General features: G+C 63.3%; 94 protein-coding genes (1 of these 94 running past the window's edge). 51 read left to right on the top strand and 43 right to left on the bottom strand.

The window, feature by feature from the left end; genetic code table 11:
- A protein-coding gene (locus tag C41B8_RS00465; protein ID WP_037332702.1) for a vWA domain-containing protein crosses the window boundary here: on the top strand, nucleotides 1-724 show its 3' portion. The gene continues 455 nt to the left of window position 1, outside the view; the window shows 724 of its 1179 coding nt (coding positions 456-1179); its start codon lies beyond the left edge, outside the window; the stop codon is at nucleotides 722-724.
- Nucleotides 725-1321: 597 nt separating this feature from the next.
- Nucleotides 1322-2014 (top strand): SanA/YdcF family protein, encoded by a 693-nt coding sequence (locus C41B8_RS00460; protein ID WP_037332700.1) that lies wholly within the window; start codon nucleotides 1322-1324, stop codon nucleotides 2012-2014.
- A gap of 18 nt (nucleotides 2015-2032) precedes the next feature.
- On the opposite strand, the gene C41B8_RS19215 is transcribed toward C41B8_RS00460, so the two are convergent.
- Nucleotides 2033-2668: a TetR family transcriptional regulator gene (locus tag C41B8_RS19215; RefSeq protein ID WP_051882575.1), complete on the bottom strand. Its 636-nt coding sequence runs from the start codon at nucleotides 2666-2668 to the stop codon at nucleotides 2033-2035.
- Between the two features lie 115 nt (nucleotides 2669-2783).
- Between C41B8_RS19215 and C41B8_RS00450 the strand changes: the two genes are divergently transcribed.
- From C41B8_RS00450 to C41B8_RS00420, 7 genes are all read left to right on the top strand, one after another.
- On the top strand, nucleotides 2784-4040 hold the full coding sequence (locus C41B8_RS00450; RefSeq protein ID WP_051882574.1) for an efflux RND transporter periplasmic adaptor subunit: 1257 nt from the start codon (nucleotides 2784-2786) through the stop codon (nucleotides 4038-4040).
- A gap of 14 nt (nucleotides 4041-4054) precedes the next feature.
- Nucleotides 4055-7249, top strand: coding sequence for an efflux RND transporter permease subunit (locus C41B8_RS00445; protein WP_051882572.1), 3195 nt, complete (start codon nucleotides 4055-4057; stop codon nucleotides 7247-7249).
- The gene (locus C41B8_RS00440; protein ID WP_198024981.1) at nucleotides 7239-8846 is read left to right on the top strand and encodes an efflux transporter outer membrane subunit; all 1608 of its coding nucleotides are present in this window, start codon (nucleotides 7239-7241) and stop codon (nucleotides 8844-8846) included. The genes C41B8_RS00445 and C41B8_RS00440 overlap by 11 nt, the downstream gene beginning before the upstream one ends.
- Nucleotides 8847-8961: 115 nt before the next feature.
- A complete protein-coding gene (locus C41B8_RS19210) occupies nucleotides 8962-10080 on the top strand; it encodes an MlaE family ABC transporter permease (protein WP_051882568.1) in 1119 nt (372 codons plus the stop codon).
- A gap of 49 nt (nucleotides 10081-10129) precedes the next feature.
- Nucleotides 10130-10930, top strand: a complete 801-nt coding sequence (locus tag C41B8_RS00430; RefSeq protein ID WP_051882688.1) for an ABC transporter ATP-binding protein — start codon at nucleotides 10130-10132, stop codon at nucleotides 10928-10930.
- Nucleotides 10931-10967: 37 nt separating this feature from the next.
- Nucleotides 10968-11945 carry an MlaD family protein gene (locus C41B8_RS00425; protein ID WP_037332698.1) on the top strand — a complete coding sequence of 326 codons (978 nt, stop codon included), beginning with the start codon at nucleotides 10968-10970 and terminating at the stop codon, nucleotides 11943-11945.
- A gap of 195 nt (nucleotides 11946-12140) precedes the next feature.
- Nucleotides 12141-12689 (top strand): PqiC family protein, encoded by a 549-nt coding sequence (locus C41B8_RS00420; RefSeq protein ID WP_156962359.1) that lies wholly within the window; start codon nucleotides 12141-12143, stop codon nucleotides 12687-12689.
- A gap of 407 nt (nucleotides 12690-13096) precedes the next feature.
- Here the strand turns inward: C41B8_RS00420 and C41B8_RS00415 are convergent, their stop codons facing one another.
- The 7 genes from C41B8_RS00415 to C41B8_RS00385 all read right to left on the bottom strand — a co-directional run bounded on the left by C41B8_RS00415 (nucleotide 13097) and on the right by C41B8_RS00385 (nucleotide 25107).
- A complete protein-coding gene (locus C41B8_RS00415; RefSeq protein ID WP_084188343.1) occupies nucleotides 13097-14050 on the bottom strand; it encodes an OmpW/AlkL family protein in 954 nt (317 codons plus the stop codon).
- Nucleotides 14051-14119: 69 nt separating this feature from the next.
- A complete protein-coding gene (locus C41B8_RS00410; RefSeq protein ID WP_156962358.1) occupies nucleotides 14120-17725 on the bottom strand; it encodes an Ig-like domain-containing domain in 3606 nt (1201 codons plus the stop codon).
- Nucleotides 17726-18131: 406 nt separating this feature from the next.
- Nucleotides 18132-20606: an acyl-CoA dehydrogenase gene (locus tag C41B8_RS00405; RefSeq protein ID WP_037332691.1), complete on the bottom strand. Its 2475-nt coding sequence runs from the start codon at nucleotides 20604-20606 to the stop codon at nucleotides 18132-18134.
- A 79-nt stretch (nucleotides 20607-20685) separates the two neighbouring features.
- Complete coding sequence (locus C41B8_RS00400) at nucleotides 20686-21633, bottom strand: alpha/beta fold hydrolase (protein WP_198024980.1); 948 nt, start codon at nucleotides 21631-21633, stop codon at nucleotides 20686-20688.
- Nucleotides 21620-22687 (bottom strand): zinc-binding metallopeptidase family protein, encoded by a 1068-nt coding sequence (locus tag C41B8_RS00395; protein WP_037332688.1) that lies wholly within the window; start codon nucleotides 22685-22687, stop codon nucleotides 21620-21622. Before C41B8_RS00395 ends, C41B8_RS00400 begins: the two co-directional genes overlap by 14 nt.
- 12 nt (nucleotides 22688-22699) lie before the next feature.
- Nucleotides 22700-23632, bottom strand: coding sequence for an alpha-E domain-containing protein (locus C41B8_RS00390; protein ID WP_037332687.1), 933 nt, complete (start codon nucleotides 23630-23632; stop codon nucleotides 22700-22702).
- 2 nt (nucleotides 23633-23634) lie between these two features.
- On the bottom strand, nucleotides 23635-25107 hold the full coding sequence (locus tag C41B8_RS00385) for a circularly permuted type 2 ATP-grasp protein (protein WP_037332685.1): 1473 nt from the start codon (nucleotides 25105-25107) through the stop codon (nucleotides 23635-23637).
- A 140-nt stretch (nucleotides 25108-25247) separates the two neighbouring features.
- On the opposite strand from C41B8_RS00385, the gene minC reads away from it, so the two are divergent.
- From minC to C41B8_RS00365, 4 genes are all read left to right on the top strand, one after another.
- Nucleotides 25248-26000, top strand: coding sequence for a septum site-determining protein MinC (gene minC / locus C41B8_RS00380; RefSeq protein ID WP_051882564.1), 753 nt, complete (start codon nucleotides 25248-25250; stop codon nucleotides 25998-26000).
- Between the two features lie 3 nt (nucleotides 26001-26003).
- Entirely contained in the window at nucleotides 26004-26810 is an 807-nt protein-coding gene (gene minD, locus C41B8_RS00375) for a septum site-determining protein MinD (protein WP_037332682.1), read from the top strand.
- Nucleotides 26811-26813: 3 nt separating this feature from the next.
- Nucleotides 26814-27077, top strand: a complete 264-nt coding sequence (gene minE, locus C41B8_RS00370; RefSeq protein ID WP_037332680.1) for a cell division topological specificity factor MinE — start codon at nucleotides 26814-26816, stop codon at nucleotides 27075-27077.
- 62 nt (nucleotides 27078-27139) lie between these two features.
- Nucleotides 27140-28765 carry a GMC family oxidoreductase gene (locus tag C41B8_RS00365; RefSeq protein ID WP_037332674.1) on the top strand — a complete coding sequence of 542 codons (1626 nt, stop codon included), beginning with the start codon at nucleotides 27140-27142 and terminating at the stop codon, nucleotides 28763-28765.
- Between the two features lie 14 nt (nucleotides 28766-28779).
- Here C41B8_RS00365 and C41B8_RS00360 read toward each other — a convergent pair whose 3' ends face one another.
- Nucleotides 28780-29676 (bottom strand): LysR family transcriptional regulator, encoded by an 897-nt coding sequence (locus C41B8_RS00360; RefSeq protein WP_198024979.1) that lies wholly within the window; start codon nucleotides 29674-29676, stop codon nucleotides 28780-28782.
- Between the two features lie 107 nt (nucleotides 29677-29783).
- Here C41B8_RS00360 and C41B8_RS00355 point away from each other — a divergent pair, with 107 nt between their 5' ends.
- Complete coding sequence (locus C41B8_RS00355) at nucleotides 29784-30713, top strand: AEC family transporter (protein WP_037332668.1); 930 nt, start codon at nucleotides 29784-29786, stop codon at nucleotides 30711-30713.
- Between the two features lie 37 nt (nucleotides 30714-30750).
- On the opposite strand, the gene fadD is transcribed toward C41B8_RS00355, so the two are convergent.
- Both fadD and C41B8_RS00345 read right to left on the bottom strand, forming a co-directional pair.
- A complete protein-coding gene (gene fadD, locus C41B8_RS00350) occupies nucleotides 30751-32415 on the bottom strand; it encodes a long-chain-fatty-acid--CoA ligase FadD (RefSeq protein ID WP_037332665.1) in 1665 nt (554 codons plus the stop codon).
- Nucleotides 32416-32470: 55 nt separating this feature from the next.
- Complete coding sequence (locus C41B8_RS00345; RefSeq protein ID WP_084188340.1) at nucleotides 32471-33877, bottom strand: YihY/virulence factor BrkB family protein; 1407 nt, start codon at nucleotides 33875-33877, stop codon at nucleotides 32471-32473.
- Nucleotides 33878-33957: 80 nt separating this feature from the next.
- Here C41B8_RS00345 and C41B8_RS00340 point away from each other — a divergent pair, with 80 nt between their 5' ends.
- Genes C41B8_RS00340 through C41B8_RS00330 form a run of 3 tightly spaced genes read left to right on the top strand, consistent with a single transcriptional unit; the run spans nucleotide 33958 to nucleotide 37544 of the window.
- Nucleotides 33958-35673 (top strand): PHA/PHB synthase family protein, encoded by a 1716-nt coding sequence (locus C41B8_RS00340; RefSeq protein ID WP_156962357.1) that lies wholly within the window; start codon nucleotides 33958-33960, stop codon nucleotides 35671-35673.
- The gene (locus C41B8_RS00335) at nucleotides 35657-36496 is read left to right on the top strand and encodes an alpha/beta fold hydrolase (protein ID WP_051882559.1); all 840 of its coding nucleotides are present in this window, start codon (nucleotides 35657-35659) and stop codon (nucleotides 36494-36496) included. The genes C41B8_RS00340 and C41B8_RS00335 overlap by 17 nt, the downstream gene beginning before the upstream one ends.
- Before the next feature lie 37 nt (nucleotides 36497-36533).
- Nucleotides 36534-37544 carry an alpha/beta fold hydrolase gene (locus C41B8_RS00330; RefSeq protein WP_198024978.1) on the top strand — a complete coding sequence of 337 codons (1011 nt, stop codon included), beginning with the start codon at nucleotides 36534-36536 and terminating at the stop codon, nucleotides 37542-37544.
- Nucleotides 37545-37548: 4 nt separating this feature from the next.
- Here the strand turns inward: C41B8_RS00330 and C41B8_RS00325 are convergent, their stop codons facing one another.
- Together C41B8_RS00325 and rnt are read right to left on the bottom strand one after the other, a co-directional pair.
- On the bottom strand, nucleotides 37549-38355 hold the full coding sequence (locus C41B8_RS00325) for a lysophospholipid acyltransferase family protein (protein WP_051882555.1): 807 nt from the start codon (nucleotides 38353-38355) through the stop codon (nucleotides 37549-37551).
- 134 nt (nucleotides 38356-38489) lie between these two features.
- Nucleotides 38490-39146 (bottom strand): ribonuclease T, encoded by a 657-nt coding sequence (rnt, locus tag C41B8_RS00320; RefSeq protein WP_037332661.1) that lies wholly within the window; start codon nucleotides 39144-39146, stop codon nucleotides 38490-38492.
- A gap of 98 nt (nucleotides 39147-39244) precedes the next feature.
- On the opposite strand from rnt, the gene C41B8_RS00315 reads away from it, so the two are divergent.
- The 7 genes from C41B8_RS00315 (at nucleotide 39245) to C41B8_RS00285 (ending at nucleotide 46890) form a co-directional block, all read left to right on the top strand.
- Nucleotides 39245-40456: an argininosuccinate synthase gene (locus C41B8_RS00315; protein ID WP_037332659.1), complete on the top strand. Its 1212-nt coding sequence runs from the start codon at nucleotides 39245-39247 to the stop codon at nucleotides 40454-40456.
- Between the two features lie 64 nt (nucleotides 40457-40520).
- Nucleotides 40521-41372, top strand: coding sequence for an FKBP-type peptidyl-prolyl cis-trans isomerase (locus tag C41B8_RS00310; RefSeq protein ID WP_232225954.1), 852 nt, complete (start codon nucleotides 40521-40523; stop codon nucleotides 41370-41372).
- An 810-nt stretch (nucleotides 41373-42182) separates the two neighbouring features.
- The gene (locus C41B8_RS00305) at nucleotides 42183-43445 is read left to right on the top strand and encodes an ABC transporter substrate-binding protein (protein WP_037332657.1); all 1263 of its coding nucleotides are present in this window, start codon (nucleotides 42183-42185) and stop codon (nucleotides 43443-43445) included.
- Nucleotides 43446-43530: 85 nt separating this feature from the next.
- Complete coding sequence (locus C41B8_RS00300; RefSeq protein ID WP_037332654.1) at nucleotides 43531-44397, top strand: branched-chain amino acid ABC transporter permease; 867 nt, start codon at nucleotides 43531-43533, stop codon at nucleotides 44395-44397.
- A gap of 53 nt (nucleotides 44398-44450) precedes the next feature.
- On the top strand, nucleotides 44451-45404 hold the full coding sequence (locus tag C41B8_RS00295) for a branched-chain amino acid ABC transporter permease (RefSeq protein WP_051882686.1): 954 nt from the start codon (nucleotides 44451-44453) through the stop codon (nucleotides 45402-45404).
- Entirely contained in the window at nucleotides 45401-46150 is a 750-nt protein-coding gene (locus C41B8_RS00290; protein ID WP_037332652.1) for an ABC transporter ATP-binding protein, read from the top strand. Before C41B8_RS00295 ends, C41B8_RS00290 begins: the two co-directional genes overlap by 4 nt.
- Nucleotides 46147-46890 (top strand): ABC transporter ATP-binding protein, encoded by a 744-nt coding sequence (locus C41B8_RS00285; protein ID WP_037332649.1) that lies wholly within the window; start codon nucleotides 46147-46149, stop codon nucleotides 46888-46890. Before C41B8_RS00290 ends, C41B8_RS00285 begins: the two co-directional genes overlap by 4 nt.
- An 80-nt stretch (nucleotides 46891-46970) precedes the next feature.
- Here C41B8_RS00285 and C41B8_RS00280 read toward each other — a convergent pair whose 3' ends face one another.
- The 7 genes from C41B8_RS00280 to metG form a co-directional block, all read right to left on the bottom strand.
- Entirely contained in the window at nucleotides 46971-48167 is a 1197-nt protein-coding gene (locus C41B8_RS00280; protein WP_156962355.1) for a hypothetical protein, read from the bottom strand.
- Nucleotides 48151-49299 (bottom strand): hypothetical protein, encoded by a 1149-nt coding sequence (locus tag C41B8_RS00275; protein ID WP_037332647.1) that lies wholly within the window; start codon nucleotides 49297-49299, stop codon nucleotides 48151-48153. The genes C41B8_RS00280 and C41B8_RS00275 overlap by 17 nt, the downstream gene beginning before the upstream one ends.
- Before the next feature lie 122 nt (nucleotides 49300-49421).
- Complete coding sequence (locus C41B8_RS00270; RefSeq protein WP_037332645.1) at nucleotides 49422-50081, bottom strand: fumarylacetoacetate hydrolase family protein; 660 nt, start codon at nucleotides 50079-50081, stop codon at nucleotides 49422-49424.
- A complete protein-coding gene (gene nth / locus C41B8_RS00265) occupies nucleotides 50078-50722 on the bottom strand; it encodes an endonuclease III (RefSeq protein ID WP_037332643.1) in 645 nt (214 codons plus the stop codon). The genes C41B8_RS00270 and nth overlap by 4 nt, the downstream gene beginning before the upstream one ends.
- A 143-nt stretch (nucleotides 50723-50865) precedes the next feature.
- Complete coding sequence (ggt, locus tag C41B8_RS00260) at nucleotides 50866-52440, bottom strand: gamma-glutamyltransferase (protein ID WP_198024976.1); 1575 nt, start codon at nucleotides 52438-52440, stop codon at nucleotides 50866-50868.
- A 255-nt stretch (nucleotides 52441-52695) separates the two neighbouring features.
- The gene (locus C41B8_RS00250; RefSeq protein WP_037332637.1) at nucleotides 52696-53355 is read right to left on the bottom strand and encodes an RnfABCDGE type electron transport complex subunit B; all 660 of its coding nucleotides are present in this window, start codon (nucleotides 53353-53355) and stop codon (nucleotides 52696-52698) included.
- Nucleotides 53356-53578: 223 nt separating this feature from the next.
- Nucleotides 53579-55645, bottom strand: a complete 2067-nt coding sequence (metG, locus tag C41B8_RS00245) for a methionine--tRNA ligase (protein ID WP_037332634.1) — start codon at nucleotides 55643-55645, stop codon at nucleotides 53579-53581.
- Nucleotides 55646-55777: 132 nt separating this feature from the next.
- On the opposite strand from metG, the gene apbC reads away from it, so the two are divergent.
- The 8 genes from apbC to purU all read left to right on the top strand — a co-directional run bounded on the left by apbC (nucleotide 55778) and on the right by purU (nucleotide 65599).
- Nucleotides 55778-56869, top strand: a complete 1092-nt coding sequence (gene apbC, locus C41B8_RS00240; RefSeq protein ID WP_037332631.1) for an iron-sulfur cluster carrier protein ApbC — start codon at nucleotides 55778-55780, stop codon at nucleotides 56867-56869.
- A 553-nt stretch (nucleotides 56870-57422) separates the two neighbouring features.
- On the top strand, nucleotides 57423-57929 hold the full coding sequence (locus tag C41B8_RS00235; RefSeq protein ID WP_156962354.1) for a hypothetical protein: 507 nt from the start codon (nucleotides 57423-57425) through the stop codon (nucleotides 57927-57929).
- Nucleotides 57919-59289 (top strand): L-serine ammonia-lyase, encoded by a 1371-nt coding sequence (locus C41B8_RS00230; RefSeq protein WP_037332626.1) that lies wholly within the window; start codon nucleotides 57919-57921, stop codon nucleotides 59287-59289. Before C41B8_RS00235 ends, C41B8_RS00230 begins: the two co-directional genes overlap by 11 nt.
- A 25-nt stretch (nucleotides 59290-59314) precedes the next feature.
- Nucleotides 59315-60568, top strand: a complete 1254-nt coding sequence (locus C41B8_RS00225) for a sarcosine oxidase subunit beta family protein (protein WP_037332621.1) — start codon at nucleotides 59315-59317, stop codon at nucleotides 60566-60568.
- A 187-nt stretch (nucleotides 60569-60755) separates the two neighbouring features.
- Nucleotides 60756-61049 carry a sarcosine oxidase subunit delta gene (locus C41B8_RS00220; protein ID WP_037332618.1) on the top strand — a complete coding sequence of 98 codons (294 nt, stop codon included), beginning with the start codon at nucleotides 60756-60758 and terminating at the stop codon, nucleotides 61047-61049.
- Nucleotides 61046-64054 carry a sarcosine oxidase subunit alpha family protein gene (locus tag C41B8_RS00215; RefSeq protein WP_037332617.1) on the top strand — a complete coding sequence of 1003 codons (3009 nt, stop codon included), beginning with the start codon at nucleotides 61046-61048 and terminating at the stop codon, nucleotides 64052-64054. Before C41B8_RS00220 ends, C41B8_RS00215 begins: the two co-directional genes overlap by 4 nt.
- Nucleotides 64047-64715, top strand: coding sequence for a sarcosine oxidase subunit gamma (locus tag C41B8_RS00210; RefSeq protein ID WP_051882550.1), 669 nt, complete (start codon nucleotides 64047-64049; stop codon nucleotides 64713-64715). The genes C41B8_RS00215 and C41B8_RS00210 overlap by 8 nt, the downstream gene beginning before the upstream one ends.
- On the top strand, nucleotides 64715-65599 hold the full coding sequence (gene purU, locus C41B8_RS00205) for a formyltetrahydrofolate deformylase (RefSeq protein WP_051882548.1): 885 nt from the start codon (nucleotides 64715-64717) through the stop codon (nucleotides 65597-65599). The genes C41B8_RS00210 and purU overlap by 1 nt, the downstream gene beginning before the upstream one ends.
- 860 nt (nucleotides 65600-66459) lie before the next feature.
- On the opposite strand, the gene fdhA is transcribed toward purU, so the two are convergent.
- Both fdhA and C41B8_RS00195 read right to left on the bottom strand, forming a co-directional pair.
- Nucleotides 66460-67653 (bottom strand): formaldehyde dehydrogenase, glutathione-independent, encoded by a 1194-nt coding sequence (gene fdhA, locus C41B8_RS00200; protein WP_037332615.1) that lies wholly within the window; start codon nucleotides 67651-67653, stop codon nucleotides 66460-66462.
- A gap of 236 nt (nucleotides 67654-67889) precedes the next feature.
- The gene (locus C41B8_RS00195) at nucleotides 67890-68996 is read right to left on the bottom strand and encodes an FAD-binding oxidoreductase (protein ID WP_037332614.1); all 1107 of its coding nucleotides are present in this window, start codon (nucleotides 68994-68996) and stop codon (nucleotides 67890-67892) included.
- A 364-nt stretch (nucleotides 68997-69360) separates the two neighbouring features.
- Between C41B8_RS00195 and C41B8_RS00190 the strand changes: the two genes are divergently transcribed.
- Nucleotides 69361-70650, top strand: a complete 1290-nt coding sequence (locus C41B8_RS00190; RefSeq protein ID WP_037332611.1) for an aromatic ring-hydroxylating oxygenase subunit alpha — start codon at nucleotides 69361-69363, stop codon at nucleotides 70648-70650.
- 107 nt (nucleotides 70651-70757) lie between these two features.
- On the opposite strand, the gene C41B8_RS00185 is transcribed toward C41B8_RS00190, so the two are convergent.
- A complete protein-coding gene (locus C41B8_RS00185) occupies nucleotides 70758-71732 on the bottom strand; it encodes an integron integrase (protein ID WP_037332609.1) in 975 nt (324 codons plus the stop codon).
- A 592-nt stretch (nucleotides 71733-72324) separates the two neighbouring features.
- Between C41B8_RS00185 and C41B8_RS00175 the strand changes: the two genes are divergently transcribed.
- From C41B8_RS00175 to C41B8_RS00155, 6 genes are all read left to right on the top strand, one after another.
- A complete protein-coding gene (locus C41B8_RS00175; RefSeq protein ID WP_037332606.1) occupies nucleotides 72325-73173 on the top strand; it encodes a DUF4396 domain-containing protein in 849 nt (282 codons plus the stop codon).
- Between the two features lie 131 nt (nucleotides 73174-73304).
- A complete protein-coding gene (locus C41B8_RS21080) occupies nucleotides 73305-73724 on the top strand; it encodes a cytidine deaminase (protein WP_084188337.1) in 420 nt (139 codons plus the stop codon).
- Between the two features lie 510 nt (nucleotides 73725-74234).
- Entirely contained in the window at nucleotides 74235-74591 is a 357-nt protein-coding gene (locus C41B8_RS19205) for a hypothetical protein (RefSeq protein ID WP_156962353.1), read from the top strand.
- A gap of 518 nt (nucleotides 74592-75109) precedes the next feature.
- Entirely contained in the window at nucleotides 75110-75478 is a 369-nt protein-coding gene (locus tag C41B8_RS00165; protein WP_156962352.1) for a hypothetical protein, read from the top strand.
- 93 nt (nucleotides 75479-75571) lie between these two features.
- Nucleotides 75572-76024 (top strand): hypothetical protein, encoded by a 453-nt coding sequence (locus C41B8_RS00160; RefSeq protein ID WP_156962351.1) that lies wholly within the window; start codon nucleotides 75572-75574, stop codon nucleotides 76022-76024.
- Nucleotides 76025-76142: 118 nt separating this feature from the next.
- Nucleotides 76143-77015 carry a hypothetical protein gene (locus tag C41B8_RS00155; RefSeq protein WP_037332602.1) on the top strand — a complete coding sequence of 291 codons (873 nt, stop codon included), beginning with the start codon at nucleotides 76143-76145 and terminating at the stop codon, nucleotides 77013-77015.
- Between the two features lie 882 nt (nucleotides 77016-77897).
- On the opposite strand, the gene C41B8_RS00150 is transcribed toward C41B8_RS00155, so the two are convergent.
- Complete coding sequence (locus C41B8_RS00150; protein ID WP_037332599.1) at nucleotides 77898-79007, bottom strand: IS110 family RNA-guided transposase; 1110 nt, start codon at nucleotides 79005-79007, stop codon at nucleotides 77898-77900.
- Between the two features lie 180 nt (nucleotides 79008-79187).
- Between C41B8_RS00150 and C41B8_RS20315 the strand changes: the two genes are divergently transcribed.
- From C41B8_RS20315 to C41B8_RS00130, 5 genes are all read left to right on the top strand, one after another.
- Entirely contained in the window at nucleotides 79188-80846 is a 1659-nt protein-coding gene (locus C41B8_RS20315) for a hypothetical protein (protein ID WP_156962350.1), read from the top strand.
- A 443-nt stretch (nucleotides 80847-81289) separates the two neighbouring features.
- Nucleotides 81290-83353 (top strand): oxidoreductase, encoded by a 2064-nt coding sequence (locus C41B8_RS00145; RefSeq protein WP_037332597.1) that lies wholly within the window; start codon nucleotides 81290-81292, stop codon nucleotides 83351-83353.
- Between the two features lie 2 nt (nucleotides 83354-83355).
- Complete coding sequence (locus tag C41B8_RS00140) at nucleotides 83356-85311, top strand: DUF3483 domain-containing protein (RefSeq protein WP_037332594.1); 1956 nt, start codon at nucleotides 83356-83358, stop codon at nucleotides 85309-85311.
- A 73-nt stretch (nucleotides 85312-85384) separates the two neighbouring features.
- Nucleotides 85385-86539 carry an electron transfer flavoprotein subunit alpha/FixB family protein gene (locus C41B8_RS00135; protein ID WP_051882684.1) on the top strand — a complete coding sequence of 385 codons (1155 nt, stop codon included), beginning with the start codon at nucleotides 85385-85387 and terminating at the stop codon, nucleotides 86537-86539.
- A complete protein-coding gene (locus C41B8_RS00130) occupies nucleotides 86529-87311 on the top strand; it encodes a hypothetical protein (protein ID WP_037332590.1) in 783 nt (260 codons plus the stop codon). The genes C41B8_RS00135 and C41B8_RS00130 overlap by 11 nt, the downstream gene beginning before the upstream one ends.
- A 22-nt stretch (nucleotides 87312-87333) precedes the next feature.
- Here the strand turns inward: C41B8_RS00130 and C41B8_RS00125 are convergent, their stop codons facing one another.
- From C41B8_RS00125 to C41B8_RS00115, 4 genes are all read right to left on the bottom strand, one after another.
- On the bottom strand, nucleotides 87334-88389 hold the full coding sequence (locus C41B8_RS00125; protein WP_051882544.1) for a GlxA family transcriptional regulator: 1056 nt from the start codon (nucleotides 88387-88389) through the stop codon (nucleotides 87334-87336).
- Nucleotides 88390-88410: 21 nt separating this feature from the next.
- A complete protein-coding gene (locus C41B8_RS20310) occupies nucleotides 88411-88740 on the bottom strand; it encodes a hypothetical protein (RefSeq protein WP_156962349.1) in 330 nt (109 codons plus the stop codon).
- A 572-nt stretch (nucleotides 88741-89312) separates the two neighbouring features.
- The gene (locus C41B8_RS00120; RefSeq protein WP_198024975.1) at nucleotides 89313-90311 is read right to left on the bottom strand and encodes a GlxA family transcriptional regulator; all 999 of its coding nucleotides are present in this window, start codon (nucleotides 90309-90311) and stop codon (nucleotides 89313-89315) included.
- 269 nt (nucleotides 90312-90580) lie between these two features.
- The gene (locus C41B8_RS00115) at nucleotides 90581-91894 is read right to left on the bottom strand and encodes an MFS transporter (protein ID WP_037332588.1); all 1314 of its coding nucleotides are present in this window, start codon (nucleotides 91892-91894) and stop codon (nucleotides 90581-90583) included.
- A 293-nt stretch (nucleotides 91895-92187) separates the two neighbouring features.
- Here C41B8_RS00115 and C41B8_RS00110 point away from each other — a divergent pair, with 293 nt between their 5' ends.
- On the top strand, nucleotides 92188-93153 hold the full coding sequence (locus tag C41B8_RS00110) for an IS481 family transposase (RefSeq protein ID WP_037332587.1): 966 nt from the start codon (nucleotides 92188-92190) through the stop codon (nucleotides 93151-93153).
- A 569-nt stretch (nucleotides 93154-93722) separates the two neighbouring features.
- Complete coding sequence (locus tag C41B8_RS00105; RefSeq protein ID WP_037332586.1) at nucleotides 93723-94409, top strand: PEP-CTERM domain protein; 687 nt, start codon at nucleotides 93723-93725, stop codon at nucleotides 94407-94409.
- A gap of 198 nt (nucleotides 94410-94607) precedes the next feature.
- On the opposite strand, the gene C41B8_RS00100 is transcribed toward C41B8_RS00105, so the two are convergent.
- The 5 genes from C41B8_RS00100 to C41B8_RS00080 all read right to left on the bottom strand — a co-directional run bounded on the left by C41B8_RS00100 (nucleotide 94608) and on the right by C41B8_RS00080 (nucleotide 100519).
- Nucleotides 94608-95618 carry a lysylphosphatidylglycerol synthase domain-containing protein gene (locus tag C41B8_RS00100; protein WP_037332585.1) on the bottom strand — a complete coding sequence of 337 codons (1011 nt, stop codon included), beginning with the start codon at nucleotides 95616-95618 and terminating at the stop codon, nucleotides 94608-94610.
- Between the two features lie 178 nt (nucleotides 95619-95796).
- Nucleotides 95797-96696 (bottom strand): hopanoid biosynthesis-associated protein HpnK, encoded by a 900-nt coding sequence (gene hpnK, locus C41B8_RS00095; RefSeq protein WP_037332584.1) that lies wholly within the window; start codon nucleotides 96694-96696, stop codon nucleotides 95797-95799.
- Nucleotides 96697-96742: 46 nt separating this feature from the next.
- Complete coding sequence (hpnJ, locus tag C41B8_RS00090) at nucleotides 96743-98158, bottom strand: hopanoid biosynthesis associated radical SAM protein HpnJ (protein ID WP_037332581.1); 1416 nt, start codon at nucleotides 98156-98158, stop codon at nucleotides 96743-96745.
- Complete coding sequence (gene hpnI, locus C41B8_RS00085; RefSeq protein ID WP_051882537.1) at nucleotides 98158-99321, bottom strand: bacteriohopanetetrol glucosamine biosynthesis glycosyltransferase HpnI; 1164 nt, start codon at nucleotides 99319-99321, stop codon at nucleotides 98158-98160. Before hpnI ends, hpnJ begins: the two co-directional genes overlap by 1 nt.
- A 190-nt stretch (nucleotides 99322-99511) precedes the next feature.
- Complete coding sequence (locus C41B8_RS00080) at nucleotides 99512-100519, bottom strand: zinc-dependent alcohol dehydrogenase family protein (protein ID WP_037332578.1); 1008 nt, start codon at nucleotides 100517-100519, stop codon at nucleotides 99512-99514.
- A 207-nt stretch (nucleotides 100520-100726) separates the two neighbouring features.
- Here C41B8_RS00080 and C41B8_RS00075 point away from each other — a divergent pair, with 207 nt between their 5' ends.
- Both C41B8_RS00075 and dcd read left to right on the top strand, forming a co-directional pair.
- The gene (locus C41B8_RS00075; protein WP_051882534.1) at nucleotides 100727-103036 is read left to right on the top strand and encodes a hypothetical protein; all 2310 of its coding nucleotides are present in this window, start codon (nucleotides 100727-100729) and stop codon (nucleotides 103034-103036) included.
- 223 nt (nucleotides 103037-103259) lie between these two features.
- Complete coding sequence (dcd, locus tag C41B8_RS00070; RefSeq protein ID WP_037332576.1) at nucleotides 103260-103826, top strand: dCTP deaminase; 567 nt, start codon at nucleotides 103260-103262, stop codon at nucleotides 103824-103826.
- Between the two features lie 9 nt (nucleotides 103827-103835).
- Here the strand turns inward: dcd and C41B8_RS00065 are convergent, their stop codons facing one another.
- The 3 genes from C41B8_RS00065 to purM are packed head-to-tail and all read right to left on the bottom strand — an operon-like array spanning nucleotide 103836 to nucleotide 106311.
- Complete coding sequence (locus C41B8_RS00065; protein WP_037332572.1) at nucleotides 103836-104585, bottom strand: DUF3108 domain-containing protein; 750 nt, start codon at nucleotides 104583-104585, stop codon at nucleotides 103836-103838.
- Complete coding sequence (gene purN / locus C41B8_RS00060; protein ID WP_037332570.1) at nucleotides 104582-105268, bottom strand: phosphoribosylglycinamide formyltransferase; 687 nt, start codon at nucleotides 105266-105268, stop codon at nucleotides 104582-104584. The genes C41B8_RS00065 and purN overlap by 4 nt, the downstream gene beginning before the upstream one ends.
- On the bottom strand, nucleotides 105268-106311 hold the full coding sequence (gene purM, locus C41B8_RS00055) for a phosphoribosylformylglycinamidine cyclo-ligase (protein WP_037332569.1): 1044 nt from the start codon (nucleotides 106309-106311) through the stop codon (nucleotides 105268-105270). Before purM ends, purN begins: the two co-directional genes overlap by 1 nt.
- Nucleotides 106312-106439: 128 nt before the next feature.
- Between purM and C41B8_RS00050 the strand changes: the two genes are divergently transcribed.
- The gene (locus C41B8_RS00050) at nucleotides 106440-107486 is read left to right on the top strand and encodes an AI-2E family transporter (RefSeq protein WP_037332566.1); all 1047 of its coding nucleotides are present in this window, start codon (nucleotides 106440-106442) and stop codon (nucleotides 107484-107486) included.
- 102 nt (nucleotides 107487-107588) lie between these two features.
- Nucleotides 107589-108281 (top strand): DnaA regulatory inactivator Hda, encoded by a 693-nt coding sequence (gene hda / locus C41B8_RS00045; RefSeq protein ID WP_037332562.1) that lies wholly within the window; start codon nucleotides 107589-107591, stop codon nucleotides 108279-108281.
- Here hda and wrbA read toward each other — a convergent pair.
- The 6 genes from wrbA to C41B8_RS00015 all read right to left on the bottom strand — a co-directional run bounded on the left by wrbA (nucleotide 108272) and on the right by C41B8_RS00015 (nucleotide 113575).
- Nucleotides 108272-108874, bottom strand: a complete 603-nt coding sequence (gene wrbA, locus C41B8_RS00040) for an NAD(P)H:quinone oxidoreductase (protein WP_037332559.1) — start codon at nucleotides 108872-108874, stop codon at nucleotides 108272-108274. The genes hda and wrbA overlap by 10 nt on opposite strands.
- Nucleotides 108875-109196: 322 nt before the next feature.
- Nucleotides 109197-109787 (bottom strand): transglycosylase SLT domain-containing protein, encoded by a 591-nt coding sequence (locus tag C41B8_RS00035; RefSeq protein ID WP_037332557.1) that lies wholly within the window; start codon nucleotides 109785-109787, stop codon nucleotides 109197-109199.
- A gap of 4 nt (nucleotides 109788-109791) precedes the next feature.
- Nucleotides 109792-111498, bottom strand: coding sequence for a proline--tRNA ligase (locus C41B8_RS00030; protein ID WP_037332556.1), 1707 nt, complete (start codon nucleotides 111496-111498; stop codon nucleotides 109792-109794).
- 153 nt (nucleotides 111499-111651) lie between these two features.
- A complete protein-coding gene (locus C41B8_RS00025; protein ID WP_051882529.1) occupies nucleotides 111652-112071 on the bottom strand; it encodes a M67 family metallopeptidase in 420 nt (139 codons plus the stop codon).
- Nucleotides 112056-113066 carry a cation efflux transmembrane domain-containing protein gene (locus C41B8_RS00020; protein WP_051882526.1) on the bottom strand — a complete coding sequence of 337 codons (1011 nt, stop codon included), beginning with the start codon at nucleotides 113064-113066 and terminating at the stop codon, nucleotides 112056-112058. Before C41B8_RS00020 ends, C41B8_RS00025 begins: the two co-directional genes overlap by 16 nt.
- Nucleotides 113063-113575: a L,D-transpeptidase family protein gene (locus C41B8_RS00015; RefSeq protein WP_037332554.1), complete on the bottom strand. Its 513-nt coding sequence runs from the start codon at nucleotides 113573-113575 to the stop codon at nucleotides 113063-113065. Before C41B8_RS00015 ends, C41B8_RS00020 begins: the two co-directional genes overlap by 4 nt.
- A gap of 150 nt (nucleotides 113576-113725) precedes the next feature.
- On the opposite strand from C41B8_RS00015, the gene C41B8_RS00010 reads away from it, so the two are divergent.
- Nucleotides 113726-114736 carry an isocitrate dehydrogenase gene (locus tag C41B8_RS00010; protein ID WP_037332552.1) on the top strand — a complete coding sequence of 337 codons (1011 nt, stop codon included), beginning with the start codon at nucleotides 113726-113728 and terminating at the stop codon, nucleotides 114734-114736.
- Nucleotides 114737-115076: 340 nt separating this feature from the next.
- Here C41B8_RS00010 and C41B8_RS21075 read toward each other — a convergent pair.
- Nucleotides 115077-115343: PEP-CTERM sorting domain-containing protein (locus C41B8_RS21075; protein WP_156962348.1), on the bottom strand; the 267-nt coding region annotated here is incomplete at its 5' end.

The raw sequence follows: 115343 nt of genomic DNA, 5'->3' as shown, positions 1-115343 counted from the left end.
CGGCCAGGATCGATCGCGCCATCGACGCGCGGTCAAGGTCTGGGACAAACGTGAGTTCGCCGATCTGGACGGTGATCGCGAGATCGGCACGCGCAACATCAAGATGGCGTTGCGCCGCCTGCGGCGCTTCGCGCGCGAAGGCGCGGCCGACGAACTCGATCTGGAGGCCACCATCCGGGGTACGGCCAGAAACGCCGGTCACCTCGATCTGGTGATGCGCCCGGAGCGACGAAATGCCGTCAAGCTGTTGGTGTTCTTCGATGTCGGCGGCTCGATGGACGACCACGTCGCCGTCTGTGAAAGCCTGTTTTCGGCCGTCCGCGCCGAATTCCAGCATCTCGAATATTTCTATTTTCACAACTTCCCGTACGAAGGGCTGTGGCGCGACAATGCCCGGCGTCGCAGCGAGCGTTTCGACACCCACGAGATCTGTCATACCTTCGATCACGAGTACCGCGCGATTTTCGTCGGCGACGCGACCATGAGCCCGTACGAAATTGCCTATCCGGGCGGTTCCGTCGAACACTGGAACGCCGAGTCCGGCCAAGTCTGGCTGCGGCGGCTGCTGGATGCATTCCCGCATGCCGTATGGCTCAACCCGGAGCCGCGCCAGCGCTGGGCGTACACGCCGTCGATTCAGATGACGCGTGAACTGATGGACGACCGTATGTACGAACTGACGCCGAACGGGCTCGACGCGGCGGTGGCGGAGCTATCGGGCTAGCTCTGGCGAGGTCATGCGCACGTGTTTCGCCACATACGTGGTTTGGGCAGCCGTGTGATCTGTCTCTTCGTCCCTGAAGGCATTGATCCGCAGATTTCGCCGATGACACAGATGGCGGTTAGTCGTGGAAAGAGCGATTTCGAGCGGGGCGCGAACCGCTGTTGAGGCGTTGTTCCCAAGGCGAGTCTTCGAGTTCGACGCCGGCGCGGGTTAGGGCCTCGAATTTGCTACACCGCGAAAACGCGACCGCGTCCGTTTAATCTGCGTCATCTGCGGATCTCTTTTCTTCGACGAACGAAGCCCTGAATGCACAACGGCGCCTGGGCCGGTTGAGGCCCTCATACAAGCTGGCGCCAGGTGCTGGCTGCAAATTGCTGCGGCGTTCTGCGGCATCTCGGGCGTTGACACCAAATCCGGCTTACCCGATGCTTTGGCCTGACGCGTTTCGCCCGGAGCACGGTATGTCCCTGTCCCAGCAGACGATTTTGAGTGTCGTGGGGTTCACGTGGCCCACGATGCCCGGTTCGGGCCCCCGGGCTGTCCGGGCGGAGGCGATCCGCGACGAGCCGGATCCGGCCTAAGGGGAGCGCGGCGTTCATGGGTCGGCTCGCCAAGATTTCGCGCTGGACGGTTACCGTGGTCGGTAGCCTGCTGCTGCTCGGCATTGCCGCCAATGCCTGGGTGCTGGGCAGTACCCGTGAGCGGATTTACGACGATCCCGCTCGCATGCCAGTCTACGATTTCGCGGTCGTGCTTGGTACCAGCCCCTATACCCATACTGGCAACCCGAACGCGTTGTTCACCAATCGCATCAAGGCTGCCGCGCAGCTGTATCATGACGGCCGGGTGCGGCATCTGCTGGTGTCCGGCGCCAACCCGAGTCGGGCGTATAACGAACCGCGCAAGATGTATCAGGCACTGCGGCGTCGCGGCGTGCCGGATTCTGCTATCACGCTCGACTATGCCGGGTTTCGGACGCTCGATTCGATCGTGCGGGCACAGCGCATCTTCGGCCTGAACGCGTTCGTGATCGTGTCGCAGCGTTATCACGAATACCGGGCGCTGTTTCTGGCCCAGCACGAGGGCATCGAAGCGATCGGCTATACCTGGCCGGAAGAGGACCGGCGCCAGCCATTACGCACGGAGGCGCGCGAATATCTGGCGCGCGTCAAGGCGGTGCTGGATCTGTATGTTCTGCATACCCGGCCGCGGTTTTTGGGGCCGCATCGGCCGATCGACCTGGGGCCGTCCTCGGCCCGGGGATATATCGCGGAGCGCGCTTCCAGCTGACCGCCGTGTCCAGTGCGCTCAGCCTGTGGCCTCGGGCCGTTCGAACAGGCCGTCGAGCAGCGCGTCGACCTTGGCTTCCATGCTGTGCTCGATCGAATACAGCCCGGGATGGCGCAGGCTGCATTCATACAGTCCGACCATGAAGGCGATCAGCACATCCGCGGCATCCTCGGCGGTCAGGCTCGCGCGCAGCGGGCAGATGGCCGACATTTCGCCGCACAGCGAGACCAGGACCTCACGGCTGTCCTCGAACATCGCGCTGAGTAGATGACCGGTGGCATGTCCTCGTTCGGTCATCTCGCAGCGGTGAAATACGATATGGCAGACGCGTCGATGCTGTTCGTCGTTGGCCAGACGTGATATGCCATGCAGGAGCATTTCCCGTATCAGGCGCATCGGTTCGTTACCGGGGATGTGTTGGCCCAGACACTGGCGGAGATCACGCAGTGGCATGGCAGTACGTTGAACCATGGCTTCGAGCAATGCCGTCTTGTCGGCAAAATGCCAGTAGATTGCGCCACGCGTGACGTTGGCGCGCCGGGCGATACGCTCGAGCGACGTCTGCGTGACGCCATGTTCGAGCATCTCGGTCTCGGCGGCATCGAGGATGCGTGCCCGGGTCTGGGCAGATTCCGTCTTCGTCTTCCGTGCCATGGTCCTGTCCGTGCCTGCCGCGCGCGATAGGGCGCGACTGTGTCTATCTTACATACATACACGAATGTATGTATCATGCGAGTAATCAGGGAACCCAACCTCAGGATCCGGCGGTATGCGTAATAATGACTACGAAGCGTCTCGAGGCGCTCTAGCGCTTCGGGCGCTGATTGTTCTGAGTGCCACTGTCGTTCTCGCGGCATGCGGTCAGGGCAGCGGGGGCGGCCAGGCACAGGCCAAGACCCCGCCGACACCGGTGCATGCGGTCAAGGTCGAACCGCATTCGGTCGATGTGTATGCCGAATATCCCGGCCGTGTGCAGGGCAAGCAGACCGCCAAGGTCATCGGCCGGGTCACGGGTATTCTCGAGTCGAAGAACTACGACGAAGGCTCGATCGTCCACAAGGGCGATCTGCTGTTCAAGATCGACCCGAAGCCTTATCAGGCGACGGTGGACCAGCGTAAGGCGCAGCTCGCCAGCGCCCGGGCCGCACTGTCCAACTCCAGTCGGATCTGGAAACGCACGCGCAAGCTCTACAAGGCCAACGCGGTCAGTCAGGCCGAACGCGATCAGGCGTTGTCGACCTACCAGTCGGACCAGGCCGCGGTGCAACAGGCCAAGGCCAATCTCGAATCGGCGCAGATCGATCTGAATTACACCCGGGTCAAGGCGCCGATCACCGGCGTGACCAGTCTGCGTGACGTCGACCTTGGGTCGCTCGTGCAGGCCAATCAGACCCAGCTGACGACCATTACCCAGCTGGACCCGGTCTACGTGCTGTTCGCGCTGCCCGAAGACGATGCCTTCGCGCGCCAGAAAGCGCTGTCCGAGATGGGCAAGCAGAGCAGCGACGAAGCCACGCGCGAGGCCACGATCATTCTCAACAACGGTCAGGATTTTCCCTACAAGGCCGATGTCGACTTCACCCAGAGCACCATCGATCCGGATACCGGCACGGTGCGCCTGCGTGCGATCGTGAAGAATCCGCACAATCAGCTCATGCCGGGCCGGTATGTGCGTGTGCGCCTGCGTATCCAGACGCTGCAGCACGCGATCACGGTGCCCGAGGCGGCAATCGCCAGCGGCCAGCAGACCCAGGTGTTCGTGGTCGAAAACGGCAAGGCGAAAGCCGTGGCCGTCAAGCTCGGGCCGAACACCGCTCAGGGGCAGGTCATTACCGACGGGCTCAAGGCCGGCGATCAAGTCGTCACGAGTGGTCTCGGAACCCTCAAGTCCGGCGCACCGGTCAAGGTGAAGCAGGACCAGCAGAGCAACGCCGGAAGCCCGGCCGACAAGGGCGGGCACGGCAATGCCGATCAGCAGGATTCGACATCATCGGCTGACGACGGTTCGTCGCAGCACAACGGTTAGCAGAGGACTTTCTCGTGCTATCGAAGTTTTTCATTGACCGGCCGGTTTTCGCGACGGTTCTGTCCATCGTCATCACGCTGTCGGGCGTTCTGGCGATGCGCTCGCTGCCGATTTCGCAGTATCCGGACGTGGTGCCGCCCGAGGTGGTGGTGCGCGCCAACTATCCGGGCGCCAGCGCCGAGGATATCGCCACCACGGTGGCGGCTCCGCTGGAGACCGAGATCAACGGCGTCCAGGACATGATCTACATGACCTCGACGTCGTCGGACGCCGGGCAGATGCAGCTCAACGTCAGCTTCAAGGTCGGCACCGACCCCGAGCTGGCGACGATTAACGTCAACAACCGCGTGCAGTCCGCGTTGTCGCAACTGCCTGACACCGTGCAGCAGACCGGTGTGACCGTGCGCAAGCAGTCCACCAGCATTCTGCAGGTGTTCACGCTCTACTCGCCGGACCAGTCCTTCGATGAGACGTTCATCAGTAACTACATGTTGGTGAACGTCATCGATCCGCTCAAGCGTGTGGCGGGGGTTGGTGACGCGCGCCTGTTCTCGCAGCAGGATTATTCCATGCGCATCTGGCTCGATCCGGCCAAGATGGCGCGTTACGGCATCACGACCGAAGACGTCAAGAACGCGATCTCCGAACAGAACTCGCAGTTCGCGGCCGGCAGCTTTGGCGCCCGACCTTATGCCGATGGTGCGGATATCGCCTTTACCTACACGGCGAGTACCGCCGGGCGGTTTTCGAATCCGAAGCAGTTCAAGAACATCATTCTGCGTTCGACCGACGACGGGCGCGTGCTGCATCTGAAAGACGTGGCGCGCATCGAGCTCGGGCCGCAGTCCTATTCGACCGAGCAATCGTTCAACGGCAAGCCGGCGGTACCCGCGGCCGTCTATCTGCAGCCGGGCGCGAACGCGCTGGCCACGGCCCAGCGTGTCCGCGATAAATTGCAGCAGATCGGCGAGAATCTGCCGCAGGGGCTCAAGTACGATATTCCGTTCAACACCACGAAGTTCGTGCAAGCGTCGATCGATGAGGTGATCTTCACCTTCTTCATCTCGCTGCTGCTGGTGATCGCGGTCATCTTCCTGTTCCTGCAGAACTTCTGGGCCACTCTGATTCCGTTGCTGGCGGTCCCGGTCGCGGTGGTCGGTGCGTTCGCGGGCATCTATCTGCTCGGTTTCTCGATCAATCTGCTGACGCTGTTCGGCATGATCCTGGCCATCGGTCTGGTGGTCGACGATGCGATTATCGTGATCGAGAACATCGAGCGCATCATGACCGAGGAAAAGGCGCCGCCAAGACAGGCCGCCATCAAGGCCATGGAAGAGGTCAGCGGCCCGGTGATCGCCGTGGTGCTGGCCCTGAACGCGGTGTTCGTGCCGGTCGGTTTTCTCGGCGGCCTGTCGGGCCAGATGTACAGCCAGTTCGCGATCACGATCGCGGTGTCGGTGGTCATCTCCGGCTTTGTCGCGCTCACCCTGACGCCGGCGCTGTCGGCGCTGTTTCTCAAGCCGTCCAAGGAAAAGAAGAACGTCTTCTTCCGAACGTTCAATCGAGGGTTCGACAAAGCAGCGAATGCTTATCTATGGGGCGTCAATTTCCTGCTCAAGCGGGCGGCGCTGGGCGTACTGCTTTTCTTGGGCGTGATCGCGTCGACCTGGCTGGTATCGACCCAGGTATCGTCCGGGCTCGTGCCGCAGGAGGACCAGGGATACATATTCGCGGTCTATCAGCTGCCGCCCGGCGCGTCGCTGCAGCGCACCGGGAAAGTCAGTCAGCAGTTGCACGATAACGTGTCGGGTCTGTCCGGCATTGAAAGCATGGTCAGCGTGCCCGGGTACGATTTTCTGGCCAATTCACCGCGTACCTGGGCCGGCATCGCCTTTCTGACCCTAAAGGACTGGGGCGATCGCGATGCGACCTCGTTCGATCTGGTCAACCAGGTATTCGGCATCGGCGCGAAGATGTCCGACGCCCAGATCCTGGCCTTCAACCCGCCGCCAATCATCGGTCTGTCCACCACGGGTGGTTTTGAAGGCTATCTTCAGGATCGCAAGGGGGCAGACTACAACGAGCTGTATCAGAAGGCTCAGAAACTGGTGGCCGCGGCCAACAAGCGCCCGGAACTGCAGCGGGTGCGCACGACGCTGAGCACCGACGTGCCGCGCTACAAGCTCACCGTGGATCGGGAAAAGGCCAAGGAGCTGGGTGTGCCGATCAAGAGCCTGTTCGATACCCTGCAGTCCACCTTCGGCCAGCTCTACGTCAACCAGTTCAGTTTCCTGGGCCGGAACTGGCAGGTCCGCCTGCAGGCCGATGCGCAGTATCGGATGCATCCCGATGATCTGCGCCAGGTGTTCGTGAAGTCGGACAAGACCGGCGACATGATTCCGGTCTCATCGTTGACCAGCGTCAAGCGCACGTCGTCGGCCGACGTGGTGCAGCGGTTCAACGTGTTCCCGGCGGCCAAGATCATGGGCTCGCCGGCGCCGGGCTACAGTTCGGGTCAGGCCAACGCGGCGATCCAGCAGGTGGCCCAGAAGACGCTGGGCTCGAATTTCCAGTTCGAGTTCACCGGCACGGCCTACCAGGCCGAGCACGTCGGCAGTTCCGCGGTGATCGCGCTCGTGTTCGGCGTGGTCATGGTGTTTCTGATTCTCGCCGCGCAATACGAGAAATGGAGTCTGCCGCTGGCGGTGATCACCGCCGTGCCGTTCGCGGCACTGGGCGCCTACCTTTCGGTCTGGCTGCGGGGTATCGACAACAATATATACTTCACCGTCGGACTGCTCGTATTGATCGGCCTGGCCGCGAAGAACGCGATTCTGATCGTGGAATTCGCAGTGCTCGAGCGGGGCACGGGCAAGTCGCCGGCCGATGCGGCCTATTCGGCGGCCAAGCTGCGTTTCCGGCCGATCGTGATGACGTCGCTGACGTTCATCCTGGCGTGTATGCCGCTGGCGCTGGCCAGCGGGGCCGCGGCCAACAGCCGTATCGCCATCGGGACCGCAGTGATCGGCGGTATGCTGGCGGCGACCCTGTTCGCGATTCTGTTCGTGCCGTTGGCTTATGACCTGATCGAGCGCGGCTCGGATAAACTGGCCCGTATGCGCGGCAAGCGATCCGGCGATGACGACGAAAAGCCCGATGCGCTGGAGCGGCGCGACGAGACCAATGACGGGAATGACCATGATGCGTAGCGCGCTCATCCTGTGTGCCGTGGTGGTGCTGGCCGGCTGTGCGGTCGGCCCAGACTACGAGCGGCCGAGTATCGATCTGCCGAAGTCGGCCTTCGACTCGACGCTGCTTTCCCAGAAGCAGCAGAAGTCGCTGGCTTACTGGTGGACGCGATACAAGGATCCGACGCTCAACAAGTTGATCGATGAAGCCCTGGATTCGAATCTGGACATCGCATTGCAGGCGCAGCGCGTGCGCCAGGCGCGGGCCGAGCTCGGCTATCAGAACGCTCAGCTCTATCCATCGGTGCAAGGTCAGGCTCAAGCCATGCGGGAGCGGGTCGGCAGCGCCGTTCCCAGTAGCGGCGGTTCGTCGGCATCCTCGTCATCCGCGGGATCCTCCGGTTCATCGGGCGCCGGCGGCTCGTCGGCTGCCAGCGGTGGCGGTTCGGGCGCCCGGCGCTTCAATACGTTCTCGGTGGCTGGCACCCTGAACTATGAGCTCGATTTCTGGGGGGCGCTGCGCCGCGCTGACGAGCAGGCGCGGGGGCAGCTGCTGTCCTCGGCTTATAGCCAGGATTCGATCCGACTACAAACTGTGGCCGATGTGGTAACGAACTACATGTCGCTACGTTCCTATCAGCGCCAGATCCGGGTCGCGAAGGAAACCATCAAAACGCGCGTCCAGCAGTATCACCTGGATCAAAAACGGTATCAGTACGGGGCGATCGACAAGCTGACGCTGTTGCAGACCCAGTCGGCGCTGCAGTCGGCGCGAGCCGAGCTGCCGCCGCTGGAGCAGCAGGAGTCCAAGATTCGGACCGCCCTGGCGATTCTGACCGGCAAGACGCCGCGCCAGATCATGGCGAATACCAAGCTGCCGAAGGGCGATTTCTCGGATCTGACGCTGCCGCGCGACTTGCCGGTGGTATTGCCCTCGACGCTGGTCAACCGGCGCCCGGACATACGCGCCGCGGAAGCCAGTCTGATTGCGGCCAATGCCAACGTCGGCGTGGCCAAGGCCCGGTTCTTCCCGACCTTCAACCTGTCGGCCATGATCGGCACCCAGGCATTTAACATCGACAATCTGTTCGAGCCCTACACCAAGGTCGAGCAGGCCGGCGGTTCGATTACCGCGCCGATTCTGGATTTCGGTCGCATCAACGCGCAGTACCGGAGTGCCAAGGCGCAGAAGGCCGAGGCCGAGATCCAGTATCGTCAGACCGTGCGTCAGGCGTTCCAGGATGTGCGTAATGCCCTGGACGAAGTGAAGTACAGTCGCGAGCGGTTCCAGGAGGTCCAGAAGCAGGTCGAGTCGTATCGGCAGACGCTCAAACTGGCGAATCTGCGCTATCAGGTCGGCCGCACGAATTATTTCGACGTGCTGGATGCGCAACGCAACCTGTATTCGAGCCAGCTGAACCTGGCGCAGGCCATCGCGGCGCGCTTTACGGCCACGGCGGATCTGTACAAGGCGCTCGGCGGCGGCTGGACCGACGACAGCGACTCGCTGACGCCGGCCATGCAGGAAGTGGCCAATGACTATGCGCCCGTCAAGAACGCCAAGGATGGCGCGCACGCGGCTACCACCAATGCGCCGGCGCCCGGAAACAATCCCTGATTCGGAGTCGGCAGTAGAGCCAGTCGCGAGAACTACGTATGCGGTTCGATCGCGCCGTCACGTTAGAATGCGGCATGCTTTGGCTTAGATTATCGGCTTGCCGGACGGGCACCCCATGAGCGGCGATGGCGCGCTCTATCGTCTGGATGCCGCGGACGGTGAATGCGTTGTCTGTCTTGCGGGCGACTGGGGTCGGGCGGAACGTCTGCCCTCGGCCGCCGGTATTCATCGGGACATGGGGCAGCCGCAGGCTGTCGTGATCGATGGCAGCGATCTGGCCAGTGGCCATCCGCGGGTTGCTGCCTTCGTTCATGCGTTGCACCACGAGCTCGATGCGGCGGGTGTGTCGGTCACCGAACGTGCATTACCGCAGAATGTGGACGCACTGGTGGCGTTGGCCAGCCCGCCGCCAGCGGCGGTACGCCAGACTCAGCGAAAGCCGCGATTCCTGGCAAGTCTCGGTGCACGGTTTCAGAACCAGGTGCGCATCAGCCAGGACGCGGCCGCGTTGGTCGGCCAGGCGCTCGCTCGTACGCCAGCCCTGGTCACCGGTCGGGCGCAGACACGCTGGCGGGATTTTGTGGATCTGGTGCGCGAGACGGGGGCCGCCTCGCTTCCTGTGGTGACGGTGGTCAACCTGCTGATCGGCGCCGTGCTTGGCTTCATCGGCGCGGTGCAGCTGGCCACCTTCGGTGCCGGCATGTATCTGGCCGACCTGGTCGGGATCGCCTCGGCACGAGAAATGGCGGCGATCATGACCGCCTTCATCATGGCGGGCCGGATCGGCGCGACGTTTGCGGCGCATCTGGCGACGATGGAGTCGAACGAGGAAATCGACGCGCTGCGCATGATCGGCGTATCGCCGTTCGAATTTCTGGCCCTGCCGCGGCTGGCTGCGCTCACGCTCATGATGCCGCTGCTGTATCTCTACGGTACGGCGCTCGCGATTGTCGGCGGTATGGTAGTGGCCCATATCGTGCTGGGGACGCCGCCGATCGCCTTCATCGAACGACTCCAGGACGCGGTGGCCTTTCGCCAGTTCGTGATCGGTCTGATCAAGTCGGTGGCCTTCGGTATCTTGATTGCGCTGACGAGCTGTTATATCGGCCTGCATGCCGGACGCAACGCCGCCGAAGTCGGACGCGCGGCCACGCGCACGGTGGTGGTCTGTATCATCGGGATCATTTCCATCGACGCGGTAGCCGCGCTGTGTACCAACGCCCTGGGGATTTGATGTCGCCGCGAATCACGGTCGGCGCCCCTGTCATCATGGGATGGGTCCGATGGCCGAGTTGAACCCCGATGCGCCGATGCCCGAGAAAGGGCTGGTCGTTCGCGGTTTGCGAATGGCGTTCGGCGATACCGTCGTCCAGCACGATCTGTCGTTTTATGTCGCGCCGGCGAATATTTTCGTCATCATGGGCGTGTCGGGCTGCGGCAAGAGTACGCTGCTGCGCCATATCATCGATCTGCAGCGCTCGGATGTCGGCGATATCTGTTTCGATGGTCAGCGCCTGATTAACGACGATCCGGCCGAGCGCGCCATGCTGCAGAGCCGGATCGGCGTATTGTTCCAGTCGACGGCGCTATGGAGCTCGATGACCGTGGGCGAGAACGTTGCACTGCCGATGCAGCTGCATACGCAGCTGCGTCCGCCGGAAATTCGCGATCAGGTCGCCTTCAAGCTGGCGCTGGTCGGTCTCGCCGGGCAGGAGTCCAAAATGCCCAGCGAGTTGTCCGGCGGCATGCAGAAGCGGGCCGGGCTGGCGCGCGCCATCGCGCTCGATCCCGATTATCTGTTTCTGGACGAGCCCAGCGCCGGGCTTGACCCGATCACTTCACAGCGATTGGACGCGTTGATCATGCGGCTGCGCGATGCGCTCGGTGTGTCGGTGATCGCGGTCAGCCACGAACTGCCCAGTATCTTCACCATCGCGGATGACAGCATCTATCTGGACAACGAATCCAAGACCGCGATCGCCCACGGCAATCCGCGCGAGCTGGTCGAGAATACGCCGGAGCCGCGCGTACGGGCCTTTCTCAAACGCGAACCGATCGACGAACCGGCGCGCGAAAGCGCCTAGCCGGATCGATAGGGGAACCGACGAATGAGCACAAGTCATGGCGAGTAATCGCAGCTACACCATCATCGGCGCCTTCCTGCTGGGGGCGATCGCGCTCGTGGCCGTGGGCATTCTCACCTTCGGCAACACCGGCTTATTCAAGCAGGAACGCCAGGCGGTGATTTTTTTCAACCAGTCGGTGCTGGGTCTGACCAACGGCTCGCGCGTGTTGTTCCGCGGCGTGCAGGTGGGGACGGTCCGCCGCGTTCAACTGCGCCTGAACCCGCACGGTGGCGCCAGGATTGCGGTGACCATCGAGATGTCGGGCAGCGACGTGGTTATGCCGAACGGACGTGCCTTGCCTGAAGACGTCACGATTCAGCAGATGGTCAAACGGGGCCTGCGGGCGCAACTCGTGGTGTATAGCTACGTCACGTCGCAGCTTGCCGTGAACCTGGACTTTGACCCGAACAATAAACCGAACTTCGTGGTGCCGCCCGGGCAGCTCGATTTGCCCGAGATTCCGGCCATTCCCTCGGAGATATCCCAGCTCAAGGATACGGTGGCCCAGATTCCGTGGAAGAAAACGCTGAATCAGGTCAATCAGACCATGACGACAATGGTCCAGCTCGCTCAGGATCTCGACAAGACCGTGAACAGCCTGCGGCCGAATCTCGATCAGACCACGAAAACCACGCAACAGACACTGGAAACGGTGCAGAAGGCGGTGGCCGCGAATAACAAGCAGTTGCAGGCCACTCTGGCCAGCGTGAAGCGGCTGAGCGATACCGCCAACGACCAGATCGCCAAGCGCAATGGCCAGATCGACAAGCTATTGAGTAACGCCGAGCAGACCAGTCAGAATCTGAATAAGATCAGCAAGAATCTCGACCAGTTGACCGATCCGGACTCCGGCACGCGCCAGGACGTACAAAGCACCGTTCGCGATCTGTCCGCCGCGGCGTCCTCGCTGCGTCGCTTTGCGGAGAAGATCGAGCGCGATCCGCATACGCTGCTTTATGGGGGATCCCGTTAGCGTCCCGGCTGCCGCTGCTACGCCCGTGACGCGTTACGCGTCGAGGCGAAATCGAAACCGGCGGCGGTTGGACGTCGATACGTCCGGTCGGGATATGTATTCGCATGCTGTAATGCATGCGCTGGCGCCGTGCCTTGATGATCCGAACTCGAGATCGATGGCCGGCGGCGGCATCAACCAATCGAAGAGGCGCCCGTGAAACCCGTTCTCCGCACGCTCGCGTTTATCGTTGTCGCCACAGTCTGGTTGGGGGGATGCAGTTCGTTGCCCCCGCTCAAGCGTGTGATGTTATCGCCACCCCAGACCGAACGCTTGGCCGCCAAGCCCAGCGATTGGCAGGTTCGTCGGGTTCAGATGCCGGAATATCTCGACAATTACGATATCCAGCTGCGAACCAACGACTACGTGCTCACCCGGCTGCCCGACGCCAAATGGGCCGAGCGTCTGCCAGTCGCGGTGACCCGCTTGCTGCAGCAGACCATTGACGAAAAGCTACAGGACAAGCGCGACAAGCACTATCAGGTGCACGTCAATGTCGACACGTTCGAGCCCCAGCCTTCAGGCCAGGTCGTGTTAGCGGCCGAGTGGCGGGTCACCGACGCCCATGATCACGTCGTTGCCCGAAACGACAGTCTGATCAAGGAGCCGCTGCCTAAAACCAGCCGCAATGCCGATACCATCGCTCGCGCCATGTCGACCGCGGTACGCGAACTGGCCATGCAGATCGTCGCCCACGCCGGTTAGTCACCGGCGCTCCGCTATGCACGGAGGCCGTCTCTAGTATTGGTAGAGTTCGGCCGGGCGCCGCATTGGCGACCGCCCATCGGTGCCTTTTAAGGCAGGAGTGACCGGCTCGCGGTACGCCGTGAGCCGCGCCCGCGATGCCGCGAACCGCCCGGAGTGACCGGCAAGGAACAAGGCAGCCAACGACTAATCGCGCGGCGGCCATCCGGTTTTTTGGGGCGCGCTCGGGAGGGCTGACCACGTCACGCGCCTGCTATCTCGTGTCTCTGCAGCCCCGGTCATATCTGAGGCCGTGCGGGCTGCGGACTCGGACGCCAAATCAACAGGCCCTCGAACAGAAACGACAAATAAAAAAGCCCGGCGGGGAAGTGCCGCCGGGCTTGGTTGTAGACGACCTGATCAAGCGATCAGAAATGCATCCCGAAGCTGAGGCTATAAAGTACGGCCCGGAAGTGGTTGGTGGAGCTCACGCTGCCAACGTCCACGGCGCCGAACGTGGGGCTGAGCGTGGGGGAATTGACTTTGATGTTGCTCACCCGCGATTTCACGTCGGCGCAGCCGACGTACTTCACGTCGAGGTTGAGAAACATATTGTTCGGCAGCTTGAAGTCGGAACCCAGCTGCCCGACACAGGCCACCGGCTTGCTCAGGTATAGCGACGGTTCGCCGTAGGCATTGAGCACCTTGTTGTTGACGTCCGTGTCATAGGTATACAAATACATCGCTCCCGCGCCGATGTACGGCTGAACCAGCGTTGTGGTCCACGGCCGATACACAATCGTGAAATTCGGCGGTAAGGCCTTGAACGTGCCCAGATTCTTTCCAAGTGGCGGCACGCCGGTCGGGATCGACCCGCCATTGGCGCCATTGAGCGCCGTCGGGGCCAGCGATTTGTCGACGGCATCGCCGCTGGTCTGGAAGTCGAGCTTGAGCGGAGGCGCCAGCTGTACTTCCACCGCCAGATGATGGCCGGTCTTGGGCAGATACAAGCCGAGGACCGCGCCCAGCGTGGTCAGGTTGCCCGCCGACGAGCCGGTATGCGCCAGGTCGCTGCCGCCCGGGCCGAACGCTTGCGCCGCTAGCCCGGTCGCGTTATCGACATGCAGATTGGAACTGCTGCCGTAATATTGAAAGCGCATTGCCCCCAGCCGGCCATAGCTGTTGTTTTCGATGTAATCCATCATCTTGCCGAAAAAGCTCTGGCTATCGGACGACTGGATCGGCGTCTGGCCGGGTTGGGGGCGGTAGTCTTGCGCCGCCGAGGCCTGAGCCCCCCAGCCCAGTACCAGCAGGGCGCCCAGCGCGAGCCCGCACCCCATACGGGCGGCCGATCTTGCGATCGGCGATTGTTGACGAGTCATCTCCCTTGCTCCTCTTATATTGTCAGTTGTAGCGACGGCCCCGCCGCGTCGGCGGGGCCGTCGGTCTCGCTAGCGTTGCGGATACGCCCGACCACCGTGGACGGCGTTGCCAACCAGCTGGTAGTGCAGGTTGCCCGGTCCGATGGTCGCTTTCGCGGGCAGCAGTCCAAGCGCGCTGGCGTTCAGGGCGAAGGTGTTCGCATTCCGAAGCGAGATCACCAGGCGGCCGTTCTGTTCGAACGTGACCGGACCCACGACATTCACCGTCAGGTCCTGCTGAGCAAGTGTGACCCCTTGGCCATCCGGCGCGTTGGCAACCAGTTGAAGGGAAGCCACGAAGCACGGCGAATAGTCGTAGCCAGTACCGTTGATGCTGCCGGTACATTCCGGGACGATATAGCCCGACTGTGTGCCTTGGTCGCCCCCGCTATTACCGGAGAGGTCCGGGAATCGCAGAATCACACGGCCGGTATTGATCGGGTCACCGTTCACAGGGACCAGATCGTTCAGCGCACCGGTAACCGCTTGGGTAACTCCGGTCAAAGCAGCGCTTACCGTATCAAACGTACCGTTGAGAACCGGGCCGATAACGGGAATATCGCCAAGTGGGGTTCCAGCGTTTGCCGCGTTCTGCAAGGGCGTCAGTACTGAACCCGTGACTGCCGGCAATGCCTCGGTTAGGCCGATACCGATACCGGTTAGGGCGCTGAAGCCGCCCGGAAGCAGCGAGACCTGAATGCACTGGTCCGGGGTCGATCCGGCAACGCTATTGCCATTGTCATCCGTGATGCTGTCGATCGCGCTGCAGTCCTGCGAGGTCTGTCGGATAGCGATCGGGCGCGTGAGGGACAGATAGGCCGGGTACAGCCCGTCATCGCGATTCGCGTTCTTGATCTGGCTGCCAGCCAGTGTCAGTTCAACCAGTGCGCGATTGCCCGGCTGCGGCCGCTCGTCGGCATCGCCGGACGTATAAGCACCGTCGCCGTTGGCATCGTCGAACTGACCGTTACCGTTGGAATCGGTAGCCGGCAGGGTGAACTGATCGGCGTAGTAGTCGGTGCTGGCATCGGTGACATCGAACGGCATGATGATGTCCGGGCCGCCGGCTACGTTGGCTGCACTGTTTGCGTTGGTCGAGCCGCTGCCACTGAGCGGGTCGGTGTTCAGCGCTTCGCCGTCGGTATCGACGATGGACGCCGAGCAAACGGAGTTTTCGGTACCGCAGATCACGATCTCGTAGCGGCTGCCCGATTCGAGGTTGTTTACCGGGGCAATCGAAAAGCCGCGAGTGGTATCGCCGTCACGGTTGGCGAAGCCGATCGCAGCCGCCGGAGTCCCGACGCATTGTCCGCTGCCATCCACCTGTTCGAGTGCGACAGTAGCGCCGTTGACCGTGTTGGCCTTGCCGCTGCCGTCGGTCAAGCAGCCGTCGGCCAGCTTGATCGAGCTCTTGGTCACGAACTTCGAGAACGAGGCGTTGACGGGCACGTTGGCCGGGCTGGTGAATACGGACAACGGATTGGTGGTGTTGTTGCCTGCATCACCCACGCATTGACCGGCTGTGTCGCCGCCGCTGGCGAAATCCCCGCCGCTGAGCGCACACGGTACCCCGGGAGTCAGCTCGCCAAGAATGGGCGGTGTCGGATGGGTGTCGACCAGCGGTTCGGTGGTGAAAGTGAGGGTTTGACCCGGGCCGATACCGGTCGGGTTATTCGTCAGCGCATTGCCGGCCGTATCCTTGATAGCCGCGCCGCTGCCCAGGGTGATCGTGTACTGGGTGTTGGGCTGCAGTGGCTGGTCCGGATTGATCACCACCGACGAACCATCGACCTGATAAGTCGCTTGCGCATTCCCTGTGCCGGATGTCAGCTGGATGCTGTTGTCGTTGACCGTGTTCGGGTCGACCGGCTCGCTGAAGACCACCGCGGGGCTGGCTTCGATCGGGAAGTTGTTGATGCCCGAGGCGGTGTCGAGCGCGCCGCCCTGATTCAGGACCTGCAAGCAGGCCTGTTCCGGCAGCGCAGTGGGGGCGGCGCCGTACTGGGCGTAAGCCGCGTCGTAGGCCGGCGTGCCGAACGTGTAGAGACAGGCACTGGGCGACTGGGCCACCAGATAAGGCGGCGTCGTGTCTTTCTGCACCGGTGTCTGGTCGCCGCCCGGCAAGGTCAGGCTAAGCTCGAAGTCGACCGTGGCGCGGTCGGTTCGGTTGACCAGAATCGGGAAAGTGCCGAGTGTATCGATCTTGAGATCGCCGTTTTGCTGCGGGATCGCAAGGCCGGCAGCCTGGATATTGAGCACGCTCTGATTGAACACGCCGTCGGCCAACGACTGAATCAGCGTGGTGGCCTGATCGGTGCTGGCTTCGATCAGCGTGCTGATGGCGAGATCGAAGCGCAGGCGCACCGCGGTCGGTTTGGTGACGTTGCTCAGGTCATTGGCCATCAGGTAGACATTCGCGTCGTTAGCGAACTGCACCTGGATCGGGCCGCTCTTGATCGGCGTGGGGACAGAACCGTCCAGGCGCAGCGTCAGCGGCGTCAGCTGGAATTTCTGTCCGGCGCGAATGGTGGCCGGCAGTACGTCGCCGAATCCCTTCATGCCCGGCTGGGCGAGCACGGTCTGCACGCCCTGGCGGGCCGGGCTGTTCATCGCCGGCTGATTATTCAGTCCAATAAGCTGGTTCGAAATGCGCACCAGGTTGATCGGGCCGCCATCCAGAATGTTGTCCGGCAGCGCGTCGACATCGTTGGACGACGGCGTCACGGTGGTGTTCTCGACCGCGAGCTTGCCGGCATCGAGAACGGTCTTGGTTTCGCTGTAGGCCTTGAGCGACTTGCCGAATTCCGACGTAACGCCGTCCGACAGCGACAGCGTGTACTTGCCCGGGGCGAGATCGTCGGTCGGATCGAAGGTCAGCTCGTGGCCGATCACGGTCAAGCGCCCGGGGATTTCATTGCCGCTGGCATTGGTGAACTTGAAGGTATCGCCGGCCACTACGCTCGATGGGTCGACCGGCTCGGAGAACACGACGTGAACCGAGTTGAACTGCGTGAACACGCTTTTGGCGTGCGTGACCGGATTCACGTCGCCGGGCGCGGTTTGCACGACCGTGAGCTGGTCGGAGGCCGCGGGGCGCCCCGGTGCCGGCCCGGTCGTGAACTGGGTGATGGTGTCGCCCTTGCTATAGGTGGTATCGGCCAGATCCTGAGTCGCCACGATGTAATACGTGGTATTGGGCTTGAGATCGGTCGAGGGCGTGATGGTCACAATGCCGGCCTGATCGCTCGAGCTGTTGCTGTCGGCGCTGATCTGAGCGGGCGTATTGCTGGCTGTCGGTGAGCCGGCTCGCAACGCGAGGGCACTGCTGGCATTGACGGACAGACCGTGTTCGAACTTGGTCACGATCTGGCTGTTGAGCACGACGTCTTGCTGGCCGTTGTACGGGTAGGCAAAGACCGATCCCGAAGCTTGCGGCGACGGGGGGACTCCGTTACTGCCCCCGTTACCGCTGCTGCAGGCCGTCATCGTCGTGGCCGCAGCTGCGAGCAATAACGACAGGCCCACGCAGCGGCCCCAACGCCCACTGCTTCGTGCCAACCCCTCGGTTACGTTCGGCCCAGGCATACCGCCGCCATGGGCAGCAGCCGGTGCCCCGGTAAGTCGCTTCTTATGCACGATATTCTCCCTGTGAAGCAGGACGTGTTCGTTTCAATGCGACACGCCGTATTTTTAGAATTCCGCGCGTTTGAGACTAGCGAACCGTCAAGAACGACGCCATAGCTCAAACCATCCGTCGGGACGAACATGCTGCGGCGACCGTATGGGCATGCTGGGCGCTTCCCCCGAAGCGCTTGTGACACGGGCTTTTGATGGTTCGAGTCTTGGGCGCGAGAGCCGAAAAAAGCTCGCTAAATCATCATTTATACCTTGGTCTTACCCTGGGTCCGAGCCTTGCTGAGGCGGCTGGGTTGCGCATTACATCACGTATCGGGTAATCCGGGTTTCTATTTTTGCTTTTCCTCGCCGAGCGGACAGCCGCTAATTGCATGAACGTCGACAACCGGCTGACGTACGGCGCATTTCAGGCCTCATTCACCGGATCAGCGGCGGCTTGTTTGGCTCGTGAGCGCATTTCTTCCGGGGCGAAATCGTCGACCCGTATCACGCTCATTTGCAGCTCGAATGCGGCGCGCAGTTGTTGTGCCTGCTCGGCGCTCAGGATCTCGCGAGCCGCGGCCTGATCGATCTGGTCGCGCGGGTGATCGGCATCGATCTCGCCACTCTTGCGCGCCTTGACCAGTGTTTTGTGTAATTCGGCCGTCTCGAGCGTGGCCTGCATGGCGCGTTCGAACAGGGCGAGTGCGCCGTCCGTCTTGGTTTGCGAGATATAACAACGCGGCGTGAGCCGGTCGCGAGCGGCGCCCGGTGTCTGCACCAGGCGCGCAATGCGTCGGCCCAGGCCGTCGCTTGGCACGCGCGCGGTACGACCGAGCGGAAAGATCAGGGCACCGGCAATCAGCGCGGCGGGGCGGTTCGGCAGGTGTCGTAGGACGCCGGCCAGCGCGGTCTCGATCTCAGCGAAGGCCTGTTCGCAGACCCAGGCCACGAACGGCAGATCCTCGGCGTGTTCGCCGTCCTCGACGAAGCGCTTGAGCGTGGCGCTTGCTATATAGAGATGCGACAGCACGTCGCCGAGCCGGCCCGACAACGATTCCCGGAATTTCAGCGTGCCGCCGAGCGTGCCCATGGCGACGTCCGAAATCAGCGCCAGATTGGCCGAGTAACGGTTCATGGCACGGTAGTAGGGCGCGAGGTTCGCGGCACGCCCGGCGCTCGAGCCCAGGCCGCCGGTGAAGCCCATCACGAACGAGCGAGCGGCCGCGGTCAGGTCGTGGCCGATATGCCGATAAAGCAGGCCGTCGAACGCATCGAGGGCGGCATCCTGGTCGCGATTGTTGGCCGCCTCGATCTCGTCGAGCACGTAGGGATGGCAGCGAATCGCGCCCTGGCCGTAAATCATCATCGACCGGGTGAGGATGTTCGCGCCCTCGACCGTGATGTTCACCGGCGCGGCCTGGAAACTGCGCGCGACCGGGTTGGACGGGCCCAGCATGACAGCCTTGCCGGCGTGCACGTCCATCGCGTCCTTGGCGACGTCCTGGGCCAGCGTGGTCACGTGATACTTGGCGATCGCCGAGGCCACCGACGGCTTCTCGCCCAGATCGACGGCGTTGGCGGTGAAGCGGCGGACCGATTCACAGGCATAGGTCTTGCCGCCGATACGCGCCAGCGCTTCCTGCACGCCCTCGAATTCGCCGATCGAGATATTGAATTGCCGACGGGTGACAGCGTAGGCGCCGGTCAGCCGCGTGTTGGCGATCGCGTCGCCGGTCGAGCCCGACGGCAACGAGATGGAACGGCCGACCGACAGGCACTCCATCAGCATGCGCCAGCCTTCGCCGATCATCTCGCGCCCGCCGATAATGTGGTCGAGCGGCACAAAGACGTCCGTGCCCCAGGTCGGGCCATTCTGGAACGGCGCGCTGGCGGGGAAGTGTCGGCGCCCGGTATGACAGCCGGGCGTGTCGGTTGGGATCAGCGCGCAGGTCACGCCCAGTTCGGTCTCCCCGCCCAACAGGCCGTCCGGGTCATACATTTTGAAGGCGAGCCCGAGCACGGTGGCCACCGGGGCGAGCGTGATGTAGCGCTTTTCCCAGGTCAGTTTCATGCCCAGGACGTCTTCGCCGTTCCACTCGCCACGACAGACCACGCCGCGATCGGGAATCGCGCCGGCATCGGAGCCGGCGAACGGGCTGGTCAGCCCGAAACAGGGAATTTCCTCACCGACGGCCAGCCTTGGCAGATAATGATCGCGCTGCGCATCGGTGCCGTAGTGCATGAGCAGTTCGGCCGGGCCGAGCGAGTTGGGTACGGCCACGATCGGGCCGACGGTGCCGCCGGCCGGGCCGGAGCCCACCTTGGCGAGCACGCAGGAATGCGCATAGGCCGAGAACTCCAGCCCGCCGTAGCGCTTGGGGATGATCATGCCCCAGAACTTGTTGTCCTTGATGTATTGCCAGGCCTCGGCCGGCAGGTCGGCGTCCTCATGAGTGATCTGCCACTCGTCGCACATATCGAGCAGCGTCTGCACGGGGCCGTCCAGAAACGCCTGTTCTTCGGTCGACAGGCGGGCCGGGGGCAGCTCCTCGAGGCGCCGCCAGTTGGGCATGCCCGAGAACAGTTCGCCTTCCCACCAGACCGTGCCGGCATCCAGCGCGGTGCGTTCGGTGGGCGACAACGTCGGCAGCACCTGTCGGAACAGGCGCAGCGCGGGTTTGGTCAGATAAGGCTTGCGGACAGCGGGGATGTTCAGCGCCCCGAACACCACGAGGAACAATAACCACAACACGAACGCCACGGGGGCGTTGGTGCTGGTGAGCGTGCAGATAGCCAGCACGACACCGATGGCGATAGTCGTGGTCACCAGGCTCGCTCTGACATAGGCCAGCGCCATGAAGGCAACGATAAAAACGACGATCCAGAGCAACGCGATCATGTACGGGCCCCTGTGCCGGTTAACGGCGTGCGAAAAGCATTATTTTCGAGCATAGGCACGCCGCGGCAGGCGGTGCAAATCAGCGATCGGCATCGAGGCGGCGAACAAACGAGCGTAGTTCGGCGGCCACGGCCGGCGCGTCCTGGAGATGGAGCATGTGCCCGCAGCCGGCCAGCGTGCGATGCCCGATCCGGGCGAAACAGGCCCGACGAGCGGCCAGGGTCTCGGCCGACACGAACGATGTCGCCGGCGAGCGGCCGCCGTCGATGCAGAGTACGGGACAGCGCACTTCACGCCAGAGCGCAGCCGCTTCGTCGGCCCGAAAACCGTAGGGCATGCGACGCCGGTGGGCCGGGTCGGCGCGTAACTGCCAGCGCCCGTCGGCTATCGGCCGCAGCCATGATTCGGCCAGATAATATCGCGTGGCTGCATCGAGCTCGGGGTAGCGGCGGGCCAGCCGCCCGGCGAATGCGTCGATGCTGTCGTAGACGCGTTCGGCTGCCGCGGCGCCGTGGGCCAGCGTGTCGAGCCAGTCGCGATAGCGGGCCGGCGCGTCGGCAGCGTCGCTATCCGGCACGTTGAGACTGTCCAACGTGACCAGTCCGGCCACGCGATCCGGCCGGGCGCCGGCATAAAGACTGGCGACCTGGCCCCCCATGCTGTGGCCGACCAGTACGGCGGGTTCGGTGACGCCCAGCGTATCGAGTAGCGCCTCGAGATCGGCGAGATAGTTCGGGAACCAGTAAGCACCGGGGGTGGCGTCGCTGTCGCCGTGGCCGCGCCAGTCGGGGGCGATCACATCATGTTCGAGTGGCGCGTCCGCTTCCAGCGCGGCCAGTAACGGCGCGAACCCGGCCGAGTTGTCCATGAGGCCGTGCAGCAGCACGAGCGGCCGACCGTCTCGGGGGCCGAACCGCCGAAAAGCCTGAACGCGGTCATCGATGACCCGGCGTTCGAGTGACGCAAGAAAGCCGTCGTGCACGGCCGGCCCGGACCGCCTCGAAGCCACGGCGTCAGTATTGGGCATGGCCGGCGCGATCCACGATGTCGTGAATGAAGGCCAGTTTCTGGCTGGCCGCCACATTGAGCGCGAACGGATAGGCATCGGGTAGGCCCATGCTCCGATTCACGGCGTTGACCGCGATGGTCAACTGGGTCCATTGATAGGTCAGCGTGTCGAAATCGGTGGCGTCGCGTTGCCAGGGGCGGGGCTTGACCAGGTCGTGGTTGGCCGCGGTTTCCAGCGTATCGCGCATGTGCAGATAATGCGCCCAGCATTCGGCCCAATCTTCCCAAGGATGGGCCGAGGCATAGCGGCTGATGTAATGCTCGCTCCAGTCCGGTGGCGGGCCTTGTTCATAGTGTCGCGTGAGCGCCGCGCCGTAATCGCTGCGCTCGTCGCCGAAAAGGCGCCGGAATCCAGCGAGATAGGGGCCGTCTTCGATCAGCTGCATCCAGTAATAGTGGCCGATTTCGTGACGGAAATGGCCGAGCAGCGTGCGATAGTGCTCGCCCATCTGTTCGCGCATGCGGGCACGGGCGACGTCGTCGGCTTCGGCGATATTGAGCGTGATCAGGCCGTTGGCATGGCCCGTGGTTACCGGCTCGTGGCCGGGCAGAGGATCGGTGAATTCCGAGGCCGCGTCCGCATCCGCCAGAAAATCGAATACGAGCCCTCGCTCCGGGTCGGCTTCCCGGCCGATGATCGGCAGCTTCAGTGCCGTCAGCGAATACAGCAGGTGGCGTTTGGCTGCCTCGATTCGACGCCATAGCTCCAGGTGGCGTTCCACGCCGAGGTCGGGAATGGTCCGTGTCAGCCGGCATGACACACACAGGGCATGCGGATCGTCTGCCGGCACCAGCCAGTTACAGGCATCGTAGATCGCGGTGTTCTCGCATAGCTTGTATTCGCGCCCGGCGATCTGGCCCGCGGCCGGGACCTGCCAGCGACCGTGTCCGATCGGTTCGATGGCGGTCATCAGCGCCGCGCGCGGTACATAGCCGACGCTGCGCCCGCATTGCAGGCACATGTTGTTCTGGAAATACAAGATGTTGCCGCACTGGCAGAAAAAATCACGCATGTGCTGGACCGATCATCCGCGGGCACCGTCGAAGTAGCGATCGGCAATGGCCTGGGACAGGTCGGCGATCTCGATCTGAATGCGATCGAGCAGATGCGATAGCCGCTCGCCCGAGAGTTGCCCGGCGTCCACGCCGTTGACGGTGCGCTGGGCCCGCGCGAGCTGGGTCTGGACCGGGCCGGGGCGCGGCAGGCGCGCCAGCTTGTCGCCGGCCGTGCGCAGACAGAACCAGGCCGAGCCGGGGAAGGCTGGGTCGGTAAGCAGGAAGCGGACCACCGAAGGCCCGCTGACCCGCGTGCGCACGTGCCGCCGATACATCTGGAACGCCGACAACGATTTGAGCACGCTGATCCACTGGGCGTTCCGATACGGGGATAAGGTCTCCGGCGTGCTGGGGAGCAGATCGGCGGTACGTACATCCAGTACGCGGGTCGTCATGTCGGCGCGTTCGATGGCAAGCCCGAGCGTGAGCATGTCGTAGGCCGCGTCGCGGCTCATGCCGGCATCGATATGGCCGTCGGCGGTGCGCGCCGTGCGGATGATGCGATCCATCACATGACTGCGCGTGACGCGACGGGCGACGTCGGGGGCTTCGGCCATGAACAGATGCAGCTCGTTGATTTCTTCCCAGAGTTCGCGCGGGACGTGATCGCGGGCGCTGCGCAGGTTCTCGCGCGCGGCGACCAGCGAGGCCGCGATCGACCCCGGGTGTTCGCGGTCGGTGGCCAGATAACGCATCACGCGCGTTTCGTCGGCCACGTCATGACGCGCGTCGAAACCCGCTTCCGCGCCCATGATCTCGACCAGCGTATGCCAGTCGAAATCGCGGCCGTCGGGCAGGTCGAACAACAGCAGGCTGGTCGCGTTGATCAGGCGCGCACTGGCCTCGGCGCGCTCGATATAGCGCCCGGCCCAGAACAGGTTGTCGGCAATGCGGGACAGCATGATCAGGCGCTCCCATTCGGCTGGGTATCGTCGATGATCCAGGTGTCCTTGCTACCGCCGCCCTGTGAACTGTTGACCACGAGCGAGCCTTCGCGCAGCGCCACCCGAGTGAGCCCGCCCATGGTGACGTAGGCCGGGGCCTCCGGGCGCGACACGATGAATGGTCGCAGGTCGACGTGGCGCGGGGCGAAGCCGGTATCGACCAGGGTCGGTGCGGTCGACAACGCCAGTGTCGGCTGGGCGATGTAATTGCGCGGGTTGGCACGGATCAATTCGGCGAAGTGCTCGCGTTCCTCGCCACTCGAGCGTGGCCCGATGAGCATGCCGTAGCCGCCGGACTCGTTGGCCGGCTTGACCACCAGCGAGTCCAGGTTCGCCAGTACATGTTCGCGCTCGTCGTCCTTCATGCATAGCCAGGTCGGTACGTTGTCGAGCGTTGGTTCCTCGCCGAGGTAGTAGCGAATGAATTCGGGCACGAACGCATACACCACCTTGTCGTCGGCCACTCCGGCTCCGGGGGCATTGGCGAGGGCGACGTTCCCGGCGCGCCAGGCCCGCATCAGCCCCGGTGTGCCAAGCATGGAATCGGCCCGGAATACGTCCGGATCGAGAAAGAGATCGTCGACCCGGCGATAGATCACATCGATACGCTGTGGCCCGTAGATGGTCCGGGCATACACGCAATCGTCGTCGTCGACAAAAAGGTCCGTGCCCTGGACCAGTTCGGCGCCCATCTGGCCGGCCAGCCAGACGTGCTCGAAGAAGGCCGAGTTGTAGACGCCCGGCGTGAGCACGGCCACGTTCGGCGTGATATCCGGCCGCGGTGAGAGTGCGGCCAGCGCGTCGAGCAGCTCCGATGGGTAATCGTCGACCGGGCCGATCACGTGGGCCTCGAACAGTTCCGGGAATACCCGCTTGGACACGAGCCGGTTTTCGACCATGTAGGACACACCGGAGGGCACGCGCAGGTTGTCTTCGAGGACATAGAAACGGCCCTCGCCGTCACGTACCAGATCCGAGCCGCAGATATGCGCCCAGATGTCGCCCGGCGGGCGCATGCCCACGCATTCCGGGCGGAAGTTCACCGATTGCGCCAGAACCTCGGCCGGGAACACGCCGTCCGCGATGATGCGCTGTTCGGCATAGATGTCGGCGATGAACGCATTGAGCGCGGCGACCCGCTGGGCCAGGCCGCGGGCCACCGGCTGCCATTCGCTGGCCGGAATCACCCGCGGCAGAATATCGAACGGCCAGGCGCGGTCGATCATGCCGGCATCCGAATAAACCGTGAAGGTGATGCCCATGGACTTGATCGCCAGATCCGCGGCGGCGCGGCGCTCGGCGAGCTCGTCGGCTCCGAGTGCGCCGATGCGCCCGACCAGCGCGGCGGTGGCCGGGCGAGGACGACCCAGCTCGTCGATCATCTCATCGAAAAAACCAGGGCTTTGATAGCCCCGCCAGGCGTCGCCGGACATGGCCGTTCGGAAGCAGGAACGATGCTCTATCTATACGCGATCGCGGGACAAAATGCAGGTCGTTTGGCGGGGCGATTTTCACTGCGATAGGCCCTGGATCAGCGTGCTAGACTCGCCGCTTTAGCCAATACGACTCGGGCATGGCGCAAACCAAAACCACCGCGGATTCTGGCGTTGTCTTCAAGGGACGGATGATGACGCTCTCCGTCCTCGAGATCCGTGAGGCCGATTGCGATCGGATTGCGGCCCTGGTGGACGAACAACTGGCGCGTGCGCCGGGTTTTTTTACCCGCCTGCCCGTGCTGTTGTCGCTACCGGAGGTGTTGCCGGATCTCAAGCGTGTCGCTGACATCATGGCCGCGGCCGATCTGGTGTTGGTCGGCGTGCTCGATCCGTCGGACGCGGCCGCCGAGGCAGCGCGTGACGCGGGGTTGGGCGTAATCACGTCGCCGGCCCGTTCGGCGAGCGCGCCAGAGCCGGAGCGTAAGAAAGTCGCCGAGGCGCCGGTCGAACCACGCCAGTCGAGCGCGTCCACGCCGCCCGAGCCCGAAGCGCCGGCGCGAAGCCCGACGCGCTTGATCACCAAGCCGATCCGGTCCGGTCAGCAGATCTATGCCCGTGGCGGCGATCTGGTGATCGCGACCTCGGTGTCGGAAGGTGCGGAAGTGCTGGCCGACGGTCATATTCATGTCTACGGCGCGCTGCGCGGTCGGGCATTGGCCGGGGCATCTGGCGATACCGAAGCCCGCATCTACTGCAAGCGCTTCGAACCGGATCTGGTCGCGATCGCCGGCTGTTACAAGGTCGCCGATGCGATGGACGAGGGGGTGCGATCCAAGCCGGTCCAGGTCCGGCTGGACAACGACAATTTGCTGATCGAACTTCAGGAGTAATCAGTGGCCAAGATCATCGTAGTCACGTCGGGCAAGGGCGGGGTCGGCAAGACCACCACCTCGGCGTCGTTCGCCGCCGGCCTTGCCATGCGGGGGCACAAGACGGTCGTGATCGACTTCGACGTCGGCCTGCGCAACCTCGACCTCATCATGGGATGCGAGCGCCGCGTGGTTTTCGACTTCGTCAACGTCATCAACGGCGAAGCCAACCTCAAGCAGGCGCTGATCCGAGACAAGCGGATCGATAATCTCTCGATTCTCGCCGCCTCCCAGACGCGTGACAAGGATGCGCTGAGCGAGGAAGGTGTCGAGCGCACGCTCAACAAGTTGTCCGAGGAATTCGACTACATCGTCTGCGATTCGCCGGCCGGCATCGAGAAAGGCGCGTTGATGGCGATGTATTTCGCCGACGAGGCGCTGGTGGTGACCAATCCCGAAGTCTCCTCGGTGCGAGATTCCGATCGCGTGCTGGGTATGTTGTCTTCCAAGACCAAGCGCTCGATCGAAGGCCGCGAACCGGTCAAGGAGCATCTGGTGGTCACGCGCTACGCGCCGAATCGCGTGGGCAAGGGCGAAATGCTGTCGCTGGACGATATCGGCGATATCCTGGCGATTCCGCTGCTGGGCGTGGTGCCGGAGTCCGAGACCGTGCTCAATGCCTCCAACTCCGGCATGCCGGTGGTGCTGGAAAACAACGCCGATGCCGGCGGTGCGTACATGGATATGGTCGCGCGTTTTCTGGGTGAGGACCGGCCGCTGCGGTTCACGCAGGCCAAGAAAGGCTTCTTCGACCGACTGATGGGGAGATAAACCATGGGTTGGCTAGACGTTTTCCGTTCTAACGAGAAGAAGGGCTCGGCCAGAATGGCCAAGGAGCGCCTACAAGTCGTGGTCGCCCATCGGCGCACCGGGCGCGGGGATCAGCCGGCCTATTTTCCGCAGCTGCAGCAGGATCTGCTGGCCGTGTTGCGCAAGTATGTCGAGGTTGGCGAAGACGCCGTGCAGATGGAAATCGAGCGCGAGGGCGATCTGGAAGTGCTCGAACTCAATATCACGCTGCCCGAAGCTAAACATTGATCAATGGCACGATTGCAGATACACATGGTAGGACAATAATGATCTGACCCCGAGGAGCCGCCATGACCGATCGAGAACAAGTCTTCGACTATGTGATCGTTGGCGGCGGCTCCGCGGGATGTGTACTGGCCAATCGGCTCTCCGCCGACGAAAACGTGTCGGTCGCGCTGCTGGAAGCCGGACCGCGCGACTGGAACCCCCTCATTCATATCCCGATCGGCATCATCGGCCTGATGTGGTCGAAGATGTTCAATTGGGCCTATTACACGGCGCCGCAGACGCGCCTGGCCAATCGCCGCCTGTTCTGGCCGCGCGGCAAGACGCTGGGCGGCTCCAGCGCGGTCAATGCCATGTGCTATACGCGCGGCAATGCGGCCGACTACGACCGCTGGGCGGCCGATGGCAACGAGGGCTGGGGCTACCGCGACATGCTGGCCTATTTCCGCAAGTCGGAAGGGTTCGAGGGCGGAGCGAACGAATACCACGGCGATGCCGGCGGCTATCGTGTCAGCCGTGGCCGGCACAATAATCCGCTCAACGAAAAATTCATTGCCGCGGCCGAGGCCTGCGGTTATCCGCGCAATGACGATTTCGGCGGCGCGACGGATGTCGGTGTCGGGCTTTATAACGTGGCCCAGAACAACGGTCGCCGTTGTTCCAACGCCGATGCCTTTTTGCACCCGATCGCTCATCGCAAGAACCTGACGGTGATCACCCGCGCCCGCGCGAGCCGTGTGACCTTTGAAGGCCGGCGCGCCACGGGCGTGGTGTATCGCAAAGGCCGGTTCGGGGGCGAGCGGACGATCCGGGCAAGCCGCGAGGTCTTGCTCTGCGGCGGCGCCATCAACACGCCCCAGCTGCTGTTGTTATCCGGCGTCGGCCCGCGCGACCAGATCGAGCCGCACGGCATCAAGCTGCACCACGAGTTGCCGGGGGTCGGACGCAACCTGCAGGATCATCTCGATATCAGCGTGATCGACCGCGAGAAGACCACGCTCAGCCTGCGCCTCAGTGCAAAGTTCGTTTTCCTGGAAGCCCCGGTCGCGCTCTGGGATTATCTGCGCCATGGTCGCGGCTGGCTCACCAGCAACGTGGCCGAGTCGGGCGGCTTCATCAGCAGCACCAACGATCCAAAGCTGGGCGATCTGCAGCTGCATTTCATCCCGACCATCGAGCAGGACCATGGCCATCAGCTCTGGAACACAATCCGTTATCACGGCTATACGTTGCGCATCTGCGATCTGCGGCCGAAGTCGCGCGGGCATATCGGGCTGACCAGCGCCGACCCGCGTGCCGATCCGTATATCGACCCGAACTATCTCGATGACCCGAACGATCTCGCCCAGCTGGTCAAGGCGGTGAAAATCGGCCGCCGGATCATGCGCAGCCCGCCGCTGGCCGCGCATCGCGACGGCGAGCTGGAGCCGGGCGACGCGATCGAAGACGACGCCGCGATCGAGAACTATGTCCGGCGCCGAGCGGAGACGATCTATCACCCGGTGGGCACCTGCAAGATGGGCCAGGGCGACGATGCGGTGGTGGACGAACGGCTACGGGTGCACGGGCTCGAGGCCCTGCGCGTGGTCGATGCCTCGATCATGCCGACGATCGTCGGCGGCAACACCAACGCGCCGACCACCGCCATCGCCGAGAAAGCGGCCGACATGATCATCGCCGACCGGCACTGACAACGGCGGGACGCTCAGTCCGGCGCCGCATTGCTGGTCGCCCGGGTCTGTGCGCTCTCGATGAAGGCCGCGAGACAGGGATTATCGTCGCCGCGGCGCCAGTACAACCCTTGTTCGATCGGCGGTGACTGATCGATCGCAGCGAATACCGCGCCGTCCATGCGCAGACGCGCCAGCGAGGCCGGGACCAGCCCGACGCCCAGGCCCTCGGCCACCAGCGTGACAATGGTCTGTTGCAGGTGGGTTTCCAGGCGGATGCGCGGCACGAAGCCGTGCGCGGCACAGCAGGTGAGGACCGCATCATGCAACGCCGGGGCGGTTGTGCGCGGCAGGGTCACGAACGGCTCGTCCGCCAGCCGGGCGACATCGACGGTGGCCTGCCCGGCCAGCGGATGCGTGGCGGGCAGCACCGCGCACAGGGGCTCGCGGGCGAGCGGTCGATATTCGAGCCGGCCCGGCCGGCCGATCGGCATGCCGATGCCGATATCGATGCGTTGTTCGACCAGGGCCTGTTCGATATCACGCGGCAGAATCTCCTCGAGCCCCAGCGTGATGCGTGGATGATCGTCGCTGAATCCGCGCACCAGGCGTGGCAGCAGACTGAAGGCGGCGTACATCGCGAAGCCGAGTCGCAGCTCGCCGGCGGCGCCCGCGGCCGTCGCCCGGGCCGAGTCGCCGGCGCGCTCGAAATCCGCCAGCAGCCGCACGGCATGCGCGTAGAAGTCGGCCCCGGCCGGGGTGAGCTCGACGTGACGTGAATGTCGTGCCACAAGCTGGACCGAAAGCGTCTCTTCGAGCGCGGCGATCTGTCGCGACAACGGCGGCTGGGTGATATGCAGCCGCGCCGCGGCCCGGCCGAAGTGCAGGGTTTCGGCCAGGGCAACGAAGTAACGGAGCTGGCGGAAATCCATGATCGATGCAGAACCGGTATGGATTGAGGGTGCAAATAATATTAGACGGTATCGGCGTCGGTTCGTAGTCTCTCAACCTCGGTTTCACCCCAGCGCGAGCGCGATCGATGTCCTCGGTCACCCATGTTCTGTTACCGATCTTTGGTCTGATTCTGGCCGGCTATGTCTGTCGGCGCACGTCGCGTTTGGGCGAGACGGCCGCGGCCGAGCTCAATAAATTTGTCGTCTGGCTGTGTCTGCCCGCGCTTCTGTTTCGTGTCACCGCGACGGCCAACTGGGACGAGATCTGGCACCCGCGATTCGTTGCGGTGTGTGCGCTGGCCACCCTGGGCGTGTTTGTCGCGACGCTGGCGGTGCGCTGGCGCTCGCCGCGCCATCTGGTCGACGCGAGCATCGACGGTCTGAGCGCGGCCTATGCGAATACCGGTTACATCGGTATCCCGCTGTGCGTGCTCGTGCTCGGTAACGATGGGCTGGTGCCGGCCCTGATCGCGACTCTGATCGTGGTCTGCGTACTGTTCGCGATCGCGGTGATCTGTGTCGAGGTCGGGTTGCAGGCCGAGAAAACCCTGCATCACGCGGTGGCCAAGGTACTGCGTGCCCTCGCCAAGAACCCGCTGGTCGTCGCGCCGATTGTGGGTGCCGCTTGGGCTGTAACCGGCTGGACACTACCGCAACCGGCCGACAAGTTCCTGCATCTGCTCGGGGCGGCGACCACGCCGGGGGCGCTGGTCTCGCTCGGTGCGTTTCTGGCGGCCAAGCCGGCGGGCCGTGGCGAGGGCGCCTTCACGCTCAGTGCACTCAAGCTGGTCGTGCATCCGGTGCTGACCTGGGTATTGGCTTTTTGGGTCTTCAATCTGCCGCCGCTGTGGGCCAACGCGGCCTTGCTGCTGGCGGCGCTGCCGACCGGCACCGGGCCCTACATGCTGGCGGAGTTCTATCAGCGCGAAGCGTCGGTGGTTTCAGGCACCATTTTGTATTCGACGCTCGGCTCGCTCGCGACGCTTACGGCGTGCCTGTATCTGATCCAGCAATGACGTCACGGGGCTCGGGGCCCCGTGACGTATGCGCGGTTCAGGATGTGCTGCGCAGCTCCTTACGCAAAATCTTGCCGACGTTGGATTTGGGCAGTTCGTCGATGAACACGACCTGCTTGGGCACCTTGTAGCCGGTCAGCTCCTGGCGACAGAACTCGATAAGTTCGTCCTCGGTCAGGCTATCGTCGCGTTTGACCACGAACACTTTGACCACTTCGCCGGATTTTTCGTCCTCGACGCCCACGCAGGCGGCTTCCATCACCTTCGGATGCGAAGCCACGACGTCCTCGATCTCGTTCGGGTAGACGTTGAAGCCGGACACGAGAATCATGTCCTTTTTGCGATCGACGATATGCAGAAAGCCCTTGTCGTCGAACTGGGCGATATCGCCGGTGCGCAGGTAGCCGTCTGCAAAGAAGGTCTTGTCGTTTTCTTCCGGCTTGTTCCAGTAACCGGCCATGACCTGAGGCCCGTGTACGCAGAGCTCGCCCGGCTGACCGGGCTCGACTTCGTTGCCGGCCTCGTCGCGAATGGAAATCTCGGTCGACGGAATCGGCAGGCCGATCGAGCCGTTGTAGCGTTCCAGGTTCAACGGATTGATCGATACGGCCGGCGAAGCTTCAGTCAGGCCATAGGCTTCGATCAGCGGTATGCCCGTGATCTTCTGCCATTTCTCGGCCACGGCCTTCTGTACGGCCGCGCCACCGCCGAGCGTGATCTTGAGGCGCGAGAAATCGAGTTTGGCGAAATCGTCGTTGCTGACCAGTGCGTTGAACAGCGTGTTGACGCCGGTGAAGGCGGTCGGCTTGTGTTTGCCGAATTCTTTAACCAGGGCCGGAATATCGCGCGGATTGGTGATCAGCACGTTCTTGCCGCCCTGCTGTAGGAAGACCAGGCAGTTCGCCATCAGCGCGAACACGTGATACAGCGGCAGCGGCGTGATGATGATCTCGCGGCCTTTTTCGGTCCACGGATCGAGCCAGGCCTGGGCCTGCTCGATGTTGGCGACCATGTTGCGGTGCGTGAGGATAGCGCCCTTGGCCAGGCCGGTCGTCCCGCCGGTGTATTGCAGGAAGGCGATATCGTTGGGTTCGACCGTTACCGGTTTCATCGACTGCTTGGCGCCGTCGGACAGCGCCGTGTTCAGCGATATGGCGCCCGGCAGTTTGAACGCCGGCACCATGCGTTTGACGTGCTTGACCGCGAAATTGACGATCGTGCGCTTGATCGTCGGCAGACAGTCGCCGATCTGGGTGGTGATCACCGTTTCCAGCGGCACCTTGTCGATGACTTTTTCCAGCGTCGCGGCGAAATTTTCGACGATCACGATGGCCCGGGCGCCTGCGTCCGACAACTGGTGCTCGAGTTCGCGCGCCGTGTACAACGGGTTGACGTTGACCGCCACCATGCCGGCCCGGAGGATGCCGAACAGCACGATCGGATATTGCAGCAGGTTGGGCATCATGATCGCGACGCGATCGCCCTTGGCGAAGCCGAGTTCGTCCTGCAGATAGGCAGCGAAGTGCCGGGATTTGGCCTCGAGCTCCCGATAGCTCATTTCGACGTCCATGTTCGAGAACGCGGGCGTGTCACCGAATTCGCGACAGCTGTCCTCGATGACGTCGACGAGTGTGCGTTTGTCGTCGAGCTGGATTTCGGCGGGGACCCCGTCCGGATATTGCTCTAGCCAGGTTTTAGTCACGGCCTCTCCTCTGACAACCGTTGTCGTTGGCGTACACCGGCGAAAATTTATCTTGTCATATTTGCTGTCGACGCGTCGCGTGGTGAACGGCGTCGGCCTGGGCAGGCAGCCGCCGATCGACACTCTCGCGCTCGTCGTGCAGCAACAATGCCATGTCTCGCAGCGAACGATCGCGAAAAATCGAACGCTTGGCCTGTTCTGCCTCCTCGGTTAATGCATCGACAGTCTGCGCCACCATCACATCGCGCGGTTGCGCGCGCGCTGCGGGTTCGCCGGCTCTTACGATGTCGAGTACGCGCGAGACTCGCACCTCGGCAATGTCGCGGCGAGGCAGCAGGGTCGCATCGAGCTCGCCCGCCTCGATGAACAGGCCGCCGGCGATGAGCTGATCGGCAATGTCCTGGACGTGATCGGGCGCGCTGCGGAGTGTGTGTGCCAGCGCGGGGATCGTCCAGGGCACGCCGCCCTGCATGAAACGATCGGCCACCAGCGTCGTGACCAGCAGCGCGAGACGCTCGCGCTCGGCCGCGCCGAGGCGGGGCGGGTAATGCCCGCGCGTCAGTCGTTCGTTGTGTTGCAGCAGAAAAGCCACGCGGCAGCCGAGCAGCAGGATCATCCAGGATACGTAGAGCCAGATCAGCAACAGAATCAGGATGGCGAAGCTGGAATAGATCGCGTTGACGTTGCCGGCATTTTTCGCGAATAGCGCGAATCCCAGGCTGGCGGTTTGCCAGAGCACGCCGGAGAACACGCCGCCGCCGAGCGCCGGCAGCAGTCGGACCCGGGTGTTGGGGATGTACTTGAACAGCACCGTAAAGCCGATGCTGTAGAGAATATAGGGCAGGATATGGCCGGTCAGATAAAGCGCGGCGCCGAACGGCTCGATCGAGGTGAGCCAGCTCACCGTGCTGTTGTTGCCCACAGTCGCGGTGATGCTGGCGGCCGCGAGGATGATCAACGGGCCGGCGACCAGCACGCTGATGTACTCAGTCACCCGGCGGCCGATCGAGCGCGGTTTGCGCACGTGCCAGATGTAGTTGCAGCCGGCCTCGACCTTCTGGATCAGCGAGATCACGGAATAAAGCAGCGTCACCACGCCGATGGCGCCAAGCACGCCGACCTGGACGTTCTGTACGAAGTCCACGATCTTGTCGATGATCTGGCCGCTGCCCGCGCCGAGCGGCGCCAGAAAACGCTGCAGCACCGGGCGCAGGGCATTGTCCACGCCGAACGCCTTGAGTAGCGAAAACGCCAGCGCCAGCAAGGGAACCAGCGACACGAGCGTGGTATAAACCAGCCCCATGGCGCGCATGGTGATTTCGCCGTTGCGGAAATCCTCGATCAGCGTGATCAGAATACGCAGCGCCACGAGCAGCCACCGGCGCGGCCCGTGCAGCCGCTCGATCTCGGGCTGCCAGACGATAGCGTCGAAACGGCGACCCAAGCCCCCGAGCACTCCCATGTACGACTCGCTTGAAAAACGCGTGGCGCCATTGTAACCATCAATCTTGGTCGGCGGAGGCCGCTGCCACAGGAGGCGTCGTGAATCACCCAGCCCGGTTATCGGATCCGGTCGAACGCGTCGAGCGCGAGCCGATGACCGCTGAAACGCCGGACGCGTTCGTCACCGCGGACGCCCGCTGGCCCGATATCGGCCGGGCCGCGGGCGAGCTGCTGGGCGTGCTCGCGCGCCATCCCGCAGCCGCTTTGCGTATCGAGGGTCGGCTCATCGCGCGACTGACGCTGGCGCTGTGGGGGCGCGGCGGGCCCCGACCGACGTTCGATGATCCGCGATTCGCGCACCCGGCGTGGCAGGCGAACCCCGTGTTCGGGCGGGTCGCGAGCGTGTATCTCGTGCTCGCGGATACGCTGCGCGAACTGGTGAGTGTGTCCGGACTGTCGGACACGCGCCGACGACAGCTGTCGTTTGCCGTCGAACACCTGATCGCCGCTGTATCGCCCGCCAACCTGTTTCTGACCCATCCCGGGTTTTACGACAATCTGGTCAGCACCCGGGGCCGATCGGCGCTCGTCGGGCTATACCAGCTGCTCCGCGACCTGCGCGATAATCGGGGGTTGCCACGCCAGGTCGACAGAGCGGCATTCACCCTGGGCGTGAATATCGCGGCCACGCCCGGAGCCGTGATCTATCGCGACGAGATCTGCGAGCTGATCCAGTACACACCGCACACCCGGCAAGTCGATGCGGCGCCTGTGCTCCTTGTCGGTCCGCAGATCAACAAATACTATGTGTTCGATCTCAGCGGCGAGGACAGTCTGGTGCGCTATGCGCTCGCATCGGGCCAACAGGTGTTCGCCATCTCCTGGCGCAACCCCACAGCCGCGCAACGTCGTTGGGGGCTGTCCGATTACGTGGAGGCGGTCGAACAGGCGGTCGATGTCGTTTGGCGCGTGAGCGCAGAGCAGCCGGTCAAACTGGCCGGGGCCTGTGCTGGCGGGCTGACCGCGGCAGCCGCCGCGGCGCATCTGGCCATGGGCGGCAAGAGCGACCGGATCGCCTGTTTGTCTTTGTTCGTGACCCTGCTGGAATCGCCCCGCAGCGTGTCCGCTGTGCCGACCGGCGACGACGAAACCATTGCTCGGGCGCTGTCGCGTTCGACGAGTAGCGGTGTGCTCGATGGCGCGGCCATGGCGCGCGCTTTCGCCTGGCAGCGGCCGGATGCATTGGTCTGGCGCTTCGTGGCGCACAATTACGTCCTCGGTCAGACCCCGCCCGCCTCCGATATTCTGTACTGGAACAGCGACACGACGCGCCTGCCCGCGAGACTGCATGCCGATCTGCTGGCCATCTATCGCGACGATCGGGGGCGCGCCGCCGGCGGTCTCACCCTCGATGGCGAGATGATCGATCTGTCGGTGATCGAACAGGATGTATTCGTGGTCGCCGGGGCGGCGGACCATATTGCGCCATGGCAGGCGTGTTATCGCACCATGCAGATGTTTCGTGGCGGCCGGCGATTCGTGCTCGGCGCCGGCGGACACGCTCAGGCCGTGGTCTGTCCGCCGGGGGGCCGACGCGCGGACGCGGCGCGGGGGTTCTGGATCAACGACGACCACGATCTCGATCCGGCCGACTGGCGTCGCGGCGCGCGTGCGGTCGAGCAGTCGTGGTGGCCGGACTGGGTCGAGTGGTGCCGGGCCCGGGGTGGCCCGACCGTGGCCGCGCCCGAAATCTTCGGCAATGACGACTTCGAGCCGATCGAGGCGGCGCCGGGCCGTTATGTGCGCCAGCGCTGACACAGCCGGGGTCGAAACCTTCCATATCGAGGGTGAAGCCGTCGTGGTCGCCCGTACGTCCGGCGTCGGGCCGCCTTTGTTGATGTGCAACGATTTTCTTGCCTGTTACGGGGTGCTCGATACGATCTGCGACGCACTCGCGCGGCCAACGATCCGCTTCGACATGCCCGGCATTGGCGAGGCGCCGGGTACGCCCCGGATGCGGCGAATGGCACAGCTGGCACAGCGCGTGTCACGTGTGTGCGACGTGCTCGACTGTCCCGAGGTAGACGTCCTGGGCATGGGGTGGGGTGGCCTCTTGGCACAGCGTCTGGCCCGCGACCATGCATCGCGCGTTCGGCGTCTGGTACTGGTCGCCACGTCCAGCGGGCCGCTCATGCTGCCGGGGCGTGTGGCCAGTCTGCGGCGTCTGGCCTGGCCGGGCGGGCCGGGTACGGTGGTCGCCGACGGGCGTGACGTGCGCGAGCTGTTCGGCGGGCGGCGTGCCGACGAATGCGAGGCGGTGGCCAGCGCACTGCATCGGAATCGCGCGCCCAGCCGCCGGGCATTCGCGGCCCAGCTTTATGCCATGGCTGGTTTTTCCAGTTTGCCGTGGCTGCATCGGCTGACGATGCCGACGCTTGTTCTGGCGGGCGACGATGATCAGGTCGTGCCGTTGCCCAACGTCCGTCTGCTCGGGTTGCTGATCCCGGATTCCCGGCTGTCGATCATGCGCGGCGCCGGCCACTGGCTGCTTTTGGAGCGCCCGGACGAGGCGAGTCGCCGGATCGAGGAATTCCTGGACACGCCGCACCCGTTGCAGCCGGGCGGTGAAGCGGTCTAATGTCAAGATCATGAGCGACGAAACGAGTCGCGGACCGATGTCGGACTCTGTCTCAAACAAAATACAATCGCTGACCGCCATCCGTCGGCCCGGCCGGCGGATGCCGCCGGAACTCAGCGTCCTGCGGCGTCGGACCCGCATTCAGGTCGACTGGATCGACGTCGACGGCGTGCGCCTGCGATATGGCATTCGGCGCGGGCGTGGCCGGCCGATGCTGATTCTGAACACCATCGGCGCCAACCTCGACATGTTGCTGCCGTTGGTCAATGCCCTCGATGACGCCGAGATCATCGTGCCGGAAATGCCCGGTGCGGGACGTTCGCCGCCGCGCAGCATGCCGCATCGGCTGAGTTGGTACGCGGCGCTGATCGCGACTTTCCTGGAGCGTCTGGGCTACGACGAATTGCTGGATCTCGTCGGGTTGTCGTGGGGCGGCTCGCTCGCCCAGCAGTTCGCCTTGGACTATCCCGCGCAAGTCAATCGGCTCGTACTTGCCTCCAGTTCCATCGGCTGGCCGAGCCTGGCGACACACTCCAGCACGCTCAAACGACTGGCGGCAGCGCGGCGCCACGAGCGCTCGGGGACATTGCCGGCGACCGTTGCCGGGCTCTACGGCGGGCTGATGCGCCGGCGGCCCGAGTTGATCACGCGTCGCGGGCGCTACGCCAGCGGCCCGAGCACGCGGGGTTACGTCAACCAGCTGATCGCGTCGCTCGGCTGGACCAGCGCCCATCGGCTGCATCGATTGCATTGCCCGACGCTCATCATGGGCGGCGACGACGACCCGATCGTGCCTCTCATCAACAGCCGTATTCTCTACTGGCTGATCCCCAAATCCTATCTGCACATCGTCCGCGGGGGCGGGCATCTGTTCCTGTTGATGCGGGCTAACGAATCGGCCGGCGTGATCCGGCGTTTCCTCAACGAGCGCCGCTACGACGGCACTGATGGCGCCGACTATTACGCCGCCCGCGGTCTCGGCCCGGACGGCGCGCTCGTGCCGCGACTGCCCGGGCGTACGTCGGAGGCGTCGAAGCCGGCGACTTAGTGGGCTAGGGTTTGGCTTTCTCGCGCAGGTGGCGCGCGGTGGCTACGGCCTGGCGATGGGCGACGGCCATGCGGGCCGCTTCGGCCAGGCTGCGGCGATCGTAGCCGCGCGGATCGAGCGGGGCACAGACGCGCACCTCAGCGCAGATCTTGCGCAGCTTGAACAGATCGCGGAAATGCGGCCACAGCGGCGCTTCGTTGACCCACGGCGCGAGCGCATGATGCATGCCGGGCGGCGTGGTGTCGTCACAATAGCGCAGACTCACCGGCAGGACGTTGTAGCCGCCTTCGATGGCCGCCGCGAACAGCCGTGCGTGAAAGCGTTGCGGATTGGGATCCGGCGTGGTCGTGCCTTCGGGAAAGAAGAGGACCGAGCGGCCGGACTCGAGCATGTCGCGAATCGAGGCGCTGGTTTCGCCGGTCTTGCCCTGGCCGCGATCGAGAAACAGCGTGCCGCCGGCGCGGGCGAACGAGCCCACCAGCGGCCAGCCGCCAACTTCGGCCTTGGATACGAACGCGGTATTGAACACGCGTCCGAGCACCAGAATGTCGAGCCAGGAACAGTGGTTGGCCACCACCAGCATCGGGCCGGACGGCACGTTGCCGTCGATGTCCAGCCGCACATGCAGTGCGTTGAGCATGCGCCCCAGCCACCAGTTGATCAGGTACTTGCTGCGCCGGCCCAGCAGGGGCACCGCGGGCAGCAACACCACGCCGAGTACCAGCGTGCCGCCGAAGCGCACGGCCTTCAAGCCGAGTCCGAGTCGGCTGAGCAGGGGATGATCCGTATCGAATGACGAAGTCGTGGACATAGGCGCGTATCGGGACCGATTCACAAAGCGTACGACAAAGAACAACGAACGGCCGTCGCTTGGCCGTTCGGGCGTCGCGAACGCAGTTTAGCCAGCGTCGCTGGCAGGCGACAATGCCGGCGGCGCGACCGCTCTCAGGACTGCGGTTCGGGCGGCACGGCCTCGAAGATGGGCTGGAAACGATTGACGATGGTACAGAACAGGTGGGCCGTCTGTTCGGTATCGTAGCGTGCCGAGTGCGCGGCTTCGTTATCCCAGCTCATGCCGGCGGCAGTCGCCGCGCGGCGCAGCACTGTCTGACCGAAGGCGACCCCGGACAGGGTCGCGGTATCGAAGCAGGAGAACGGGTGAAACGGGCTGCGTTTGATGCCGGTGCGCGCGATCGCGGCATTGAGAAAGCCGAGATCGAAATGCGCGTTGTGGCCCACCAGCACTGCACGTTTGCAGCCGTCGGTTTTCATCGTTTCGCGCACCATGCGAAAAATCCGGCCGAGCGCGTCGCGCTCGGGAATGGCCGGGCGTAGCGGATGATGCGGATCGATACCGTTAACTTCGAGCGAGGCGGGCTCGATGTTGGCGCCTTCAAACGGTGCGACGTGATACGACGCCGACTCGCGCACGGCGAGTTGGCCGTTGTCGTCGAAACCGACCGTCACGGCCGCGATTTCGAGCAGGGCATCGGTGGCGGAATTGAAACCGCCGGTTTCCACGTCGATCACCACCGGCAGAAAGCCGCGAAAACGGGTGGCCATCCGCGGGGTCACCGCGGCTTCTTCATGCGAATCGGTCATGCGCGCATGGTAGCAGCTGCATTGCCTCGGCGGGGAGCGCAATCGATTCTGTATACTGGTCGGCCCTTGATCATTCTTAACGGCAGCGGATCGCAGCAATGAGCAGTGACGTGCGCAAAGTCGTGCTGGCCTATTCGGGCGGGCTCGATACGTCGGTCATCCTGAAGTGGCTTCAGGACGAATACGATTGCGAGGTGGTGACCTTCACCGCCGATATCGGCCAGGGCGAGGAGCTCGATGAAGTCCGACCCAAGGCCGAGAAGCTCGGCGTCAAGGAAGTCTTCATCGACGATCTGCGCGAAGAGTTCGTACGCGATTTCGTCTATCCGATGTTCCGCGCCAATGCTATTTACGAGGGCGAGTATCTGCTCGGCACCTCGATCGCGCGTCCGCTGATCTCCAAGCGTCTGGTCGAAATCGCCCAGGAGACCGGCGCCGATGCCATCGCGCATGGCGCCACCGGCAAGGGCAACGATCAGGTGCGTTTCGAACTGTCGGCCTATGCGCTGATGCCCGGCATCAAGGTAATCGCGCCGTGGCGCGAGTGGGATCTGAACTCGCGCGAACGGCTGCTGGCCTACGCGGAAGCCAACGGTATCGATATCCGCAAGAAGGTTGATGGCGGTTCGCCGTATTCGACCGACGCCAATGCGCTGCATATTTCCTATGAAGGCGGCGTGCTCGAAGACCCATGGACGCCGGCCGAGGATTCCATGTGGGAATGGAGCGTGTCGCCGGAAGACGCGCCCGATGCGCCGCAGGAGATCGATCTCACCTTCGAACGCGGCGATATCGTCGCCATCGACGGCGAGAAGCTCACGCCCTACCAAGTGCTGGCCCGGCTCAACGAATTGGCTGGTGCGCACGGTATCGGGCGTATCGATATCGTCGAGAACCGCTATGTCGGCATGAAGTCGCGTGGTTGCTACGAGACCCCGGGCGGCACCGTCATGCTGCGCGCCCATCGGGCGATCGAGTCGATCACGCTGGACCGCGAGGCCGCGCATCTGAAAGACGAACTGATGCCGCGCTACGCCAAGCTGATCTACAACGGCTACTGGTTCTCGCCGGAGCGCGAGATGCTGCAAGCCGCGATCGACCAGTCGCAAAAACACGTTAACGGCGTGGTCCGCGTGAAGCTCTACAAGGGTAGCGTGAGCGTGGTCGGCCGAGCATCCGAATCCGACAGCCTGTTCGACGAAGCGATCGCCACCTTCGAAGACGATCGCGGTGCTTACGATCAGAAGGACGCGGCCGGCTTCATCCGCCTGAATGCGCTGCGACTTCGGCTCGGCCACCGCCAGCGCTGACGTTCTTTAGCTGATCGAGCCTTTCACGTAGGCTTGCCTTGCCACAATGGATAGGAAAGAGGCCATGAAACGAACGATTGCACTGTTTGCCTGCGCGTTCGCGCTGTCGGCGTGCGGTAACCAGTCCAGCTCGGACAATACGCAGTCCGGCGGTGACAACAGCCAGTCCGGTGCGAAAACGAGCCAGACCGAGAACGACAAGGGCAACGGCAACTCGTCCGGGCAATTCGCCAACGAGAAGGAAAAGCGCAGCTATGCGCTGGGCATGGACATCGGCAACTCGCTCAAGGATCTGCCGATGGACGTGGACTTGGACGAGCTCACGCAGGGCGTGCGCGATGTGGTCAGCGGTGGTAAGACCAAGCTGAGCCAGAAGCAGCTGCACACCGTGATGCAGGGCGTGGTTTCCGATATGGAAGCCGCCCAGAAGAAACAGCAGCAGCAGAAATCGGTGGCCAATCTCAAGGCGGGCCAGAAGTTCCTGGCCGAGAACAAGACCAAGCCCGGCGTGAAGACGCTCAAGGACGGTCTGCAGTACAAGGTGATCAAAAAGGGTGACGGGCCGCAGCCCGATGCCAACGACAGTGTCACCGTGGACTACACCGGCAAGCTGATCGACGGCACGGTCTTCGACAGTTCCAAAAAGCGCGGCAAGCCGGTGACCTTCCCGGTCAACGCCGTGATCCCGGGCTGGACCGAAGCGCTTCAGCTGATGCACGCCGGTGGCGAGTACAAGCTGTTCATCCCGCCGGATCTGGCCTACGGCGAGCGCGGTGCCGGTTCGCAGATCGGTCCGAACGAAACCCTGATCTTCGACGTCAAGCTCATCAGCGTCGACAAGAACAAGGGAACGGGCAAGGACAGCGACCAGTCCGACTCCAGTCCGGACAACAGCAGCGGAGACAGCGGCGACTGATCGCCCCGTTTCTCTTTGCCTCTTGCAACCGCCGGCCTTCGCGCCGGCGGTTTGCGTTTGAGCGGCCGCGATCGCACTCATTGGGGTGATCGTCAAAGCAGCGCGTCATGGGAATAGCGCTGTAGGAGCGGCGTAAGTGCGCTCGTCGCGGCTGCCCACACCGCAGCGCCCCATGCGGGCCGTCGTTGCCTTGCTATTCGCTGGCCGGTCCGAGCCGCCGCGCAGCGCTCGAATAGGTGTGCCATACACCATATAAGGCCGCGCAATCAGACCGGTTTTCTTTCTAATTTCCGAGCCATGCGACTAATGGTCGAGCCGCCTCCCGCCGGGCGGCCTGGTCTGACGCGCATACACGTGCATACGGCAAAAAATGGTGCGAGATCGATAACTTCGTGTCGGCAGCGCCTGTTTTTTCGGCGCCTGACGGCGACGTATCGTGCTCAACGTGATCACATTTCTTGACAGGTTTTCAGGGGATTGCTAATCCAGTGGCTCAAGTAGGTGAGACGCGGTTCGACCGCTGCCGGAGCCCGGGCCGGCGATACGATGAAAGGGGGATGTGTGGCAGATGTCGCGAATGTACGAGCGCTGTTCGGCGTCGTGCTCGCAAGGCGCCCCGTCGTTCTTTCCGACGTTCAGGGCAGGAGCTGTGAGACGCTGCATGATCGTCGATATATTCAAGATAAAGATCGGGTGAGGGTCTTTGGTGCCGTCGTTCCGGTCTACTTTTCGAAGTGCGACGAGCCCTGATCGCGAAAGCGATTGGGGCTTTTTTTTGCCTATTCACGCGAGCGAGGAGATCAAATTAAAATGAGCATATTCGATTTCGAAGATTACAAGATCAACCGCAGGACGCTGCTCAAGACCAGTGCGGCGGTGGGGGCATCCACGCTGCTCTATCCGGCGATGAGTGCCTTCGCCAAGAGTGACGATCCGATCAAGATCGGCCAGATCGATCCGCAGACCGGGACCTACGCGGCGCTAGGCGGCAATCAGATCGCCGGTGCGCGACTGGCGGTCGACCAAATCAACGCCAAGGGCGGCGTGATGGGGCGGCCCCTGCAGTTGCTGGTCGAGGACAGTGCCGCCAACGTGGGCCAGTCGGTGCAGAAGGCACGCAAGCTGGTCAACCGCGACAAGGTGCACTTCCTGATGGGCGCGGTTTCTTCCTCGGTGGCGCTGGCTGTCTCGCAGGCCGCCCAGGATATGAACACCATTTACATGGATATCGGCGGGCACGCCGACGCGGTCACGGGCGATAAGTGCAGTTGGAACACGTTCCGGACTTGTTCCACGACCTGGCTGCTCACCGCCGGCGATTTCCAGGCGATTTTCGACAAGTACGGCAAGCGCTGGTACTTCATCACTCCGGATTACTCCTTCGGCCATGCCCTGCATCACGATTATCTGACCCAGCTGAAAAAAGCCGGCGGTACCGAGGCCGGCAACGCGCTGGCACCGCTGGGCACGACCGATTTCTCTTCCTATCTGATCAAGGCGAAATCGGCCAATCCGGACGCGCTGATCGTGCTGGGCGCGGGCGACGATATGATCAACACGCTCAAGCAGGCGACCCAGTTCGGCCTGAACAAGAGTATGGGTGTGGGCGGCCCGATGATGGAGCTGGAGGTACTGCAGTCGCTGCCCGATGCCGCGCGCTACGGCATGTGGAACATGGAGTGGTATTGGGACCAGCCGAACGTGCCGCATGTCGCCGACTTCGTCGACGCGTATCGCAAGGCGAACGGCGGCAAGACGCCGACCGCGCGTAGCTGGTTCGGCTTTGCGAGCGCCCATGCACTGGCGCTGGCCACCGAGAAAGCCAAGTCGCTCGACGCCCAAAAAGTGGCCAAGGCGCTCGAAGGTCTGGAGCTTCCGCCGGAAGTCGCGCTCCAGCCCAACAAGGCCATCTATCGCGCCGGCGATCATCAGCTGATCGGCAGCGAATATCCGGGCACGATCAAATCCGGCGGCAAGTATCCCGATCTGTTCCAGGTCACCGACGTGGTGGACTCGAGCAAGATCGCCCGCTCGGTCGAAGAGAAGGGGTGCCGGATCACTTATCCCTCGTAGCGGAATGCGGCGGGCCGGGCCGGCACGACCGGCCCGGCCCGCACCGATTGCGACGCGATGCTTTTCCGGTACGCCGAGGTGGTGAATGGAACTCCTGCTCTTCAATATCTTCAATGGCCTGATCATCGGCATTTTCTATGCGCTGATGGCTCTCGGCCTGTCCCTGATCCTGGGGCTCAACGGGATCATCAACTTCTCGCACGGCGGTTTTCTCGCGCTGGGCGGTTATATCGCCTACAGCCTGTCGCCCGTGATCGGGTTCTGGGGCGCACTGATCGTCTCGCCGTTCATTGTCGGCTTGCTCGGGCTGGTGGTCGAACGCATCCTGATCCGGCCGCTGTACTCGCGTGATCCGTTGTTCAGCCTGCTGCTGACTTTCGGTCTGGCGATGATCATGGAAGACCTGATTCGGACCTTCTGGGGCGCGAACGGTCTGCCGTTCAACGTACCGGCTGCGCTGAGCCATCCGCTGAGCCAGACCTATTTCTTCGTCACCGGCTACCGCGTGTTCCTGGTCGTTCTCGCACTGCTGGCGATCGGTTCGTTGTTCGCGCTTCTGCGCTATACCCGGATCGGGGTACGGATTCGAGCCGGCAATGCCGATCTGGAGACGGTATCGGCGCTGGGTATCAACATCTACCGGCTACGCGCGATCAACTTCGGCGTCGGCATCCTCTTCGCCGGCCTGGCTGGCGTACTCGCGGCCGGTCGTCTCGGCCTGACGCCGACCATGGGGGCCTCGCTCATCATGCCGAGTTTCGTGGCCATCATCGTCGGCGGCGTGGGGAGTCTGCTGGGCAGCCTGCTCGGCGGCATCATCATTGGCGTGGCGGCCGGCATCGTCACCACGTACTACCCGGCGGCCAGTGACGTGGTGATCTACGTGATCATGGCGGTAGTGCTCGTCGTGCGCCCGCGCGGGCTGCTCGGCCAAGAGGGGCTGCTCGAATGAATGCCACGACCATTCAGGACAAAACCTCGACCTTGGGCGGCTCGCGCGCCGGCATGTCGTCGGTCGATCTGCCGCGACTGGCAGCGGCACTGGTCATCTGGGCGCTGTTGCTCAGCGCGCCGTTCTGGCTGCCGCTGGTCGGCGGCTATACCGTGCTCGGCACGCGCGTACTGATCTTCGCGCTGGTGACGCTCGGGCTCAATCTGCTGCTTGGTTTTACCGGCGGACTGTCCTTTGGGCATGCGGCCTATTTTGGGCTGGGGGCCTATGGCACCGGCCTGATGCTCAAGTTCGTAACCGCGAGCACGCCGCTGGCGATTCTCGTCGGCGTGCTCGTCGGTGGGCTGGCGGCTACGCTGCTGGGCCCGATCACGGTACGCCGGAAGGGCATCTATTTCGCGATGATCACCATCGCCATCGGCCAGATGTTCTATTTCATCGCCGTACGCTGGAACAGCCTGACCGGCGGCGAGGACGGCCTGACCGGATTCGCGCGCACCAACGTTCATTTCGGCGGCTGGACGCTCGATCTCCACAACCCGACGAACTTCTATTACTTCACGCTGTTCTTCTTTGCGATCGGCTGTTTCGTGGTCTGGATGGTATTGCGTTCGCCGTTGGGCCATACCTTCGTGGCGATTCGGGAGAACCCGAAGCGTCTGCGTTTTCTCGGCCTGCCGATCGGCGTTTATATCTGGATTGCGTTCGCGATCTCAGGTTTCGTCGCCGCGCTGGCCGGCTCGCTGTATGCGCTGCTGAACAACTTCACTTCGCCCGAGGACATGAACTGGATCCTGTCCGGCGACTTCGTGATCATCTGCGTGCTCGGCGGTATGCGGACCTTCTGGGGGCCGTTGGTGGGCTCGGTGATCTACGTCGTGGTACAGGACTATCTGAGCAGCATCACCGTGAACTGGATGTCGTTCATCGGTGCGATCTTCGTGCTGTCCGTGCTGTTCTTTCCGTGGGGGCTGCTCGGTTTCTTCCAGGGACGCTTCAAGAAATGAGTCTGCTCTCGCTAAAAAACGTCACCCGGCGGTTTGGCTCGCTGAGCGCGTTGTCGAACATCTCGATGGAAGTGCCTCAGGGCGAATTGCGCGCGGTCATCGGGCCTAATGGCGCCGGTAAGACGACCTTGTTCAATCTCATCAGCGGTTTCTTTCCGCCCAGCGAAGGCGAGTTGTTGTTCGACGGCCAATCGGTCAAGGGCGTGCCGCCGGAAAAGTTGGTGCATCGCGGGATGATCCGTACTTTTCAGATCACCGAAATTTTCCTCGATCTGAGCGTGTACGAGAATCTCGAGATTGCCGTGGAGACCGCCCACGGGCTGAATCTGCGGCCCTGGCTTTCACCCGCCCGACGGCGACAGGTGCGGGCTCATATCGACGAGCTGATGCAGACTCTGCATCTCGAGGATCTGGCCTATCGCATGGCCGGCGAGCTGGCACACGGCGATCAGCGCGTGGTGGAAATCGCCATCGCGCTGGCCCGCGAGCCGCGGCTGTTGCTGCTCGACGAACCAACCGCCGGCATGGGCGACGAGGAAACCGACCGTATGACCGATCTGATCCGTCATCTCCATCAGGAACGCGGCATCACCATGCTGTTCATCGAACACGACATGAGCATCATCTTCAACGTGGCCGACCGTATTACCGTGCTGGATAACGGACATCTGCTGGCCGAAGGCACCCCGGCCGAGATCTCGGCCAACGCGGATGTACAGGCAGCCTATTTGGGGGCGGCGCGATGAGCCACGAAGGCAACGATATTCTCGACGCCGACCAGCTGCACACTTACTACGGCAAGAGCCATATTCTGCACGGCGTGTCGTTGCGCGTCGGCGCCGGCGAAATCGTCACCCTGCTGGGACGCAACGGCGCCGGCAAGACGACGACGCTGCGTTCCCTGATGGGGCTGACGCCGCCGCGCCAGGGGCGCATCCGCCTGTTCGGCCAGGATGTCACCGGCTGGCCGCCGCACCGGATCGCCAAGCTCGGCGTCGGCTACGTGCCGGAAGGGCGCAAGATATTCGGCCACCTCACGGTACATGACAATCTTCGGGTGCCGGCCGCCACCACCGGCCGCTGGACGCTGGATACGGTGTACGACCTGTTTCCCCGGCTGGCCGAGCGACGCACCAGCAAGGGCGGGCAACTGTCCGGCGGCGAGCAGGAAATGCTGGCGATCGCGCGGGCGCTATTGCTCAACCCGCGGTTCCTGATTCTGGACGAGCCGTCGCAGGGGCTGGCGCCGGTGATCGTGGACGAGGTGATGAAAACCGTTGTGGCCATGCGCGACGAAGGCATCGCCGTCTTGCTGGTCGAACAGAACGCTTGGTTGGCGCTGCGTGATGCCGACCGGGCCTACGTACTCGGGGACGGTGAGGTCGTTCACGAAGGCTCGGCCGCGGAACTCGCGGCCGACGAGGAACGCGTCAAGGCGCTGGCGGGGGCCAGTCTCGATACATCGGCCTCGGCGGCGGCGAGCTGACCGGCGCCGCCCCCGGGGTGGATGCCCGTAAGTCATGGCTGATCGGGCCGTGCTCGGTTGGCTCTGCGGCCCAGGCGTGGTCAGTTCGGATCGGGTTTGGCGTTCTCGGTGATCGAGGGATCGGCGTCGTCGCCGGTATCGAAGCTGTTGGGCACGCTAACGACCAGGCTGCCGTCCATCAGGCCGTTAATACGGCCCGCTGCGGTTTGGGCACGATAGTGATATAGATCGAAATGCAGCCGCTTGCCGTGGATGTTCTTCATCAACAGGCGGGTGTTGACCAGCACCGTGCTGAAGAAACGAGCGTCGCCTGACTGCAGCCAGATATAGCTGTCGGACGAGACCGGAATTTTCGAGAATTTCGGATCGGCCTTGCTGCTATCGAAGACCAGCGTCAGCCCTGCCTTCGACAGGGTCGCGCTTTTGATGTGGTCGATATGCAGGCGCGGCGGCGGAAACAGGCGCTCCGGGTCCATCAGCAGCTGGTTGCCTTCGAGCTGCACGCCGGTCTGGTCGAGCGGTGTGATCGTGGCCAAGCTCAGCCCGGTCGTCTTCAGCAGACCCAGCAGCGGCAGGCCGAGCGAGCTGACGTGGTCCGGCGTATAGACCAGCCAGCCGTCCTTGCTGATCTTGATCGGCCCGGATAGATGCGTCGGCAGGCCACCGACTGGGGGAATGAATCCGAACAGGCGGGCGCCGACATCCACCTCAAGCGCGCCATCGCGGGTGTGGTTGCTCACCGACGATAGGCTGCGAGGTTCGTTGGTGAGCACGTAGCGGTTGAACAGCGCGTCCAGATCGTCGGGCCGAATGACCACGGTGCCGGAATAGATATGGATGTCGTAGCTGTCCGGGTCGTCGAAATCCAGCGGTGCGCCCGTCTTATGCGGCACCATCGCCGCGGCGAGCGACTTGACATAGAAGCCGATGCCATCGCCCAGCTCGAAATCGACGTTGTGCGCTTCCAGGCCGACAGCATCGACGCCGGAGTCGCGCGGGTCGGCGGTACGCTTGGGCCTGGGCAGGCCGGTCGGCACCACGCGATGGTTCCAGATATGCGCCAGATGACGATAGCGTGCCTGCTGGTCCTGTAGCAGGCCGGGTACCGGTTGCTTGTCCCGCCGATCGAGTCGATTAGGGGGACCATCGCCGCTCGCGCTCGACGCGACCGCTGCCAGGGTGGTGCCGCTGCCGCTGAGCATGGCCAGCACGAGTACAACCGCGACCGCGACGCTGCGATGTGTTGCCCCTCGGCCTGGTCTACGGGCGGTCGTCATGGTCGCCTCCCTGTGCGGACGCGTCGTTCGCCTTGCCGCCGGGCTTGGCCGGAGGCAGGTAACTCACCGCCCGGTAGGGCGCGAGATAGGCCACCAGCTCGCCGGCCGGTGTGGCCTCGAAGTGGCCATGGACGATCTGTTGCCGATAGGCATAGAGCGAGGTATCGAGCTTGCCGCCGTCTCCGGCCACCATCTGCAGGCGCACGTGGGTAATCAGGCTGCGAAACGTTTTGACGTCGCCGCCGTCCAGCAGGATATAGCTATCGGTATCGACGATGGGCTGCGGCCATTTCGGATCGAAGGCGCTGGTGAAACGCAGGTGGACGCCCCGGTGGTCGATCTTCAGGGATGCCACGTGTACATCCTGCGCCGGCGGCGGCAGCGAATGGTTCAAGTCCAGTACCACCGAGTCGCCCTCGATCCGGGCCCCCTGGGTATCGATCTGTACCAGATTGGACAGCTGCAAACGGATGGCCTTGAGCAGCCCCTTGGCTTCCAGATGGGCGATCTTGATCTGTTTGGGCGTGTAGATGAACAGATGGCCCTGCACCAGATGGACCGGGCCGGTCATATGAAACGGCAGCCACAGTCCCGGCACTTTCTGGGTTTGGCCGTCGACCACGAGCGTGCCATCGTCGCGGGTCGAGACCGACAGGTTGCGTAGCTGAGTGCCTGGGTAGTCGGTCAGGTACTGGTTGAACAGGGCGGTCAGCGCGCTGGACGGCATGATCACCGAACCGTGCAGGGGCTTGAACACGAACGAGGTCGGATCGTCGAGCGTGACCGGGCGGGGCGGGTCGGTCGGCACGAGCAGCGCCGACAGCGTATCGGTATCGAAGCCGATACCCCCCACAATGCGAAAGAAGGTATGCCGAATGAACAGGCCGACGCCGTGGCGTCCGGAATCGCGTGGGCCGGCATCACGCTCAAGCGGGTTGTATTGGTTTTCGTCCGGCGGGGCCAGCTCGCCGGGGAGCCGGGCGAGCTGCTCCAGTTCTGCCTGCTTGGCTTGTGTCAGCTCGGGCGTGCCGTGGCTGACTTCACGCATGCCGTACATCACCCCGACCGCGATGGCGAGCACCGCCATCACAGCGACGAAAATCAGCAGACCGCGTTTATAAGGGTTGGCCATGGACGACGCCTCCTCCCGCGACGTCCGGGCGGGCCCCTATTGTTGGCATAGATGAAGCGGCTTTGCCCAGTCGGGAAAACTCAGCTTTTCATCTTATACGTCGGAATAGAGTGGCCCGGCGATCAGGCCAGGGTCCACTCCGCGCCGGCCAGACCAGGACCGGACAGTTTCAGGTGCTGGCCGGGTTGCACCGGCCCGACGCCCTCCGGGGTGCCGGTGAAGATGAGATCGCCCGGCATGAGCGCCCAGGTCCGGCTGACCACGGCAATCAGGTCGGCCACGCCGACCAGCATGTGCGCGGTATGGCCGGACTGGCGGACCTCGCCGTCGACCGCCAGCTCGAAATGCAGATCGCTGAGATCCGTATTCTCCGTCAGTGAGACCATCGGCCCCAGCGGCGCGCTGGCGTCAAACGCCTTGGCACGCTCCCAGGGCTCGCCGCTGTTCTTGAGCTCGGTCTGAACGTCGCGCAGGGTCAGGTCCAGCCCGAGGCCGAGCCCGCGGATATGCTCGCGCGCGGCTTCGGGCCGAATATCGCGGCCGCCCAGACCGATTTCGACCACCAGCTCGGCTTCGTGATGGATCGCGCCGACGCCGACCGGGAGCCGGATGGCTTCATTGGGGGCGACCAGCGAGGACGCCGGTTTCATGAAGATGACGCATTCGGCGCCGGGGAGCGTGTTGTTCAGCTCCTCGATGTGCTTGGCGTAGTTGCGTCCGATACAGAAAATACGCGGTGTGCCGCGGTAGGCAAAGGCGTCGGCCTGGCGGGAAGCGGTCATGCAGAGGCTCCAAGATTTTTGTGTTTGTATTCGCAGAGATCGACAATAACGCACTGGTCGCAGGCGGGCGTGCGTGCCTTGCAGACATACCGGCCGTGCAGGATCAGCCAGTGGTGGGCATCCTGTAGATAGGGTTTGGGCACCCGTCGCAGCAGCCGATCCTCGACCTCGCGGACCGTTTTGCCCGGCGCGATGCCCGTACGGTTGGATACGCGAAAGATATGCGTATCCACCGCCATCGCCGGCTGGCCGAACGCGGTATTGAGGACGACGTTGGCGGTCTTGCGGCCGACGCCGGGCAGGGCAGTCAGTTCGGCGCGGGTCGCCGGCACTTCGCCGTCGTGGTTGTCGATCAGGGCCCGGCAAGTCTTGATTATGTTGGCGGCCTTGCTGTTGTAGAGCCCGATGGTATTGATATAGCGCTTCAGGCCATCCTCGCCCAGATCCAGAATCGCCTGTGGTGTATTGGCGACCGGGAACAACTGGCGGGTCGCTTTGTTAACGCCAACGTCGGTGGCCTGGGCCGACAGGATCACCGCAATCAACAACTCGAACGTGGAGCTGTATTCCAGCTCGGTTTTCGGTGCCGGATTGGCGGCCTTCAGCCGTTCGAATATTTCGGTACGTTTCTGCTTGTTCATCAGGGGCTACTGGATGGCGTCTGGCCGACGAAAAGACTGCGAGCGGCAAGGATAACGCGGCGCCGCGCTCGTGCGCGGCGCATGGTTGCGGCGCGTACGTCACGGCCGCCGGCCGAGCAGGGCGAGCGTCCCGTCCGGCGTCGTCACCAGCCCAGGGCAATACCTTCGCCGCGCGGGTCGGCGGCGCCTTGCAACACGCCCTTGGTCGGGTCGATCCGAATGGCCACGGCATGGCCCATGACGCCCTCCCAGGCGCCGACGCGGTCGACGTCGTGGCCGCGCGCCGCCAGGCTGGCATCCATCGCCGGGTCGAAGCGGGATTCCACACGCAGGCCGTCGATCGCCGCGCCCCAGCTTCGTCCGTAGAGCCAGCGCGGCGCATCGACCGCGCGTTGCGGGTCCAGGCCGAAATCGAGCATGCGCGTCAGCAGCGCGGTACAGGTCTGGGGCTGGCCTTCGCCGCCCATCGTGCCGTACACCAGCCAGGGCCGGCCGTCGCGATAGGCCATGCTCGGCATGAGGGTATGAAACGAGCGTTTGCCCGGTTCGAGGCGGTTGACATGGTCGTCGGCGAGCGAAAACAGCGCGCCGCGGTTTTGTAGCAGCACGCCGGTATCGCCGGCCATCGTGGCTGCCCCCCATTCGTGGTAGATGCTCTGGATGAGCGATACGGCGTTGCCCTGGCCATCCACCACCGTCGTGGCCGTGGTATCGCCGCCGATCGACTGGGCCTGATACTCGTTGGGCTGGCCGTCGCGAATACGTGCCGCGCACTCGCGGGCAAAGTCTTTCGATAGCAGGCGCGGCAACGGAATGTCGTGAAAGACCGGGTCGGTCAGGTATTGATCGCGCACCTGGAAGGCTTCGCGGGTCGCGGCCACGACGAGATCGACGTAGGCCGCGGGATCGTCATGCAGCGCGGCGACATCGAACTGCTCGAGAATATTGAGCATGATCAGATGCGCGAAGCCCTGCGAGTTGGGCGGCGTCTGATAGCAATCCAGGCCCCGATACCGGGTGGAGATCGGTTCGGCCCAGTCCCCGCGATGATCGGCCAGATCGTTTGCCGTCCAGGCCTGGCCGGCGGCGCCGAGATGACGGACGATTTCGGCCGCCACGTCGCCTTCATAGAACCCCGCGCGGCCGTGGCGGGCGATGGTTTCCAGCGTGTCGGCCAGTGCCGATTGACGCATCACATCCCCCGGCTGCGGCGCGCGGCCGTCGGGCAGAAACTGCGCCGCAGCCACGGGGCAGCCATTGAGCGCGTCCACGCATTCGGACGTGAAGCGCGCCTGCGATTCGCCCACCGGATAACCGTGCCGGGCATGCTCGATGGCCGGCTCCAGCACGACGGAGAGCGGCAATCGTCCATATCGCTCGTGGGCCATGCACCAGCTGTCCACGGCGCCCGGCACGGTCAGCGCCGCGAGAGCCCCGCGATGCGGGATCACATCCAGCTCGCGCTCGCGATACCAGTCCCTTGTTGCCGCGCCCACTGCGCGCCCGGACCCGTTGAGCGCGACGGGCGCGCTGGCGTCGTTCGAGTGGATCAGCCAGAACGCATCGCCGCCGATCCCGGTCATATGCGGAAAGACGACGCCAAGCACCGCGTTGACCGCGATCGCTGCATCGACGGCAGAGCCCCCCTCGCGCAGGATAGCCTGCCCGGCGGCGGTCGCGAGATAATGAGGGGAGCAGACCATGCCGCGAAGCGACATGGCGGTCGGTCTCGTCGGATGATGCATGCAGTTCGCCCTGTGGCTGTCGTCGGTTCGGCCCCAGCCGTCAACTTAGAGCCCTGCTTCGATCCGAGCAACATCGGCCGCCATGGCCGGCGCACGGCATACACGCCGGCGTGGATTGTTATCGACATGTACATGTCGGCGGGTGAAGCATCGCAGCGGGGTACGGGCGTCGTTGTGGCCGCGAGCATGCTCGGAGAATCGTCGGACGAGCCCCGTGCCGGCCGCCACTCAATCCTGACGTTGCGTGCGCTTGGCCCGGGCGCGCGCGATGGCGTCCGCAATGGTCGATTTCTTGGCCGCGGATGTCGCGGCGGCGTCTTCGCGCGCGTCGTGGGTCGCCTCGTGACGATTGGCCCGGCGTTTTCGGGTCGTCCGACGATTGAGCCGTTTCTGGCGTGCTTCGAACAACTGCCGGGCCCGGGCGGCGCGCTCGGCGTCGATCGGGCGTTGGGGCGGCCACAGCGGCTGCCCGGTTTCGGGCGTGGATTCTGGCATGTCGATGCAATCGACCGGGCAGGCCGGCACGCACAGTTCGCAGCCGGTGCAGTCGGCTTCGATTACCGTGTGCATCTGCTTGGCGGCACCGATGATGGCATCGGTCGGACAAACCTGGATGCAACGCGTGCAACCGATGCATTCGTCCTCGCGGATGAACGCGACCTTGGCCACGCTGGCATCACCGCATTCCGGATCGAGCGGCTTGGGTGCGATGCCGGTCAGCTCGGCCAGATTGTCGATCGTGGCCGCGCCGCCCGGCGGGCAGCGATTGATATCCGTCTCGCCGGCCGCAATCGCCTCGGCATACGGCCGACAGCCGTCATAACCACAGCGTCGGCACTGAGTCTGCGGCAACAGGGCATCGATGGCGTCGACGGAAGCGTCGGTCATGGCGCAGTGGCGTGGCTCGGAGGTACAAACTGACAAGGCATTTGTCCGCAGATCGACGCAGAAACACGCAGATCGAAAGACTGACAGCTTCGATGCTTGGCCCCGGCTTCGGCCGCGTCAAGTCTCGCGAAGACTCGCCTAGCGAGCATGCGGGAAGCCGCCCCGTACCAATCTGCGTAGATCTGTGTCGATCTGCGGACAGGTTTTAACGAACGAAGCCGCGTTACTTGATCTTGTCCCCCGGCTTGGCCCCCTCGTCCGGCGACAGCACGTGCGGCGAATCGCCGGCGGCGAGCACCATGCCTTCGGAGACGCCGAAGCGCATCTTGCGCGGCGCCAGGTTGGCCACCAGCGCCACCAGCCGGCCTTCGAGCGCGCTCGGATCGTAGGCCGACTTGATGCCGGCAAAGACCTGGCGCTTGCCCAGTTCGCCCACATCAAGTTGCAGGCACAGCAGCTTGTCCGCGCCGTCGACATGATCGGCGGATTCGACCCGCGCCACGCGCAGGTCGACCTTGGCGAAATCCTCAATATCGATGATGCCGCCACCGTCGGCCGGTGTCGGCTCGGCCTTGGCTTCCTTTTTCTTTTTGTCCTTCGGCTGCTCCGGCTCGGCCTTGGTCGGCGCGGCCGCCGCTTCCAGATCTTCCTTGCTGGCCTCGATCATCTTGTCGATCGCGGGCTGTTCGACGCGCCGCAGAAGCGGCTTGAACTTGGCGATTTCATGATCGAGCAGCGGCGTGGCCAGATCGGCCCATGTCATCGGCTCGACCTGCAGGAAAGCCTCGGCGCGTTCGGCCGTGGCCGGCAACACGGGTTTCAGATAGATCGTGAGCTGGCGGAACAGGTTCAGCGCGGTGGTGCAGATCTGTTGCAGCTCGGCGTCGCGGCCGTCTTCCTTGGCGATCTGCCAGGGTGCGCGTTCGGCCACATAGGCATTGGCCTCGTCGGCCAGCGCCATGATGGCGCGAATACCCTGCGAATAGCGACGCGCTTCGAAGTGATCGGCGATCGTTTCGGCCTGGGCGGCAAAACGCTCGACCAGTTCCGGCCGGTCCAGCTCGGCGGCCAAGCGGCCGTCGAAACGCTTGCTGATGAAGTTCGCGCAGCGGCTGGCGATATTGACGTACTTGCCGACCAGGTCGGAATTGATCCGCGCCAGGAAGTCCTCGAAGTTGAGATCCAGATCCTCGACCCGGTGGGTCAGCTTGGCCGCGAAGTAGTAGCGCAGGAATTCCGGGTTGATATGGTCCAGCCAGGTGCGCGCCTTGATGAAGGTGCCGCGCGACTTGGACATCTTCTCGCCGTTGACCGTCACGAAGCCGTGGGCATGGATCGCGTCCGGCGTGCGATAACCCGCGCCTTCGAGCATCGCCGGCCAGAACAGGGCATGGAAATAGACGATGTCCTTGCCGATGAAGTGGTACAGCTCGGCCTTGGAATCGCGGCCCCAGAAGCGATCAAAGGTCAGTTCCGGGTCATTGCGCTTGTTCACCAGGTTCTGGAACGCCGCCATGTAGCCGATCGGCGCGTCCAGCCAGACATAGAAATACTTGTCTTCGGTGCCCGGGATCTTGAAGCCGAAGTAGGGCGCATCGCGGGAGATGTCCCAGTCGCGCAGGCCGGTGGCAAACCATTCGTCCAGCTTGCGGCTCATCGATTCCTGCAGGCGATCGCCGCGCATCCAGTCGCGCAGGAAGGCCTCGAAATCGGCGAGTTTGAAGAAATAATGCTCCGAGTCGCGCTCGATCGGCGTCGCACCCGACAGCACCGAGACCGGGTTGCCGAGCTCGGTCGGCTGATAGGTGGCCCCGCAGACTTCACAGGCATCGCCGTATTGATCCGGGCTGCCGCAGTTCGGGCAGTCACCGCGGATGAAGCGATCCGGCAGGAACATCCCGGCTTCCGGATCGTAGGCCTGCGAGATCGTGCGCCGGGCGATATGGCCCTCTGCGGCGAGGCGCTCGTAAATCGTCGACGACAGCTCGCGGTTCTCGTCCGAATGCGTCGTATAGTAGTTGTCGTAGGCGATCAGGAAATCGGCGAAATCGCGCTGACGTTCGGCGGATACGCCGGCGATCAATTCCTCGGGCGTAATGCCCTGGTCGCGCGCCTTGAGCATGATCGGCGTGCCGTGGGCATCGTCGCCGCACACGGCGATGCAGTTGTGCCCGCGCAGCTTCTGGAAGCGCACCCAGATGTCGGTCTGAATGTGCTCGAGCATATGCCCCAGGTGCGTCGCGCCGTTGGCGTAGGGCAGGGCCGAGGTGACGAGGATGTCGCGCGCCATGACGGTCTCGATTTTCGAGGTTTGCAAAGCGCGCCAGTATGCCACAGCCGGCCCGTCGCCCGAGCCCCGGAACGGCGCCTTGAGTTGCTATCATGCGCGCCTGCCCATTAATGCCCAACCGCGGTGCGCCCCATGAGTGATGCTCTTCGCGAACGTGTCACGGCCGAACTGGCCCAATATCACGAGCCCTATCTGGATACCGATCTGGTCAGCGCGCGCGCCGTGCGCTCGCTCGAGATCGACGGCCACCGCGTCACGCTGGAACTGGATCTCGGTTTCCCCTGTGGCCGCTATGGCCAGGAACTGGCCGAGCAAGTCCGCGCCAAGCTGGAAGCGCTGGACGAGGTCGAGCAGGCCGATGTGACGGTCGGCTTTTCGATTAGCCCCAAGGCCGTGCAGTCCCAGCTCAAGCGCATCGACGGCGTGGCCAACATCATCGCCGTGGCCTCGGCCAAGGGCGGGGTCGGCAAATCCACCGTCGCCGCCAACTTCGCGCTGGCGCTGGCCGCCGACGGTGCCAATGTCGGCCTGCTGGACGCCGATATCTATGGCCCCAGCCAGCCGCGCCTGATGGGGATCGAAACCAAGGCCAAAGCCGCCGGCGAAAATGTCATCGCGCCGGTCGAGGCGCATGGCCTCAAGACCATGTCGATCGGCTATCTCATCGACAAGGAAAGCCCGGCGATCCTGCGCGGCCCGATGGTGACCTCGGCGCTGCAGCAGATGCTGTTCCAGAGCGCCTGGGGCGATCTGGACTATCTGATCATCGACCTGCCACCGGGCACCGGCGATATCCAGCTCACGCTTGCGCAGAAGATCCCGGTCTCCGGCGCGGTGGTGGTCACCACGCCGCAAGACCTGTCGCTCATCGACGCGCGCAAGGGCGTGGAGATGTTCAAGAAGGTCAGCGTGCCCGTGCTTGGCATCGTCGAGAACATGAGCACGCATATCTGTTCCAAGTGCGGCCACGAGGAACACATCTTCGGCGAGCACGGCGGCCAGCGGCTGGCCGATGAGTACGATGTCGATCTGCTCGGCGAGCTGCCGCTGGATATCTCGATTCGCGAATATGCCGATTCGGGCAAGCCGACCGTCGTGTCGGCGCCGGATTCCCAGATCGCGGCGGCGTATTTCGACATTGCCCGTAACGCCACGGCGCGTCTTTCGCGCCAGAAGAAGGACTACGCCAGCAAGTTCCCGAACATCAAGGTGGAAAGCAACTGACCCACCGCGGGCGGGGCGCCGAGCCGGATGACAACGGCGTCCCGCCGTCTGTGCGTAGCTCGCGGTGTAGCCGACTTGAGGCGCCAACTGGCGACGAAGTCGAACAAGTCTTGCAGCTCGCATGATTCCTTGGGCAACGAAGCGCATGTGGCGGTTTGCGCCCCGATCGAACCCGTGCGCACTGACGACTAACCGCCATCTGCGTGAGTCTGTGTCGATCTGCGGATCAATGCGTTCGGGAACAAAGTCGTGTAGGTCGGATTAGCGAGGCGTAATCCGACATGAACACCCATTCGCGAGCGGCGGTGAACTGATCCGGGTCGAGGCATCGATTGTCACTTGGCAGTCCGAGGCCCGCCCGCTATGTGGTCGTATCGGGGGGGGGGGCGCCGTGCGACTCATCGATAAACGAATAGGGGCGCTGTCGGCTGTACATTGCCCGCACATTGCCGCATTCAGCCGCCACGATGTCGCAAATGTTCAAGGCCTCGTCGGGCGTGACTCGATCTAATCAATGCATGGATCGATCATGCGGTAACGAGGCATGCCGACGATGTCACAAGCCAGCTCCACCCAGCATGCGGCCGCAGCGGCTCGGCTCGTGCGGACGCCGCCTGAGCAAGCCGATCGCATCGATCTGCGTGGCCCGCGTCGCCTGCCGGCGTCGACGGGCGCTTGTCCGATCGCGCTTGCGCATGCCATGCGCCGGCTGCTGAATGGCCGAGCGCTCGACACGCTTTCGATCGAGGACGCCGATCATCGTTTCATTCTGATGACGCCACATCAGGCGGCCGATGTCCGCAGGACAGTGGCGCGGTTCGCTGATATTGGTCTCGATCTGCGCGGCGACCTGTCGTCGCGCGGTTTGATCATCGATGCCACGCTCATCGCCCGTCGCGGCTTCGATGCGACAGCGGCACGCCAGCTCGCAAGCGTGATCGCGGACATGTTGGAAATGGCGGGCGACGATGCCATCGCCGTGCGTGCGCGGCGCCAGGTTCGCGCGCTGTGCGAACGCTTCCGGCAGATGCAAGGCGTCTGGGTCCGTGATGGCAGTTAGTGTTTTCGAACTGTTCAAGATCGGCATCGGGCCGTCCAGCTCGCACACGGTGGGGCCGATGCGGGCCGCCGCTCGGTTCGTGGGCGAGCTCGACGAGGCCGGCCGGCTCGATGCCGTCGCGTCGGTTCAGGTCATGCTCTACGGGTCACTGGCCGCGACCGGGCGCGGGCATGGCTCGGATCAGGCCGTGATGCTCGGCCTGGCGGGCGAAGTGCCGGAGAAGATCGATGCCGAGTCCATGGGCGCCCGGATCGCCGCGATGCACGAGAACTCACGCATTGCGCTCAACGGCCGCCACGAGATCGCCTTCGATGCCCGGGCCGATCTCAAGATGAACAAACGCGAGCGCCTGCCGGTGCATACCAACGGCATGCGCTTCACCGCCTTGGACGCGGCCGGCGACGTTATGGCCGAGCGCATCTTCTATTCGGTGGGCGGCGGCTTCGTGATCGAGCCGGACGAGCAGGGCAAGGCCCGGTTGGTCGAAGACACGACCGTCCAGCGCTACCCGTTTCATACCGCGGCCGAGCTGCTGTCGATCTGCCGGCGCGAAGGCCTGGCGATCAGCGACGTCATGCGGGCCAATGAAACCGCCTGGCGCGACGAGGCTGCCATTCGGGCTGGCCTGCTCGAGATCTGGGCGGCGATGGTCGATTGCATCGCCGCCGGCCGTTCGCGCGAAGGCATGCTGCCGGGCGGCATCAAGGTTCGTCGTCGTGCGGCCCGGCTTGCCCGCGATCTGGAAGCCGCCGAGGCCGCCGGGGATCCGCTGGCCGCCCTGGATTGGGTCGGGCTGTATGCGATGGCTGTCAACGAGGAAAACGCCGCCGGCGGGCGCGTGGTGACCGCGCCCACCAACGGCGCGGCCGGCATCGTGCCCGCGGTGCTGAACTATTTCGTGCATTTCTGCGACGGCGACGAAGACAGGATCGTGCGGTTTCTGCTCACCGCCGGCGCCATCGGCCTGCTCTACAAGGAAAACGCCTCGATTTCCGGCGCGGAGGTCGGCTGTCAGGGCGAGGTCGGCGTGGCCTGTTCAATGGCCGCCGGCGCCCTGGCCGAAGTGCTCGGCGGCACGCCGGCTCAGGTCGAGAACGCCGCGGAGATCGGCATGGAACACAACCTGGGCCTCACCTGCGACCCGATAGCGGGGCTGGTGCAGGTGCCGTGCATCGAGCGCAATGCCATGGGGGCGGCCAAGGCGATCCAGGCCGCGCGCATGGCCCTGCGCGGCGACGGCGAACACTGCGTATCGCTGGACAAGGTGATCAAGACCATGCGGGCCACCGGCGCCGACATGAAGACCAAATACAAGGAAACCTCGCGCGGCGGTCTCGCCGTGAACGTCATCGAGTGTTGAACCCACCGATCAACGGAACCCCGCCATGAAAAACCGCTACTCGATTTTCTCGTTGGCGCGCAACGCGCTGTCGCATCACGAGAAATGGGATCGTGCCTGGCGCAGCCCCGAGCCGCAGCCGGCATATGACGTCATCATCATCGGCGCCGGCGGGCACGGCCTGGCCACGGCCTATTACCTGGCCAAGGAGCACGGCATCACCAACGTGGCCGTGGTCGAGAAGGGCTGGCTGGGCGGCGGCAACACGGCGCGCAATACCACCATCGTGCGCTCGAACTATCTCTACGACGAATCGGCACATCTGTTCGAGAAGTCGCTCAAGCTCTGGGAAGGGCTGTCGCAGGAACTCAACTACAACGTCATGTTCTCGCAGCGCGGGGTATACAACCTCGGCCACACGCTGCAGGAGATGCGCGATATCCATCGCCGGGTGAACGCGAACCGTTTGAACGGCATCGACAGCGAAGTGGTCGATGCCCGGCAGATCAAGCAGGAAGTGCCGATCATCAATACCTCGCCGGATGCCCGCTACCCGATTCTGGGGGCGTCGCTGCAGCGCCGGGCCGGCACCGCGCGTCACGACGGCGTGGCCTGGGGCTATGCCCGTGCGGCCGACGCCCGCGGCGTGGACATCATCGAAAACTGCGAAGTCACCAATATTCTGCGCGACGGCGGCCGGGTCACCGGTGTAGAAACCACGCGCGGCACCATCAAGGCGAAGAAGGTAGGCATCGTGGTGGCCGGGCATTCGGGCGTGCTGGCCGACATGGCCGGTTTCCGCCTGCCGGTGGAATCGCACCCGCTGCAGGCGCTGGTGTCCGAGCCGGTCAAGCCGGTGCTGGACACGGTGATCATGTCCAACGCGGTGCACGGCTATATCAGCCAGTCCGACAAGGGCGAGCTGGTCATCGGCGCGGGTATCGACAGCTACAACGGCTACGGCCAGCGCGGCAGCTTCAACATCATCGAAGAGACCATCGCGGCTATCAAGGAGATGTTCCCGATGTTCTCGCGCATGCGGATGCTGCGCCACTGGGGCGGCATCGTGGATACCACGCCGGATGCCACGCCGATCATCGGCAAGACGCCGGTCGACAATCTGTTCATCAACTGCGGTTGGGGCACGGGCGGCTTCAAGGCCACGCCGGGCTCGGGGTGGGTGTTCGCCCACACGCTGGCCACCGGCGAACCGCATCCCATCAATGCGCCGTTCTCGCTGGATCGTTACACCACCGGCTATCTCGTCGACGAGCACGGCGCGGCCGGCGTGGCGCATTGAAGAATTATCCGCAAATGGACGCGAATAAGCGCTAATGAAGACAGATGGATTTTTTATGTTCAGTTGCGGGAGGAGGTCATGACAAACGCTTCGAATATTCGAGCTGATCGGCCTTTCTCGATGTTTTGCCTTTCCTTCATTTGCGCCCATTGGCGTTCATTCGCGGACTAACAAAGGGAACGAAGCCATGTTTCAGATCGATTGCCCCTGGTGCGGCCCGCGGGACCAGTCCGAATTCGCCTATGCGGGCGAGGGCGGCATCAAGCGGCCGGAAGACCCGAGTGCGCTCACCGACGCCGAGTGGGCGGATTACTTGTTCATGCGTCAGAACCCGCGTGGCCGCCATCACGAGCAATGGCGCCACGTGCACGGCTGCGGCCAGTTCTTCGACGTGGTGCGCCAGACGGTGACCTATCGCATCGAATCCGTCGACCTGCCCGGTCGGCCCGCTCTCGCAAACGCTTCGGGAGAAGTCCGATGAGACAGACCCAACGCCTCGAGCACGGCGGCCGCATCGATCGCAGCCGCACCATTAAATTCACTTTCAACGGCCGCGAATACACGGGTCACCCGGGTGATACGCTCGCCTCGGCGCTGCTGGCCAACGGCGTGTCGATCGTCGGGCGCAGCTTCAAGTACCACCGGCCGCGCGGCATTGTCGGCGCCGGGCCGGAAGAGCCCAATGCCATTGTGCAGGTGGGCAGCGGCGCGCTGACGCGGCCGGATCAGCGCGCCACGCAGGTCGAGCTGTTCGACGGACTGGAAGCCTCGACCGCCGCTCGGCTCGGGTTCGACCCGATGGGGGTGAACAACACCTTCTCGCGCATGCTGCCGGCCGGGTTCTATTACAAGACCTTCAAGTGGCCGGCCAAGTACTGGCCGAATTACGAGAAACGCATCCGCCAGGCGGCCGGGCTCGGCCACGCGCCGACCGAGGCCGACCCGGATCGCTACGATCACATGAACGCGCATTGCGACGTGCTCGTGGTCGGCGGTGGCCCGGCCGGGCTGGCCGCCGCGCTGCGGGCCGGCCGGGCCGGTGCCCGCGTGCTGCTGGCCGACGAGAACGCCGAGCTGGGCGGTGCGCTGCTGTCCGAACGCGTGCAGGAAAGCACCCGGATCGACGGTCGTTCGTATCGCGACTGGATCGACACGACGAGCGCTGAACTCGCCGCCATGGACAACGTGCGCGTGCTGACGCGGACCACGGCGTTCGGCAACTACGACCACAACTTTCTCGGCCTGATGGAAGACAAGGCCGACTATCGCGGCGGCCCGGCCGAAGGCGAGGTCCGGCATCGGCTGTGGCGCGTTCGCGCGCGTCGCACGGTGCTTGCCACCGGGGCGCTGGAACGCCCGCTGGTGTTCGGCAACAACGACCGGCCGGGCATTATGACTGTCTCGGCCGTCGCGACTTATCTCAATCGCTACGGCGTATGTCCGGGCTGGCGCGCGGTGATCTTCACCAACAACGACAGCGCCTATCGCACCGCACTCGATCTGAAAGCCGCCGGCCGGGATGTGGCCGCGGTGGTCGATGTACGCTGCAAGCCCAGCAGCGCGCTGGTTGATGCCGCGCGAGAAGCGGGCATCCCGATCCACGACAGCAGTGCGATCATCCGGGCGCGCGGTTCGCGTCGTGTCAAAAGCGTGCAGATCGCGCGGGTCAAGTACGGCCAGCTCACCGGCGATTACGAAACCATCGCCTGCGATCTCGTTGCCTCGTCCGGCGGCTGGTCGCCGGTCGTACATCTGCATTGTCATATCGGTTCCAAGCCCGCCTGGGACGACGTGGCCGCCTGCTTCCTGCCGGGCCCGGACAACCCGGGCCAGTGCTCGGCCGGCGCCGTAACCGGCCAGTTCAGCCTGCGCGATGCCCTGGTGCAAGGCTTCGAACAGGGTGGGGCGGTGGCCTCCGAGCTCGGGTTCGAGCCGGGCGACGACAAGGCGCCTTCGGCACCGACGCCCGGCGATGTGCTGCCGATCGAGCCGTTCTGGCTGGCGCCGAGCGAGCGGCCACTGAGCCGCGGGCCCAAGCAGTTCGTGGATTATCAGAACGACACCACGGCGGCCGATATCGCCCTGGCCGTGCGCGAGGGCTACGAGTCGGTCGAGCACGTCAAGCGCTATACCGCCATGGGCTTCGGGACCGACCAGGGCAAACTCGGCAACATCAACGGCATGGCGATTCTGGCCTGGCTGCTGGACCAGTCCATCGCCGAAACCGGCACCACGACGTTCCGGCCGGCCTATACCCCGATTTCCTTCGGCGCGGTGGCCGGGCGCACGGCCGATCATCTGTTCGACCCGATCCGCAAGACAGCCATGCACGACTGGCATGTCGCGAACGGCGCCTTCTTCGAGGATGTAGGGCAATGGAAGCGGCCCTGGTATTACCGCCGGGTCGGCGAGTCCATGCAGCAGGCGATCGATCGCGAATGTCATGCCACGCGCAATAGCGTGGGCGTGCTCGATGCTTCCACGCTCGGCAAGATCGAAGTCCACGGGGCGGATGCCAATCGCTTCCTGGACATGATCTACACCGGCGGCCGCCTCAAGATGAAGACCGGCACCTGTCGCTACGGACTCATGCTGCACGAAGACGGCATGATCTTCGACGACGGCGTCACCGCCAAGCTGGGCGAGAACCACTACTACCTGACGACCACCACCGGCGGGGCCGCCGGCGCGCTCAACTGGCTGGAGCAATGGCACCAGACCGAGTGGCCGGACATGGACGTGTTCTTCACCTCCGTAACCGACCAGTGGGCGACCATCGCGGTCAACGGGCCGAAGTCGCGCGATGTGCTGCAAGCGTTGTGCGATGACATCGATTTCGAGCGCGACGCTTTCCCGTTCATGACCTTCCGCGACGGCACGGTGGCCGGCGTGTCGGCCCGCGTGTTCCGGATCAGCTTCACCGGCGAACTGGCGTTCGAGATCAACGTCGACGCCAATTACGGCCGGCACGTCTGGGATGCGGTGATGGCGGCGGGCGAGCCGTATGGCATCACGCCCTACGGCACCGAAACCATGCACGTGCTGCGGGCGGAGAAGGGCTTCATCGTCGCCGGCCAGGATACCGACGGCTCGGTTACGCCGATGGACATGGGCATGCACTGGGCGATCGGCAAGAAGAAGACCGATTTCATCGGCATGCGTTCCTTGTCGCGCTCCGACATCGTGGCCGAGGGGCGCAAGCAGTATGTCGGCCTCAAGCCGCGCGACGGCCAAATCGTGCTGCCCGAAGGCGCCCAGCTCGTGGACGATCCGCAGGCTGAATTGCCCATGCCGATGATCGGGCATGTCTCTTCGTCCTACTACAGCGACACGCTCGGTCACGCCTTCGCGCTGGCGGTGGTCAAGAACGGCCGGTCGCGTCACGGCGAGATCATCTACTCGCCGCAGCCGGACGGCACCGTCATTGCCGCCGAGATCACCGATCCCGTGTTCTACGACCGAGAAGGAGCGCGTCAGTATGTCTAAAATCAAGCTCGAAAGCCCGCTGATCGACCAGCCCGAGGCCCGCACCGGCAACAACGGCCCGACGAATGCCGGGGTAACGCTCGTCGAGCGTTCCTTCCTCGGCCATATCATGCTGCGCGGCCGGTCGGACGACGCCGCGTTTTTGGCCGCATGCGCCCGCGTGTTCGGTGTCGAACCGCCGACCGCGCCCAACACCTATGCCGAAGGCAACGGCGCGGTGATCGGCTGGATGGGCCCGACCGAATGGCTCTTCATGGTCGACAGCGAGGCGCGCGCCGCCTGGCTCGACGCGCTGCGTGAAGCGCTCGCCGATGTGCATGCCGGGGTGGTCGATCTGTCCGGCGGCCAGACGACGATCGGCCTGGAAGGCTCGCATGCGCTGGATGTGCTCGCCAAAGGCAGCACGCTGGACCTGCATCCGCGCGTGGCGGGTGCCGGCTTCTGTACACGTTCGCTCCTGGCCAAGAGCGCCATGTTTCTGCGCGTGATCGAAACTGGCCACCGCTTCGAGATCGTCGTGCGCCGCAGCTTTGCCGATTATCTCTGGCAATGGCTGGTGGATGCGTCCGGCGAATACGGCTTGCGGATTCTGCCGGCCGAATCGTCGCTGGCCCTGGCCGGGCTGGATGTCGCCGCGCCCCGCGCAGCGGCCACCGCCTGATGAGCGCGGTGGTGGCCGAGCCCGTGCCGGGGCGGGCACACGTACTGACCGCCCAGGGGCCCAGCGCCCGTGGCCAGGTCGCCGCGCTGAGCGAAGCCGTCGATCGCCACGGCGGCTATATCGAGGAGCTGGATCAATACGACGACCCGGATACCCAGCGGTTTTTCGCCCGCTTGTTGTTTCATGTCGACGGTGGGGGCGCTTTCGATGCCGACGGCTTTGCCGACGAGCGCGAGCGCCTGGCCGAGCGCTTCGGCTTCGAGCTCCATCTCAAGCCGCTCGGCCGGCCGATGCGCGTGCTCGTCATGGTGTCCAAACTCGATCATTGTCTGCGCGATCTGCTGTATCGCCATGCCCGCGGCGAACTGGCGATGGAAATCGCGGCCATCGTCTCAAATCATCGCGATCTCGAACCGCTCGCCACCCAGTACGGTCAGCGCTTCATCCACTTGCCAGTGACCAAGGACACACGGGGCGAACAGGAGGCCGAACTCAAGCGACTGATCGACGACACCGGCGCCGAGCTGGTCATCCTCGCTCGCTACATGCAGATCCTCTCCGACGATCTGGCGCTATCGCTGGCCGGTCGTGCCATCAATATCCATCATTCCTTCCTGCCTGGCTTCAAGGGCGCCAAGCCCTACCACCGGGCGCATGCCCGTGGCGTCAAGCAGATTGGGGCCACGGCCCACTACGTCACCCCCGCGCTCGACGAAGGCCCGATCATCGAGCAGAGCGTCGCCCGGGTCCGCCATGCGGATCGCATCCCCGACCTCATCGCGCTCGGCCGCGACTGCGAATGTCGCGCGCTGTCGCGTGCCGTGCGGCTGCACATCGAATCGCGGGTGTTTATCAACGGTGAGCGTACGGTGGTGTTCGGGTAACGGTCGGGCGGCATCTCCTGATCTTTGCATTGATTCTTAGTGGGTTAGCCGCGGTAATGGGGCCCCGCGAATGATGACGGTTAGGGCTGTGGTGGGCGCGAATGAACGGCGTAGTGGGCCGAAATGCCGAATACGACTGGTATAACTCTTGCTCTGCTCGTTTTCGCTGACCCCTGGTTTCGCGCTGCAGCGCGAGTCACTTCTCTTGCTTGCTCGGCAGATGTCACCAAGAGAAGAGCACCCGGCGCGGCGCCGGCTTCGCCGGTTCAGGGCGAGCCGTAATGCCGGCGGGATGCGCCCAGAACTCGCGCCGCTTTGGCGGCGCTCAGACAGGCTGGGCGCACCGGCGCCGTGCGCCGGACACCCGCCGACACCACGTCTCGCCGTCGCCGCACAACGGGACTGAAATACAGACACGGCGCATCAGCGAGTTGGCGTATTGGCGAGCCTTGGCACCGAATACGACGCTTTGGCGATAGCTCCGGCCGTTCGGCGGTTAACCAAGACGCGCAGCCCCCGCGATGCGCGACGCTACAGCCTCAACAGCGCTTATCACGGGCGCATGAACGACGATACGATCCATTCGGTTGCCCACGGGGGAGGCGGTCGCCCGCTTACTTAGGTCCCGCAAACACGCGATGAAACCTTTTTCTCCGCACCGCTGGCGCGGCGGGCCGGGCGAGTCGTGTGCCTGGGATTTACCCGGTGCTTGGCGTTTAAGCGCGCCATAGGCGCGATGTGCACGAGTTGCGTATAGCGCCGGCAGTACCGGGCCTGTTCATGATGCGAATACGGCGACGCCCCGTACTCGTCGCCCGGAATGAAAGCAGCCGCCCGGCGCCCGGGCGGCTGCCTTGAGGTCACATCAGCGTGCCGTGCGGGTCGAGCACGAATTTCTTGGCCGCGCCCTTATCGAAGTCGGCGTAGCCCTGCGGCGCTTCGTCGAGGCCGATGAGCTGCACGTTGACCGCTTTGGCGATATCCACCTTCTCGTGAAGAATCGCCTGCATGAGCTGGCGCTGATAGCGCATGGCCGGCGTCTGTCCCGTATGAAAGGAGATGGCCTTGGCCCAGCCGAGACCGAATTTCATCGAGATATCGCCATGCCGGGCGCTCTCTTCCTCGGCGCCCGGGTCTTCGGTGACGTAGAGCCCGGGAATGCCGATACGCCCGCCGGCCTGGGTGATTTCCATGGCGGCATTCAGCACGCTGGCCGGCTGCTCGTGTTCGTGGGCACAGCCGTGGCCGTGGGCTTCGAAGCCCACCGCGTCGACCGCGGCATCGACCTCCGGCACGCCGAGCACCGATTCGATCAGTTCGCTCATGCTGGCGTCCTGACGCAGGTCGAGCGGCTGGCAGCCGAAGCTGCGCGCCTGTTCCAGACGCTGCGGATTCATGTCGCCGACGATCACACAGGCCGCGCCCAGCAGCTGCGCGGACACGGCGGCCGCCAGGCCGACCGGCCCGGCACCGGCGATATACACGGTCGAGCCGGGCTGGACGCCCGCGTTCACGCAGCCATGGAAGCCGGTGGGGAAGATATCGGACAGCATGGTCAGGTTGGTCAGCTTATCGATCGCCTGGTCGCGGTCGGGGAAGACAAGAAGCTGAAAATCGGCGTAGGGCACCATAACGTATTCGGCCTGGCCGCCGACCCAGCCGCCCATGTCGACATAGCCGTACGCGCCGCCGGGGCGGTCGTCGTTCACGTGCAGGCAGATGTGCGTATCGCCGCGCTTGCAGTTGCGGCAGCGGCCGCAGGCGACGTTGAACGGCACCGAGACGATATCGCCCTTGTTGACGAACTCGACGTCGCGCCCGCATTCGATCACTTCGCCGGTGATCTCGTGGCCCAGCACCAGCCCTTCCGGGGCGGTGGTGCGCCCGCGCACCATGTGCTGGTCGCTGCCGCAGATATTGGTGGTTAGAACCTTGAGAATGACGCCGTGCTCGCATTTGCGTTTGCCGAGCGCGAGTTCGGGAAAATCGATGTTCTCGACCGCGACTTTGCCGGCGCCGCGGAATACGACGCCGCGATTACCTGAAGATGACATGGGTGGACTCCTCCATTCTGCAGTTGGGTTGCTTGCTTTTCTCGGGAATGATTAAGGGCAGGGCGAGGCCCGGCCGATGACGAGATCAGTCGTGGTGGCCGCCCGTCCGGTGATGTTCGCTATGGACCGCATAAACGCATCGAGGCGCAAAGGGCTCGCTTCGGCGAGGGCGTCGAATGGCGCCATCCGTTGCGATGTCATGAACGCGCGTGACAAAAGTGGCGATGCCGTCGCGATCAGAAATCGACAACGACATCCGTTTTCGGGCGGCTACAGCAGGACAGGATGTAGCCGTCCTCGATGTCCTCTTCGGTGATGCCACCGTTGTGGTCCATTTCCACCTCGCCCGACTTGAGCCCGACACGGCATGTGCCGCAGATGCCCATGCCACAGGCTTTCGGGATATGCAGGCCAATCTTGGCGGCGGCGGCGTGCAGCGTTTCGTTCGGCCGGATACGCACGCTCTTATGGGTGCTGGCGAACTCCACCTCGTACAGATCGGCATCGTCGACTTCTTCCGCGGCCACCTCGGCCTGCTCGGCCAGCTCGATCACGTCTTCGCGCACGCTGGCCGGTGTCGCCCCGAAGCTTTCTTCATGGTAGTGCGTCATGTCGAAGCCACGGTTGTGAAGAATATTCTTCACCACGTTCATGTAGGGCGTGGGGCCGCAACAGAAGATTTCGCGCTCCATGAAGTCGGGCACCATCAATTCCAGCATCGGCTCGGTCAGGTAGCCGCGAAAGCCGGCCCAGGACTCGCCTCGCTTGTCGTCTTTTTCGCAGACGATGTGCAGCGTGAACTCGGGCAGGCGCGAGAACATGTGCGACAGCTCGCGGTGATAGATGATGTCGTGCGGCGTGCGCGTGCTGTGCACGAAATGCAGATCGACGGCCGCGTTGGTATCGAAAAACCACCGGGTCATCGACATCAGCGGCGTGATGCCCACGCCGCCGGACAACATCAGATACTTTTCCGCCGGGTGGTCGATGATGTTGAAATTGCCGACCGGGCCGTGCACGGCCAGAACGTCGCCGACGCCCAGATTGTCGTGCAGCCAGTTGGAAACCTTGCCCCCCGGCAAACGCTTGACCGTGATCGAGAAGCTATAGGGAATCGAAGGCGAGCTGGAGATCGTGTACGACCGCATGATCGGTTCGCCGTCGATCTCCAGTTCCAGCGTCACGAACTGTCCCGGCTTGAAGAAGAACATGACCGGCTGTTCGGACATGAAGCAGAACGTGCGTGTATCCGCGGTTTCCTGAATGACCTTCACGCAACGCACCGTGTGGCGACCGTTGGTCCAGGTCTGCGTATTTACCGGGTTTGAGAAATCCATTGTCATGTCATCGCCACTGAGCGTTGCAGGGGCCGGCCCTTTGAGCCATGGGTTCGGCGTGCCGAACCGTCCTGCATTCGATTCTGATCGCCCCGTATTTCGGCGACTTATCTCTCAGCGACACTCACTTATCTCATGGCTCCATCGCGCCGGACCGTCCTTGACTTCCGCGTCGTTTGGATGACGCAAAATGTCGTTGGCAGGCAACTCGGGCTGTCATAGCTGTTTCACAATCGAGCTCAAGTTCAAGAGATCGCTCATGTCGGCGCATCTTTCTTCCAGGTGATGACATGGGCCATTCCTTTTGTGCCTCAAAGCGTGTCAGTCATGCCGGCTATATAGGAAAGCCGGTGTGCAATGAGGATGCCCCATGAATTTGACAGCTCGTTTCCCCCTCGCAGATTCGCTGTCCGGCGTTGGCGAAGCCGCCGCGGCGATGCTCCAGGAACGCCGGCACAACTTCTCGCTGCCGCAGCCGTTCTACAACGACGAGCGTCTGTTCGCGTTGGATATGCAAACCATCTTCGAAAAAGAGTGGCTGTTCGCCGGCATGACCTGCGAGATCCCCAAGAAGGGATGCTTTCTCACCGTCAACGTCGGCAACAATTCGGTGATCGTCGTGCGTGGCGACGAAGGCAGCGTTCATGCCTTCCATAACGTCTGCCGCCACCGCGGCTCGCGCCTATGCAGTCAGGCGAAGGGCAAGGTGGCCAAGCTGGTCTGCCCCTATCACCAGTGGACCTACGAACTCGACGGGCAGTTGTTGTTCGCCGGCACCGATATGGGGCCCGACTTCGACATGTCGGCCTATGGCCTCAAACCCGTGCACGTGCGTACGGGCGGCGGCTTCATCTTCATCTGCCTGGCCGACGAACCGCCGGAACTCGAAAACTTCCAGAGCGCACTCGACGATTATCTTGGCCCGCACGGCATGGATAACGTCAAAGTCGCCGCCGAATCGGACATCATCGAAAAAGCCAACTGGAAGCTGGTCATCGAGAACAACCGCGAGTGCTACCACTGCAACGGCGCCCACCCGGAACTGTTGAACTCGCTCTACGAATTCGACGACACCGACGACCCGCGCGCCACGCCGGAATACAAGCAAGTCGTCGAGCGTAAGCAGAGCGATTGGGAAGCTGAGCGTATTCCCTGGCAGCTCAAACGCTTCGGCAAGCGCAACCGCATCACGCGGACGCCGCTGGTGAAAGGCACCGTCTCGATGACCCCGGATGGCCAGCAGGGCGTGCGAAAACTGATGGGCCGGCTCACCAGCCCCGACATGGGCTCCCTGCGCATTCTCCACCTGCCCAATTCGTGGAACCACGTCATGGGCGATCACGCGGTGGTCTTCCGGGTGATTCCGCTCGGCCCGCAGGAAACACGGGTCACCACCAAGTGGCTGGTGAACAAGGACGCCCAGGAAGGCGTGGACTACGATCCCGAATCGCTACGCAAGGTGTGGGACGCCACCAACGACCAGGATCGTCGCCTGGCCGAAGAGAACCAGCGCGGCGTCAACTCCATCGCCTACGAACCGGGCCCGTATTCCGAGACCTTCGAATTCGGCATCATCGATTTCGTGGACTGGTACAGCGAACGGATGCTGACCCATCTGGGCCAAAACGCACCGGCGTTGCAGGTCGCCAACGCCCAATAGATTCATTCCAACAACGCGGAAAACGGCTCGCGTGAGTTGGGTGGTTAGAGACGGGTTCATGCGGACCTACTGGCGAGTGCCGTCTACTTGCTACGCCTCGGGCGTGCTCAGCTATCCAGCGGGCTGACTACGCCACGCCCGCCATGTTTAAGCACGTGCGTATAAATCATCGTCGTCTGCACGCTCTTGTGGCCCAGCAATTCCTGAACTGTCCGGATATCGTTGCCGCGTTCGAGCAGGTGGGTCGCAAACGAGTGTCGTAGCGTGTGGCAACTTGCTTTCTTGTGGATGCCGGCGCGCTTCACCGCGCCTTTAACCGCGTGCTGCAAACCCTTCTCGCTGAGATGGTGGCGTCCTGTCCGGCCGGATCGCGGGTCGACCGATAGACGAGACGACGGGAAAACATACTGCCAAGCGAGCTCGGTCTGGGCATTCGGATACTTCGTCGCCAAGGCAATAGGCAAGTAAACGGCACCGTAGCCCGCCGAGAGATCGGCGCGATGCTGCTCCGCGACCCGATCGATTTGTGCCTTCAACGCTTCGCTAATGGAGACGGGCAGCGGGGTCACTCGGTCTTTCGCGCCCTTGGCATCCCGAACCACGATTTGCCGGTACTCGAAATCCACGTCCTTCACGCGAAGCCGCATCGCTTCCATCAACCGCAATCCAGAGCCGTAAAGCAAAGACGCCATCAATCGATAGTTGTCATCCAACTGAGCCAGCAAACGTGCAACCTCTGCCGTACTCAGCACCTCCGGTACCCGCGCCGGCCGCTTCACGCGCACCACGTCATCCATCCAGGGCAACTCGATGCCCAGCACTTCCGTGTACAGGAACAGCACGGCGTTCAACGCCTGATTCTGCGTGGATGCCGCGACATGACGGTCGACCGCCAGATGCGTCAGAAAAGCCTCGACTTCCGGCTTTCCCATATCTTTCGGATGCCGTTTATCGTGAAAAAGAATGAAACGACGAATCCAGGCGATATACGTCTTCTCGGTCCGAATGCTGTAATGCTTTAGCCGTATGCGTTCGCGGACTCGATCGAGCAGCTTCGGTGAACGATGTGGCGATTTAGGCATTTGTAATAACCAATTAGCGGTCTATTGGCGCTATCAGCATTGCTAGGCAACGCTTACAGCTGCGCTAATTATTACTATACGAAATTTGCGCGCAGTGCTATACCTACTTTCAGACGTATACTTGGCGTTAGCTCTACGAAATGATTGACGATTTAAAGCAACCTCATAAGACGTTCTTTTATCTGGCTTCCGCATTACTTGGCGTGCAGTTCGTCTACCTTATTGCCATCATTTCGGCGGCTGACTCTTCGGCGTGTCTCAGTTGGTCAATGATCCCGCTCGCCGCGTCGATGCCGTTTGTAGCCGCATCATGCGCTGGAAGTATTTTGGGCAGCCTTGTTCTAGCTCAATCAATGCTGAGCACCGGATCCGCTTTCGGGTGGCTGTGGTTGATAGTTGTCTTTTATTCACAGTCGTTGTTGGCGAGCGTCGCTTTCATTCTCGCAACCGTTATCGCGTACCGTGGGCTATACGTTGGATATAAGCGTGAAAAAAGCTAACAGTTCGCTGCAGCTGACCGTCCCAAGCGCTGCCGCGCTTCGGCCGGCAACTGAGCTTAGGCGTTGGGCGTAAAAGCACGGAGATTTAAGCAATGCTCGATGGCGTAATGCTACTTTGGTTTCTGCTCACCGCGTTATCTCTGCTGTTCGTGGCGGTCGATATTCGTACCACGCCAGAATCTACTGTTCTAAAATGGGGATTCATTTTACTCACCGCGTACACGGGGCCGTTTGGTGCGTTTCTTTACGTGCTAGGTTGCCGCGAGCCGTTGCCGGGATTACACGAACGCTACGTTGCAACGCGTTGGAGACAAGTGCTCGGCTCCACAATGCATTGCGTGGCCGGCGATGGGGTCGGCATTTTGGCCGGGGCTGTCGTCGCCGGCGTCTTTCATTTTCCCCCAACGCTCGACATCGCGCTGGAATACATCCTAGGTTTTGGATTCGGTTGGGCGATATTTCAGGCTTTGTTCATGCGGGATATGGCCGGCGGCTCATATGCGCGCGCTCTCTCCAGTACGTTTTTTCCGGAATTGTTGTCGATGAACTGCCTCATGGCTGGCATGGTGCCCATAATGACTTGGGCGATGAAAAATACGGCCATGGCCCATGAACCGACCGGGCCAGCATTCTGGTTCGTCATGTCCATGGCCCTGCTGGTCGGCTTCATAACGGCCTATCCCATGAATTGGTGGCTGGTATCACGACACATGAAACACGGGATGATGACAATTCGTTTTTCCAATAAACCCACGAATGAAGACACGATGCACGCAAGTGCTTCCGAGCACTCGCACGATGCTCATACTGCCCCGGCACGGAGGGCTGAAAAGCAAACACAGGAGCCAGGTTCCAAGCGCACGCTTGCAGGCATGACGATCCTTTCGTTCATAGTATTTGGCGTAGGGCTGGGGATAGCGGTACTTTTGACACGCTTCTAGCAGATCTCTCGTATCGACGCCCAACAAGACGCTGCAGTTGACCGCCCAAAGCGCTGCCGCGCTTCGGGTTCCCTCCGTGCTTCGCACTCCGGCGGCAACTGAGCTCAGGCGTTAGGTAAAAGGAAGCAGTTATGGGAGTGGATCAAGCGTTAGTAGATGCCGCGAAAGCGCAAGCCATAGCCAGTTTTCCGAGCGGCGAAGGTGGGGCGGCGGCCGTCTACCTGAGCGACGGGACGATTCTGACGAGTGTCGGCTTCGAGTCACCGAACGAGGCAGCAAATCTTTGCTATGAAACCGGCGCTTATTGTGAAGCATTTCGACTCGGAAAGTCGGTAACTGCCTCGGTATGTGTAATCCGCTGCGGGAGTGAAGAACCATTCGCTATTGTCCCGCCCTGTGGTATTTGCCTAGAGCGGCTAGCTATATGGCGGGAATCAGTTGAGGTTGCGGTCCCGGATCGAGAAGATTCGAAAAAGTGGCAATCGTTACCCTTTAGAGAAATTCAACCATTTTACTGGGCAGAGTCGCCGGCATTTGCGGGTGATACCTAACGTGGCGCTGCAGTTGACCGCCCAAAGCGCTGCCGCGCTTCGGCCGGCAACTGAGCTTTGGCGTTGGGTAACTGTGGCTTTTGTGTCGGCGCGTCGGGTTGGCAGCCAACGAAAATGGCTCACTCGGCTTCGCTATTCGGTGGCCCATCCGGCAACGAAAAATAGTTGTTCGTGCATAGTGCCTTCGGTCGAGGCTTGGCGTGTCTCGGCAAAGTCAGCTCCCGCAGCCGCAAGCGGTTTCTGGCCCCTTCGCTTCAAGCTGGAAAGCGGGCCTCGTTTGATGTGCCGAGTCGGCTTCCGGCAAAGCGCTTTCGTCCGGGTTTTGCTATCTTCGGGGCATGGGGATTTATCAGCACCAAACTACGGGCTTTGTTCAATCGGGTTGGTTGCCTTCGCTTAGCCGAACGGCGGTCAATCCGTGGCTATGCAGTCACCCAACAGGTCGCTGCAGTTGACCCGCGTTCCGCTTCGCTCCACGCGGGCAACTGAGCTTCGGCGTTGGGCGCCCTAGTGGACGATTCTTACCAGTACGAGATGAGACAAGGTGAGCGACCGCGCTTTCTAGACGACGGTGACAAAGCAGTCTTAGTCGACCGACGAGAGTATCGGCTTAATGCCGAACGCGCTTTGATCGCCCAGTTCGTCTGCCAACGCCGACTCTTTGGAATGGTCTACTCTCGATTATGTCGAGAGGTTTTTGACTCTTTAAAAGAAGGTGGCGGCGTGTTCCTTGGCGGCCTTGTGCCCTCGGAAAAGTTATCGCCTAATCTGAAGTACCCTGGCGACATCGATCTACTAGCGATCCCGTATCAGGATAATAAGTTACTTGTTGATAAAACGCTGGGCGTCGAAATTAAGATTATCTGAGCAAGTTTTTCAAGGCAGGGGAAGTCTCCAAACGAGTTCGGTTTTAGCCAAGGTATCGGTCTGCTTTCGGCAGGATTTCCCTATGCTGCAGTAATGCACATCATCGTGTCGGACCAAGCGCCCGCGCGTAATTGGAGGCGAGTGCTTGTAACCGAGGTCGTTGACTCGGAGACAGGTAGAGTAAATCCACCAAGAGAATTTTGGGCCGATATGATGCCCGCCGACCTTATAAGTCGTAGTTTCGGGCGTCTTAGAAAGTCTAGCCCTGACCCGCTATTGGGGCTGGCGGCGGTATATATGAATGGCTCGGGTGAGTGGCAACCAGAAGTAAGTAGGGCCGAAAAAAACACGGCGGTTCACGTGGATACTCTGAAGGGAGTAGCAAATTATTTTCGTAAAAATTACTCGCGGTTTTTGGACACCCCAAAATTTCCAGTTGTTACCAGCCCAACAGATCGCTCCAGTTGATGCCCGCTATCGCGGCCACAACTGAGCTTAGGCGTTAGGGCTCCGAGATCATGATCCCAAACGAAGTGCTCGAATACTCCGTAAAGGTGACGCTGAAGGAATACAGCGATATGGAGATGATTCTGCTAAAGGGGCATCTTGTTCTCGAGCAAATCCTGTATCAATTTATTTCTGCCCATCAGCTTGACTCGAAACGAGTAGACGCAATGAATCTGATGTTTAGCAAAACGCTGGAACTTGCTATGGCAATTGATGCCAATTCTATTAAGGAAAAATATCCTCACTTAAAGGAAATCAAAAGAATCAGAAACAAAATCTCGCATGAGCTCTTCTTTGATGACTACCATCAAGACCTGAAAAAGTGGGCGTCTACCGTGCTTGGCTATACGCCAAAGACGATCAATTCAAAGAGAACTTAAAAAAACCACGTTATAAAAGCATTTTCATGGCTTGCCGGTACGTTGCTGGGGATATCAAATGGCATCGAGGCCGTAAAAAGACCTAACAAGTGGATGAAGGCCGACAAATTTTCTGCTGCCGCTCCAAAATGGGCGGATTATTCAAGGCGTTATTCGTCAGAACTTAGTGCATATGGTGAAATGATTACGCTCAAGGCAAAAGGCGGGATCAAAATCAAGTTTGACCCCGAAGAGGATCTCGACTGGGATATTTTCGATGCTCAATCCAACAAGAAGATAGGTCGTATAGAAATCGATGATGAGCAGATGGTCGTCGGGGCAGATATTAGCCAAGAGTATCAGCGGAAAGGTATAGCTACTGCGGTCATAAAGTACTTGGTTGAAGAATGCGGATGTGAATTCTACTTTTGGCCTCCTGACGGGCTAACCTACAATGACGCGAGGCATCTGAGCGTGGAGGGTGCTAACTTGGCAAATTCACTGGTTGAAAAAGGGCTAGCTAAATGGATCAAAGTCGGACCCTGTGCGGAGGATGAGACTTTCTAGCTTAACCACCTAATGCCGCCTAACAAATCGCTCAAGTTTGTTCCGCGCTTCGCGCTCCACCGGACGCGGCAAAGCCGCGCCACTTAGCTTAAACGTTGGGCCCCAGTGTGAGATATCGATGGAACTGAGCTATATTGAGGAAAAAATACGCGTGCCTCGAGAGCAGGTGTCGGCTGGAATCGAATTTCCGGAGCCGGCGATGAAGCTTGATATGGCTGCGCGTGGTGGAGATAAACTCCGGCAGTTCAAATACCTTCATCAAATGTGTACTTTGCATTCGGAAAATTTCGCAACTGCGACTCAGATCAAGGTCGTTGCCGTCGTAGACGGCTACCTTGAGAATGCTCGGTTCGAGTCTTCCCTTGGGATGTATCTCTTTACGAGGTCATTGTTAGAGCTCGCAGCGTTTTTACATGACGTTGACGCTCGATTGAGCGCAGTTGTTTCAGAACCGGAAGATAAGTGGCGCCCCAAAGGGGAGCAATTCTTCGGAATCATCATGCGCGCTAGATTTGGAACGTCCAACAAGGAAATTGCGAAGCATCTAAAAGATGCCGGTGCGTCCAAGAAACACCTTGAGCCATTTAACATCATGCAATCTCTCGCCAAGCTCGTGGCAAGCTCTGAGGCTAACGCATTGGCTGGCAAGTATGATCTCCTCTGTGACTATGTGCATCACAATCTTTCAAGCCACTACACTTCAAGTCCAGGATTTCGAGTCGGGGATTCCGCGCATTCCCAAGGCGGAGGTGCCCTCCTGATGATGAAAGGTGCCCCTATCACGAGGTACGAATACCCGGTTCCTGCCAAAGCCAAAAAGGCACAGTCAGAAACGCTCGAGATCATCGATGCCGCACTAAATATCTGTATTAGCGCCGTAAATCGTTTGCCCCGCACACCGTTCAGTGAAGACCAGTTGGAGAAAATGACAGGCTCTAGGATTGGGCTTACTCAACTGCCTCCTGGCATGTATGTGCCGACGCGTCAGTGAGCTCTGGCCCAACAAGTCGCTGCAGGTGACGTTTGACCCGCCACCTACTTTTGCTATCGCATAAGCAGGCGTCGCCTCAAACGCACCTGAGCTCAGGCGTTGGGCCGTGATTTATGACATTGCATGAAATCTGGCTAATCTGCTTTTCTATAGCGACGCCGATCGCTGGCTTAGTAGCATTCACCGTTCAAGTTCGGACAGTGCGCAAAACTCGACTGGAAAACGAGAAGCTGCAGTTAGAGCTAGATAAGCTCAGGGAAGAGGAGAAAGAAAGAGAACGAAGCATCCGGGTAGCGTCGAGCGATGAAACTGAGCGCTATGGTCAGCCAAAGTTCAGCCGTGGATTTCCGGGGCCATGTCCCGGTCCAGAGCCCGGTCCCGAGCAGGGTTTGCTAGGTTCGGTGTTACCCGCAGCCACAATTGTATTCGTGCTTTTTGCAGCCGTCGCCTTCGTAACTTATTTAGGTTTCGATATCTATCGCTTAGTTAGGTGGGCGATATCATTCATGTAGTAGATATAGAGCCGCCCAACAAGGTGCTGCAGTTGACCACTAAACCGCTTCGCGCTTTGGGTTCCCTCCGCGGGCTTCTCCCGCTCCGGCGGCAACTGAGCTCAGGCGTCTGATATGACTTCCATTGTCAAGCACGCACGATCTATCTCATGGCGGTCGTCCTTGAAGAAGGGTCTGACAGCGGCCGGGCCAATAACGTCGACGGTGGATCATGCTGATATCCGCGGATTGGTTACCGTATTACTGAGTTCCGTCTTGAGGGCCTGTCCGCAGTCTAGAGGCGTGCATCGCGTGTTCGCGGCCACTTAACGCCGTCGCGGGTTACCCCCACACCGGGCCCGGTCACTGCCATTCCCAAAGCGAATTCGGTTTAAGCAGGCTGTTCGAGTTGGCGGGCCGCAGCCCAGATGAAGCCCGCCAACTCTCGGGCGACCGCTGTGACGGCCACATTCTTATGCTTGCCTTTGGCCGTGAGCTTGACGTACTGGTGATGTAGCCGGATCTGGGCATTCCAGGCAATCGCCCGAATGGCCGGATCGATCGTGCCCGCCCGGGCCTCGATGATTCGACTGACTTTGGGACTGTAGCGATAAGACCAGGCCGCTTCCGTGAGCAAGGTCCGGGCCCAGCGATTGCCACAGCGCGTGATCGGCCCCAGCCGGCGCGTCTTGCCGGAACTGTGTTCGACCTGCACCAAACCCAGCCACGCCATGAAATGCTTGGGATGGGCAAAGCGCGCTAGATCGCCCGCTTCGGCGACCACGGTGTAGGCGACCGTTTTCTGGATGCCGCGAAAGGCCTGCAACGCCTGAGCCAGCGGATAACCCGACCAGTCGGGGGCCAAATGATCGAGCTGGCGTTCCAGCCGATCCCGGCGGCGCTCGCGTTCGCTGATCGAATCGACCAGCTCCTGAAAGACGATTTGTTGGGCCGGTGACGGCAAGACCATCTCAGACAACCACCGTCGATGCGCCGTCGACCAGTTCGCCCGTCCCGTGTAACGGATATCGTGCCTCAGCAAAAAAGACTTCAGCCGCTGTCGCGCCCCGGTCACATCGCGCTTGGCCTGCTGCCAGGCTCGCACCACATCGCGAAACTGTTCTTGCTCAGGCGTAGGGATATGGACATAGCTCAGCGTAGCCGCCCGTAACGCCAAGGCCAGCTTGCGGGCATTCCGGCGGTCGGTCTTGATGCGCTCACCGGGCTTTTGAGGAATCAATGAAGGCGCCGCGACTTGGCAGTCGTAGCCACGACTCGCCAGAAGCCGCTGTAACCCGAACCCGCAGGGTCCGGCTTCGTAGACAAAGCGTAATGGCCCACGCCCCGAGAGCTTCTTGCATAGTCGGTCGATGGCGTATTGCTGGGTTCCGATGGTGCCGATATCGATCACCGGCGCGTCCGAATCACTGGCCACGCAGGCCACCGTAATCGAGTCTTTGTGGACATCCAGGCCGACAAAAGCAGTGGTATCGTTTGACATGCTGACCTCCGCACGGGGAACCGAGTTGAGCGAAATTGAGTATCGCTTGTGCGGCTCTGGCGACAAGCCAACCCGCGAGAATGGCCCCGCGGGGGTCAGCCCATCACCGTGTGGAAGTCATGCTGTCTAGCGAGCTAGTTGGGCCGTGACTAGCACACTTTTAGAAACTTGGAGAAGCACTTGCCGAAAAAGCGGACCAAAAGCCTGCTAGTTCAACAGGTCAACTGCTTCCACAATTACACAGCAGGCTTTGAAGCAACGGAAATCGATCTCGTCGAGACCGCGGCAAATTTCCTTAAGTCCGGAATCGCTCGGTCTGTCTGTTTTTCCGATTTGAAGTCAGTCTATCTTGATAAAGAAGCAGAAGTCCAAGTTGAATGGATTCAGCCTCAAGGCCGTAAATGGGATTCTAGCTGGGCTATCAAGTTTAGCGAAAAGTTACCGTCTCACGTGGCCGAAGACCTCATTTTTTGTCTAGAGCTTTCGTTTCACGAAAAACGAATCGAAGGCGATGAGGCGAAGCAAATGCCACCTCATTTACGTGCCGCTTTGCCGCCATTCGTATTAGAACAAGATGACGTTGCCCTACCTATTTATCCTTGGATTAAACTCTATTCAGATGGAATAGCGACGCTCAGTTTTCAGGTCGACACGACTTGGGATAATCTCGACGAGTGCGACTTCATTCAAGATGTCGTTAATCTATTCCAACAGTATTTCGATCGGATTTGGGTCCAAGCAGAGATTCAGCGCTTGGACGCTGAACAAATTCTACCTGAGGCATATGAGGCGGAAACATCTCTTGGTGGACAGCCATTCGCTGGCCGGAGATCGAAGCGGTTGCTGAAAGATATGCGCCGCAAGAGTCGCCTGGTTCTAGAAGAGTCTCTCAGGAAGGGCGGACAATCATTCGACATCGGAGGCGAATCGTGGACACTGCACCAAATCGCCGGCTCGGATGGTCAAGATGACTGGGAATCGACGATGGATATCTGCCGCTCGCTCTACGTTAATGCGGTGGCAAGCCTTATAGCGACACCTCACAAGTCGGCGGGCCAAAATCTGCGACGAATACAGCTCTGGCAAGGCCGGCCCTCAATCTCGCTAATACGTTTCGCAGAGCAGCCAGCTACTAAAAGCGAATTGTTTGAAAGCTTCGGCCAATCGATGTCTCGAATTTTGGCGCGAGCTCCGAGCTTGCCGAAGCCTCCTCCGTTGCCAATAGATTTACGCCCTTTCGAGGATTACAGTTTTCACGGTAATCGATCGCTCCTTTTGTGGACGTGGCTGCGCCCTCCTGGCTCGCCGGATAACGCATGGAAAAATGACCTCACTAGAGCTCATTTGTTCGAGAATCAGGCCAGAGCGGAACACTTTGAGTATCATAACCTTCGAATAGCGCGAGCATGCTCGACCGCTGCCAGCCCTTCAAATGATGAGCATTTGGTTAGCGCTTACAAAGTATTGGCATCCGCGGAATCCACTCTTCATCATTCCAGCCAAGCTGGCGAAATCACTGATGCTATTGAATACTTGTTGGAGGCAGCTGGGACGTCCCGCCTCATTGCTGCGGGTAAGGAGCAGGCACGTTGGCACCTCGACGAGCGGCGATATCGAGCCGACAAAAATCGATCGCGCGTCGATCGTTGGCTAACGGCAGTTTTTGGTTTAGTAGGAACGACTGGCTTGGCGAACCTCGTGGTTCAGCCGTTTTTGAGCGACACTTATCCCGATTTGAGCGACGCAGTGACGGGGCTATGTTCTTTTCTGCTCGTCTTTGCTGTGGTTGGCTTGCTCGCGGTATTCATTTGGGTAATAAATAAATTTTCGTGGAACTAAGCATTGCCCGTCGCATGCTCGCTAAACAAATCGCTGCAGTTGGCCGGCCAAAGCGCTGGCGCGCTTCGGCCGGCACCTGAGCTCAAGCGTTAAATAATCAGCGACTGCCATTCAATAGAACCCGGGGCTCGGAACGCCGCCGCCCTGCCTAAATTGTGGTGGCGCTGTCGAAGAACCCAACGGCGCCCCAAACCCGCGAGCAACTTTTTGGTATAGGTCGACTCAGCAGCAACAGTCGCGCTCAGGCCCACCGTGCGCAGCTCGCCACAACCCGCCAAACCCCGTGACGCTTTTGTGAAATTCCGCGTCGCAATTGATGGCTTGCACCCCGAGACCCGCTCATAGACTGGAAGCGTCCAGACGACAGTGGCGGGAGCGGCCACGATCATGCGGGAAGTTTTGGGAAGCAGCCGTGGGCTGTCGCAGTTGGGGCGGGGTGTCGCATGAGTCAGTTCGACGCGCTGTTCCAGCCGTTGACGATCAAGAACGTCACGCTGCGCAATCGTATTGTCAGCACGCCGCATGGCGAGGTGTATACCGAAGGCGGTATGCCGACCGAGCGTTACCGCGCTTATCACACCGAAAAAGCGAAGGGCGGTATCGGCATGACGATGTGCGGCGGTTCGTCGTCGGTGTCGATCACTAGCCCGACGCCGGTGTGGTGGGGCGCGGTGGACGTGAGCCACGACCGGATCGTGCCGTATTTTCAGCAGCTCTCGGAATCGGTCCAGGGCGAGGGCGCCGCGCTGATGATTCAGCTCACCCACATGGGGCGGCGCACGAGCTGGCACGGCGGCGGCTGGCCGCATCTGATGTCGCCGAGCGGCATCCGCGAGCCGGTGCACAACGCGACCTGCAAGACGATCGAGGTCGAGGAAATCGAGCACATCATCGGCGAGTACGGCCAGGCCGTGCGCCGGGCGATGGAAGGCGGGCTCGACGGGGTGGAGATCTCCGCCGCGCACCAACATCTGATCGATCAGTTCTGGTCGCCCCGCACCAACAAACGCACCGATAAATATGGCGGCAGCCTGGAAAACCGCATGCGCTTCGGGCTCGAGGTGTTCGCCGAGATCCGGCGTGTGGTCGGCGACGATTATGTGGTCGGCATGCGCATGGCCGGGGATGAATTTCTGCCGGACGGGCTCGGTCAGGACGAGTTGTTGGAGATCGCGCGCGCCTATGCCGGCTCCGGCATGGTCGATTTCATCGACGTGATCGGCTCGGGCGCGGATACCCACGCGACCGTCGCCAATTGCATCCCCAACATGGCGTACCCGCCGGAGCCGTTCGTATATCTGGCCTCGGCGATCAAGGCCGAGGTGGATGTCCCGGTGATTCATGCCCAGAACATCAAGGACCCGATGTCGGCCGCGCGCATCATCGCCGAGGGCCATTGCGATCTGGTGGGCATGACGCGGGCGCATATTGCCGACCCGCACTTCGTGAACAAGGTGCGCGACGACAAGGTCGACCAGATCAAGCAGTGCGTGGGCGCGAATTACTGCATCAACCGGCAATACGACGGCCTCGATGTGCTGTGCGTACAGAACGCGGCCACCGGGCGCGAGCAGACCATGCCGCACAAGATCCCCAAGGCGCCGATCCGGCGCCGTGTGGTGGTTATCGGCGGCGGGCCGGCCGGCATGGAGGCGGCCCGGGTGTCGGCCGAACGCGGCCATGAGGTCATCCTGTTCGAAAAGAGCGACCGCCTCGGCGGCCAGGTGGAGATCGCGTCGAAAGCCCCGGCGCGCGATCAGATCGCGGGTATTACGCGCTGGTTCGTCATGGAGCTGAAGCGGCTCGGCGTGGATCTGCGACTGGGCACCGAAGCCGGTGCGGATGACGTGCTCGCGCTCGAGCCGGACGTGGTGATGGTCGCCACCGGCGGCCGGCCGTTCGTGGACGAGGTGGCGGGCTGGCATGCCGATGAAGCGCTGGTGGTGAGTTCGCACGATATTCTGTCCGGCGCGGTGGAGCCCGGCAGCAACGTGCTGGTCTACGACGTGAACAGCGGCTATGCCGGCGTGAGCTGCGCGGATTTTCTGGCCAATCGCGAAGCGCTGGTCGAGATCGCCACGCCCGATCTGGCCGTGGGCGAGCAGACCGGCGGGACCACCCAGCCGGTCTACAACAAGCGGCTGTTGTCCCGCGACGTCGTGTTCACGCCGAACACCGGGTTGAAGGAGGTCTACCGCGAGGGCGAACAGCTGGTGGCGGTGCTGGCCAACGAGTACAGCGGCGAGGAAGAAGAGCGCCTGGTCGATCAGATCGTGGTCGAGAACGGCGTGCGCCCGCGCGAGGATCTGTATTACGCGCTCAAGGACGGGGCCCTGAACAAGGGCCAGACCGACATGGAAGCGCTGTTCGCCGCCACGCCCCAGCCGGCGTTGAACCTGTTGGAGGACGGTGGCGGTTATCTGTTGTATCGCGTGGGGGACTGCGTCTCGCCACGGGATATCCACGGCGCCATCTACGATTCGCTGCGCCTGGCGAAGGATTTCTGACGATGGCGGATCTGCCCGGCTGGATGGTACTCGCGGGCCTGGCGGGGCTTGGCGCCGGCGTGGCCTGGCGGGCGTCGCGCTGGTCGGCCGGCCGGGCCGCGCCGATACGCTGGTCCGGGCTGGCGCAGGTGCCGCGGCGTTATCTGGTGGACGTGCATCACGTCGTCTCGCGCTCGCCGCTGACCACGGATCGGCGCGACGACACGGGTGAGCGTGTAGCGCGCATGCATGTGCTGACGGCCGGCGGCTTCGTCGCGGCTACGCTGTTCGTGCTACTGCGTCATCTGTTCGGTATCGGGGGCTGGGTCACGGCCTGGCTGATTCTGGCCTCGCTGGCTGCGATGGCGGTTGGCACGACCATCGAATGGCAGCGGCGCCGGCCGAGCCGGCCGGCCCGGTTGTCCGGCGGCGGGTTCGATCGGCTGCCCTGGTCGCTGGCTGCGTTCGTGGTGTTCTTTGGCGTGGCGAGCTTGCCGGCGGCCGGCATCACGCCGCCGATCGCCTGGGCCTCGCCATTGGCCTGGCCGCTGATCGCCATCGGCGTGTGGGCGTGCGCGGAGCTTTATGTCGGCATGGCGTTGGGGCCGATGAAGCATGCCGTCAACGGCGTGTTGCATCTGGCGTTCCATCCGCGGCCGGCGCGTTTCGAGCCCGGAGCGCGGGATACGGCGCTGGCGCCGGCCAATCTCGAGGCCGACAAGATCGGCGTGGAAACCGTCGCCGATTTCGATTGGAACCGGCTGCTGGGCTTCGATGCCTGCGTGCAGTGCGGGCGGTGCGAAGCGGCCTGCCCGGCGTTCGAGGCCGGTCTGCCACTGAACCCGAAAGCGTTGATCCAGGATCTCGTCGTGACCCAGGTCGGCCCAGGCGCGACCGGCGCGTATCGCGGCAACGGCCATCCGGATCGCGACAACCGGCCGCACGGCCGCGGCCAGGCCTTGATCGACGCCGAGGCCGGCATTCATCCGGATACGCTCTGGGCCTGTACGACCTGTCGGGCCTGTGTTGCCGAATGCCCGATGATGATCGAGCACGTCGATGCCGTCATCGACATGCGGCGCTTCCAGACGCTGGAAGCCGGTGCCACACCGAGCAAGGGCGCGGCGACGCTCGATGCGCTGCGCGAAGCCGACAACATGAGCGGCAAGCCGGCTGCCGCGCGCGCCGACTGGGCCGTGGATCTCAAGATTCCGCTGCTGGCCGAGCGCGGCCGCTGCGACGTGCTGCTATGGATGGGCGAGGGCGCCTTCGAGCGCCGCAACCAGCGCACGCTGCGTAGCCTCGTCCAGCTGCTGCGCAAGGCCGGGGTGGATTTCGCCATCCTCGGCGCGGAAGAAGCCGATTGTGGCGATCTGGCCCGGCGGCTGGGTGACGACGCCACGTTCCAGCGGCTGGCGCGGGCCAATATCGCCACGCTCGATCGCTACGAGTTCAACGAAATCGTGACCGCCGATCCGCATGTGCTGCAGGCGATTGGCCGCGAATATCCGGCGCTGGGCGGGCATTACAAGGTGCGCCACCACACCACCTATCTTTCGCGCCTCGTCGTCGAGGGTCGCTTGCCGGCCGCGGCCGGGGAAGCCATGGCGCTGACCTATCACGACCCCTGTTATCTCGGCCGTTACAACGGCGAGACCGAGGCCCCGCGCCGCCTGCTGGAACACATCGGCCAGAGCGTGACCGAGATGCACAAGTCCGGCGAACGCTCGAGTTGTTGCGGCTCCGGTGGCGGTCTGGCGGTTACCGATATCCCGGGCCGGCGCCGCATCGCGGATGTGCGTATGGAACACGTCGCCGCGACCGGGGCCGAGACCGTGGCGGTTGCCTGCCCGCATTGCGCAACCATGCTCGAAGGCGTGGTCGCGCCGCGGGCTGACGTGGTGGATATCGCCGAGCTGCTGGCGGATGCCGTAGCGGCGGCCGAGCCGAGCGAGGAGGCCTGGCGTGAGAGTGCGTAGACGTGCCCGCCGGCCGTTTCAGGCCGCGACCGGCCGGGGCCGGCGACGGCGCGACCCGCGCGCCGAGCGGAATATGGCCGCCGAAGCGATGGCGCCCGCGGAATCGTTCGGGCCGAGCGGGCGGCGCCGACGCGACCCCCGCCGTATTCGTCGGGCCGGGGTGATTTCGGCAGCCGGGCGGCTGCGCATCGATCGGTCCGGCCGCTCGATCGACACCGGCCGTTCCGCCGGTACGGCGCGGCCGGCGGCATCCGCTGGGCCTGAGCTCATGCGGATTGACGCGCCAGCGTTCTGGATTTTCGTGGTGCCGGATTACGAAGGTGGCCGATTGTCGTCGCACGATCGCGATGTGTTCGGCGCCGCGCGGCGGTTGGCCGATCGCGATGGCGGTGCCGTCGTGGCCGTGGTATTCGAGACAGGCGAGGATCTAGGTGTGGCCGGCGCCGATCGCGTGATCCGTTTCGATGATGAGCACTATGCCGGCTATGCACCGGAGGCCCGCACGGCGGCGCTCGAGGCCGTACGCCAGCAGCTGGCGCCGCGCCATGTGCTGTTGCCGGATACGACGGTGGCCGGCGGCGATCTCGGTCGGCGTCTGGCGGCGGGGCTGGGCGAGGCGCCGGCGACCCGCGTTCATCGCCTGCGGCCCGACGAGGCCGTGGCGCGCGGCGACGGCGAGCGCTCCGATTATTCGCGCCGGCCGCCGCAGATCGTGCTGTTGGCGCCCGAGTGCGACGAGCCGGTGTCCGACGCGTACTGCTACGAAGCCCGCCCGATCGACGCGCCCGAAGTGGCCGAGGTAACGCCCGGCGTCCACGACCAGGGGCTGTTGCCGGTCGACCCCGGCGCGGTGCCCCTGGCGGAAGCGGATTTCGTGGTCAGCGCCGGCAACGGCGTGACCGATTGGGACGCCTTTCACGCGCTCGCCAAGGCGCTGGGGGCGGCCGAGGGCGGTTCGCGCGTGGTCTGCGATGCGGGCTCTTTGCCACGCGAGCGCCAGGTGGGGGCGTCCGGCACGTTGATCGAGGCGCGTTGTTATCTGGCGTTCGGCATCTCCGGCGCGCCGCAGCATCTGCAGGGCATCGCGCGCTGCGAGAAAGTCGTGGCCGTGAATACCGATCTGCATGCCGAGATGGTCAAGCGGAGCGATCTATCCGCGATCAAGGATGCACAGCAAGTGATGCCGGCATTGACCCGACTGATCGAGGCCGAAGCTCGTGAAACCTGATATCACGGTGCTCTGTTCGCTCGGCCGGCACCCGGCCTCCGATCGGCCGCGCGCTGCCGTTGCTGATGCGCGCGCGCTGGCATTCGCGCTGGGCGTCGGCGGCGAAGTGCGGGCGGTCCATGCCGGCAATCCGGAATCGCCGGGACTGCGTAATTATCTGGGCCAGACCGCGGCGCGTCGGTCGCTCGACGCGCTCGATGTGATCGAGGTGCCGGCCGGGCGCGATATCCGCCCCGCGCTGATCGAGTATCTGCGGGTTCGCAATCCGGACGTGATTCTCGCCGGCGTGCGGGCCGAGGACGGCGAGGGCAGCGGTTCGCTGCCGTATGATCTGGCCGCCGCGCTCGGCTATGCGATGGTGCCGACCATCGATGCGTTGTCGATGCCGGGCGCTGGACGCGTCGAGTTGCAGCAGGTGCTGCCGCGCGGCCGGCGCCGGGCGCTGGACGCGGGATTGCCGTTGCTGGCCACCATCGATGCCGGTTCTGCCCCGCGGCCGGTATTTGCCGAGGCGCGGGCCCGTCGCGGGCAGATTCGGACGATCACGCCGTCCGTGCTGTGCCCGGAAATCGATCCACCGGAGATTCGCCCGGCGCGAGCTCGGCCCAAGCGAATTGCCGTGTCTCGGGGCGGCAGCGCGGCCGATCGGTTGCGCGCCGCCAGCGAAACCCAGGCCGGGCAAGGCCAGCTCATGATCGATCCGGACGCCGAGGACGCGGCGCGCGCGATCGCCGATTATCTGCGGGCCGAAGGTTTGTTGCGTCAGCGTTGAGGCGCCGGCGTCACGTGGCGGGCTATAACTTCGGATCGTGGCCGGGCGTGCTTTGGGTCGTCGGGACGGTCGTCGGGGCCAGCGCCGTCAGCCGGATCTGTGTGGCCTGGCGTCTGCGTTCCTGGCTCGGCGGCATGTCGTAATAGTCGTGATAGCACTTGCTGAAATGCGGCGACGACGAGAAGCCGCAGGCCAGGGCGACATCCAGGATCGACATCGACGTCTGCAGGAGAAATTCCCGCGCCCGTTTGAGGCGTAACTCCAGGTAATAACGCGTGGGCGAGCGATCCAGGTGGGCGCGGAACAAGCGCTCGAGCTGGCGCCGGGAAATATTGACGTAGTGGGCCAGCTCGCTGAGCGTCAACGGCTCCTCGATATTCGCTTCCATCAGGGCTACGGCTTCCAATAGCTTGGGTTGGCCGGGGCCGACCCGGGCACGCAACGGTACGCGCTGGGAATCGCCGACCCCGCGAATACGATCGTGGATGAATTCCTCGGACACCGAGGCGGCCAGTTCGCTACCACATTGTTCCTTGATGATATTGAGCATCAGATCCAGGGGCGCCACGCCGCCGGAGCAGGTGTAGCGGTCGCGGTCGATGACGAACAGCTTGGAAGAGAACAGCGTGTTCGGGAATTCGGTTTCTTCGTTGATGCTGGAAATATGCTCCCAGTGCACGGTGCAGCGGTAGCCGTCGAGCACACCGGCACGGGCGAGAATATAAGGCCCGGTGCACAACCCGCCGAGTGGGACGTGGCGTCGAGCCAGATGTTGCAGCCAGTTGATCAGACGTCGGTCGCAGGCTTGCTTGACCCGGACGCCGGCGCACACGAACACCATGTCGAACTCGTCGTCGCAATCGAAGACACGGGCCGGCGAGGTGCTCAAGCCGTTGCTGGCTTCCGCCGGCTGCCCGTCCGCGGTCAGCAGTTGCCATTCGTAGAGCTGCCGTTCGGTCAGCTGGTTGGCCATCCGCAGTGGCTCGATGGCGCAGAACGACGAGATCGCCGAATACCCGGGAACCTGGATAAATCCGATCCGGCAGGGCCGTCCCGTCTGATAAGGGCTGGATTTCATAGCGAGCCACTCGTCCGATTGTCACGGAGTGGTGTGAAGCCCGGAGTATAGCAACGCAAATTTCATAAAAAGCAATGCAGTTTCATTTTCTTGGGCCTGACGTACGATGATGTCGCACATAGGAATAAGTAAGTCGCCTGGGCGATAATTGCGTAGTGCAACTAAAGCTAATCGACTAGGCAGGACCCTGTCGAACGTGGTGTCGCGGGGTCTGCCATTCCCCGGACACAGCGCGAACCACGGGCCCGAGCATTCGATGATCAGCGACTCCACGCGCCACTGGATAAGAGCTTTTAATCCGCCCGCACGGTCTATGCCAGTAACGAGTTCGGCGCTGGAAAAATGCTGCATGAGACCCGCGCGATAGGGCATGTGATTTGAACTGAGCGTTGGCGAACGGCCGCGCGCTGGAGGGTGGCGTCGGCCGTGGAGACGCCCGCGGCGGGATGATTGCTCGGCGATGGCCGCGCACTGCTGCGAACTTGCGCCCCGCTTTGCCGGCCAGCACAAACCTGGCGTCGGCGCGGAGGTGGCTGGCCATGACCATCGCCCGCGTTGCTAGGGCGTGCCGCCGAGTGTCCATCCGCGGGCTGAATCTCGCGATCGGATGCAGTCGCGCTACTTTTTATATTTAAGTGTTGGGCTAGATGGTTGCGAGCAAGGCATCGAACAATTCGAGTTTCGCCTTGCGAACGAGTCGGCGAAGCCGCCGGCCGTATGGCTATATTTGCGATACCGCAGGTCGGATGCACGGCCCGCACTCGAGATCGAGCCCGCTGACGACCGGTATCACGGGCGCGGCGAGAAGGTGTCGAACACAGCTTTAAGCCTGCACTGGGGCCGAGCGTATGGCGGTTGGGGAGAGGGCCCTGCCAAGCGTGACGGTATGTCGGAACCAGGGTGCGCCTGGATCCGGCCGGAGACTACCTGCCGCGCTCGGCAAACAGCGCCGCGAGTTCTCCGTCGTAGGGTGTCTCGTGGATATCGGTACCGCGTTCGATCTGCGACGGCGAGCACTCGAACAGACGCCGGAACTGGCGCGTGAAATGCGCGTTGTCGGCGAAGCCGCATTCTGCGCTGATCTCGGTGATCGAGCGCGAAGTGTGACGCAGCAGCCACAGGCCGTAACGCAGCCGGAGATCGCGCGAGAACGTGCTTGGGCTCATGCCCAGTTCCTGCATGAAGCCTCGTTCGAGCTGGCGGCGCGAGATATCCAGCATATTGGCGAGCGCGGATGTGCTGGGCGGATCGTTGAGATGCTGCTCGATCAAGCGGATGGCGCGGCGTATGCGGTTGTCGGTGACGCGGTCGAACGAGGCCGGTTGCGGCTGGGCGGCGTTGCCGCGCCGGGCGCTGTCGATCTGCATGATGTGCAGGCTTTTCTGGGCCCAGGCGCGCCCGATATGACGTTCCACGATCCAGGCCGCGAGATCCGCAGCCGCCATGCCGCCGGAGCAGGTGATGCGATCGCCGTCGACCACGAACAGACGATCCGCCACCGGCACCACGTCGGGATAGCGCTGGGTGAGATCGCCGTGGTGATACCAGCTCACACAGCAGCGTCGCCCCTTCATCAGGCCGGCCTGGATCAGTGCGAACGGGCCGGTGCATAGGCCGATCAACGGCACGCGCCGGGCGGCGGCCTCGCGCAGATATTCGACGGTGCGTGCATCGGCGGCCGGCCGGTCGTCGAGCAGGCCGCCGCAGACCACGATGTAGTCGAAATTCTCGGGCGGGCTGTCGCGATAGGTGTCGCAGGGGCCTATGGTTGCGCCGTTGCTGGCCTGCACCGGTTGCCCGTCGGCCGAGAGAAAACGCCAGCGGCAGCGTATGGGACGGCTTGCGTCGCCCTCGTCGGCGGCCAGCCGCAGGCAGTCCACGAAAGCCGCGAACGGCAGCATCGTGAAGCGTGGCTGCAACATAAAGCCCACGGACAGCCGCGCTCGGGGCGCATTGACTGGCGTTGTGCCCATCCGGGTCGCGCTCACGTCAGCGACCGCCCGTCGCGGTCGTTGGCCAACGGCGCCTGATGACAGCCGGGCGATTCATGCGAGCCTCCGGTTCGGAGCGATCGTGATCGATATCCCTGCATCATGCCGCCCGCGAACCGGGCTGGCAATCGAGCGCCGACCGGCCGGATTCTGCTGCCGGCCGGCGCGAACGCCCTTGCGATGGGACGGCCCGTGGGGGATCAGTATGCGGGGCTTTGGGCCGGGGCGGCTTGTGTTTGATCGGCGTGCTCGATGTCCAACCACCAGGTCATGACGAAGGAAGCGCCGTAGAGTGCAACGAAGGCCCACACCACACCGACGTTACCGGCCCAGGGCTGGACGATGGCCACCACGGCCGTGCCGAGGAAGGTCGCGCCGCCGGCCGCCGTTGTGTACATCGCCATGGCCGCGCCCTTGTGGTCGGGCGTGAGCGCGGGAAGGATTGCGCCCAGTGGCACGAAGCCGGCCAGCAGAATGCCGAATACCATGCCGCTGATCACCGACACCACATAGCCCCAGTCCGAGCCGGCGGGCACCAGGTGCGGGATATACCACCAGGCCAGCAGACCCAGCGCGGAGCCGACCACGCCGAACCAGCGTACGGTGCGCACCCAGCCCCAGCGATCGCCGATGGCGCCAAACACGGCGTTGAGCAGGATGTTGCCGGCATAGATGCAGGTCGTCATCAGCAGCCACCGCGACTGGCCCCAACCGAGGTTCTGGGCGATCACCGTGGGCATGATCACGAACATGCCGAATTCCGGCGCGGTATTGATCAGGCGTACCAGAAAGCCCATCAGCACGCGCGGCTCGCGCCAGGTCAGCCGCAGGCCGGACGACAGCACCTCGCCGGCGCTCTCGTCGGGCGGGGCGAGGCGCCGCGAGCCGGACGGGTCGCGGACCCCGAACCACACGATCAGAAAGCCGAGCGTGACCAGCCCGATCGACGCCCACATGGTCAGGGTCTCGCCAAGCGCGCCGCCGCCGAACAGTGGAATACTGCCGGCGGCGAACAGCGAGCCCAGCGTTGGCAGGCCGCCGGTGAACATCACATAGAACCAGCCGACAGCCGTGCCGTTGCGCTCCCGCGGCACGACCGCGTTGATCCACACCAGGAACGCGAACGCGAACAAGGGGAAGCCGAAGCCCCGCAGGAAATATGTCGCGAACACCAGCGCGGTCGAGCCGGTGCGTAGCGCCAGCAGGAAGGCGACCTGAAACACGGCCCAGATCAGAAAGCCCCACAGCATGACGCGGCGCGGCCCGAACAGGTCGGCCAGCGCGCCGGAAAGATAAGACGCGATCAGCACCGCCAGGCTATACATGGCGATGATGGTCGGCACGAGATCCGCGCCGGAGCCGGACAACGCATGCTGCATATGCGGCGCGATGAAATTCGAGGCCGTGCCGTTGCCGGTCATGAAAACCAGTACGCCGAGAAAGCCCCAGCGTATGGAATGCGGCATGCCCATTCGGTCGAAGCGCGATTCGGGCGGATTCGTCGTAGAACTCACGACAACCTCCTGATATTAAAGCGTGAAATATTGCTCGTGCGGCGTAAAACGTTTCATGCGTCAGTCGGAGGGGATATTCGCCGTTCGTCGTAGAACGCTGTGCCGCGCCCGGCGCGCAATCGGATCGGCGGCGGGACGTTCTCCATGACCGAGCGCGATAGGCGTCAAAATCGTACTGAACGCGCGTTCGTGATGACGCAGGCCGTGAGCAGGCGTTAAGTGTGGCCAGGCGCTAGTTGTTTGGTCCCGCTGTATGATGGTTCAACGTTAACGCCAGAGTTCAAAGCGATCTTATGGGCCAAATACTTCACGGACGCGCCACGACCACGCACGCCACGCGAGCAGCAATACAGCGATCGACAGCTTCGGCCTCGCAGCTCGCACGGCAATACGGCATCAACGTGAAAACCGTGCTCAAATGGCGCCACAGGGCGCAGGTCGAGGATCGCCCGATGGGGCCGAAGCAGCCCCGCTCGACCTCGTTGTCGCACGAGGAAGAAGCCGCCTGCCTGATCTTTCGTCGACACACCCAACTGCCGCTGGACGATTGTCTGTATGCCCTGCAAGACAGCATTCCGCATCTAAGCCGTTCCAGTCTGCATCGGCTGTTTCAGCGCCACGGCATCTCGCGCCTGCCCGAGCCCGACGCCGGCACGCGGCCCAAAAAGTCGTTCAAGGCCTATCCCATCGGCTATGTGCACATTGACATTGCCGAGGTCCGCACCGAACAAGGCCGGCATCATCTGTTTGTGGCCATCGATCGCACGTCGAAGTTCGTCGTCGCGCGCCTTGAGTCCCAGGCCAATCGTCGGACAGCCGCCGCTTTTCTGGAGCATGTGATCGATGTATTGACGTATCGCATCCATACGGTGTTAACGGACAACGGCATTCAATTCACCGACTCGGCGCGTTATCGCGATCCGAACACGCCGCTGAATCGTCGCTCACGCTTCGATCAGCGCTGTGGGGCGCATGGCATCGAGCACCGGTTGACCCGACCGAATCATCCGTGGACCAACGGCCAGGTCGAGCGCATGAATCGGACGCTCAAGGCCGCCACCATCAAACGTTATCACTATGCCGATCTCGAACAACTGCAGGGCCACTTACAGACGTTTCTGGCCGCTTACAATTACGCCAAAAAACTCAAAACCTTGAAAGGGAAAACCCCGGTCGAGTTCATCACCGCCGAGTGGGCGCGAGATCCCCAGCCATTCTTTTATCCGCCAAACCAGTTGTTGGCGGGACTGGACAGCTAGGGCCGCATCGAGCGGCCGATGAGTCGGCCAATCTGGTGTTGCCACCGCGTTTCTGGATGGGACGGGGCATGGACCTGCCCCAGCGAGTGCCGGAACGTCTGACTTGAGCGCGCCACGCGACGTTGTGGCCTCCCGACCGTCGATAAATTTTACGATGGTTTGTGCTGGCCGCCCGCTGCCGGAATGTCTTCGAGCCCTCGATCCGCCTACGATCTATTTCTCTTGTTGATTGAGGATCGCACCCACTAATACAAAAATTTCCGGCGCGACGAACAACTATTTAAATCGACAGCATTATCCCCGATGCATTTTGCCTCAGGCGGCGCGAATCGGAAATTGGGCTCGATCGCGACGGTTTAATTCATGCGCTGGATAAGCCTTATGGCGCATGTCGAAAAATCATGCACTGGGCGATTTCTACGTGCTTAGTTTCATGAAATTGTCTTTATTTCAATAAATTGTGGTTTGGCCTGAACTTTGCTCCATGTACGTCGCAGTACGAGTGCACTGCCTGGCGTATTGGAACCTCGCCCGTTCCGCTTCGTTTCGACAACCGTGTAGGTGGGGCCATGAAAAAACTATGGATGACTTTTGCACTGGCTCTGGCGGGCAGTTTCTGCCTGCCGGCTTATGCCAGCACAATCAATATCGATCTCAATTCGGTCTATACCGGCGCAACACCGACCGGGCCGATGCCGTGGTTGCAAGCGGAGTTCGCTTACAACCTGGGCGACACGTCCGGCACCCTGACACTCACCTCGAAGCTCAGCGGCAGTGACTTCGTTCAGGGGGGCAAGAACGTGAAAGCCGCGACGGGCTGGGCGTTCTATCTCGATCCCCTGCTGCAGTCGGCAACGTGTACAGGGGGAACGAACTGCGCCGACCACGCGTTCATTCAAAATTATTTGAACTCGGGACCGACTGGGCTCGGGGACTATAATCTTGGCTTCACCTGGTCGAAGAATGGCCCGGGCGGCCGGTTCGTCGCGGGTGACACGGCGATCTACACGCTGATGTTTGCTGACCCGTTGTCGGCGTCACCGTTCGTTGCCAACGGGGCGGGATTCCTCTCCGCTGCGCATATTCAGGGCATCACTGGTGACGCCGGCGACAGCAGCGCCTGGATCACGGACGGCGGTTCGACCCCGAACGACGTGCCCGAGCCGTCACAGCTCAGTGTTTTGCTGGTCGGGCTGTTGGCTCTCTCGCTGATGCTTTACGCCCGTCGCCGCGCAGCCGTGGAGCCGCGCGTCTAGAGTGACCGACCGCGCCGCCCGGCGGAGCGGTCAAGACCCAAGCCGCGGGTGCGATGCCCGCGGCTTTTCTTGTCGGCGCGCAGTGCTGGATTGTGGTGAACACGGCCATGTATTGTATTGCGGCCCGGCCGCGGGATACGGCCGTCCCCGATCGTTATCATCGCGGCCCCGATGAACAATCTAATCGAGATGCCACACCTAGTTGCCGTGCGCGCGTTTATCTTTGCTCCCGCCCCGCATCTGGCGTGCTTCATAGATTTGCCATGACAACAGAATCGGGATGCCCATCACGATTTCGCGTCCGCGTTTGATCAGGGACAGGGCCAGAGCGGCGTCGTTCGACAGCCCGAGCATTTGCCCGAATACCATCAGCCCCGCTTCCTGCACGCCCAGGCCGCCGGGCACCAAAAAAGCCAGGTTACGGATGGTGAGCGTGACCGATTCCAGAATGACGGCCGTCTCCACGCTCACCGGGTGGCCGAGCAGATGCAGCGCGAGCCAGACCTCGAAGCTGCCGCTGACCATGCCGGCGAATTGCCATAACGTGGCGCGCACCAGCCGCCACCGGCGCGCAATCAGCGCCTCGATCTCCTGATCGAGCGTGGCGCCGCCGCTGAGCAGCTGGGTGAGACGGTTGCGGCCGCCCAGCGTGCGCTCGGCGAAACGCTCCAGCCGCTGGAAAATACGGGCGTTGTCGAGCAACAGCAGCACGATGATCGGCGCCGGGCAGGTTAGGGCGATGCCGATGAGCACTTCGGTGGTGGTTTCACTCGACTGGGTGAGAATAATCAGCAGCGCCACGCCGACCGCGGTGAACAGATACTGGCTGAGCAACGAAACCAGAACCTCGATTACGACGCTCGCCGTGGCAGCCGCGCCGTCCACGCCGCGCAGGATCAGCAAACGGATACCCGCGATTTCGCCGCCGACGCTGGCCACGGGCAGGAGCCGGCTGACGCCCTCGCGTACCAGGGCGATCCACGTCAGCGCGCCGAGGCCGGCGCGACCGTCGTCGTCGCGGCGGGCGATGAGCACGCGCCAGCCCACCGCATCGAGCCCGATCGGCACGAGGTGGTACGGCACGAGCCAGAGCAGACTCCAGCCGCCCGCGGCGAGCGCGCCCAGGACCGCGCGATAGCCGGTATGGGCGATGAGCGCAATGAGGAACAGCCCACCGACCAGGGCCACGGCATAAGCAAGACGGCTCAAGCGGACCTCGGCACAGTTGAAAGGTTGAAGTGGGCGGCAGTGGTGACCATCAGGCGCGTCTCAGGGCTAGGGCAGAGCCGGGAATATTTCGGCGCGGAATGGCGAGAGACTAACGGCCCAGACGGTGGCGTCAACGGCTATTCCGCCCCGCACGCCGGAATACGGTGTCGCAGTGGCCTCAGAGCGTGTTGCGGGCGGCGTCGTTCGCGGTGGCGCGATCGGCCAGATCGGCGAACCGGATCGGTTGGAGGCCGGCTTTTTGCAACGCCTCGATCACGCGCGGGCTGACCAGCGCGTCGTATTCGCCGGTGTGATCGTAGTCGGCCATGGCGGCGTTCAGATGGTTGCGGCAGGCCGGATGGCCGTAGATTTCGGCGACGGGCCCGGTACGGGCCGCCTCGATGGCCGCGAGTACCCGCGATTCGGTCATGTGGCCGGTCGCACGCAGGCCGAGCAGGCGATCGTTCGACACCACGCCTGCAGCCCTGATCCGACGGCGCATTCCGCGTAACCAGGGGGTCATGAGTGCGGCCTCGAATAGAGCGCGCCTGTCTCCCGACGCCGCCTGGCTGGCATCGCCGCGCGGCTCGGACGGCCAGCGCATGGCGCGCAGGCCGTAATCACGGCCGATCTTCAGCGCCAGCGACAGAATCGTCGGGTGCACATGGAAATGCTTGTGGGCATTCACATGGTCGAGCGGCAGGCCGGTTGCGACGAAGGCCTCGTATTGTGCCCGGATTTCGGCGGCCAACTGGCGCCGGACTCGCGGACGAAAGAAAAACCGAGCGCCCGCGCTGGCCATTCCTTCACGGAAACGGCCCGTGGCATCCACCAGATCCGGGATATCGGAACGCGGCAGCACGGCCTGGCCGTCGGTCAGCACCAGATGCAGACCGACGCCCAGCGTCGGGCGTGCACGCGCGATATCCGCGGCCTCGGCCGCGGCACCAGCGCCCACCATGAGGCTTGCCGCGCTCAGAATGCCTCGGTCGTGGGCCTGGGCGACCGCCTCGTTGACCGCCGGGTCGAGCCCGAAGTCGTCGGCCGTGACGATCACGCACGCGGGGGCGTCGCTCATCAAGACCGAGCTCCGCCCCGCTTCGTGCCGCTATCCGGGGCCTGTGTCACCGATGGCTCAGGAACTGTGCGAATTCACGGCCCTCGCGCAGACGGCGCCCGATCATGCTCGGATGGCGGACCATTTCCGCGGTGAGTTCGGCGATCTTGCCCGGGCGGAAGTAGAAGCGCTTGTAGAACGTTTCCACCGACTCGAAGATCTCGTCCTTGCCCAGATGCGGATAGCTGATCGGGGCGATCTGTACGCCGTCGTCGTTGACCAGGGCTTCCGGCCCGGTGGCATCAAGCCAGCCGTTTTCCATCGCCTGTTCGTACAGACGCGTGCCGGGGTAGGGCGCGGCCAGCGAGACCTGAATGGTATGCGGGTTGATCTCGCGGGCGAAGTCGATCGTCTCGCGAATCGTTTCCTGGGTCTCGCCCGGCAGGCCGAGAATGAAGGTGCCGTGGATCTTGATGCCCAGCTTGCGGCAGTTCTTGGTGAACTCGCGGGCGATGTCGGTGCGCAGACCCTTCTTGATATTGTGCAGGATCTGGTTGTTGCCCGACTCGTAGCCCACCAGCAGCAGCCGCAGGCCGTTGTCCTTCATGATCTTCAAGGTCTTGTACGGGACATTGGCCTTGGCGTTGCAGGACCAGGTCACGCCGAGCTTGCCGAGCCCGCGAGCGATTTCCTCGACGCGCGGCTTGAAGTCGGTGAAGGTGTCGTCGTCGAAGAAGATTTCCTTGACGTGCGGCATTTCGCGCTGAATGTAGGCCACTTCGGCGACCACGTTCTCGGGGCTGCGGACCCGGTAGCGATGGCCACCGACGGTCTGCGGCCAGAGGCAGAACGTGCACTTCGAACGACAGCCGCGGCCGGTATAGAACGACACATACGGGTGTTCGAGATACCCGATGAAATAGTTCTCGATGGTCAGATCGCGCTTGTACACCTCGGACACGAACGGCAGTTCGTCCATGTTCTCGATCATCGGCCGATCGGGATTACGGACGTGCTCGCCGTTGGCGTCGCGATAGGTCAGGCCCAGCACATTGGCCAGATCGCGACCTTCGGCCACTTCCTTGCAGGTGTAGTCGAATTCCTCACGGCCGACGAAATCAATCGCCGTGGACGCGCCCAGCGAGCCGTCGGGGTCCACCGCGACCTTGGCGCCCACCATGCCGATCAGCAGCTTGGGGTTCTCGCGCTTGAACGCTTCGGCAACCTGAACGTCGGTGGCGAACGACGGCGAGCTGGTATGCATGATCACCAGTTCGTATTCCTTGGCCAGCGGCAGGACATCCTTGAGGCTCAGGCCGTCGGCGGGCGCGTCGATCAAACGGCTGCCCGGGACCATCGCGGCCGGCTGGGCCAGCCAGGTCGGATACCAGAACGACTTGATTTCGCGTTTGGCTTGATAGCGCGCGCCGGCGCCGCCATCGAATCCGTCGAAGGAGGGCGGGTGTAGAAAAAGCGTCTTCATCAGTGCCTGTCCATTGACTGTGATTTGAGGGATCCGTCCGCTGCGACCCAGTATGCCTGGCCTCGCCAGCGAATCGAGCGGTTGAACAATCCATTGACCCAATCGTAAAGCGTCAGGGCTTCTCGGAGCGGCCAGAGCCAGAGGCCGGTCCACGGGGGGCGTCCGGCACGGCGATTCTGAATACCATGCAAGACGAGATTCGCTCCGATCGTCATGGCTAAGGGTATGAGCGACAACGGTTGTGCTGAAGTCAGTATAGCGCCGCACAAAGCCGTGGGGAGCGTGCAGCTGATGAAAAGAAACGCATAGCTGGCCGGCGCCAGTAACCGGATCGTACGCATCCAGCGGATTTCGTGGCGTAGCGCGCTGGCAAGGCTCGGTTCGTCGACCGTGGTTTCGACGACCACGTCGGAGAGGACGATCGATTTTCCGAGCGAGCGGATACGTTGCCCGAGCAGATGGTCGTCGGCCAGATGATTCGCCAGGGCGGCAAAGCCGCCGAGCTGGGTCAGATCTTCACGACGCAGGGCGAGCGTGGCGCCGGCGGCATAGTCGTTGACGCCGAAAAGACGAGCGATCAGCACCGACGGCGCGAACCAGTCGTCGATGAAAAGCGCGGACAGGCGTGACCAGCGTGCACGGGTCGGGCGGCCGCGATATAGACAGGTCACGAGGCCGATATCAGGGTCGGCCAGCGGCGCGGTCACGCGTTGCAGATAATCGGGATGGACCTGGATATCGCTGTCGGCCAGGACCAGCGTGTCGTATCGGGCCGCGCCCATCATGTTCGCCAGGTTGCTGACCTTGCGATTCGAGCCCCACTCTTGGGTATCCACCACGATCTCGATATCGTGCTCGGGATACGCATCGCGAATGCGGCGCGCCACGGCGAGTGCCGGATCGTTTTCGTCTTGTATCCCGAATACGATTTGAAAGACCGGGTAATCCTGCGCGACGAACGAGCGCAGCGAGTACTCGAGGTCGATCTCGTCGCCGCACAGGGGTTTGAGCACCGTCACCGGAGGTTGCCCCGAGCGCGACGACGCCGGCGGGCGCCCCCGCGGGGCCAGACATACCGCCAACAATGCGAGCAGGCTGTAGAGCCCGGCAAGGCTGGCCGCCGTAAAGCCCAGAGCGTGGATGACCTCGGTAGCGTGTATCACGTCAAAAGTGCGGGAGGCTGAGTTCAAGGATTGCGGACACCGAGCCGCGCGCCGCTTATTAATTCGGCATGAAGAATATCTTCATGCCGAATTAATCATAACAGCGCCGACGATAGCCCGGCGGCCGTCTCGCCGGTGTTACGGCCCGACAACGAAAACCGTCGCAGTCCCTTGTTACCGCTCCGAATGATCAGGCATTGCGCGCTTCGTCCGCGATATCGATCACGATCTTGCCGAGCGCCGCGCCGGCTTCGAGATGCGCATGGGCCGCGCCGACATCGCCCAGATTGAAACGGCGTTCGTCGAGCAATGGCATGAGTTGTCCGGCCGCCACCAGTCCGCCGGCCTTGGTGAGAATCTCGGCATGATGGGCCGGGTTCACGCCATGGAGCATCGCCGTGAGCATGAACACGGCATGCAGGGTGAGGCTTTTGGTATGCATCGGCGTCAGATCGGCGCTGTACTGCGAGACGATGGTCACTACCTGGCCGTTGACCCGAACCGCGGCAAACGATTTGGCGAGATCCGAACCGCCCGTCGCATCGAAGACCACGTCGAAGCCCCGGCCGCCGGTGAGCCGCTCGACATAGTCCTCGACCGACTCCTCGCGATAGTGGATGGTCTCGTCGGCACCGCAGCGCCGTGCGATGGCCGCCTTGTCTGCGCTGGAAACCGTGGTCGCCACGCGCGCGCCCTGGGCCTTCGCGATCTGGATCGCGATATGCCCCACGCCGCCGGTGCCGCCGTGGATGAGGACGTGGTCGCCCGGCACGACGCGCGCCCGGTCGACCAGCGCTTCCCACGCCGTGATGGTAACCAGCGGCAGGGCGGCCGTTTCGCGCCAGCCGAGATTCGCGGGCTTGGCCGCCATCAATTCGGCATCGACCACCACATATTCACCGTAGGCGCCGCCACGCCCGACCAATCCCGCCGCGCAGCCGTAGACCGCGTCGCCCGGCACGAATCGACGCACGTTGTCGCCGACCGCATCCACTTCGCCGGCGACATCGCACCCAAGCACGGCGGGCAGGGCCGGCGCGATCGCCGGGCCGGCAGCACGGAGCTTGGTATCGACCGGATTCACGCTCGAAGCGATCTGCCGGACCCGGATCTGGCCCGGCCCCGGTTCGGGAAGCGCGACCTCGGCGGCTTCGAAAACGTCGGGTGTGCCGAATTCACGAGTCTGCTGAACCTGCATGAATATCCGGGGTAAGAGTGATGCCCCAGACCATACGCCACGCGGGCGATTTCGGCACGGCCGGATGGTCCGGCAGGCTGCGACCATCGTCCAGTGTCGCCCGCTTCGGCGGCACCGCATTGTGATCCCGAAGACGCCGCTGGCCGTCAAAAGACAAGACCATGCGCCGGCGACGAATAACGCCTTTTTATCTTGGGGAGGGGGACCATGAAGCGGATCCACACCGTGGGCGTCGCGATCGCGATGACCCTATCGCTGGCTGCGTGCGGCGGTAACAATAACGACAACAACAATGGGGGGCAGGCGAGCACGCCGGCGCCCGAAGCCACCAGTCTGTATTCACCGGCGTCTCAGGATGCCGTGATCCCGTTCCCGAACAACCTGCTGTTCGTCGATACCAGCAATACCAGCGGTCCGCTGGCCGGTATCAGCGCCGACGGGACGCTCAATATTCCCGATCCCACCGGCGCCAATCCGGTGATCGCGGGCGCCAACAAGCTGGATGGTTTTTCGACCACCGATAATCTCTATGCCGATTTCTCCGGCGCGGATATCGACGTGGCCACCGCCAATAACGGCGGCGTGCGCGTTATCGATGCCGAGACCGGGGCCGAGCTCGTCGCGGGCACCGATTTCGACGTGGTGAAATCGCCCGACGTGGTCGATCACACGCGACTACTCATCCGGCCGCTCAAGCCGCTGGATTCAGGTACGACGTATTACGTCGTGATCACCGACAAGCTCAAGACCGTCGACGGCGGCAGCGTGGCCCCGAGTGCCCAGTTCGCGGTCGCGGATTCATCCAGCGCGGTCGGCTCCGACGCCAATCCGGCAAGTGATTACAGCGCGGCCCAGCAAGCCACGCTCGAATCGATCCGCACCCGCCAGATCCGGCCGATTCTGGATAGCGTGTCGGGCGCCAGCAGCGCGAACGTGCTCGTGGCCTGGCAGTTCACCACCCAAAGCATCGGCGCGTCGTTGCGCTACATCGCGGCGCATCCGACGCCGAACCCCGACGACACCAGCGACGGCGGTATCCGCGTCCAGCCGTTGCCGGACGGCCAGGGCGGCCAGTTGTCGACCGGCGACGTGAATGCCAACCTGCCCAACACGGCGAATCTGTATCAGGGCACGGTGGATCTGTCGTATTACCTCGCGGCCGCGCAGAACGACGGCACGGCCACGCCGGCACCGTTGACTACCTACTGGGCCTCCAACGGTACGGTGGCCCCGGGCCACGCCACCCTGCGCACCCCGTCCGGTGCGGCCATTCCCTGTAGCGTGCTGACGGCCAGCGACTCGACGACGGGTTGTTTCCCGTATCCGAAAGTGCGCTCGGTGCAGTCGGTGCCGGTACTGGTGGCCGTGCCCAACGCCAACAGCCCGAGCGGCGGTACGCCGCCCGCCGGCGGCTGGCCGGTCGTGATTTTCCAGCACGGCATCACCGGTAATCGCACCAATATGTTTGCGGTGGCGCCCGCACTGGCCGCGGCCGGTTTCGTGACCGTGGCGATCGATCTGCCGTTGCATGGTCTTCCGCCGGGCAACACGCTGGCAATCAGCGGTCACGAACGCACCTTCGATCTCGACGCCAACGGCGACGGCGTGGTCGATTCCTCGGGCGCGAATTTCATCAACCTGAAGAGCCCGATCACTTCGCGCGACAACCTGCGCGAGGCGGTGGCCGATCTGATCGACCTCAATGCCACCGTCATGCAGGGATCGATCACGGTCGCTGGCGGCAACGCGATTCCGCTCAACGGCAAGCCGAGCGAGTTCCTGGGCCATTCGCTGGGCGCGATCGTGGGCTCGACGCTGATGGGCGTGACCTCGCCGAGTGTCTTCGGTGCGGCGACGCTCGCCAATCCGGGTGGCGGTGTGATCCGGCTGCTTGATGGATCGGCCGCGTTTGGCCCGCAGATCGCGGCCGGCTTGAAGGCCGCCGGTGTCGGCGAGGGCAGCGAGACCTATCAGAGCTTCCTGCGTCTGGCGCAAACCATCGTCGATGGCGGTGATCCGATCAACTACGCCAAGACCGCCGCGGCGCGTCATCCGTTGCATATGATCGAAGTCGTGGGCGGCGGCAACGGCGGCACGAACCCGCCGGATCTGGTCGTGCCGAATGCCGTGGTCGCCAACGTCGGGCCGGACTTCACCCCGGCGACCAGCGGCGCCTGCCCGCCGACGAGCCACTACACGCCGACGCTGGATACGGTCTGCGTGGGCGGCCCGTTGTCCGGCACCAATCCGTTGGTCTCGGCGATGGGGTTGGCGTCGGTTTCGGTGAGCGTGCCCTATGCATCGGGCAGCCAGCCGGCCGACAGCGTGGTGCGTTTCGCAAGCGGCGCACACAGCACCATCCTCGATCCGACGGCCGGCACGGCCAACGGCAGCGTCGATCCGCAGGAAGGCGCGGCCACGACTGCCGAAATGCAGTGTGAGACCGCCGGCTTCCTGGGCGCGGCCGCGGCCGGCGTTTCGAACCCGACGATTCCGCTGGGCTGCTATCAGCCGTAGTGATGTGCTGGCCCGCAGGGTACGCGGGCCGATCTCATCCCGGGCCGGGCGGTGCACCGTCCGGCCCGGGATGCCCTCTCGTTTCGTTGTCGACGCCGTATGCGGCTGGCTAAACTACGGGGCTTGCGATCGCCCTGGCCAGCGATGTCGGCTGTCGAGGTCGGGCCAGCGGCCGGGCATCGCGTTCACCCATGCGCCGCCTGGCGCCGTCCGAGCACCGTCAATGAGCATCAAGTCCGACAAATGGATCCGCCGCATGGCCGAGAGCGAAGGTATGATCGAGCCCTTCGAGCCCGGCCAGGTCAAGGAACGCGATGGCGAGAAGATCGTGTCTTATGGCGTGTCGAGCTATGGCTATGACGTACGCTGCTCGCCACATTTCAAGATCTTCACCAATATCAATACCGCGGTGGTCGACCCGAAAGGCTTCGATCCGAAGGGGTTCGTGGATTTCGAGGGTGACACCTGCATCATCCCGCCGAACTCGTTCGCGCTGGCCTCGACGGTGGAATACTTCCGCATTCCGCGCAGCGTGCTGACGATTTGTCTGGGCAAGTCGACCTATGCCCGCTGCGGCATCATTGTGAACGTCACGCCGCTCGAGCCGGAATGGGAAGGCCACGTGACGCTTGAGTTCTCCAATACCACACCGCTGCCGGCCAAGATCTACGCCAACGAGGGCGTGGCGCAGATGCTGTTTCTGGAATCCGACGAGATTTGCGAGACGTCCTATGCGGATCGTGGCGGCAAGTACCAGGGCCAGCGCGGCGTGACGCTGCCGCGCGCCTAGCCCATCAGTCTAGCCGTCGCTACGCGACAGCGACTGGACCGTCAGCTCGTATTGCGTGTCGCCGTCCTCGAGGCGACGCACTTGCACCGGAATCCAGTCGGCGTTGCGCGCCAGCCAGAAGGTGAGCGCGTGGTGATGCTGGCCGGTGCGTGCCAGCCTGACCGTGTCGAACGTGCCGCCCGGTGTTTTCAGGTTGCCGGCGTCGGTCACGTTGACCCGGTAGGTTTGCAGGCCGTCGTCGTCGGCCAGGGTGAAGGCGTGTTCCGTGGGCAGCTGGGCTCCGGTGCCGGAGTTCGCGTCGGCCAGCCAGCGCCGGGCCGCGATCTGTAGCGACATCGGATCCTGGGTGCCGGGCTTGAGCGTGTAGGTCTTGGTGTCGCCGTTTTCGCTGTGGTAGCGAACGGTCATGGCCGACCAGTCGAACTTCAGCGTATAGCTATGCCCGGGCTTGCCGTCGATATGGTGACGGAAATACATGGGCCGGACCGCGCCATCGACGATACAGAAACGGGTTTCGTCGTCGATGTTGCCGAGAAACATGTGGACCAGCGCGTTGGGCTTGGCGTGTCCGGCATAGACATAACAGCCGTCGTGCTTGCCGGGCTCGAGGCTGAAATGGGCGTCGCCCAGTGGCAGGCCGGATTTGCGCACCGTGTACACGGCCTTGAAGGGGCTCGTGGGCGAAGCCAGGGCGGCGCCGCTTGCGGCCACGCTAAGGCCGACCACCAGGGCGGCCGCCCGGAAGCAGTTCGTGTTCATGGGCTCGGGGCATCCTCGTCGTAGTCGACGATCAGGGGAGTCGATTGCCGTTGGCCGTCGCGATAGACGCCATCGTCGCGCCAGACCACGCGGCCCGAGATGAGGTCGTCCAGCGCGGCGGCATACAGGCGCTGTTCGATGCGATCCATGATGCGATCGGCCAGGGTGTCGGCCGTATCGCCGTCGCGAATCGTGATGCGACCCTGGCGGATCACCGGGCCGTCGTCCAGCGTCGGCGTAACGAAATGCACGCTGGCGCCGTGATCGCGGTCGCCGGCGTCCAGTGCCCGGTCGTGCGTATGCAGGCCCTTGTACTTCGGCAACAGGGAGGGATGAATGTTGACGATGCGCCCGGCAAAACGCTCGACGAAGCTATCGCTGAGTACGCGCATGAAGCCCGCGAGCACGACCCAGTCCGGGTTGTCGGCGGCGATACGACGGGCCAGCGCGGCATCGTAGCTTTCGCGGTCGGCAAACTCGCGCGGCGAGATCGCCACCGTCGGCAGGCCGGCCAGGCGGGCGGTCTGCAAACCGCGCGCGTTCGGCTTGTTGCTGGCGACCAGCACGATCTCGGCGTCGAGCTCGCCGGCATCGATCGCGCGCATGATGGCTTCTAGGTTGCGGCCGCGCCCGGAGATGAGCACGACCAGACGGGCCGGGCGTGTACGTTCTATATCGGTCATCAGACGATGCGGACGGCCGGTTCATCATGGTCGCGGGCGTGCACGCGGCCGATCTCGAACACTGTCTCGCCGGCGCCTTCCAGCACGACACGAGCCGTATCGACTTCGTCGGCCGGCAGCACGATGCAATAGCCGATCCCGTTATTGAACGTTCGTGCCATTTCGTCGGCGGCCACGTTGCCGGCCTCGGCCAGCCAGTCGAACACGGCCGGGCGCTGCCAGGCCGAGCGTTCGATGGTCACGGTCTTGTCGGCCGGCACCACGCGGGCCAGATTTTCGGCCAGACCACCGCCGGTGACATGCGCCATGCCGTGAACCGTCGCCTTGCCGAGCAGTTCGCGCACGGCGGCGACATAGATCCGCGTCGGCGCCATCAGCGCGTCCAGCAGGGTGCGCCCGTCACCGAGCGGCGCGGCCAGATCGGCGTTGCTGGCTTCGATGATGCGCCGTACCAGCGAGTAACCGTTCGAATGCGGGCCGCTGGACGCCAGGCCCAGCACCACGTCGTTCTCGTCGATCGCGGAGCCGTCGATGCGGTCGTCGTATTCAACTACGCCGACCGTGAAACCGGCCAGGTCGAAATCGCCCGCGCCGTACATGCCGGGCATCTCGGCGGTCTCGCCGCCGATCAATGCCGCGCCGGCCTGGCGACAGCCTTCGGCGATGCTCGCGATCACCGGACCGGCCACGTCGGCATCCAGATGGGCCGTGGCGTAGTAGTCGAGAAAGAAAAGCGGTTCGGCGCCGGCGACCAGCACGTCGTTGACGCACATCGCCACCAGGTCGATGCCGATGCCGTCGAAGCGCGCGTGATCGATCGCCAGGCGCAGCTTGGTGCCCACGCCGTCGGTGCCCGAAACCAGCACCGGCCGGCGATAGCGATCGACCGGGATTTCGAACAGACCGCCGAAACCGCCGAGCCCGCCGATTACCTCGGGGCGGCGGGTGGCTTCTACGGGGCCGCGGATGGTGTCGACCAGCCGGTTGCCGGCATCGATATCCACGCCGGCATCGGCGTAGGTCAGGGAGGGACGATCGCTCAAGATCAGGCCTTCTCGGTTGCATGAACCAAACGCCGGAGCTCCGGCAACAGCGTGCTATTGTACCGTTTCGACGAGCACGACTGGGATTGCGCTCCGATATCCATGACCGCAGGTAGAAGCTGACAGCCATGCGTGGCCGTACTCTCGCATTGATCGGCGCTGCGGGGCTGATTCTGGTCATCGTGCTGTTGCACGGCATGCTGCTGCCGTTCGTGCTCGGTGCCGGGCTGGCCTATGTCTGCGATCCAATCGTCGATCGCCTGGAGCGTCTGCGACTGAATCGCACCCTCGGCGTCATTCTGGTCTTTGTCGCGCTCAGCTTCGTGTTTGCGCTCTCGATCTTCCTGTTGCTGCCGATTCTGCAGGCCCAGTTCGATACGCTCATCCGCAGCCTGCCGCGTTATCTCGATTGGGCGCAGCATACGTTCAACCCCTGGATCCGGCGCATCGCCCCCAGCGTGGGCGGCATCGATGCCGACTCCATTCGCCAGCTGATCTCCAACAACTGGGGCAGCGCCGGCGGTTTTGCCTCGGCGATCGCCAAGCAGGCGTTTTCTTCCGGTACGACGTTGTTGTCGTGGGCGATCAACCTGTTGCTCGTGCCGGTGATCATGTTCTATCTGTTGCGCGACTGGGATCGCATGACTGCGTTCATCCGGGCCCAGCTGCCGCGCCGCTACGAACACACCATCACCGAACTCGCCCGCGAGACCGACGACGTGCTCGGGCACTTCATTCGCGGCCAGGCGCTGGTCATGCTGGTGCTGGGCACGATCTATATCGTCGGCCTGTGGTTGGCGGGCCTCGATCTGGCGCTGGTGATCGGACTGGGCGCGGGGCTGATCAGCTTCGTGCCCTATGTCGGCGTGTTTTCGGGTGTCTGCATGGCGAGCGTGGCGATGCTGGTGCAGACCGGCGATCCTTATCAGCTGCTCTGGGTGCTGCTGGTGTTCGGTATCGGGCAGATCATGGAGCAGATGGTGCTCACGCCGCTGCTGCTGGGCGAATTCATCGGCCTGCACCCGGTCTGGGTGATCTTTGCGGTACTGGCCGGCGGCCAGCTGTTCGGCTTTATTGGCGTGCTGCTGGCGCTACCGACGGCGGCAACGATCGCGGTGATCGTGCGTTATGCCGGTCGACGCTGGCGGGAAAGCCGCCTGTACCTGGAAGAATAAGCCCGACTCGGGGCGCGGCGGTTGCCCGCCGTTCGTCATCCCGGCATTCTAGCGGATCGCCGCGCAGGGGGCGCGTCGTCGATCCATCCACCGCAGGTTCGTATGCCCGTACAGCTCGTTCTCGGTGTTCAGCTGCCGGCCTCGGCGACATTGGCCGCTTTTGTAGGCCGTACCAACGCCGATGCCAAGGCCGCCGTGGCCGAGGTCGTGGGCGGGCGTAGCGAGCGCCTGTTCGTGGCAGGCCCGGCTAATAGCGGCAAAACCCATCTATTGCAGGCCGCCTGCCGAGCGATCGGCGATGCCGGGCGGCGCAGTGTCTACTTGCCGCTGGCTCAGGTTCACGAGCCGATCGGGCCGTTGCTGGAAGGTCTGGCCGACATGGACTGTGTCTGTGTGGACGATCTCGATGCCATCGCCGGCGATCGCGAGGCCGAAATCGCGCTGCTCGGTTTATCCGACCAGCTGCGTGCCCGCGGCAGCCGTCTCCTGGCCGCGGGGTCGGCCGTGCCGCGCGAGCTCGGTCTCGCGCTGCCGGATCTGGCCAGCCGCCTCGGCTGGGGTGGGGTGGTCGTCTGTCGCCCGCTCGATGACGACGACAAGCGCGAACTGCTGATCCGGCGCGCCGAACAGCGTGGTATGGATATGCCGGAAGCCACCGCGCGCTGGATGATCCGTCACGTCGAGGCCGGCGTGCCGGATCTGATGAGCGCGCTGGACACCTTGGACCGGGCGTCGCTGTCGGCCCATCGCCGCCTGACCATCCCGTTCGTCAAACAGGCGCTCGGCTACGGCTGAGCCAGCCGGCGGGCGATGTCCGCTACCCGCGCGCCCAGATTGCGCGCCAGCTTCTTCTCGATCTCCGTGAGCGGCCGATCGCCGAGCGTGCCGGAGACATGGCTGGCGCCATAGGGCGTGCCGCCGGAATCGGTTTCGGCCAGCAGATCGTCGGCCGTGTAGGTGAGCCCGGTGATTATCATGCCGTGGTGGATCAGCGGCAGCATCATCGACAAGAGCGTGGTTTCCTGCCCGCCGTGCAAGCTGCCGGTCGATGTGAACACCGCGCCCGGCTTGCCGGCCAGCGTGCCCGACAGCCACTGGCCGGACAACGTGTCGATGAAGTATTTCAGCGGGGCCGCCATGTTGCCGAAGCGAGTCGGCGAGCCGATGATCAGGCCGGCACATTCTTCCAGGTCATCGGGGTCCACGTAGGGCGCGCCGGACTCGGGAACGTCCGGGTCGGTGGCCTCGGTGGTGGGTGATACCGGGGGCACCGTGCGCACTCGCGCGGCCATGCCGTCGATCCGGGCCACGCCGCGGGCGACCTCGTTGGCCAGTGCCGCGGTGGTGCCGTTACGGCTGTAATAGATGATCAGAATGTCCTGGCTCATGATGTCTGCTCTGGCAATTCAACGAGGGTGATGCGGTGTGCCGATGCGCCCGGCGTGGCGGTTGGTCCCTGCCATGACCGTCACGCGTGCAGGGCTGGGCGGCCAACGCGTTTTGAGCCTACACGACCCAATCCGAATGCCGGCTTGCGCATGGGTCGATTCCGCTCGGCGAGCGTTACGTCGCCCCGGCAGTGGATACGATCGGCCGTGCGGGATCGGACGCGTCGGGCTGCGCTCGCCGATCAAATGGCCACGACGCATAGCCGCTTTGTCGCGTCCGTGGGCAGGCCGAAGAGGCGGACGCCAGAAATCTCGAGGCGCGCTATGGAATCTGCCAGTTCTGACTGAGCGCGCTTTCGACTCGCAGCGGATACCAGAGCTGACCGAGGCTGCCGTTGTAACGCGCGAGAGCGCGCGTCACGTCGCCATGTTCCAGTTTGAGGTAGTAGGCGAGAATCGCGCAGCCGTAGCGCAGATTGGTAGCGCGGTTGAACAGGTTGTCGCCTGGCGCGCCGATTTCGTGGCGCCAGAACGGCATGATCTGCATCAGCCCTTCGGCACCGGCGGACGACAGCGCGAACCGCTTGAAGTTGGATTCGACCTGGATCACGGCCAGCACGAGCTGCGGCGACAGGCCGGCCTCGGTCGCCGCGCCATGCACGTCGCGCAGCAGGTTGAGCCGGCGTTGCACGCTCGGCACGCGCGGCGCGAGCCGGTGTGCCATATCCACCAGCCACACTTCGGCATCGAACCGGTTCTTGAAGCCCTTGGAATCCGCGATTGCTTTCTTGAGCGCGCCGCGCATACCGGGCTGCATATGATCGGGCACGGCCGCCGCGCCGAAGGCGGCCGGGGGCACAAGCCCCCAGACCACCAGACCGATGATGAGCAGCGCCAGCCGCGGGCGCGGCAAACGCTCAGCCGCCGAGAACGACCGCCTTGATCGCGGCGACATCGTGATCGATTTCGGAGGATTGTTCGTCGCGGCGGCCTTTGTATTCGAGCTTGCCGGATTCCAGGCCGCGATCCGACACCACGATGCGATGCGGCACGCCGATCAGCTCAGCATCGGCGAACATCGGCCCCGGGCGCAGGCCACGGTCGTCGTAGGCGACATCCACGCCGGCGGCCTTGAGCTCGGTATACAGCGTCTCGCAGGCCTCGCGCACCGCGGCCGACTTGTCGGCCTTGATCGGGATGATCACTAGATCGAACGGGGCGATCGCCTGCGGCCAGCAGATGCCGGCGTCGTCGTGACACTGCTCGATGGCGGCCGCGACGATACGCGATACACCGAAGCCATAGCAGCCCATCTCCGGCACGACCGCGTTGCCGGATTCGTCGAGCACCGAGAGATCCAGCGCACGGCTGTACTTGTCGCCGAGCTGGAACACATGGCCCACCTCGATACCGCGCAGGATCTCGAGCGTGCCGGTACCGGTCGGGCTGGCGTCACCCGCATTCACGTTGCGCAGATCGGCGAACTGCGGCTCGGGATGATCGCGGCCCCAGTTGAAGTGCGTGAAGTGGGCGCCGTCATAGTTGGCGCCGACCACCATGTCGGACGCGTTGGCCAGCGCATAGTCGGCAATCACGGTCACGTTCGTGTTGACCGGCCCGATCGAACCCGGCCCAGCGCCGAAATGGGTACGGATGGTGGCTTCGTCGGCCATGGTCAGCGGCGAAACGACGCCCTCCAGATCCTGGGCCTTGATCTCGTTGAGGCTGTGATCGCCGCGCAGCATGAGCAGCACCGGATCGCCCGATTCGCCCATCACCACGATCGACTTGGCGGTGGCCGATTCCGGCACCCCCATATGCTCGGCCAGCCCGGCGATGGTGGTCACACCGGGCGTTTCGATCTTCTTCAGTTCGCCGGTCGGCGCAGCGCGCTCGCCCTCGGGGCGCACGGTCTTGGCGGCCTCGATGTTGGCGGCATAGGCACCGTCGGTGGATACGGCCAGTTCGTCCTCACCGGACAATGCCAGTACGTGAAATTCCTCGGACTTGGCGCCGCCGATATCGCCCGAATCCGCGGCTACGACACGATAATCGAGCCCCATGCGATCGAGAATGGCGTGATAGGCGCCGCGCATGTTGCGGTATTCGCGATCCAGATCGGCCGCGTCCATATGGAAGGAGTAGGCATCCTTCATGATGAATTCGCGCGCGCGCATCAGACCGAAGCGCGGGCGGATCTCGTCGCGGAACTTGGTCTGGATCTGGTAATAGGTCACCGGCAGCTGCTTGTAGCTGCGCACGTCGCGCTTGACGTAGTCGGTGATGACTTCTTCATGCGTCGGCCCGAAGCAATACTCACGCTCGGCGCGGTCGGTCATGCGCAGCATGAGCGGGCCCATGGCATCCCAGCGGCCGGACTCACGCCACAGCTCGGCGGGCTGAATCGCCGGCATGAGCATTTCCAGCGCGCCGATCGCGTCCATTTCCGCGCGCACGATGTTCTCGACCTTGCGCAGCACGCGCATGCCGAGCGGCGACCAGCTGTATAGCCCGGCGGCCAGACGCCGGATCATGCCGGCGCGCAGCATCAACTGATGGGAGACGATCTCGGCGTCGGCCGGGGTCTCCTTGGTCGTGGCCAGGGCGAAAGCGGAAAGACGCATGGATAAAGAGCCGTCGGTTGGTCCAACCGCCGATTCTACAAAAACCGGGGGCCGGCGTGGAGAAAACGTGCCGGGGGGCGTGTCGCGGTTTGGTACGAGTCCGTGCGGGTGTTCGCCATCATGTCGGACACGGCGCAAGTCGCTGCCTCGCGATTAGAGGGCGCTCACCCAGTTGATTGCCACCTCGGCCGGAGCCCCGGTCTGCATGGCCCAGGCCCGTATCGCGGCGGCGCGCACGGCCGCGGGCGCTATGATCAGGCCGAGGGCGTCCGGATAGCTGTGCCCATGGCGATCGTGCATGGAAGGTTCGGCTTCGCCGTGCGGATGCGAGTGGTAGATCGCGAGCAAGGTCTCGCCTGCTTCGCGCATGGCCTTGAACGCCGCGATCTGACCGGCGGCGTCCATATCGAAGCGATCGGCCGCGCGCGCCGCGCGATTGGCGATCGGATAGCGGACGGGAGCTTGTCCGTCGCTGGCCGCGATCAAACCGCAGATCTCGACGGTGCCGGCGCGGCGCGCCTCATCGAGCAGGGAGTCGCCCAGGCCGCGGGGGAGGATCAGTTCTGCGACCATCGGCCGTGCGCGTCGATGCAATAGCGCTCGAACGTCGTGTCGCATACCGGAACAAGCTGGAAGTCGAGCAGGCGCCAGTCCATGGTCTCGATCTCCTCGCGGGCGGATTCGAATAGCGCCAGCGAGGCTTCGTCTTCGTTCGGACAGATCAGGGCGATCCCGGTCAAGAGCCGCCCCTCTTCACGCAGGCGTACCCGCGCGTCGCGTATCCATTCCTGGCCGCGCAGAAAATCGCGAATGTCGGCGCCCAGGGGGTCGAGTTCGCTGCTACCGATACGCCGTGGGATTTCGTCGATCAGATCGCAAACGGCGGTGTAGAGATGCCGCAATCCGTGCCAGGTGATATCCAGACCGATGGCGAGCGCGGCGGCGAAGTCCAGCCACCATACGCCAAAGCCGATGCCGAGCACGCCGATAATAGCCGCGCTGCCGGCCAGCCAGTTGACCCGGCCCATTGAGGCGTCGGCATACAGCCCTTTGTCGTGCAGATCGATGGCGAGCTGCTGACGCCGCCGGCCAATGATCCAGGGCACCGCGACGCTGTAGGCCAGCGCGGCGATGATCCACCAGCCGGCCCAGTGCGTCGGGCCGCCCGCGGCATCGATGGTGGCCAGGCTCGGCTGGTGCTGCTCGATCAGCGAGCGGGCGCCCGCGAAGATCAGATAACCGCCCATACAGGTCAGGGCGAGGGCCGAGGTCAGAAACGCGATGCTGCCGGCACGATAGAACCCGTAGGGAAAACGCCGCGTTGGCGGCCAGGACTCGATCCGTACGGCCACCAGAAAAGCGAAGGGCGGCAGCAGCGACCAAAGGCTTTTCAGCCAGACCGCGTGCAGCGCCTGGCTTGCGCCGAGGGCGGCATATAGAACGACGACGACGGTGACACGTAATATCAGTGTGCCCCATTCCTGACGCCGCGCGGCCGTCAGGTCGCGATGCTTTTCCGCCGGCAGCTGACCGGGCCGGCGCGGCTGCGACCGCGAGCGCTCGGTCACGGGTAGATATGAATCGGGGTACCGTCGGGCACGTGAGCCCAGATCTGGTCGATCGCCGCATTGGACACGGCAATACAGCCATGCGTCCAGTCACCGGTGCGCGGGCGGTCGTCGTAGTCCGGCTGGCCATGAATCATGATGTCGTTGCCGGCCGAAACGCCGAGCTCGGCGGCATGGGCACGATCGGCCGCGTCCGGGTACGAAATATGGATCGAGCGATGGAAATCGCTGTTCGGATTGCGCCAATCGAGGGTATACGCGCCGATTGGCGTCTTGTCGTCGCCGCGCATCTGCTTGGTGCCGATCGGGCTCAGACCGAGTGCGATCGGGTACTGGGCCATGATCAGCCCGTTACGATAGAGATACAGCTCGCGCTCGGATTTCATCACGACAACCAGATCGGCATCGCCGGTTAGCGTGTGGCTGGGCGCGACGGTGGCATTGGCTGCGCCAGGCAGGACGACAAGCAACATGACCCAAGCCAACAGGGCCACGCGCCATCGCGACATCACAGATCTCATGCTCGAAAATCCTCCCCGTCGACTGCTTTTCTATACGCGGTTGCAACCGGCCGCGCCGAATCAAGCTGGTAGAATGCCACAGTCAGCGCGGGGGCGACCCGACGTCGCCCGAGGCCAAGCAACTTCAGGGTATAAGACATGGCGAGCACTCCGCTTACGGTCATCAAGGGCGATGGTATCGGTCCCGATATTGTCGATGCGGCACTCAAGGTCATCGATGCACTGGATGTCGATTTCGACTACGACTATGTCGAAGTCGGCCAGGCCGCACTGGATGCCGGCGAAACCGATCCGTTGCCCCAGCAGGCGATCGATTCCATCGAACGCACCGGGCTCGTGCTCAAGGGGCCGGTCACTACGCCGGTCGGCCAGGGTTATCGGTCGGTCAATGTCGCAATGCGCAAGCATTTCGATCTATATGCCAACGTCCGCCCGACGCTGTCCCTGCCGGGCACGAAATCGCGCTACGACAATCTCGACATCATCACCGTGCGCGAGAACACCGGCGGGATGTATTCCGGCCAGGGTCAGACGGTGTCCGAGGACGGCAATCGGGCCGAGGCACTGTCGGTGATTACCCGTTCCGAGTCCGAGCATATTCTGCGTTTCGCGTTCGAGATGGCCCGGGCGCGCGGCCGCAAGAAGGTCACGCTGGCGCACAAGGCCAACATCATGAAGTCCACCTCGGGGCTTTTCCTGAAGGTGGGGCGCGAGATTGCCGAGGAATACGACGATCTCGAGTACGAAGAAGTCATCGTCGATGCCTGCGCGATGAAGCTCGTGATGGCGCCGGAAAAATTCGACGTCATCGTGACCACCAATCTTTTCGGCGACATCATCTCTGATTTATGCGCTGGCCTGATCGGCGGCCTCGGTTTGGCGCCCGGGGCGAACATCGGCGACGACTGCGCGATGTTCGAGGCGGTTCATGGCAGCGCGCCCGACATTGCCGGCCAGAATATCGCTAACCCGACTTCCGTGATTCTTGCTACCGCGCTCATGCTCGACCATCTCGATTTGGACGATCAGGCCGAGCGCATCCGCCAAGCCGTGCGCGGCGCCATGGCTGATGGGGATCGCACGACGCCCGACATCGGTGGCGAGGGTTCCACGCAGGGATTTGCCGACGCCATCATCGAGCGTCTGTAGCCGCCTGCCGCGACGCCCGAAAATCCCCGCTTCGACTCGATGGTCGGGCGGGGATTGCCGGCCGGCGCGATTTGGGCGTGTCGTCATGAGATACACCGCCGCACCCGCACCCGTGAGGTGGCAAGACAAGGCATCGTGAGCGTCGCGTGGCCCGGCCACGTGAGCGAACGATAACGCCGGATTGCCGCCTCACGGGCATGGGCCCTGCGGGTGAGGCCCGCCCACCGCGCCAGGCGGCGTTGCATGCCTTGACCGTGGGGCCCGCCACGCTCGGCGGCATGCGCCTTGCCTGACACGATGGGCGGGCCTCATGCGGTGGCGTATCTCATAGCGACACGCCCTAAAACCGACGACGGACGCCTACCAGAAGACCGAGGGTGGCCAGCCCGAACAGAATCAGATTCCCCGGTTCGGGAACGTCCGCAGTATTGCTGGTATCCGGGTAAGAGGGGCTGGTGTCATAAGACGGGTCGGTGCCGCCGGTGCCAGTGCCGGGATCGTCATAGCCGGGGTCGGAACCAGAGCCAGAGCCAGAGCCAGAGCCAGAGCCAGAGCCAGAGCCAGAGCCAGAGCCAGAGCCAGAGCCAGAGCCAGAGCCAGAGCCAGA

It is taken from the genome of Salinisphaera hydrothermalis C41B8 (assembly GCF_000732535.1).
GTDB classification, from domain to species: domain Bacteria; phylum Pseudomonadota; class Gammaproteobacteria; order Nevskiales; family Salinisphaeraceae; genus Salinisphaera; species Salinisphaera hydrothermalis.
Note: the sequence above shows the minus strand (reverse complement) of the source record. Positions and strands in the feature narration are given on the sequence as shown.

What these genes read in the sequence shown, in the direction of transcription:
- C41B8_RS00460 (WP_037332700.1), top strand. Translation starts at nt 1,322, where the DNA reads ATGGGTCGGCTCGCCAAGATTTCGCGCTGGACGGTTACCGTGGTCGGT.
- C41B8_RS19215 (WP_051882575.1), bottom strand. Translation starts at nt 2,668, where the DNA reads ATGGCACGGAAGACGAAGACGGAATCTGCCCAGACCCGGGCACGCATC.
- C41B8_RS00450 (WP_051882574.1), top strand. Translation starts at nt 2,784, where the DNA reads ATGCGTAATAATGACTACGAAGCGTCTCGAGGCGCTCTAGCGCTTCGG.
- C41B8_RS00440 (WP_198024981.1), top strand. Translation starts at nt 7,239, where the DNA reads ATGATGCGTAGCGCGCTCATCCTGTGTGCCGTGGTGGTGCTGGCCGGC.
- C41B8_RS19210 (WP_051882568.1), top strand. Translation starts at nt 8,962, where the DNA reads ATGAGCGGCGATGGCGCGCTCTATCGTCTGGATGCCGCGGACGGTGAA.
- C41B8_RS00430 (WP_051882688.1), top strand. Translation starts at nt 10,130, where the DNA reads ATGGCCGAGTTGAACCCCGATGCGCCGATGCCCGAGAAAGGGCTGGTC.
- C41B8_RS00425 (WP_037332698.1), top strand. Translation starts at nt 10,968, where the DNA reads ATGGCGAGTAATCGCAGCTACACCATCATCGGCGCCTTCCTGCTGGGG.
- C41B8_RS00415 (WP_084188343.1), bottom strand. Translation starts at nt 14,050, where the DNA reads ATGACTCGTCAACAATCGCCGATCGCAAGATCGGCCGCCCGTATGGGG.
- C41B8_RS00405 (WP_037332691.1), bottom strand. Translation starts at nt 20,606, where the DNA reads ATGATCGCGTTGCTCTGGATCGTCGTTTTTATCGTTGCCTTCATGGCG.
- C41B8_RS00400 (WP_198024980.1), bottom strand. Translation starts at nt 21,633, where the DNA reads ATGCCCAATACTGACGCCGTGGCTTCGAGGCGGTCCGGGCCGGCCGTG.
- C41B8_RS00395 (WP_037332688.1), bottom strand. Translation starts at nt 22,687, where the DNA reads ATGCGTGATTTTTTCTGCCAGTGCGGCAACATCTTGTATTTCCAGAAC.
- C41B8_RS00390 (WP_037332687.1), bottom strand. Translation starts at nt 23,632, where the DNA reads ATGCTGTCCCGCATTGCCGACAACCTGTTCTGGGCCGGGCGCTATATC.
- C41B8_RS00385 (WP_037332685.1), bottom strand. Translation starts at nt 25,107, where the DNA reads ATGTCCGGCGACGCCTGGCGGGGCTATCAAAGCCCTGGTTTTTTCGAT.
- minC (WP_051882564.1), top strand. Translation starts at nt 25,248, where the DNA reads ATGGCGCAAACCAAAACCACCGCGGATTCTGGCGTTGTCTTCAAGGGA.
- minE (WP_037332680.1), top strand. Translation starts at nt 26,814, where the DNA reads ATGGGTTGGCTAGACGTTTTCCGTTCTAACGAGAAGAAGGGCTCGGCC.
- C41B8_RS00365 (WP_037332674.1), top strand. Translation starts at nt 27,140, where the DNA reads ATGACCGATCGAGAACAAGTCTTCGACTATGTGATCGTTGGCGGCGGC.
- C41B8_RS00360 (WP_198024979.1), bottom strand. Translation starts at nt 29,676, where the DNA reads ATGGATTTCCGCCAGCTCCGTTACTTCGTTGCCCTGGCCGAAACCCTG.
- C41B8_RS00355 (WP_037332668.1), top strand. Translation starts at nt 29,784, where the DNA reads ATGTCCTCGGTCACCCATGTTCTGTTACCGATCTTTGGTCTGATTCTG.
- C41B8_RS00345 (WP_084188340.1), bottom strand. Translation starts at nt 33,877, where the DNA reads ATGGGAGTGCTCGGGGGCTTGGGTCGCCGTTTCGACGCTATCGTCTGG.
- C41B8_RS00335 (WP_051882559.1), top strand. Translation starts at nt 35,657, where the DNA reads ATGTGCGCCAGCGCTGACACAGCCGGGGTCGAAACCTTCCATATCGAG.
- C41B8_RS00330 (WP_198024978.1), top strand. Translation starts at nt 36,534, where the DNA reads ATGTCGGACTCTGTCTCAAACAAAATACAATCGCTGACCGCCATCCGT.
- C41B8_RS00325 (WP_051882555.1), bottom strand. Translation starts at nt 38,355, where the DNA reads ATGTCCACGACTTCGTCATTCGATACGGATCATCCCCTGCTCAGCCGA.
- rnt (WP_037332661.1), bottom strand. Translation starts at nt 39,146, where the DNA reads ATGACCGATTCGCATGAAGAAGCCGCGGTGACCCCGCGGATGGCCACC.
- C41B8_RS00315 (WP_037332659.1), top strand. Translation starts at nt 39,245, where the DNA reads ATGAGCAGTGACGTGCGCAAAGTCGTGCTGGCCTATTCGGGCGGGCTC.
- C41B8_RS00310 (WP_232225954.1), top strand. Translation starts at nt 40,521, where the DNA reads ATGAAACGAACGATTGCACTGTTTGCCTGCGCGTTCGCGCTGTCGGCG.
- C41B8_RS00305 (WP_037332657.1), top strand. Translation starts at nt 42,183, where the DNA reads ATGAGCATATTCGATTTCGAAGATTACAAGATCAACCGCAGGACGCTG.
- C41B8_RS00300 (WP_037332654.1), top strand. Translation starts at nt 43,531, where the DNA reads ATGGAACTCCTGCTCTTCAATATCTTCAATGGCCTGATCATCGGCATT.
- C41B8_RS00295 (WP_051882686.1), top strand. Translation starts at nt 44,451, where the DNA reads ATGTCGTCGGTCGATCTGCCGCGACTGGCAGCGGCACTGGTCATCTGG.
- C41B8_RS00290 (WP_037332652.1), top strand. Translation starts at nt 45,401, where the DNA reads ATGAGTCTGCTCTCGCTAAAAAACGTCACCCGGCGGTTTGGCTCGCTG.
- C41B8_RS00285 (WP_037332649.1), top strand. Translation starts at nt 46,147, where the DNA reads ATGAGCCACGAAGGCAACGATATTCTCGACGCCGACCAGCTGCACACT.
- C41B8_RS00280 (WP_156962355.1), bottom strand. Translation starts at nt 48,167, where the DNA reads ATGACGACCGCCCGTAGACCAGGCCGAGGGGCAACACATCGCAGCGTC.
- C41B8_RS00275 (WP_037332647.1), bottom strand. Translation starts at nt 49,299, where the DNA reads ATGGCCAACCCTTATAAACGCGGTCTGCTGATTTTCGTCGCTGTGATG.
- C41B8_RS00270 (WP_037332645.1), bottom strand. Translation starts at nt 50,081, where the DNA reads ATGACCGCTTCCCGCCAGGCCGACGCCTTTGCCTACCGCGGCACACCG.
- nth (WP_037332643.1), bottom strand. Translation starts at nt 50,722, where the DNA reads ATGAACAAGCAGAAACGTACCGAAATATTCGAACGGCTGAAGGCCGCC.
- ggt (WP_198024976.1), bottom strand. Translation starts at nt 52,440, where the DNA reads ATGTCGCTTCGCGGCATGGTCTGCTCCCCTCATTATCTCGCGACCGCC.
- C41B8_RS00250 (WP_037332637.1), bottom strand. Translation starts at nt 53,355, where the DNA reads ATGACCGACGCTTCCGTCGACGCCATCGATGCCCTGTTGCCGCAGACT.
- metG (WP_037332634.1), bottom strand. Translation starts at nt 55,645, where the DNA reads ATGGCGCGCGACATCCTCGTCACCTCGGCCCTGCCCTACGCCAACGGC.
- apbC (WP_037332631.1), top strand. Translation starts at nt 55,778, where the DNA reads ATGAGTGATGCTCTTCGCGAACGTGTCACGGCCGAACTGGCCCAATAT.
- C41B8_RS00235 (WP_156962354.1), top strand. Translation starts at nt 57,423, where the DNA reads ATGTCACAAGCCAGCTCCACCCAGCATGCGGCCGCAGCGGCTCGGCTC.
- C41B8_RS00230 (WP_037332626.1), top strand. Translation starts at nt 57,919, where the DNA reads ATGGCAGTTAGTGTTTTCGAACTGTTCAAGATCGGCATCGGGCCGTCC.
- C41B8_RS00225 (WP_037332621.1), top strand. Translation starts at nt 59,315, where the DNA reads ATGAAAAACCGCTACTCGATTTTCTCGTTGGCGCGCAACGCGCTGTCG.
- C41B8_RS00220 (WP_037332618.1), top strand. Translation starts at nt 60,756, where the DNA reads ATGTTTCAGATCGATTGCCCCTGGTGCGGCCCGCGGGACCAGTCCGAA.
- C41B8_RS00215 (WP_037332617.1), top strand. Translation starts at nt 61,046, where the DNA reads ATGAGACAGACCCAACGCCTCGAGCACGGCGGCCGCATCGATCGCAGC.
- C41B8_RS00210 (WP_051882550.1), top strand. Translation starts at nt 64,047, where the DNA reads ATGTCTAAAATCAAGCTCGAAAGCCCGCTGATCGACCAGCCCGAGGCC.
- purU (WP_051882548.1), top strand. Translation starts at nt 64,715, where the DNA reads ATGAGCGCGGTGGTGGCCGAGCCCGTGCCGGGGCGGGCACACGTACTG.
- fdhA (WP_037332615.1), bottom strand. Translation starts at nt 67,653, where the DNA reads ATGTCATCTTCAGGTAATCGCGGCGTCGTATTCCGCGGCGCCGGCAAA.
- C41B8_RS00195 (WP_037332614.1), bottom strand. Translation starts at nt 68,996, where the DNA reads ATGACAATGGATTTCTCAAACCCGGTAAATACGCAGACCTGGACCAAC.
- C41B8_RS00190 (WP_037332611.1), top strand. Translation starts at nt 69,361, where the DNA reads ATGAATTTGACAGCTCGTTTCCCCCTCGCAGATTCGCTGTCCGGCGTT.
- C41B8_RS00185 (WP_037332609.1), bottom strand. Translation starts at nt 71,732, where the DNA reads ATGCCTAAATCGCCACATCGTTCACCGAAGCTGCTCGATCGAGTCCGC.
- C41B8_RS00175 (WP_037332606.1), top strand. Translation starts at nt 72,325, where the DNA reads ATGCTCGATGGCGTAATGCTACTTTGGTTTCTGCTCACCGCGTTATCT.
- C41B8_RS21080 (WP_084188337.1), top strand. Translation starts at nt 73,305, where the DNA reads ATGGGAGTGGATCAAGCGTTAGTAGATGCCGCGAAAGCGCAAGCCATA.
- C41B8_RS00165 (WP_156962352.1), top strand. Translation starts at nt 75,110, where the DNA reads ATGATCCCAAACGAAGTGCTCGAATACTCCGTAAAGGTGACGCTGAAG.
- C41B8_RS00160 (WP_156962351.1), top strand. Translation starts at nt 75,572, where the DNA reads ATGAAGGCCGACAAATTTTCTGCTGCCGCTCCAAAATGGGCGGATTAT.
- C41B8_RS00155 (WP_037332602.1), top strand. Translation starts at nt 76,143, where the DNA reads ATGGAACTGAGCTATATTGAGGAAAAAATACGCGTGCCTCGAGAGCAG.
- C41B8_RS00150 (WP_037332599.1), bottom strand. Translation starts at nt 79,007, where the DNA reads ATGTCAAACGATACCACTGCTTTTGTCGGCCTGGATGTCCACAAAGAC.
- C41B8_RS00145 (WP_037332597.1), top strand. Translation starts at nt 81,290, where the DNA reads ATGAGTCAGTTCGACGCGCTGTTCCAGCCGTTGACGATCAAGAACGTC.
- C41B8_RS00140 (WP_037332594.1), top strand. Translation starts at nt 83,356, where the DNA reads ATGGCGGATCTGCCCGGCTGGATGGTACTCGCGGGCCTGGCGGGGCTT.
- C41B8_RS00135 (WP_051882684.1), top strand. Translation starts at nt 85,385, where the DNA reads ATGGCCGCCGAAGCGATGGCGCCCGCGGAATCGTTCGGGCCGAGCGGG.
- C41B8_RS00125 (WP_051882544.1), bottom strand. Translation starts at nt 88,389, where the DNA reads ATGAAATCCAGCCCTTATCAGACGGGACGGCCCTGCCGGATCGGATTT.
- C41B8_RS20310 (WP_156962349.1), bottom strand. Translation starts at nt 88,740, where the DNA reads ATGCAGCATTTTTCCAGCGCCGAACTCGTTACTGGCATAGACCGTGCG.
- C41B8_RS00120 (WP_198024975.1), bottom strand. Translation starts at nt 90,311, where the DNA reads ATGTTGCAGCCACGCTTCACGATGCTGCCGTTCGCGGCTTTCGTGGAC.
- C41B8_RS00110 (WP_037332587.1), top strand. Translation starts at nt 92,188, where the DNA reads ATGGGCCAAATACTTCACGGACGCGCCACGACCACGCACGCCACGCGA.
- C41B8_RS00105 (WP_037332586.1), top strand. Translation starts at nt 93,723, where the DNA reads ATGAAAAAACTATGGATGACTTTTGCACTGGCTCTGGCGGGCAGTTTC.
- hpnK (WP_037332584.1), bottom strand. Translation starts at nt 96,696, where the DNA reads ATGAGCGACGCCCCCGCGTGCGTGATCGTCACGGCCGACGACTTCGGG.
- hpnJ (WP_037332581.1), bottom strand. Translation starts at nt 98,158, where the DNA reads ATGAAGACGCTTTTTCTACACCCGCCCTCCTTCGACGGATTCGATGGC.
- C41B8_RS00080 (WP_037332578.1), bottom strand. Translation starts at nt 100,519, where the DNA reads ATGCAGGTTCAGCAGACTCGTGAATTCGGCACACCCGACGTTTTCGAA.
- C41B8_RS00075 (WP_051882534.1), top strand. Translation starts at nt 100,727, where the DNA reads ATGAAGCGGATCCACACCGTGGGCGTCGCGATCGCGATGACCCTATCG.
- dcd (WP_037332576.1), top strand. Translation starts at nt 103,260, where the DNA reads ATGAGCATCAAGTCCGACAAATGGATCCGCCGCATGGCCGAGAGCGAA.
- C41B8_RS00065 (WP_037332572.1), bottom strand. Translation starts at nt 104,585, where the DNA reads ATGAACACGAACTGCTTCCGGGCGGCCGCCCTGGTGGTCGGCCTTAGC.
- purN (WP_037332570.1), bottom strand. Translation starts at nt 105,268, where the DNA reads ATGACCGATATAGAACGTACACGCCCGGCCCGTCTGGTCGTGCTCATC.
- C41B8_RS00050 (WP_037332566.1), top strand. Translation starts at nt 106,440, where the DNA reads ATGCGTGGCCGTACTCTCGCATTGATCGGCGCTGCGGGGCTGATTCTG.
- hda (WP_037332562.1), top strand. Translation starts at nt 107,589, where the DNA reads ATGCCCGTACAGCTCGTTCTCGGTGTTCAGCTGCCGGCCTCGGCGACA.
- wrbA (WP_037332559.1), bottom strand. Translation starts at nt 108,874, where the DNA reads ATGAGCCAGGACATTCTGATCATCTATTACAGCCGTAACGGCACCACC.
- C41B8_RS00030 (WP_037332556.1), bottom strand. Translation starts at nt 111,498, where the DNA reads ATGCGTCTTTCCGCTTTCGCCCTGGCCACGACCAAGGAGACCCCGGCC.
- C41B8_RS00025 (WP_051882529.1), bottom strand. Translation starts at nt 112,071, where the DNA reads ATGGTCGCAGAACTGATCCTCCCCCGCGGCCTGGGCGACTCCCTGCTC.
- C41B8_RS00015 (WP_037332554.1), bottom strand. Translation starts at nt 113,575, where the DNA reads ATGTCGCGATGGCGCGTGGCCCTGTTGGCTTGGGTCATGTTGCTTGTC.
- C41B8_RS00010 (WP_037332552.1), top strand. Translation starts at nt 113,726, where the DNA reads ATGGCGAGCACTCCGCTTACGGTCATCAAGGGCGATGGTATCGGTCCC.